This is a genomic window from Hydrogenophaga sp. (assembly GCF_019635465.1).
Lineage (GTDB): Bacteria > Pseudomonadota > Gammaproteobacteria > Burkholderiales > Burkholderiaceae_C > Hydrogenophaga.
Genome location: NZ_JAHBZK010000011.1, coordinates 56,523 through 149,102, shown reverse-complemented (window position 1 = coordinate 149,102; position 92,580 = coordinate 56,523). Strand labels below are relative to the sequence as shown.

Below are 92,580 nucleotides of genomic sequence, written 5' to 3'. Positions count from 1 at the left end.
CACCTCGCGGGCACCGAGATTAAGCAATTTTTCTTCTATGCGCTCGATGGCCGCGTCCACCTGCTCGGTGCTCACCGGGCGCTTGCGCAGGGCCAGGGTGAACGAGTCGCGCAGTTTGTCGGGCAGGTAGTCGACGCGGCGCCCGTCCTTCTTCACCACCGCCGGGAAGCTCACTTCCGGGCGTTCGTAGGTGGTGAAGCGTTTGTCACAGTGCCCGCAACGGCGGCGACGGCGGATGAAATCCGCCTCTTCGGAGACGCGGGTCTCGACGACCTGCGTCTCCAGGTGGCCGCAGAAGGGGCACTTCATGAGGGACCTTGCTCAGAGAGAAACACGATCCGCCGCCGGGCCGCCCCAAGGCGGATCAGCCCCCTCGGGGGGCAGTGACCCGCGTAGCGGCGGAGCGTGGGGGCTATCACTTGTAGACGGGGAATCGCGCGGTCAGCGCATTCACCTTGGCGCGCACCGCCGAGATGTTGGCCTCATCGCGCGGGTTGTCCAGCACGTCGGCGATCAGGTTGGCGGTGAGGCGGGCCTCGTCGTCCTTGAAGCCGCGGGTGGTCATGGCGGGGGTGCCGATGCGCACACCACTGGTGACCATCGGCTTTTCGGGGTCGTTGGGAATGGCGTTCTTGTTGATGGTCATGTGGGCCTGGCCCAGCACGGCCTCGGCCTCTTTGCCGGTGATGCCCTTGGCGCGCAGGTCGACCAGCATCACATGGCTTTCGGTGCGCCCGCTCACGATGCGCAGGCCACGCTGGGTGAGCGTCTCGGCCACGACCTGCGCGTTCTTCACCACCTGTTGCTGGTAGGCCTTGAACTCGGGCTGCAGCGCTTCCTTGAAGGCCACGGCCTTGGCCGCGATCACGTGCATCAGCGGGCCGCCCTGCAGGCCGGGGAAGATGGCGCTGTTGATGGCTTTCTCGTGCTCGGCCTTCATCAGGATGAAGCCACCGCGCGGGCCGCGCAGGCTTTTGTGGGTGGTCGAGGTCACCACGTCGGCGTGTGGCACGGGGTTGGGGTAGACGCCAGCGGCGATGAGGCCCGCGTAGTGGGCCATGTCGACCATGAAGATGGCACCGACGTCCTTGGCTACTTTGGCAAAACGCGCAAAGTCGATGCGCAGACTGTAGGCCGACGCACCGGCCACGATCAGCTTGGGCTTGGATTCGTGCGCCTTGCGCTCCATGGCGTCGTAGTCGATCTCTTCCTGTGCGTTCAGGCCGTAGGACACGACGTTGAACCACTTGCCGCTCATGTTCAGCGGCATGCCATGGGTGAGGTGGCCGCCTTCGGCCAGGCTCATGCCCATGATGGTGTCGCCCGGTTTCAGGAAAGCCAGAAAGACGCCTTCGTTGGCCGACGCACCGCAGTGCGGCTGCACGTTCGCGGCGTCTGCGCCAAAGAGCTGCTTGATGCGGTCAATGGCCAGTTGCTCGGCCACGTCTACGTTCTCGCAGCCACCGTAGTAGCGCTTGCCAGGGTAGCCCTCGGCGTACTTGTTGGTGAGTTGGGTGCCTTGCGCGGCCATCACGGCCGGGCTGGCGTAGTTCTCGCTCGCGATGAGTTCGATGTGGTGTTCCTGGCGGGCGTTCTCGGCCTGGATGGCGGCAAACAGCTCGGGGTCGGTCTGTTCGATGAGGATGCGGCGGTCGTACATGGCAGTCCTGATGGCGGTGGAACCTTGCGGAAACAAGGGCTGCCCAGGCGAACGGCTGAACGCCCGACCAGATGGTGCAGGCGGCACGCTTCCCAGTGGTTGTCCCGGAGGGGGCGGCCGGTGGCCGGTCCGGGGGTCCACGTCAGCGATCGACCTCGGTTGGGTGATCGCCTATCGCCAGTCGCGTAGCGCCCGGTAGTTTATCCGAGCACCACGCGATTGGGGGTCAGGAGGGCATCGCGGTGGTGGTGTGCCCGGGGCGCACTTCGGCTTCGACGTCACCCTGCACCGGCGGTGCGGTGACGGGGATGGCCTGCGCCGGCGGTACATAGCGCTGCATGGGTTTGCCTTGCGCCACGCTCTGGATGCGCAGGCGCTCGGCCAGCACGCGGTTGATGTACCAGCTGCCGTCCGTGGACACGGCGCCCACATACAGCCGCAGTCCACCTTCGACCGAGCCGGAGCGGCGGATCGCGTCCTGCAGCACCTTCGCACCCACGCGCAGGTTGGACAGCGGATCCAGTGCAGCGAGCTCGCCACCGAAGTCTTCGTATTTTTCGGTGTGCACGCGGGTCAGCACCTGCATCAGGCCCTGGGCGCCGACCGGGCTCTGCGCGTACGGGTTGAAGCGCGACTCGATGGCCATGACGGCCAGCAGCAGGGTCGGGTCGATGCGCACGCGCTCACCGATGTTGTAGGCCTCGCTGACCAGCGCGGCCAGCGGCTCGGGCGCCACGCGGTAGCGCTTGCTCAGCCACTGGGTCACCTTGGCCTGCTGCTCGGTGAGGTCGCGCAGGCTGCCAGCGGTCACGCGCTCGATGGCGCTGGGCTCGACTTCGACATCGCGCTCGACGAGTTGCTGCGCTTCCTGGCGCTCAAGCAGCCAGGACAGCAGTCGCTCCTCGGCGGTGGTGCGCAGATCGGCTCGCATACCGAACACCAACAGGGTGAGGGCTGCCACGGTGCCCAACAGGGCCAGACCGTTCTGCGTGGTGTGAATGAAACCCTGGTACATGTCGCGGCCGACATGGTTCAGGGACGAGGCCAGGGCACTGAACGTGCTCTTCTGCGGCTTCGGCGAGTTGGTCCTCATGGATCGCTCCTTGCTGGTCGGCCGGGCGCACCGTTTGGGTGGGGCTCCTGGCCGGTCGTTGGGGTCGCCATCGACCGCTTCATGGGGAAAAGGGTCGAGTTAGCCCGGGTGGGCAGCGTTGGGGGTTTACCCTCGCTTGGGCAAAAGTCGGCGGATGGTAGGGGGCGTCAAATAACAAGTCAATGTTTTAGACGGTGTTCAACAGAACAAATTGAAATTAAGAAACAGGCGATGGCGTGACGCTTGTCATCTTTCCGTCGCCAAGTCCAAGCCTGGCGCGGACTTGCGATCTGTGACCGCTCGATGACCGCTGGTCGGCTGGGCGCGGCCTTTCATGCCGCGAAATGCGGTTCCAGGGTTCCGAAATGGCAGTGCCCGCTCTCATTGAAAAGTTCCATCACAAGCCGACGACCGTCGCTTGCCGAGCCGAAGGGGTGGGCGTAGTCTTCGTTTCGCCAGTCTGAAAGACCGGCATTTGCCAACAGCGCGGTACTGCCGCAAGTTGGCACCCCATCGGGAGCAATCTCTTGCTTCCAGGTTGGCGGGACCAGACCCTCCTGCCTCCAAAACCGACGGCAAGTGCCTTGTTGCCCGCCGTCCACCCCGGCCAGGTTCGCCCTGCCGGGGTTTCTGCTTTTAGGGGCTGTTCATCCACCGGTCGCAACCTTGAGAGACACTGCGCACCATGGCCGAGCGCGCAGTCCATCCCCGTTCGATCGCCTTTGATGCCCGGCACTGGCTGCGCCGTCTGGGCTATGGGGTAGCCGCTCTGCTGGTGCTGTGGGGCCTCATGTGGCTGGGACTGCCGCCATTGCTCAAGTGGCAGTTGCAGAAGCAGGGCAGCGCAGCGCTGGGGCGCCAGGTGAGCATTGAGCGCATTGACGTGCGCCCGTGGTCGCTGGTGTTCGACCTCCAGGGCCTGCAGGTGGCGAACGCGGCGGGCACCTCGACTCAGTTCAGCGTGCGGCGCGTCTATATAGATATGGAACTGCAGTCGCTGTTGCGCTGGGCGCCTGTGGTGGATGCCCTGCGCATCGAAGCGCCCGAACTCCACGTTCAGCACACCGATGACGGTCGGCTCGATCTGGACGATGTGATCCAGCGCCTGCAAGCACCCGCTGACGAACCGGGCGAGCCAGGTGGGCCCGTTCGTTTCGCCATCTTCAACATTGACGTCACCGATGGCGCGCTCACCCTGGAGGACCGGTCGGTCGGCGTGACCCACCGTCTGCATCAGCTCAACCTGTCGGTGCCCTTCCTCAGCAACCTGGGCTCGCGCCGGGAAGTGGTTACCGAGCCGCGTCTGGCGTTCGAGCTCAATGGCAGTCGGTTCGACACGCGTGCCGCCACGACGCCCTTCGCGCAAGACCGCGAAACGCGCGTGCGGTTGCAGATTCCGGATCTCGATGTTCAGCCCTACCTGGCCTATTGGCCGGCTTCCCTGCCTGCGCGTTTGCGCTCGGCGCACCTGCACCTGGACTTGTCGCTGGCGTTCGAGCAGCACGATCAACCCACCTTGGTCCTCTCCGGTCAGGCGGCCGTGTCCGATGTGGCTTTCTCCGAGGGAGACGAGGTCTGGCTGCGGTGGCAGCGCCTGGCTGTGGATCTGGACCGGGTGGAGGTGCTGCGTCAGCGTGCGAGCGTCGCCCGCGTGCGTTTGACCGGACCCGCGCTGACCGTGACGCGGGACGCTCGCGGCGGCATCAACCTGCAGCGGATGCTGGCCAGCTTGCCTGTGTCGCAGCCTGTATCGCAGCCCGCGTCGCAACCCGCATCGGGTTCCTCCTCCTCGACCGCCGGCTGGCAACTGGCCGTCAATGAAGTGACGCTGGAAGAGGGCGCCGTCCATTGGCGCGATGCTGCTGTCCGGCCGCAGGCGGACGTGTCCCTGTCTGCGATGCAGTTCAAGGCCACCGGCTTGACCTGGCCTGTCCAGCAGGCCGTACCGCTGTCGCTTGACGCCCGCCTGGGCGACACGCCGCTGCAACTGAGTGGCCGGGCCACCGATCAAGAGGCCTCGGCACAGTTGACGCTGGGTGAGTTGCCGCTGAGCGTGGCGGCACCCTATGTGGCGCAGTACCTCACCCTGCCGCTGGCGGGGCGTGCACAGGCGGCGCTGGAATTTCACTGGCGCGCTGCGGCCGAACCGGCGCCACCCGGGTTACGCATCGACATCAAGAACCTGTCGCTGGACGATGTGCTGCTGGGCTCTGCACGACAACCCCAGGTGGCTTGGTCATCGTTGACGGTGGCCGACGGCGCGCTGGACCTGATGGCGCGCCGCATCGAGGTCGGCCGCATGGCGTTGCGCGGGCCCCGCGTGGCGCTTGAGCGACGCGCCGACGGGCGATGGCAGGCGCAGGACTGGTTGCGTTCGACCTCGCCCGCTTCGGCGGCCGACGAGCCAGCAGCGCCGTCACCCGCGCCTGCGTGGGATGTGAGGTTGAACGAGGTGGCCCTGGACGGTGGTCGGGTCGCTTTCGTGGACGAGCAACCGGGGCAGCGGGTGGCCTTGAACATCGATGGCCTCTCGCTGCGGGCGGCCAATGTGCAGCCGCTGGCCGCCAAGCCGCCGCCCACCACCTTGAAGCTGCAAGCGCGACTGACGCAAGCGCCCGCCGGAGACGGTCCGCGCGAAGTCGGTACGCCGGCGCAACTGCGCTTTGATGGTCGGGTACAGTTGCCCGGGGCCACCACCGGCGCGGGTGCCCGTGGCCAGCTGGTGCTCGAGCGAGTGCCCTTGCATGCGTTTGTGCCTTACGTGGCCGATCAGCTCAACAACCTGGAGGTCCTGCGCGCCGAAGCGGGGTTGCAGGGTGAGCTTGACCTGAGCCTGAGCGACGCCGGCCCGCGGGTCGACTTGCGCGCCAACGCGTCCATCGACGACCTGCGCGCCAACTCCATCGCCCCTGCGGAGGAGTTGCTGACCTGGGCCAGCCTGCAGCTGCGGGGGCTGGCGGTGCGGGTGGTGCCGGGCGAGGCCACGGTGATTGGTGTGGACGAGACCGCGCTCAGCGACTACTTTGCGCGGGTGCTGATCGACGAGCAGGGTCGCATCAACCTGCAAGGACTGCTCAAATCGTCTGCGCCGCAGCAGCCACAGGCGCCGACCCCGCAGGCGCAGGCGCCGGAACAGTCCGCAGCGCCAGCGCAGATCCGCATCGGCCCCATCAGCCTCGTCAATGGTCGGGTGCGTTTCTCGGACCGCTTCATCAAACCCAACTACACCGCCAACCTCAGCGAGGTGACGGGCCGCCTGAGTGCATTCAGCAGCGAGCCGCCTGCGCCCGGGCAGCCGCTTGCGCTGGCCGATCTCTCGCTCAAGGGCCGCGCCGAGGGGACGGCGCTGCTCGACGTGGCGGGGCAGATCAACCCTTTGGCCACGCCGCTGGCCATGGACATCAAGGGCCAGGTGCGCGACCTCGAGTTGCCGCCGCTGTCGCCCTACAGCGCCAAGTACGCGGGCTACGGCATCGAACGCGGCAAGCTCAGCGTGGACGTGCGCTACCGCATCGAGCCCAGTGGCCAGCTCGAGGCCAGCAACCAGATCGTGCTCAACCAGCTCAGCTTCGGCGAGCGTGACCCGGCCAGCAGCGCCAACCTGCCCGTCAAGCTGGCGGTTGCCTTGCTGGCCGATCGCGACGGTGTGATCGACATCAACCTGCCCATCAGCGGCTCGCTCAACGACCCGCAATTCCGCCTGGGGCCCATCATCGTGCGGCTCATCGTCAACCTGATCGGCAAGGCCATCACCGCGCCGTTCTCGCTCATCGCCAATGCCTTGTCGGCGGGCGGTGCCGACGCCAGCCGCATCGCGTTCGAGCCCGGGCGTGCCACCCTGGACGACGCCGATCGCCGCCAGCTCGACGCCGTGGCCAAGGCCTTGCTCAATCGCCCGGCCTTGCGCCTGACCATCGTGGGCGAAGCCAACGCCGAGGCCGAACGCGCCGGCTGGCAGGCGGCCCGGCTCGACGAACTGCTGCGCACCGAGAAACGGCGGCAGCTGGCGCGTGCAGGTGGCGAGGTGCCCGCGCGCCCGGTCATCGAGGCCGCCGAACGCGAGGCCTTGCTGCGCGAGGCCTACCGCCGCGCCGACATCCCCAAGCCGCGCAACTTCATCGGCATCGCCAAGGACATTCCGGTGCCCGAGATGGAGGCGCTGCTGCTGGCGGCACAGGTGCCCGACGAGCAGGCCATGCGCGAACTGGCGGTGGCGCGCGCGGTGGCCGTCAAGGAGCACCTCCTGCGCCAGCAGCTCGCCGAAGACCGGGTGTTTCTGGGGGCCCCCAGGTTGGGCAGCGCCGGGCAAGGCGAGGCGACCAAGGCTCAGGTCGAGCTGCAACTCGCGGCGCGCTGAGCCCCGTCCCGGGTGGCGTGGCCACCCGCCGCAGGGCGCTCCCCAAGCGCTCTCCGTGCGGCGACAATACGCGTTTTTCGCGCGCCAGCGCCCCCGGTCCCCAAGACCCATCTACCCACCACATGTCGCTGTTTTCCCTGCGTCAGAAGCCTGTCACCGAGCCCGCTGTGAACACCCCCATTCCGCCGAAGTCTGCCCCTGCCCATCCCCTGGACGCCCTCACTGGTGGCGTCTTCTCGGCCGCCACCTCTGGCGAACGCACCGAGCGTTTGCGCGCCTGGCTGGACACCGAGCCCACGGTCGAGCAGATGAACGAAGTGTTCAAGGACCTGAGCCACCGCGACCGCGGCGCGGCCAAGCCACTGAAGGAAAAGCTCGACGAGCTCAAGCGCCAGAAGGCGCAGGCCAATGCCGCTGAAGAATGGAGCGCCAAGGCGCAGGCCCTGCTGGATGCCGCGCGCCTGAACCTGGGCGACGCACTGGCCTGGCAGCGCGACGCTGCCCGCGCGGGCGCGCCGCTCTCGCGTGAGCCGCTGGCCACGCTGCGTCAGCAACTGGCCGATCGCATCAAGTCGATCGAGGACCTGCAGCACGCGGTGCAGGTCGAGCGCGAAGCCGCGGTGCTGATTGCGCAGCGCATCGAGGTGCTGTCCACCAAACCCTGGCGCGATGCCCAACACACCGCCGATGCGCTCAAGGCGGATGTGGCGCAGTGGCAGCAGCAGGTCGATGGCCTGACGCAGGACACCCAATGGGGCAGCGTGGACGCCAAGTTCCCGCCCATGGTCGATGCATCGCGTCAGCAACTGCAACTGGTGTGGGACGCCTTTGCCGCCGCGTTGGCCCAGGCCGTGGCGGCCGACGCCGACCCGGCCGCTCCCCTGCCTGCCGTGCCGGTGTGGGCTGACGAGTTGCGGGTGGCCCGTGGCGAGCCGTCCGCGGCCGACGCCGCGGCGGACGCACCAGCCCAGGCCGAGCGGCGCGAACGTGCGCATACCGAAGTGGAAGCCGCGGTGGCGGCCCTTGAAGCCGAAGTGGCGCAAGGCCACGGCAAAGTCACGCCCAAAGTGGCCAACGAATTGCGGCAACTGCTCAAGAAGCACGGCCGCCTGGTTGCGGGCGCGCTGGAGTCGCGCGCGCAGGCCGCGCTGGCCCAGGCGGGTGAGCTGGAAGGCTGGCAACGCTGGCGCGCCGATCAGTTGCGCGAAGAGCTGGTGGCCAAGGCCGAGGCCCTCAACACCGCGCCCGAAGGTCAGCGGCCGTCGGGGCGCAAGCTGCAAGAGGCCATCCGCCAGCTGCGTGAGCAGTGGAAGACCACCGATCAGGGTGGCGCGCCCAACCACGCCCTGTGGAAGCGCTTTGACGAGGCCTGTACCGAAGCGCACAAGCAGGTCGAGGCCTGGCTGACGCAGGTGCGGCAGCAGTCCGAAGCGACGCGCGCGCAGCGCACCGCCTTGATCGACGAACTCAAGGCCTGGATCACAGCCAACGCCGAGCGCGACGACTGGAAGCAGCAGTTGCGCGAACTGCACGGGTTCTCCGAGCGGTGGCGCCAGGCGGGCCATCTGAGTGAAAAAGCCTTCGCCGATATCCAGCCACAGTGGAAAGAGGCCATGCACCTGGCCCACGCCCGCCTGGAAGCCGCACAGGCCGAAAGCACCGCGCGCCGCAAGGCGCTGATCGACGAGGCGGTGGCGCTGTCGCAGGCGGAGCCTTTGCGCCTGGACGCAGTGAAAGCCCTGCAGCAGCGCTGGCAGGCCGAGGCGCACGCTGTGCCGCTGGACCGCAAGCACGAGCAGAAGCTCTGGGAGGCCTTCCGTGCGCCGATCGACGCCGCGTTTGCGCGCAAGACGCAGGTTCGCCAACAGCAGGCCAGTGCGCTGAGCGCGCACGATCAACGCGTGCTGGAGGCCGCTCGCGAGCTGGAGGCCGCAAGCCAGTCGGGCGACGCATCGCGCATCCAGGCAGCGATGAAGGCGCTGGACGAAGCAAGCCGCGCAGCACCGGCGGCCCCGGCGCCAGGCGCACCCGCAGCACCGGTGTCGGCTGACGCCGAGGCTCCAGCCGAAGGCGAAGCCAAGCCGGCAGCGCCCGCTGCGCCGCGCAAGCTGGTGGCCATGCGTGGCGACGACCGCCCCGGCCAGAAGCGCGCCGAGGTGGCACCTGCCGGGCGCGATGGTCGCCGCGATGGCAGGGACGGCAGAGATGGTCGCGGTGGGCGTGGCGACGCACGCGATGGTGGCCGCTTTGGCCGCGGTGCGCGCGACGACCGCGCCCCTCGTGGCCCGCGCCTGGGCGATGCGGCCTTTCGCGCGCAGCGCCAGGCCATGGACGCTGCCCAGAGCAGCCTCAAGCGTCTGGCCGAGCAGGCCCACGGCGAGGTGCTGTCACAGATCGTGGACGCCTGGCAGTCGCGCGACGCCGAGAAGCTGCCCGCCTCACAGGCGTTGGGCGCGCGGGTGAACGCATCGCAACGCGGCGCCTGGGCGGCGGCACTGGGTCAATCCACACCCGCATCGGGCGACGCCCTGTTGCGCCTGGAGATCGCAGCCGATGTGCCCACGCCGGCCGAGCAACTGAGCGAGCGCCGCATGCTGCAGTTGCAGCTGTTGACCCGACGTCACGATGCTGCGCCGGCAGAAACCTGGCCGCAGGACGTGGCGCGCGTGCTGGCCTCGTCGCACGACGAGCGCAGTGCGCGCCGCCTGCAGAACGTGCTCAAGGCGCTATTGAAGCGCTGAAGCAGACGCGTTGAAGAAGCCGCCGTAGAGCGCGAGCAGCGTCGGGAACTCCAGCCCGAAGCGCTCGCGGTTGACGAAGTAGGCCTCGCAGGTCACTGCAAAAAACTCGGCCGGATCGGTGGCGGCATAGTCGTCGAGCCAGGGCGCTTCGGCACCGAAGCGCTCGCTCATCGAGACCGCCTCACGAAACGCGGCGTAGGCCTCGCCCATGGTCCGGTGCCAGTGCTCGGCGGCCTGTCGGCGATCGGCCATGCCCAGAAAGTTGTCGGGCAGCACCGGCGCGCCCATGGGCCGCTCACCCGGGCTGAGTTCGCGCATGTCCATCTTGTGCGCGAACTCATGGATGACCACGTTGTGGCCGATGGTGGCGCGCTCGCCCGCCTGCGCCACATCGGCCCAGCTCAGCATCAGCGGGCCACCGTCCATGGATTCGCCCGCCAGCGCCTCGGTGTAGTGGTGCACCACACCGGCCGCGTCGCGCACCTCGCGCCGGGCCAGCACCGCCCCAGGCTGCATCACGATGCCGACGAAGTCGTCGTACCAGTCGAGCAGATCGGCGCTGCGACGCACCGGATGGCCGTCCGGACCGTGCATGTGCAGCAGTGGGCGACAGGCTTGCGCCGCGATGGACACGGCCATCGCGTCGGTGACCGTGAGCCCGTTGGCGCCGGTGAATTCCTTCTCGAGGAGAAAGTGCTCGCACAGGTGTCGCAGCCGCACCGATTCGGCGTTCGAGAGGGTCGCCAGAAAAGGCAGTGTGGCCAGTGTCGAGCGCCAGAGGGCGTCGGGTACCGGGGCAGGGCGGCGCCATTGCCGCCGCAGCGACGACCACCAGCTCATGCGAGCGGTACGCGCTGCACGCCGCTGGCCGTCAGGCGCAGCACCTCGGCCCGCACCGGCCGGGCGTTGGCGTCCCAGTCGCTCAGGACAAGGCGGCGCAGGCCATCGCCCAGGTCGTGATCGCCCGGGCGGTGGGTGTGCCCGTGTATCAGCGTGGTCGCCGAGGCCGCGCGCAAGTCCGTGCGTGCGGCGTTGTCGTCGACATCCGCCCACAGGCTGGGGTCGTGGCCGATCTCGCGCTTGCGCGCCTCGCTGCGCGCACGCAGCGCCGCGGCGATGGCCTCGCGTTCGCTCAACGGGCGGGCCAGAAAGTCGGCCTGCCATTCGGGGCCACGCACCTGGGCTCGAAAGGCCTGGTAGTCGGTGTCGTCCAGGCACAGCGCATCGCCATGGCTGAGCAGCCAGCGCGACGCGCCCAGGCTGAGCAGCAAGGGATCGCCCAGGCCTTGCATGCCGCTCTCGGCCAGCGCGCGCTTGCCCAACAGGAAGTCGCGGTTGCCGGCCAGAAAGTACACCGGTGAATGGCTTGCGCGCTGGCGCAGCGTATCGATGCAATCGCGAACGAACGCCCGCTCGGGTGTGTCGGCGCAGTCGAGCACGTCATCGCCCACCCAGACCTCGAACAGGTCGCCGAGGATGAACAGCGCATCGGCCAATGGCGGGGTGGTGAGATAGCGCCGCCACAGGGCGTGGGTGGCGGCGTCGCTGGCGTGCAGGTGCAGGTCGGAGATCAGATCGACCGAACGCCAGTGGGGCGGCGCAACCAGTTCCGCGATGGGGGCATTCATGGGTGGCGCATCGATCGAGGTGTCCCCGCCGGGCGGCGCCGCGCAGCGCGGCGGGGTGTTTCCTTATTTCGCGACGGCCTTTTCAATGACCACGTCGGTCTTGGGTACGTCGTCGTGGAAGCCCTTGCGGCCGGTGGGCACGCCTTCGATCTGCTTGACGATCTCGCTGCCCGAGACCACCTTGCCGAACACCGCATAGCCCCAGCCCTGTGCGCTGGGCGCGGTGTGATTGAGGAAGCCGTTGTTGGTGACGTTGATGAAGAACTGCGCGGTGGCCGAGTGCGGGTCGCTCGTGCGGGCCATGGCAATGGTGTAGACGTCGTTCTTCAGGCCGTTGTTGGCCTCGTTGTCGATCGGGGCGTCGGTGGGCTTTTGGTTCATGCCGGGCTCGAAACCGCCGCCCTGGATCATGAAGCCCGGGATCACGCGGTGGAACACGGTGTTGTCGTAATGCCCCTTGGCGACGTACGCCAGGAAGTTGGCGGTGGACTTGGGTGCCTTGTCGGCGTCGAGTTCGAGCGTGATGACGCCCAGACCGGCGATGTGCAGTTCGACTTGGGGATTGGCCATGTTCATTTCTCCAGGCTGGCTTTGAGGATGGTGACGGGCGTGGTGGGCACGTTCTGGAACATGCCGCGGTTGCCGGTGGGGACGTCGCGGATCTTGTCGACCACGTCCATGCCAGCGACAACCTTGCCAAAGACGGTGTAGCCGTAGCCATCGGGCGAGGGCGCGTTGAGCCCCGCGTTGTCGACCACGTTGATGAAGAACTGCGACGTGGCCGAGTTCGGGTTGGACGTGCGGGCCATCGCGATCGTGCCGCGGTTGTTGAGCAGGCCGTTGCGCGATTCGATCGGGATGGGTGCGCGCGTGGGCTTTTGCTGCATGTCGGCGGTGAAGCCGCCGCCCTGGATCATGAAGGTGCCGATCACGCGGTGAAAGACGGTGCCGTCGTAGTGGTGCTCGGCAACGTACTGCAGAAAATTCTCGACCGTCTTGGGTGCCTTGGCGGGGTCGAGCTCGACCACGATGTCGCCCTGCGAGGTGCTGAGCTTCACGCGTGGGTTGGGTGCCTGGGCATGGGCGCTGATGGCCACGGTGGTGATCAGCGCCAGCAGCGCGCGACGGGGCAGTGTCATGGTGTCTGTCTCAGTTGGGGGTGGCGGGCGCAACCAGCAGGCCTTGCACTGCCTTGAGTTTGGGGGCGAGCCTGGGGTTCCCGTTGTCGATTTGCTGCGCGCGAAGCCAGCTGCGCTGCGCCAGCCGGGCGTAGACGTCGCCCAGGTTCTCCAGCGCCACGGCGTAGCTCGGGTTGGCGCGGATGGCGGCTTCGAGCGCCACGCGGGCTTCGTCGTAGCGACCGGCCGCGGCGTGAAGCACGGCCAGGTTGTTGTGCGGCTCGGGGAGCTCGGGGAATTCCTGCGTCAGGCGGGTGAAGGTGTCGCGCGCAGCGGCCACGTCGCCTTTTTCGTTCTGCGCCACGCCGAGCAGGAAGCGCATCTGCGGATCGCGTGGGTGCTGGTCGACGTACTGCTGCGCCTGGCGGATGGCGTCGTCGAACTGGCCGGCGCGGGTGAGTCGGCCCACGGCATCGTAGGGCGCAGGCGTGGTTTGTGCATTGGCCGACGCACAAACGACCACCAGTGCGATGGCCATGAGGCGGGCAAACAGCAGGGGCAGGGCGGTGGCGCCGCGCAGCGGCGATGACGCTCGTAGGGACATGAAACCTCGTCGGCAGCGATGGAGGGCTCGGGGCCCGACCAATGGCCCCGGCGCACGCGCCGGCGCGCGTTGGGCGTCGATATACTGGCGCGCATTGTATCTGAGGGGTACCGGCCAGCCGGTCGCACCAGACCGTGCCTGCGGGGCGCCGGACCCGTCGGGAGCCGCGCTGGCTGGCGTGGTCGGAGGCGATCGGCACCGGCATCGCCCTGCGCCTTCGATGACCCTGCATATCCACAACACCCTGACGCGTCGGCTCGAGCCTTTTGCGCCCATCGAGCCCGGACACGTGCGCATGTACGTTTGCGGCATCACGGTCTATGACCTGTGCCACGTGGGCCATGCCCGCTCGAACATCGCCTTCGACTTGGCGCGGCGCTGGCTTGAAGCCAGCGGCTACCGCGTGACCTTCGTTCGCAACATCACCGACATCGACGACAAGATCATCCGCCGCGCGCTGGAGAACGGTGAACCTGTGCGCACGCTCACCAACCGCATGATCGATGCGATGTACGCCGACTTCGACGCGCTCGGCATCGCGCGGCCCACGCACGACCCGCGTGCCACTGACTACGTGCCGCAGATGCTCGACATCGTGCGCAAGCTCGAAGGCAAGGGCCTGGCCTATCGCAGTGGCGATGGCGATGTGAACTTTGCGGTGCGGCGCTTTCCCGGCTACGGCAAGCTGTCGGGCAAGACCCTCGACGAACTGCAGGCCGGCGAGCGCGTGGCCGTGGCGCAGGGCAAGGAAGACCCGCTGGACTTCGTGCTCTGGAAAGCCGCCAAGCCGCAAGAGCCGGCGGATGCGCAATGGGACTCGGCCTATGGCCGCGGACGCCCGGGCTGGCATATCGAGTGCTCGGCCATGGCCTGCTCACTGCTGGGCGAAACCTTCGACATCCACGGCGGCGGCGCCGACCTGCAGTTCCCGCACCACGAAAACGAAATCGCGCAGAGCGAAGGCGCCAATGGCGTGCCGCTGGCCAATGTGTGGATGCACAACGGCTTCGTCAACGTCGACAACGAGAAGATGTCCAAGAGCCTGGGCAACTTCTTCACCATCCGCGAGGTGCTGCAGAAGTTCGACGCCGAGACGGTGCGCTTCTTCATGCTGCGCGCCCACTACCGCAGCCCGCTCAACCACAGCGACGCCCATCTCGACGACGCGCGGGCGGCGCTCAAGCGGCTGTACACCGCTTTGTCGCAGGTGCCGGGCGAAGCCGTCGCCATCGATTGGGCAGACCCCTTCGCTGCGCGCTTCAAGGCGGCCATGGACGATGACTTCAACACGCCGGTGGCGCTGGCCGTGCTGTTCGATCTGGCCAGCGAGCTCAATCGCAGCAAGGATGCGCGCCTGGCGGGCATGATGCGCGCCCTCGGTGGTGTGCTGGGCTTGCTGCAGGCCGATGCACTGGCTTACCTGCAGGGCGGCGGTGCGGCCGACGCGCTCGATGAATCGGCCATCGCTGCGCAGATCGCTGCGCGGGTGGCCGCCAAGCAGGCCAAAGACTTCGCCGAAGCCGACCGCATCCGCAAGGCCTTGCTCGATCAGGGCATCGTGCTCAAGGACAGCCCCACCGGCACCACCTGGGAGCGTGCCTGATGGCCACCGCTGCCCCCTTGCCGGCCTTTGGCCCGGAAGCGCCCGAGTACTGGGCCGACGCCTGTCGCCACCTCATGAAGCGCGACCGCGTGCTCAAGAAGATCATTCCGCAGCACCCCGGTGCCTGCCTGCAGTCGCGTGGCGATGCCTTCATCACCCTGGCGCGCAGCATCGTGGGCCAGCAGATTTCGGTGAAGGCCGCGCAATCGGTGTGGGACCGCTTTGCCGCGTTGTCGCGCCGTCTGACGCCGGCCCAGGTGCTCAAGCTCAAGGTGGACGACATGCGCGCCGCCGGGCTGTCGGCGCGCAAGGTCGAGTACCTGGTGGACCTGGCGCTGCACTTCGCCGACAAGCGCGTGCAGGTCGAGGCCTGGCGCGCAATGGACGACGAGGCCATCATTGCGCAGCTGGTGGCCATTCGCGGCATTGGTCGCTGGACGGCCGAGATGTTCCTCATCTTTCACCTGATGCGTCCCAACGTGCTGCCGCTCGATGACATCGGCCTTCAGAACGGCATCAGCCAGGCCTACTTTTCGGGCGAGCCGGTCAGCCGCAGCGAGATCCGCGAAGTTGCGGCGTCGTGGGCACCGTACTGCAGCGTGGCCACTTGGTATATTTGGCGATCGCTTGATCCGCTCCCCGTGAGCTATTGAGCCGCCTGGAAAGGAGCCTGAATTGGCCAAGAAGAATTTTCTCGACTTCGAGCAGCCCATCGCCGAGCTCGAATCCAAGATCGAGGAACTGCGTTACGTGCAGACCGAGTCCGCGGTCGATATCTCTGAAGAGATCGACAAGCTGGCCACCAAGAGTCTGCAGCTCACCAAAGACATCTACAGCAACCTGTCGCCGTGGCAGATCACCAAGATCGCGCGCCACGCCGACCGGCCGTACACGCTCGACTACGTGCGCGAGATCTTCACGCACTTCGTTGAACTGCACGGCGATCGCCATTTTTCCGACGACCTGTCCATCGTTGCCGGCCTGGCGCGTTTTAATGGTCAGCCCTGCATGGTCATTGGCCACCAGAAAGGGCGCGACACCAAGGAGCGCGGCCTGCGCAACTTCGGCATGACCAAGCCCGAGGGCTACCGCAAGGCCTTGCGTCTGATGAAGCTGGCCGAGAAGTTCAAGCTGCCGGTGTTCACCTTTGTCGACACGCCCGGCGCTTACCCGGGCATCGACGCCGAAGAGCGCGGCCAGTCCGAAGCCATCGGCCGCAACATCTTCGAGATGGCGCAGCTGGAAGTGCCCATCATCTCCACCATCATTGGTGAAGGGGGCTCGGGCGGCGCGCTGGCCATTGCGGTGGCCGATCAGGTGCTGATGCTGCAGTACTCGGTGTATTCGGTGATCAGCCCCGAAGGTTGCGCGTCGATTCTGTGGAAGACCAGCGAGCGCGCCAGCGATGCGGCGGAAGCTCTGGGCATCACCGCTCACCGCCTCAAGGCCCTGGGCCTGGTGGACAAGATTGTCAACGAGCCGGTAGGTGGCGCGCACCGCGACCACAAGCAGATGGCGGCCTTTCTCAAGCGCGCGCTGGCCGATGCCTACCGCCAGGTCGCCGACCTCAAGGTGAAGGAGCTCATCGAGCGCCGCCACGGTCGCCTCGATGGCTATGGCCGCTTCACCGACACCAAAGCCGAGCCGCGCGAAAAGCGCTGAGCCAGGGGCCCATCCCGGCGCCGTTGCGCTGTCGGCCTGGGCCGCACGGCACTGGGGCCAGGACCTTCCCACACGCATCGGCGTGGCCTTCAGCGCCGGCGCCGATTCCACCGCCTTGTTGCTGGCCGCGCACGCGCAATGGGGCGAGCGCGTGCTGGCCTTGCACGTACATCACGGGCTGCAAGCAGCGGCGGATGCCTTCGAAGCCACTGCCCGTGCGACGTGCGCCCGCCATGGCATAGCGCTGGTCTCGCAACGCGTGAACGCGCATGGCGCGGCTGGGCAGAGCCCGGAGGACGCCGCGCGCCAGGCGCGCTACCGGGCGCTGGCCGCTTTGGCGCAGGCATCAGGCGCAAGTTGGGTGCTGCTGGGGCAGCACTTGGACGACCAGGCGGAGACGGTGCTGCTGGCGCTGTCTCGTGGCGCGGGGCTGCCGGGTCTGGCTGCCATGCCCGATGCCTTTTCCCGTGAGGGCGTGCACTTTGGTCGACCCTGGCTGGGCATTGCGTCGGCAGACCTTCGCGCCTGGTTGCAGCGCCAGGGAGAGCACTACGTTGACGACCCGAGCAATCAGGACACGCGCTTCACGCGCAGCCGGATTCGCCACCAGTTGGCACCGGCCTGGGCCGGCGCGTTCGAGGGTTATCGGGAGGCTTTGAGCCGAACCGCCGGCCATGCCGCGCAGGCGCAGCGTTTGCTGGACGAGTTGGCGACGGCCGATCTGGCGTCGATCGGGCATCCGCCCACGCTGGCTGCATTGCAGGGTCTGTCGCGCGATCGCCAGGCCAACGCACTGCGGCATTGGCTGCGCAGCGACGAGGGTGTGGCCGCCAGCGCGGCGCAGCTCGACGAGTTGCTCGACCAGATCGATGCCTGTCGCACACGCGGTCACCGCATTCACATCAAGGTGGCCAATGGCTTCGTGGTGAGGGCGCAAGACCGGCTGGCCTATACCCCGTCGGTATAATCCCGCGGTTTTGCCCGGCCCGAGAGCGTCTTCGACGGCCCGTTGGCGCGCCCCGCAGCGGCGAGCGCTGCGACATCCCTCCAAACCAATGGCCTTGATCGTTCACAAGTACGGCGGCACCTCCATGGGGTCGACCGAACGCATCCGCAACGTTGCCCGTCGCGTCGCCAAATGGCACAAGGCCGGCCACCAGATGGTGGTGGTGCCCAGTGCCATGAGCGGTGAAACCAACCGCCTGCTGGGCCTGGCCAAGGAAGTGGCCCCTGCGAAGCCGGGCGACCCCTACTACCGCGAACTCGACATGCTGGCCGCTACCGGCGAGCAGGCCTCATCGGCCCTGCTGGCCATTGCGCTGCAGGCCGAGGGCATGCAGGCCGTCAGCTACGCAGGCTGGCAGGTGCCGATCAAAACCAATGACGCCTATACCAAGGCACGCATCGAATCGATCGACGATGCGCGCATCCGCGCCGATCTGGCGGCGGGCAAGGTGGTCATCGTCACCGGCTTCCAGGGTATCGAGCCGGGCGGCAACATCACCACGCTTGGCCGTGGCGGCAGCGACACCTCGGCCGTGGCCGTGGCGGCGGCACTCAAGGCCGACGAGTGCCTCATTTATACCGACGTCGATGGTGTCTACACCACCGACCCGCGCGTCGTGCCCGAGGCGCGCCGCTTGCTGCGCGTGAGCTTCGAAGAGATGCTGGAGATGGCCAGCATGGGTTCCAAGGTGCTGCAGATCCGCTCGGTCGAGTTCGCGGGCAAATACCGCGTGCCGCTGCGCGTGCTCTCAAGCTTCACGCCCTGGGACATCGACCTGGCCGAAGAAGCGGCGTCGGGCACCCTGATCACTTTTGAGGAAGACGAAGACATGGAACAAGCCGTCGTTTCCGGCATTGCGTTCAACCGCGACGAGGCCAAGGTCTCGGTGCTCGGCGTGCCCGACAAGCCCGGCATCGCAGCCGGCATTCTGGGTGCTGTTGCCGATGCGAACATCGAGGTCGACGTGATCATTCAGAACTTGAGCAAGGACGGCAAGACCGACTTCAGCTTCACGGTGCACCGCAACGACTACCAGAAGACCCTCGATCTGCTCAAGGCGCAGGTGGTGCCCACGCTGGGCGCGGCCGATGTGGTCGGCGACAACCGCATCTGCAAGGTCAGCATCGTGGGCATCGGCATGCGCAGCCACGTGGGCGTGGCCAGTCGCATGTTCCGCTGCCTGAGCACCGAGGCCATCAACATCCAGATGATCTCGACCTCCGAAATCAAGACCTCGGTCGTGATCGACGAGAAGTACATGGAGCTCGCCGTGCGCGCGCTGCACCGCGAATTCGACCTCGACAAGAGCGCTGACGAACTCAGCAGTTGAACGGGCGCGAAGCCCGTGCCCTTTAGGGCATAATGCGGGCCTTCGCGGAGTGATGACCGAGTGGCCGAAGGTGCTCCCCTGCTAAGGGAGTATGGGGTGTAGAGCCTCATCGAGGGTTCGAATCCCTCTCACTCCGCCAGTGATGATTGGCAGACCAGTACCGCACTGGTTTGATTTTCTGAAAGCCCCGCTCCACGGGGCTTTTTGTTTGGCTCGTCGACCGAGCTATTGGCGCGCACGGCCACCGCGCGCATGTGATCCCCTCAGCCGAACCTCAGGCTACCAGGACGCGACGCCTGTCGTTCCGGGCAAGGCGCCCGTGGGCGTCCCACGCCATTGCACTGCTGCACTGAGCATTTACGGCCGCTGAACCGCAGTGCAGCACACCGTGGTGCTTTGCCATTTTGCAATCGCTCTGGCAACGTGCTTTGGTTCTATCGGCCTCTCGAGATTTTCACTATGAAAAGTGAGCTCCTGGTGGTCAAAGGTTCAGGGTTTCCCCGTTGATTGCAGTTCCACTGTGCAGGATATAGTGCCAAAACCGATTCGATTGTGACGACGAATCGAGCGGCATCAACCACACCTGAGAGTTCATTCAACGTGGAAATCTTCTTTCAGCAGGTGCTCAACGGGCTGACGCTCGGGGGCATCTACAGCCTTGTGGCGCTGGGGCTGACCCTGGTCTACGGCATCCTGCATGTGCCCAACTTCGCGCACGGCGCCTTCTACATGGTGGGGGCGTTCATCGCCTACACGCTGATGACCAAACTGGGGCTGGGCTACTGGTTGGCCATGCTCGGTGCGGCCGTGGTGGTGGCTGTCCTTGCGGCCGTGGCTGAGCGGTTGGTGTTTCATCCGCTGCGCAATGAGACCGGTCTGCATCCGATGATTGCCGCCATCGGCCTGCTGCTCTTTCTCGAGGCGGGCGCGCAGGTGGTGTGGGGTCCCGACTTTCTGCGCATGCCCACGCCGTACACCGGGATCCTTGATCTGGGCGGTGTGACCGCTCCGGTACAGCGTCTGCTGATCATCGGTGCGGCGTTTTCGCTGATGCTGGCTTTGCACCTGTTCCTCACACGCACCGTGATGGGCTCGACCATCATTGCCATGGCACAGAACCGCGAAGGCGCTTCGTTGGTGGGTATCGACGCCAACCGTGTTGCGATGCTGACCTTTGCGGTCTCGGGCGTGCTGGCCGCCTTCGCGGCCACGCTGTACGCGCCGATCAACCTCGTCTATCCGGCCATGGGCAATCTGGTGATCACCAAGGCCTTCGTGATCATCATCCTGGGTGGCATGGGCAGCGTGCCTGGCGCCATCGTTGGTGGCGTGATCATCGGCTTTGCCGAGTCGTTCGGCGCCTTCTATGTCTCCGATCACTACAAAGACATCATTGCCTTCGTGGCGCTGGTGGTGATCCTGTCGTTCCGTCCGCAAGGCATCTTCAAGGGAGCGCACTGAGATGCTGGAACGACTTCACGGCCCCATGGGCTGGGCCCTGCTGCTGCTGGCCGGACTGGTGTTTCCCTTCGTCGCTGGCAATGACTACCACCTCACGGTGATGTCGACGGCCTACCTGTTCGCGATTGCCACACTCGGCCTCAACCTGATCGTGGGGTACACAGGCCAGTTCAACCTTGCTCACGCCGGATTCATGGCGATCGGGGCTTACACCGTGGGCATCCTGACGGTGGACCATGGCTATTCCTACTGGCTGTCCTTTGTCATCGCCGGCGTGGTCACCGTGGCCATCGGCTTGCCGTTGGGCTGGGTGTCCTTGCGGCTGAAGGGCCACTACTTTTCGATCTTCACGCTGTGTGTGGGCTACATCATCTTTTTGGTGATCGAGAAGTGGGACGACCTCACCCACGGCCCGGTGGGCATCATTGGCATCCCGGCGCCCGAGCCCATCGGCGACTTCGCCTTCGAGTCGCCGCGGGCGCAGTACTACCTGATGTTCTTCTTCCTCGTGCTGGGCATCTGGGTCATGCGGCGGATCGTCAATTCGCTGCTCGGGCGCACCTTCATGGCGATCCGAAATGGCGATGACCTCGCCGAGGCGCTGGGCATCAACCTCATGCGCAACAAGCTGCAGGCCTTTCTCATCTCGGTGCTGTACGCGGGTTGGGCCGGTGCGCTGTATGCCGGCTTCGTGCGCTTTCTCGGGCCCGATCTGGCCGGCGTGCACCACACCTTCGACATGACGATGTACATGCTCGTCGGCGGCCTGGGCACCTTGATCGGTCCCTTGCTCGGCTCACTCTCGGTGCCCTGGATGACGCAGTACCTGCAGTTCCTGCAAGAGTACCGCTTCGTCATCTTCGGTCCCATCCTGATCCTGCTGGTGATCTACCTGCCGCATGGCGTGGTGGGCTCCTGGCTGGGCTGGCGCGCCCGCAAGGCCGCTGCGCGCGCCAGTTCAAAGCAGGAGTGACCCCATGCTCAAGATAGAGAACCTGACCAAGAAGTTCGGCGGCAACGCGGCCGTCAACAACGTGTCGACGACGGTCGACGAGGGCAAGATCAACGCCATCATCGGTCCCAACGGCGCGGGCAAGACGACCTTCTTCAACCTCATCAGCGGTGTGCACCGACCCACCTCGGGCACGATCACTTACGACGGTCGCGACATCACCGCCTTGCGCACCGATTCGGTCGCCCGTCTGGGCGTGGCGCGCACCTTCCAGTCCACCACGTTGTTCGACAACGCCAGCGTGCTCGACAACCTCATCGTTGGTCACCGCCTGCGTACGCGCTCGGGTCTGCTCGACGTGTTGTTCGGCTCGTCGCGCCTGCGCGAGGAAGAGCGTATTTGCCGCGAGAAGGCCCGCAGCGCGCTGGACTTTGTGGGCTTGTCCCGTCTGGAGCACAGGCTGGCTGGCGACATCTCGCAGGAGGAGCGCAAGCGCGTGGCCTTTGCGTTGGCGCTGGCGACCGAGCCGCGCCTGGTGCTGCTCGACGAGCCTGCGGGCGGCGTCAACCCGGAGGAGACGGTGGGCCTGGCGGAGCTGATCCGCAAGATGGTCAAGAGTGGGCTGACGGTCTGCCTGATCGAACACAAGATGGACATGATCATGAGCCTGGCCGACAAGATCCTCGTGCTCAGCTACGGCGAGAAGATCGCCGAGGGCACGCCCGCCGAGGTCAAGGCCAACCCGGCCGTGATCGACGCCTACCTGGGGAGCGACCATGCTGACATTTAAGGATGTCTCGCTCCACTATGGCGCGTTTCGTGCGCTCGAGAACGTCAACCTGCACGTCGAGGCCGGTGAACTGGTGGTGCTGCTGGGTGCCAATGGTGCAGGCAAGAGCTCGATCTTTCGTGCGCTCTCCGGCCTGACGCCGATCTCGGGCGGCGACATCGCCCTGAGTGGCACCGCGCTCAAAGGCATGAAGCCCTCGCAGGTGGTGCGCCAGGGCGTGGTGCAGTGCCCTGAAGGGCGCAAGCTGTTCCTGCAGATGTCGGTGCTCAAGAACCTGATGCTTGGCGCCTATGTGCATCACCGCGACAAGGCGGAGAACCAGCGCCGTCTTGAGGAAGTGTTCTCGCTGTTTCCGATCCTGGCCGAGAAGCGCCATGACGCGGCGGGTTCGCTCAGCGGCGGTCAGCAACAGATGGTGGCCATCGGCCGAGCCCTCATGGGGCGACCGCGACTGCTGTTGCTCGACGAGCCCTCGCTGGGCCTTGCCCCCCTGGTTGTCAAACAGGTGTTCGAGGTGGTGCGGGGCATCAACAAGGCCGGCACCACGGTATTGCTGGCCGAGCAGAACGCCTATGCGGCGCTCAAGATTGCCAGTCGCGCCTACGTCATCGAGCGCGGTCGCATCGTGCTCGAGGGCGATCGCGACAGCCTCATGAACAACGAAGCGGTGCGCAAGGCCTACATCGGCGCCTGAGTCACCTCCATCGCTTTTCCCCACGAGCCCCGCTCGATTTCTTTTCACCCACCCCCAGGAGACACTCATGATCAGAAGGCAGTTCACCCAGATCGCCGGCGCTGTAGCCGTGGCAGGCCTCTTTGCCTGGTCGCCTGCGCAGGCACAGGAAGTTGTGAAGATCGGCTACTCCGGCCCGCTGAGCGGCGGCGCCGCGCAGTACGGCAAGAACACGCTCGACGGCCTGTCGTTTGCCGTTGACGAACTCAATGCCTCGGGCTTCGAGGTAGCGGGCAAGAAAGTTCGCTTTGAAGTGGTGGCGCTCGACGACAAGTACAACCCGGCCGAGACCGGCATCAACTTCCAGCGCCTGGTGCAGGAGCACAAGACCCCGGTCGTGATGTGCCCACATTCGGGTGGCGGCTTCGCCATCCAGACCAAAAACGTTGCGACCAAGACCTTGCTGCTGTCGTACACCAGCGTGCCGCAGATCACCGAGCGCGGCAACCCGCTGACGCTGCGCATTCCGCCCGAGTTCACCTCGTACATTCCGGCCTTCGTCAAGCACGCCATGTCCGCGTTCGGCAAGAAGGTTGCGATCGCCAACGCCGACCACGACTACGCCAAGGCCTGGACCAAGGCGTTCGTGCCGGCTTGGACGGCCGCCGGTGGCGAAGTCGTGGCCGAAAACCCCATGAGCTACAACCGCGCCACCGACTTTTACAGTGGCGTGAGCAAGGTACTCGCGGCCAAGCCTGATGTGCTGTTCATCGGCGGCGCGTCCGAGCCCACGGCGCTGGTGGTCAAGCAGGCCCGTGAACTGGGCTTCAAAGGCGGCTTCATCATCATCGACCAGGCCAAGATGGACCAGATGAAACCCATCCTGGGTGGCAACTACGCCATGCTCGAAGGTGCCATCGGCGTGCTTCCGCTGATCGACGACGGCACTGCCGGCGCCAAGGCCTTTGTAGGCACCTGGCTCAAGGCCTATCCGGGCCGCGATCCGGCCTCGGAAATGTCACTGAACTACACCGCGATGCTCGCCACCGCCGAAGCCATGAAGCTCGCTGGCACGACGACCGATGCAATGGCCATTCGCGCCAATCTCGACAAGGCCTTCAAGAACCTCAAGGGCAGCCAGAATCCGCACAACCTGGACGGGGTGGATGCGCGTGGCGGCTCGACGGCCAAGACCCGCGTGGCCGTGGTCGAGAACGGCAAGATCAAGGAAGTCACGCTGGCCAGCTTCAACTGACGGGCCAGCCACTCCTCGATTGGGCGACCTGATCGCTGCATTCGGCGATGAGCAAAGCACCTGCTTCGGCGCTCACACCCCTGATCGACGGGTTGTGCTTCGCCGAAGCGCCGCGCTGGCGCGACGGTCGCTTGTGGTTCTCCGACTTCTTCCATGCCAAGGTCTTCTCTGCCAGTGAGCAGGGAGACCTGCGCGCGGAATGTGAAGTGCCAGCCCATCCCAGTGGACTGGGGTGGCGCCCCGATGGCCACTTGTTGGTGGTCTCGATGCAGGACCGGCGCCTGCTCATTCAGCGCGACGGCCAACTGCAGACCCTGGTCGACCTGACACCGCTGACTGGCGGCCATTGCAACGACATGGTGGTCGACGCGCAAGGGCGGGCCTATGTGGGCAATTTCGGGTTCGATCTCTATGCGGGCGAACCGCTGCGGCCAACCCGCCTGCTGCGCGTGGACCCCGATGCCAGTGTGCACGTGGTGGCCGATGACATGGTGTTTCCCAACGGCATGGCCATCACACCCGATGGCGGCACGCTCATTGTGGCCGAGACCCACGTGCACCGGCTCAGCGCCTTTGACATTGCACCCTCCGGAGCCTTGTTGCGGCGGCGCATCTGGGCGGATCTGCCCGGTGTGTTCGTCGACGGCCTGTGTCTTGATGCCGAGGGGGCCATCTGGGTGGCGGACGCGCGCGGGCAGCAGGTGCTCAGGGTCGCGCCGGGCGGCGAAATTGTGCGCAGGGTGTCCAGCGGCGCGCACAACAGCTATGCCTGCATGCTCGGTGGGCACGATGGCCGCACCTTGTTTGTCTGCACCGCGCCAGGCATCGGGCCGGTGCAAGGTGCACGCCGGGAAGGGCGTATCCAGACCTTGCGGGTCGACGTGCCCCACGCTGGCCTGCCCTGAAGGTCGCCTGCGCAGACGACGCGAGCCGCTGTTTTCACCCCGTTCGCACTTGGAAAAACAGTGTGAACAGGCCCTAGTCAAAGACGATCATGCCGCGCGCATTGCGCCCGGCGGACAGATCGGCAAAGGCCTGGGGTGCCTCGTCGATGCGGTAGCGGTGTGTGATGAGTTCGTCGAGCTTGAGGCGGCCCGCCCGGTAGAGGGCGATCAGGCGCGGAAAGTCTTCACGCGGGCGACCCGAACCGTAGTAGCAGCCCGTCAGTGTTTTCTCTTCGAGAGAGAGTGTGAGTGTCTTGAGGGTGGTGGTGTCCTTGACGCTGGCCACACCCACCGCCACGGCGGTGCCGCCTTTGCGCAGGCAGCCGTAGGCCTGTGCCACGACCTCGCCAAGCCCGACGCATTCGAACGCATAGTCGGCGCCGCCCCCGGTGAGCTTGCGCAGCGTCTTGACGAGGTTGTCGTCGTGGCTGGCGTTGACGGTGTGCGTGGCACCGAACAGGCGCGCCAGCTCGAGCTTGCTGTCAGCGCGATCGACTGCCACGATCATGGCCGCACCCGCGATGTGACAGCCCTGGATGGCGTTGAGGCCGACACCGCCGGCGCCGAATACCACGGCGGTCGACCCGGGTTGCACACGCGCTGCGTTGACCACCGCGCCAACGCCGGTCATGACACCGCAACTGACCAGGGCGCAGCATTCCATGGAAACCGCCTGTTCGATTTTCACCACGTTGTCCTGGTGCAGCGTGGCCATGTCGGCCATGACGCCGCAGCCCGAGAAAATGTTGAGCGGATTGCCCGCCATGTCGTGCAGACGTGTCGTGCCGTCGGGCAAGGTGTACGTGGCCTTGACCGCCTGATCGCACAACTGGGGCCGACCGGTGCTGCAGTAGCGGCAATGGCCGCACATGCTGACGAAGGAGGTCACCACGCGGTCGCCCACGGCCAGTTGATGCACGCCGTCGCCCACGGCGATCACCGTGCCTGCACCCTCGTGACCAAGCACCACCGGTGGCGGCAGCGGAATGATCCCTTGCGCGGCCGACAGGTCGCTGTGGCACACGCCGCACGCCGACATCTGCAGCATGACCTCGCCTGTACGCGGTGGGTCGACCCACACGTCCTCGACGGTGACCGGCGCACCGTGCGCACGCGCCAGGACGGCCCGCGCCTTGCGCTTCTCGCTCATGCACGCACCCCTTCGCTGTCGATCCGGCTCTGCTGCTCCTGCAGGTGGCGCCACATGATCTTGCCGGTGCCGGATTTGGGCAGTGCGTTGGTGAACTCGACGATGCGTGGGCTTTTGTAAGCGGCCATGTGCTGGTGCGACCATTCGATGATGTCGCCCTCGCTGACTTGTCCCTTTTGCTCGGGCTTGAGCACCACCACCGCTTTGACGGTTTCACCTCGCTTGGCATCGAGCGCGCCGATCACGCAGACTTCCAGAATGGCCGGGTGCTGGTACATGAGCGTCTCGACCTCGGCCGGCCAGACCTTGTAGCCGCTGGCGTTGATCATGCGCTTGAGCCGATCCATCATGAAGAAATAGCCGTCTTCGTCGATGCGCGCCAGATCGCCGGTGCGCAAGAACCGCCGGCCCGCCAGGTCGATGAAGGCCTCGGCCGTGGCCGCGTCGTTGCGCCAGTAGCCCTGCATCACCTGCGGCGCGTGCACCACGATCTCGCCGGTCTCGCCCGCTGGCAATTCCTGCAGGGTCTGCGGATCGATGACGCGGGCATCAACGTCGAACACTGGAATCCCCAGGCATTGCGGCTTGGGGCGCTGCGGCGGGTTGATGTGGGTGGCGGCCATGGTCTCTGACATGCCATAACCTTCGACATAGTCCAGGCCCAGCAACTGCTTGAGCTTGTGCGCCACGGCGGCCGGCATGGCAGCGCCTCCGCCACGGATGCCCACCAGCCGGGACAGGTCGTACTCGCCAATTCGCGGATTGGCCAGAAAGTCCACCACCATGGTGCTGATCGCTTGCCAACTGGTCACGCCGTGGCGTTGCATCAGCTCGGCGGCGGTCTCACGGTCCCAGCGCGACATGACCACGATGGTGGCGCCCAGATACAGCGGTCCGTTCATGCCGCCAGCCATGCCGGTGACGTGAAAGAAGGGCAGTACAGACAGCATCACCGCGTCCTGGCTGCGCGCAAACCACTGCATGCCACCAATGGCGGTGCATTGCACGCTGCGGTGTGTGTGCATGCAGCCCTTGGGGTGGCCGGTGGTGCCCGAGGTGTAGGGCATCACGCACAGGTCGTCTGGGCCGACGGTGTGGTGCTCGGGCACCGGGCGCGCGGCCAGCACGTCGCTCCAGGCGTGCAGGCCGTCGCCCTCGACAGGCTGACGGGGCGCCGTCACAAACGGGGGCAGGCGCAGCGTCGACTCGCCCTGCAGGTAGTCGCTGTAGGTGGCCACCACCACGTGGACCAGCGTTCGGTCGCTGCTGCCGCCATGGCCGCGGTGCAGCGGCAGCAACTGGGGCAGCAGGTCTTGCGCGGTGATGGCGACGCTGGCGCCGCTGTCGGCCACGTAGTGCGCCAGTTCCTCGGTCATGTTCATCGGGTTGACCGGCACCACCACCGCGTTGGCACGCAGGATGGCGTAGTAGCCGATCACCCATTGCGGGCTGTTCTGCAGGTACAGCAGTACGCGGTCGCCGGCCTTCACGCCGCACACTTGCTGCAAGTGGCCAGCCAGGCACTCGGCCTGATCGCGAAACTGCCCGAAGCTCAGCGGTGTGTCGTAGTAGACGATGTAGGGCTTGTCGGGGTAGCGCCGTGCCGAGACCTCGGCGTTGAACCACAGGCTGGTCTCGGGAAGCGTCAGGTGGTGGGGCAGCCCGGCGGGCCAGTGACTGTGATGAGGAGCGGTGTTCATGACGATGGCGCCAGCACGCGGGCGATTTCTTCCTTGGCGATGGCGTTGCGGTGCACTTCGTCGGGGCCGTCGGCAAAGCGCAGCGTGCGGGTGGACGCGTAGGCGCGCGCCAGTCCGAAGTCGTCGCTGACGCCGGCGCCACCATGCACCTGCATGGCCCAGTCGATGACCAGCAGCGCCATTGAGGGCGCCGCCACCTTGATCATGGCGATCTCCTGCCTGGCAGCCTTGTTGCCGACCTTGTCCATCTTCCAGGCCGCGTGCAACACCAGAAAGCGCGCCTGATCGATCAGGATGCGCGACTGCGCGATGCGCTCGCGGGTCACGCCCTGGTCGGCAAGTTTGCGGCCAAACGCGGTGCGCTGGTTGGCGCGTTGGCACATGGCCTCCAGTGCACGCTCGGCGCGGCCAATCACGCGCATGCAGTGGTGGATGCGTCCCGGGCCCAGGCGGCCCTGGGCGATCTCGAAGCCACGGCCTTCGCCCAGCAGGATGTTTTCGAGCGGTACGCGCACGTCGGTGAACTGCACTTCGGCGTGACCGTGTGGCGCGTCGTCGTAACCAAACACCGGCAGCGAGCGCAGCACCTCGACGCCCGGGGTGTCCATCGGCACCAGGATCATGGACTGCTGCGAATGCCTGGGCGCCTCGGGGTCGGTCTTGCCCATGAAGATGAGCAGCTTGCAGCGCGGGTCGTTGGCGCCACTGGTCCACCACTTGCGGCCATTGATTCGGTAGTGGTCGCCGTCGCGCTGGATGCGCGCCTCGATGTTGGTCGCGTCGCTGGAGGCCACCGCGGGTTCGGTCATGGCAAAGGCCGAGCGAATGCTGCCGTCGAGCAAGGGCGGCAACCAGCGCGCCTGCTGCTCGGGCGTGCCGTAGCGCACGATGGTTTCCATGTTGCCGGTGTCGGGGGCCGAGCAATTGAAGGGCTCCGAGCCGATCGGCGAACGACCCATGATTTCCGCCAGTGGGGCGTACTCCAGATTGCTCAGGCCCGCGCCCAGCGGCGAGTCCGGCAGGAACAGGTTCCACAACCCGGCCGCCTTGGCCTTGTGCTTGAGCGCTTCCATCACCGGTGGCTCCTGCCAGGGATTGCCGGCCGCACGAAACGCTTTCATCTGCGCTTCAAACACGGGCTCGGCCGGCACGATGTGTTCGTTCATGAAGGCGCGCACGCGCGCTTGCAGGTCCTTGACCTTGGGGGAATGGTCGAAATCCATGGGGTCTCCGTGTGGGATCGAGAGGGAACGTCAGTGATTGATCGACTGCGCCAGCGCCCAGGCCTGCTCGGCCAGTGGGCGCGCGCGACGACCGGTCTGCACGGCCGTGGCATTGGACGCATTGCCCAGCTGTGCGCGGTGGGCAATGCCTTGCAGGATGCCGACCAGTCGAAACATGTTGAACACCAGGTAGTAGGCCCAGTCGCGACCGGGCACGGGCTGCTTGCGCTCGGTGCGCATCAGGTAGCTCGCCAGGTAGCGCGCCTCACCCGGGATGCCCAGTGCGGCGGTGTTCACGCCCGCCAGGCCGCGAGAGCCCTGCGGCATGCGCCAGGTCAGGGCGTGGTACGCGAAGTCGACGAGGGGATCACCCAGCGTGGCCAGCTCCCAGTCGAGGACCGCGAGGATGCGCGGCTCGCTGGGGTGGAAGATCACGTTGTCGATGCGGTAGTCGCCATGCACGATGCGGGTCTCACCCTCGGGCGGCATGTGCTGTGGCAGCCAGTCGATCAAGCGCTCGACGGCATCGATGGTCTCGGTCTGCGCGGCCTTGTACTGGCGCGTCCAGCGCGCCACCTGGCGCTGCAGGTAGGCGCCGGGGCGCCCGAAGTCGGCCAGTCCAACCGCGGCCGGGTTCACCCGGTGCAGGGCGGCCAGCACGCGGTTGAGTTCGTCGTAGATGGCGGCGCGCGCGTCCGGCGTTTCGCCGGGCAGGGTGGGGTCCCAGAAGATGCGGCCGCTGACGTGGTCCATCACGTAGAAGGCCGAACCGATGACCCTTGGGTCCTCGCACAGCGCGTGCGCGGTGGCCACCGGCACCTCGGTGTTCGCCAGGGCGCGGATCACGCGGAATTCGCGGTCAACCGCATGCGCCGACGGCAGCAACTCGCCCATGGGTTTGCGCCGCAGCACGTAGCGCCGCTCCCCGGCCTGCAGCAGAAAGGTCGGGTTGGATTGCCCCCCCTTGAATTGCGCCACCGACAGCGGACCGTCGAAGGCGGCGACATGCTGTTGCAGCCAGACCGCCAGGCGGTCTTCGTCGAACTGGTGCGCCGGTGCCACCGGCTGAGTGCCGGTGAAAAGGGCCTGCGGGTCGCTCATGCGATCGGGTCTGCGGCAAGCATTCGCGTCAGATGGCGGACGAGCCCCCATCGACCGCGATGTATTGCCCGGTGATGTGACGCGAGGCCTCGCTGGCCAGGAACACCACCGTGCCCATCAGGTCCTCGTCGCCGCCGAGACGCTTGAGCGGCGTGCGCGCCGTCACCGCGTCGCCGATTTTCTCGAGCAGGCCTTCGGACATCTTCGAGGGGAAGAAGCCCGGGCATATGGCGTTGACGTTGATGTTGTAGCGCCCCCATTCGCTGGCCAGCGCACGCGTGAAATTGATGGCCGCCGCCTTGGAGGTGTTGTAGGCCACGGTGTGCACGCCCGGCCCCATGCCCTTGAGGCCGGCCACCGAGGCGATGGTGATGATCTTGCCGTGCTGGCGCGGGATCATGCAGCGCCGACCCACCTCGCGCGAGAGGAAGAAGGGCGCATTGATGTTGAGGTTCATCACCTTGTGCCAGGCCTCGTCGGGGTAGTCCTCGGCGGGTGCGCCCCAGGTCGCGCCAGCGTTGTTGACCAGGATGTCGATGGGCCCGAGCCCGCTGACGACTTCGTCGACCAGGGCCGGTACGCGGTCGGTCTTTTGCAGGTCGCTCACCACGGTCTGCACCGTGATGCCGAGCGCCTGCAGGTGCTGCCTGGCCTCGGCCAGCTCGTCGGCCTTGCGCGCGCTGATGGCGACCTTGCAGCCCATCTCGCCCAGGGCCTGGGCCATCTGCAGGCCCAGCCCCCGCGAGCCTCCGGTGACCAGGGCCACCTGGCCGTCCAGTTGAAACAGTTGCTTCACGCTCATGGGCGTCTCCTTCAGCAGACTTCGAACAGCCCGGCGGCACCCTGGCCGCCACCGATGCACATGGTCACCACGACGTACTTCGCGCCGCGCCGCTTGCCTTCGATCAGCGCGTGGCCGGTCAGGCGCGCACCGCTGACGCCATAGGGGTGACCCACCGCGATGGCGCCGCCGTTGACGTTGAGCAGTTCATCGGGAATGCCCAGCCTGTCGCGGCTGTAGATCACCTGGCAGGCAAAGGCCTCGTTGAGTTCCCACAAGCCGATGTCGTCGACCTTGAGGCCGGCGCGCTGCAGCAGGCGCGGCACCGCGAACACCGGCCCGATGCCCATCTCGTCGGGCTCACAACCGGCGACGGCGAAGCCGCGAAAGATGCCCAGCGGCTGCAGGCCCAGTTGCTCGGCGCGCTTGCCGTTCATGACGACACAGGCCGATGCCCCGTCAGAGAACTGGCTGGCGTTGCCCGCGGTGACCACGCCACCGGGCAGGGCAGCGCGAATCTTCTGTACCCCCGCCAGCGTGGTGTCGGGTCGGATGCCTTCGTCGCTGTCGATGGTCACCGCTTGGGTGGTGACCCGTCCGCTGGCCTTGTCCACCACGCCCATGGTGGTGGTCATGGGCACGATCTCGTCCTTGAAGCGACCGGCTGCCTGCGCCGCGGCGGCGCGCTGCTGACTGCGCACGCCGTACTCGTCCTGCGCGAGCTTGCTGATGCCGTAGCGCTGGGCCACGGTCTCGGCCGTCTGCAGCATGCTCCAGTACAGCTCGGGTTTGTGCTCCACCAACCAGGGGTCACGACGCATGTGGGTGTTGGCCTCGTTTTGCACGCAGCTGATGCTCTCGACCCCCCCGGCCACGATGGCGGGCGCACCTTCGAGCATCACGCGCTGGGCGGCCATGGCGATGGTCTGCAGGCCCGACGAGCAAAAGCGGTTGACCGTCATGCCTGCCACCGTGACAGGAAGGCCCGCGCGCAGGGCGATCGCGCGCGCGATGTTGCCGCCGGTGGTGCCTTCGCCGAAAGTGCCGCCCATGATGCAGTCCTCGATCTCGCCCGGGTCCACGCCGGCGCGCTGCACCGCGTGTTGCACCGCGTGGCCACCCAACGTGGCGCCATAGGTCATGTTGAAGGCACCCTTCCAGCTCTTGGCCAGCCCGGTGCGCGCGGTGGAGACGATGACGGCGTCGATCATGAAATGGCTCCTCGGTGTTCTTGTGTTCAGGCGAAGCGCTGACCCTCTTCGGCCAGCTTGCGCAGCAGGGGAGCGGGTTGCCACCAATCGAACGCGCCCGGTTCGCTGGCGAAACCACGCAGGGCACGCACCACGTTGAACAGGCCGACCTCGTTCGCATAGCACATGGGCCCACCGCGATGGGCAGGGAAGCCGTAGCCATTGAGGTAGACCAGATCGACGTCGGAGGCGCGCACCGCGATGCCTTCTTCCAGAATGCGCGCCGCTTCGTTGACCAGCGCGAACACGCATCGTTGCACCACCTCTTCATCGCTCACTTTGCGCGGGGTCACGCCCTTGGCCGCGCGGTACTCGTTGACCAGTTGTTCCACAACGGGGTCGGGCAGGGCGTCGCGCGCGCTGGGCTCGTAGCGGTACCAGCCGGCGCCGGTCTTCTGGCCAAAGCGGCCCAGCTCGCACAATTTGTCGGCAACGGTCGGCTCGTGCGGCACGCCCGCTTCGGCAGCGCGGCGCTTGCGCGTGGCCCAGCCGATGTCCAGCCCCGCCAGGTCGCCCATGCGAAACGGACCCATGGCAAAGCCGAAGCGCTCCAGCGCCTTGTCGATTTGCTGCGGTGAGGCGCCCGCCACGATCAGCGCGTTCGCGGCGGCGCCGTAGCGTGCCACCATGCGGTTACCGATGAAGCCGTCGCACACACCCGAGACCACCGAGACCTTGCGAATCTTTTTGCCCAAGGCCAGCGCGGTGGCCATCACATCTTTGGCGGTCTGCTCACCGCGCACGATCTCGAGCAGTCGCATGACGTTGGCCGGGCTGAAGAAGTGCAGGCCGAGCACATCCTGCGGCCGCGAGGTGAAGCCGGCAATGCGGTTGATGTCCAGGTACGAGGTGTTCGAGGCCAGGATGGCTCCGGGCTTGCACACCGCATCGAGTTGGCGGAACACCGATTCCTTCACGTCCATCTGTTCGAACACGGCCTCGATCACAAGGTCGACATCCTTGAACGCGTCGTAGCTCAGCGTGGGCGAAATCAAGGCCAGGCGCTGCGCGACCTGGTCGGCGGTGAGCTTGCCGCGGCGCGCGCTGTTATCGTAGTTGCGCCGGATGGTCGCCAGCCCGCGCTCGAGGGCTTCCTGGCTGGATTCGAGCAGCACCACCGGGATGCCGACGTTCAGGAAGTTCATGGTGATGCCGCCGCCCATGGTGCCGGCGCCGATCACCCCGACCCGCTGGATCGGTCGCAACGGCGTGTCGCTCGGCACATCGGGCAGTTTGCCCGCGGCGCGCTCGGCCGCGAACACATGGCGTGCTGCGCGCGATTCGGGTGTGTTCATAAGCGCAAAGAAGGCCGCGCGTTCGCGGCGCAGGCCTTCGTCGAAGGGTTGGGTCACGCTGTCGGCCACGGCTTCCACGCAGGCCAGTGGCGCCGGCAAGCCCTTGGCGGCCGCCTTGACGCTGGTGCGTGCGAACTGCAGAAAGGCGTCGGTGCCGGCGCTGGGCAGTTTGATGTCGCGCAGGCGGCGCAGGGGCATTCGCTCGGTGGCGGCCCGGGCGGCAAAGGCGATTGCAGCGGCCACCACATCTGCTTCCACCACCTCGTCGACCAGGGTGGTGCCGGCAAAGGCAGCGGCCTTTTGCGGTGCGCCCGAGACGATCATGTTCAGTGCGGCCTCCACACCGATCGCTCGCGGCAGGCGTTGAGTGCCCCCGGCACCCGGCAGCAGGCCGAGCTTGACCTCGGGCAGGCCGAGCGTGGCGTCCTTTCGCGCCACCCGGTAGTGGCAGCCGAGCGCGAGCTCCAGACCGCCGCCCAGGGCGTGCCCTGCGATGGCTGCAATAACGGGCTTATGGGCGTCGTCCAGGGCGCGGATCACGTCCGGCAGGTTGGGCGACATCGACGACTTCGGTGTGCCGAACTCGCGCACATCAGCTCCTCCGGAGAAGAGCGACTCGCCGCCGGTCAAAACGATGGCGGCTATGGCCGGATCGGCCAGTGCGCGATCCAGGGCCGACAGGATGCCCGCGCGAAGCGCATGGCCCAAGCCGTTGACCGGCGGGTTCTGAAAGGTGAGCACGGCCACTTGGCCTTGCGTGGTGAGGGCCACCGGATGCATGGGGAGTCTCCACTTGTGGGGTCGCTGGCGAGGCCGCGCCCCAGGCTGGTCCTAGGGATAACCATAGTCTGCAGTGCAGAACATGATTTCAAAACGAAGCGGATAATAGCCAGAAGCCTTGGCCACCACAATCCCATGCAAACCCCGCTGATTGCCCGACGCGACATCCAATTCCAGTTGTTCGAGGTGCTGCAGGCGCAGGCTTTGCTGCAACGGGAGCGCTACCGCGAGCACAGCCGGGAGACCTTCGAGGCGGCGCTGGATACGGCCGTGCGCATCGCCGAGGACCTGTTCGCACCACACCAGCGGCTGGGCGACGAGCAGGAGCCACGCATAGAGGATGGCAAGGTGGTGTTGCCCGATGGGGTGAAGGCGGCGGTGCGCGCCTACGCCGATGCCGGCTTTCTGGCCGCCAGCGTCGACGAAGCGGCCGGCGGCATGCAACTGCCGGTGCTGGTGACGCAGGCCTGCCTGTCGGTGTTTCGCAGCGCCAATGTCGCCACCACATCGTATGTGGGGCTGACGGCCTCCAACGCCAACGTGATCGAGAAGTTCGGCACCGACCTGCAGCGTAAGCGCTACCTGCCGGCGCTGCGCAGCGGGCGCTTCTTCGGCACCATGGCACTGACCGAGCCGCAAGCGGGCTCCAGCCTGGCCGATCTGCACACCCAGGCCACGCCGATGGGCGATGGGCGCTACCGCATCAAAGGCCAGAAGGTGTTCATCTCGGGCGGCGATCACGAGCTGGGCGAGAACATCGTGCACCTGGTGCTGGCGCGGCTGGCGGACGCGCCGGCTGGCGTGCGCGGCATCTCACTGTTTACCGTGCCCAAATTCCACACCGACGCACAGGGGCAGGTGGGCGAGCGCAACGACGTGGCCCTGGCGGGCCTGATTCACAAGTGCGGCTGGCGCGGCACCACGTCAACGATGTTGTCGTTTGGCGAGAACGACGCCTGCGTGGGCGAGATGGTCGGGCAGCCCAACGATGGCCTGTCGTGCATGTTCCACATGATGAACGAGGCCCGCATCGGCGTCGGCATGGGCGCCATCATGCTGGGCTACCGCGGCTACCTAGCCTCGTTGCAATACGCGCGCGAGCGCACCCAGGGTCGCTCACCGGCCAACCGCGATCCGGCTTCGCCGCCGCTGCCCCTGGTCGCGCACGCCGACGTGCGCCGCATGCTGCTGGCGCAGAAGTGCTATGTGGAGGGGGCCTACGGCCTGGCGCTGTATGCAGCCTGGCTGGTCGACGAGCAGCGCACGCACACCGACGCGGCGCAACGCCAGGCGGCCGGCCTGCTGCTGGAGCTGCTGACCCCGGTGGTGAAGTCCTGGCCGTCGCAATGGTGCCTGGAGGCCAATTCCCTGGCGATCCAGGTTCTGGGCGGCTATGGCTACACGCGCGAATACCCGGTCGAGCAGTTCTGGCGCGACAACCGGCTCAACATGATTCACGAAGGCACCCACGGCATTCAGGCGCTGGACCTGCTGGGGCGCAAGGTGGCGATGCAGGACGGCGCCGCCCTGGCGGTGATGCAACCCTTGGTGGAGGGCGTGGTGGACAACGCCATGCAGCAGCCGCTGCTGAAGACGCATGCGCAGGCGTTGCGCGCCGCCTGGCAGGACGTGTTGGGCACGGTGCAGGCGCTGAGCGCACCCCTGCGGACCGATCGCGAGGCGGTGCTGGCCAACGCAAATCTGTTTCTCGAAGCCTTTGGCCACACCGTGCTGGCCTGGGTCTGGTTGCGCCAGGCCACCGTGGCGCAGCAAATGCTCGCCTTCCCGGTCACCGACGCAGACGAGGCGTTCTACCGCGGCAAAGTGCAGGCCGCGCAGTGGTTTTTCCGCTGGGAACTGCCCAAGGTGGCGCCTCAGCTGGCCTTGCTGCGCAGCGTGGACGACAGCCACCACGCGATGCGCGACGCCTGGTTCTGAGCCAGGTGGGCCGCGTCAGCGCGGCAGCGCGTCCTCGATGGCACGCACCACGTCGAGCAGGCGTGGTCGCACTTCTTTCAGCAGGAATTCGGGTGAGAGGTTGTACGAGGCGCCGCCGACGTTGACCGCCATCATGGGCAGACCGTTGCCGGGGTCAAAGGCCCGCGCGATGCCGTTGACCTCCTTGTTCCAGTCGCCGAACGAGCAGGTCACACCCAGGGTGCGGTAGTCCTCGATGGCTTTCTCGACCCCGGCCTGCACGCCTGGCCAGGCCAGGTGGTCGAGTTCGCGGATCTGGTCGAGCGCCGCTTCTCTCTCGGCGTCCGGCACCGCCGCCAGCCAGGCCCGGCCGATGGCCGATGCCGCCAGAGGCATGCGCGAGCCCACGTCCAGTGTCAGCGTCAGCGCGGCCTTGCTGCGGCAATTCTCGACATAGATCATCGAGAGCTTGTCGCGCACGCCCAGCGACACCGACGCCCCAGAGAAGTTGGCCAGCTCCTGCATCATCGGGCGCGCCACCTTGCGCACATCCAGTCGCGTGAGCAGGGCACTGCCCAGGGCCAGGCACGCGGTGCCCAGGCGGTAGCGGCCGCTCTCGGCCACATGGATCAGGTATCCCAGCTTGGTCAACGTCATGGTCAGGCGCGAGACGGTCGACTTGGGCAGCTTGCAGCGCTGCGCGAGCTCCTGGTTGCTCAGCGTGGCTTCACCGGTGCGAAAGCAGGCCAGCACCTCCAACCCGCGCGCCAGAGCGGTGACAAAGTGGCGGTCTTCCTTGGGTTTGCGCGCGGGCGCAGGGCGCCTGGCGCGGGCAGCGCGGTCGCTGACTGTACCGGCCGGCGTGCCTGGCGCAGTGGGGACTGGGGTTGCGCTCAAAATGGAATTCCGTTCTGCACTTCGAGCTTGGGAATGTACCCCGATTGCAGCGATTCCATGGTGGCTGCGGCCTGAGGGTAAACCTGTCCCCCGCTGCCAGCTCAATGAGCCATCGCGCCGGCCATCAGTGCACGGCCAGCGCCATGTAGCGCGCCAGGTGATGGTCTTCGTCGCCCAGCTGGTGGTCGATCATCACCAAGCGCTTGGCGTAGTGTGCCAGCGGCAGCTCCCAGGTCATGCCGATGCCGCCATGCAGCTGGATGCACTCTTCGGCCACGCGGGTGCCGATGCGCCCGATGCTGTACTTGGCCGCCGACAAGGCGCGCTCTCGCGTGCCGCGCTCGGCGCCCATGGCCGCAGCGGCGTTGATGACGGCCGAGCGCGCCTGCTCAATCTCCAGCAGCACGTCGGCCATGCGGTGCTGCAGTGCCTGAAAGCTGCCGATGGGCACGCCGAACTGCTGCCGGGTGCGCAGGTAGTCCAGCGTCATTTGTTTGACCACGTCCATGGCGCCCACGGCCTCGGCGCACAGCGCCAGCACGCCCCAGCCGACGGCTCGCTCCAGCACCGCCAGACCCTGGCCTTGTGCACCCAGCAAAGCGGAGACCGGCACGCTCACCTGGTTGAAGTGCAGCTCGGCCGCGCGCCCGCCGTCCACGCGCCCATAGCCCTGGCGCGTGAGGCCAGGTGCGTTGGCCGGCACCAGGAACAAGGACAGACCATTCTCGTCGTCCACCGCGCCCGCGGTACGCGCGCTCACCAGCAGCAGGCCGGCCTGTTCCCCATGCACCACCACGCCCTTGTGGCCATCGAGCATGTAGCCCGCCGGGGTGCGCTCGGCCCGTAGGGCCACGTGCGCCAGTTCGTAGTGGCCGCCGGCTTCGTCGTGGGCGAGGGCGGCAACGGTGCTGCCGTCGAGCAATGGGCTCAGCCAGGCTTTTTGTTCGTCGGTGCCGACCGCCGCAATGGCCTGACCCACCACCAGCGCGCCCAGGAAGGGTTCGATCGCCAGGCCTTTGCCCAGGCTGTCGAACACCACGGTGACGTCAAAGGCGTCGCCGCCAAAGCCCCCCACGGCCTCCGGGAACAGGGCACCGATGGCGCCGATGTCGGCCAGGCCGCGCCAGACAGTCTCGCTGAAGCCCAGTTCCGAGGCGGCGGCCGCATGGCGGGCCTCGATGGGGTACTGATCGGCGAGAAAGCGATCCAGGGTGTCGGCGAGCATGCGCCGGTCTTCGGTGTGTTCAAAGTGCATGGTGGTCGCTCACAGGCCGAGGATCATCTTGGAGATGATGTTTTTCTGGATCTCGTTGGAGCCGCCGAAGATCGACAGCTTGCGGTAGTTGAAGTACTGCGCCGCAGCGGCCCGCGCTTCGGGCGGACCGATCGGGGGCGCCTCGTGGCCGGCGTGCAGTGCGGCTTCGACAAAGGGCAAGGCGTAGGGCCCCATGGCGCGGCGCATGAGCGAGAGCAGCTCCTGGCGGATCTCGGTGCCGCGGATCTTGAGCATCGAGCTCTCGGCGCCTGGCACGCCACCGCCGGCCACGGCGGCGAGCACCCGCAGGTTGGTCGTCTTCATGTTCTCCAGGTCAATCTCGACCCGGGCCAGGCGGGCCGCGAACAGCGGGTCCTGCGACAGGGGCCGGCCTTTGTGCATCACGCGGGCCGCGGCGATCTTGAGCTTCTCGAGCCCGGCCACCGAGAAGCCCACGCCAGCGATGTTGGTGCGTTCGTAGGTCAGCAGGTACTTGGCGCAGGTCCAGCCTTTGTCTTCCTCGCCAACCAGGTTCTCCAGTGGCACCTTCACGTCGGTGAAGAACACCTCGTTGACTTCGTGCTCGCCATCGAGCGTGATGATGGGACGCACCTCGACGCCGGGTGTGTTCATGTCCACCAGCAAGAAGCTGATCCCCTCCTGCTTCTTGGCATCGCGGTTGGTGCGCACCAGGCAGAAGATCATGTTGGCGTGCTGCCCCAGCGTGGTCCAGGTCTTCTGGCCGTTGACGAGATAGTGGTCCCCCTGGCGTACCGCGGTGGTCTTCACGCCCGCCAAGTCCGAGCCCGCGCCCGGCTCGGAATAGCCCTGGCACCACCAGTCCTCGCCGCTCAGGATGCGCGGCAGCCAGTAGCGCTTCTGCGCCTCGTTGCCGTACTTGATGAGCACCGGCCCCAGCATGCCCACCCCGAACGGCACCGTGCGCGGCGAATGCGCAAGCGCGCACTCGAGCTCGAAGATGAACTTCTGCACCGCGCTCCAGCCCGGCCCGCCGTATTGCTCGGGCCAGTGGTTGGCCAGCCAGCCGCGCTGGTTCAGGATCTGGTGCCATTGCGCCATGTCGTCCCTGGTCAGCCGCAGGCCCTCGCGCACCTTGGCCGACAGGTCTTGCGGCAACTGCGCTTTCAAGAAGCCGCGCACTTCGCTGCGAAAGGCCTCTTCGTCGGGCGTGAAGTTCAGATCCATGCCATGTCCTTGTTCAATTCGGGATCAAATTCTGCAATGCAGATTGTGTGACCCGTCTTTGTCCAGGACAATCCGGTTCTCGGTTGACACACTGTCAAACAGGATTTGCCAATCATGGATCCCAACGACCTGTCCCTGCTGGTGGACATCCACGACGCCGGCAACCTCAGCCAGGCCGCACGGCGCCTGAAAACCAGCCGCGCCAACGTGAGCTACCGGCTGGCGCAACTGGAGCGCGCGGTGGGCGCGCAGCTGTTTCGGCGCACCACGCGGCGGGTCGAGGCGACCGAGCTTGGCCTGCGCCTGTACCAGCACGGCCTGGCCATGCGCAACGAGTTGCAGGCGGCGCATGAGACCTTGCGCTCGCTTGGCGAGGGGCTACAGGGCCGTGTGCGCCTGAGCGTGCCCAGCGGCTACGGGCAGATGGTGATGGCGCCCTGGTTGATCGCATTCAAGCGCGCGCACCCTGGTGTGGTGCTCGACGTGCTGTTCGAGAACCGGGTCGACGACCTGATGCGCGACGAGGTGGATATTGCGGTGCGCATCCTGGCCGCACCGCCGCCGACCCTGGTGGCCCGCGACCTGGGGCGGGTGCGCTACCTGTGCTGTGCCTCGGCCGCCTACGCGAGCATGAACGGGTTGCCCACCTCGCTGGCCCAGTTGCGCCACACCCCGCTGATTACCTCTGGCGTCGTGGGGCGCGAGCTGCGTCTGGCTGCCTATCGCGACGATCAGCGCGACGAGGTGACGCTGGAGCCCACGCTGATCTCGGAGCATTTCCCGTTCTTGCGAGAGGCCATCCTGGCCGGGCTGGGCGTGGGACTGGTGCCCGACTACGTCGTTCAGGACGCAGTGGAGAGCGGTGCCATCGTCACCGCGCTCGATGGGCTGCGCCTGAGCATCTTCGGCAACCAGCTGTTCATGCTGTACATGCCCAACCGCCACCAGACGCGTTCGGCACGTGCCCTGATCGATCACCTGCTGGCCCACGTCGCGTGAGTCGCCAGCGCGTCGTGCAACGCTCCGTTAGACTGCGCAACCCGCCTGACAACCCACGGCCAAGGCGCCCCCTGGGCGCCTTTGTTTTGCCCGCTGCACCACCGTTGCCCGCCATGTCCCCCAGCCTGTCGCGTACCGCCTTCGCCACCCTGCTGCTCATCGCGTTGATGATGGGCGCCAACCACGTGGCGGCGCGCCTGGCGTTCGACAACGGGGTGAGCGTGGCCACGGCCGTCACCTTTCGCAGCGGCGTGACGGCGCTGGTGGTGGCCGCCATCCTGCTGGTCTATCGCGTGCCGCTGGCGCTGACGGCGCGCCACCGTAAGGCCTTGCCGGCCATTGGTGTGTTGGTGGGGGTGCAGAGCCTGTGCCTGTACGCCTCGGTGGCGCGGCTGCCGGTGGCGCTGGCGCTGCTGGCCTTCAACACCTACCCCTTGTGGACCGCGCTGTGGGCGCGGGTGGTCTACGGCCACAAGCCGGCGCCGCACGTGCTGCGCGCCATGCCGGTGATGCTCATTGGCCTGGCCTTGGCGCTGGATGTGTCGGGCGCGGCCTCGGGCCTGGGTGCCAGTGGGCACTGGGCGCACATTGGTGCGGGCGTGGCCTTCGCGCTGACCGCTGCCGCCACCTTTGGGTTGGCGCTGGTCTTCACCCAGCACGAGGCCGGCGACCTGGACGGCCGTTTGCGCACCGCCACCACCATGACCATCGTGGCGGTGATGGCCCTGGTGGCCAGCGCCACGCAGGGCGGGCTGCATTTTCCGAACGCCGCCCCGGGCTGGTGGGGGCTGTTCGGCCTGACCTTTCTCTACGGCACGGCCTTCACCATCATGTTCACCGTGCTGCCGCGCCTGGGCGTGGTGGGCAACTCGGCCATCATGAACATCGAGCCCATCTTTGCGCTGGTGCTGGCCTGGGTGTTCCTGGGTCAGTCGATCGCGGCCATCCAGGTGGCGGGCGGTCTGATCGTGGTGGCCACGGTGATGTGGCTGGGCCTGCGCAAGCGCTGAGCCAGCGCACCGCGGCCTTTACTCCTCGTCGAGCGAGGCGCTCCAGCGATCGCCCCAGGCCTTGAGGTCGCGCCGGTCGCGCTTGGTGGGGCGGCCCATGGTCTGCGTCAGGGCGGGCTCCGGCGCCAGGCGGCGCTGTTCGGCGGCGGCCAGGCGTTGGGCGATGGATTCGGCGGTTTCTTCGTAGAGCAGGGCAGCGGCACTGGCCGGACCGCGCACCGCGCTGAGCGCGCGCACCACGATGGTCCGGCGCTCCTGCTCGCGGCTGAGCTCCATGACATCACCCACCCGCGGTTCGCGCGAGGCCTTGGCGGGCTGGCCGTTGATGCTCACGCGGCCCTTGTCGATGGCCTCGGCGCTGAGGGCCCTTGTCTTGAAGAAGCGCGCGGCCCACAGCCACTTGTCCAGACGGATGCGTTCGCTCGCAGGCTTGGTGTTCATTCGTTGCGTTGCATGGGCAGGTGCACCCGGGCGTCCAGGCCCCGGACCTCACCGGCCAGGATGCGATTGTGCAGCGTGATGTGACCGCCCAGCGACTGCACGATGCCCTGGCAGATGGCCAGACCGAGGCCTGAGCCGGACTGGCTGGGGCCCGCACGGTGGTCGGTGGCAAAGGGCTGGAACAGCCGCTCGCGCAAACCGTCTGAAATGCCCGGGCCGCTGTCGCTGATCTGCAGCACGGCCTCGTGGCCCATGTGGCCCAGTTGCACCTGCAGCGCGCCGCCCGCCGGGGTGTGTTTGATGGCGTTGTGCAGCAGGTTGCGCGCCACCTCGCGCAAGGCCCATTCGTGGGCACGCACGGGTGTGCTCTCGGGCAGGGCAAGGCTGAAGTCCAGGTTGCGTTCGGCCACCAACGGGGCCAGGTCGAGCGCCACCGTGCGCACCGCGTCCGACCAGTTGCTCAGCGGCGCGTCGCGCTCCTGTCGCATCTGCTCGACCTTGGCCAGCGCCAGCATCTGGTTGGCCAGCTCGGTGGCGCGGTCCACCGTGTGCGCGATTTCATCCAGCGCTTGCCGTGGTTCGACGTCGCCACGGCGTGCCGACTGCAGCTGCGTCTTGAGCACCGCCAATGGCGTCCGCAGCTGGTGCGAGGTGTCGCGCACGAAGCGCTTCTGGTGATCGAGCAGCTGCGACAGGCGCTGCATGTGCTGGTTGGTGGCGTCCAGCAGGGGCAACAGCTCGCGCGGCGCATCGCTGGTGGGCAGGGGCGAGAGGTCGTCTTCGCGCCGCGCGGTGATGTCGCGGCTGATCTGGCGCACCGGGCGCGTGGCCCATTGCACGACCACGATGACCACGAATGCAATCACGCTGAGCATGGCGGCCTGCCGCCACAGCGTGTCGGTGAGGATCTGGCGCGCCAGCGTCTGGCGCAGCTCAAGTGTCTCGGCCACCTGGATGGTGGCCATGCCCTGGCCGCGCACGCCGGCCACCGGCTGCAGCAGCACGGCCATGCGCACCGGCTGGTTGCGGTACTGGTCGTCGTAGAAGTTCACCAGCGCGGCGTAGATGCCTTTCACCGGCACATCGCGCCGCGGCGATGGCAGGTCCGGAAAGCCCGAGACCATCTCGCCGTCGAAACCGAGCACCCGATAGAACAACCGGCTGCGGTTGTCGGCCTCGAAGGCCTCGAGTGCGGAGTAGATGAGCGTGGACTGCAGTTGCGGCCCGCCGGGCCCATCGCTGACCTGCAACTGTTCGCCGAGCGACTTGGCGGTGGCCAGCAGGGTGCGGTCGTAGGCTGTGTCCGCAGCCACCAGGGCTTGTCGGTAGAGGATGGTGGTGTTGAAGACGACGTAGGCAAACACCGGCACCAGGATGCCCAGCAGCAAGGTGCGCCGCAGCGAGAGGGTTCGCGTGGTCACGGTGTGCCCGCCTTGAGCAGGTAGCCCAGGCCGCGCAGCGTCACCAGCTGCGCGCCGGTGTGGCCGATCTTCTTGCGCAAGCGGTAGGCCACGACCTCGATCGCCTCTGGCTGCACGTCGGTTTCACCGGGGAACACCAGCTCGAACAAGCGCTCCTTCGCCATGGCCTGCCCGGGGCGCGCGAGCAGTGCGCGCAGCAGGGCCAGCTCGCGCGGCGGCAGCTCCAGAGCCTGGCCATCGTGGTACACAGCGCCGCTGTCGCGGTCGACGGTGAGGCCGCACCAGCTGGCCGCTGCGGGCGTGGCGTCCACGCCGCTGGCGCGGCGCACCAGCGCGCGCACGCGGGCTTCGAGTTCGTCGAGGTCGAAGGGTTTGGGCAGGTAATCGTCGGCGCCGGTGTTCAGGCCCAGGATGCGGTCGCCCACCGTGCCGCGCGCGGTGAGGATGATCACCGGCGTGCGCAGGCCGTCATTGCGCGCCGCCGACAGCACGTCCAGGCCGTCGCGCCCGGGCAGCGACAGATCGAGCAGCACCGCGTCGGGGCGCGTCTCGCGCCACACCGTCAGGGCGCGTGCACCGTCGTCGCAGCACACCACCTCGATGCCGCGCCGGGCGAGCGAGCGCGCCAGCGTCTCGCGCATGGTGGCGTTGTCTTCAACCAGCATCAGCTTCATGGCGGAGCGCGATTATGGGCGGCGCGGGATGTGAAGCGCAGGTCGGAACTCAGGGTTTGCCCCAGGGTGGTGGACAGCCAACTGACAGCGCCGCTGTCGAAGATCGCGGCCGTTGACACCACCCACTCCAAGGAGACAAGCATGCGTCGCGACACCTTCCTCAAGTCCATGGCCGCACTGGCGGCCGCCGGCGCGCTGCCGCGCATGGCCTGGGCATCGGCCAACGTGAAGATGATGATTCCGGCCAACCCCGGCGGCGGCTGGGACACCACCGGCCGTGCCCTGGGCGAAGCGCTGCGCGAGTCGGGCGTGGCCTCCTCGGTGACCTTCGAGAACAAAGGTGGCGCGGCCGGCGCCATCGGCCTGGCCCAGTTCTACAACGCCAGCAAGGGCGACCCGAACGCGCTGATGGTGATGGGCGCCGTGATGCTGGGCGGCATCATCACCGGCAAGCCGCCGGTCTCGGTCACGCAGGTCACGCCGATCGCGCGCCTGACCTCCGAATACAACGTCTTCGTGCTGCCGGCCGAGTCGCCGATGAAGACCATGGCCGATGTGATTGCCCAGCTCAAGAAGGACCCCGGCAGCGTCAAGTGGGGGGGCGGCTCGCGTGGCTCCACCGAGCACATCGCCGCGGCGCAGATCGCGCAGGCCGTGGGCGCGGACGCCGCGCGCATCAACTACGTGCCCTTCCGTGGGGGCGGTGAAGCGGTGGCGGCCATCCTGGGCGGCAACGTCACCGTGGGCGGCAGCGGCTACAGCGAGTTCCAGCCCTATATCGAGAGCGGCAAGATGCGCGCGATTGCGGTCACCTCGGGCAAGCGCCTCGACGGCATCGACGTGCCCACGCTCAAGGAGCAGGGCATCGACGTGGAAATCGGCAACTGGCGCGGCGTGTACGGCGCAGCGGGCATCAGCGCAGCCGAGCGCGCGGCGCTGGTGGACATGGTGACCAAGGCCACCAAGACCGCCTCGTGGGCTGCGGCACTCAAGAAGAACAACTGGACTTCGGCCTTCCTGTCGGGCAAGGCGTTCGAGGAATTCGTTGATCGCGACTTCTCGTCCCTGCGCGCCACCATGGTCCGCGCGGGTATGGTCTGAGCACGGCCCGGGCATGAGCGATCGAGCACCCACCAAGCCTGGCGAAGTCCTCATCGGGCTTGGCGCACTCGCCCTGGCGGGTGTGCTGGCCTGGGGGGCCCGCGATATTCCGCACGAGGCCGGCTATGCGGGCGTCGGCCCCGACTTCCTGCCCTGGCTGCTGAGCGCCGCCATGGGTGTGTGCGGCCTGCTGCTGTTGTGGCAGGCCTTCAACGGCGGCTGGCGCCATGTGGAGACGCCTTCGGGCGCGGCCACCGGGGATTGGCACGGCATGGCCTGGGTGGGCGCGGGCGTACTGGCCAACGCCGCACTCATCACCACCATCGGCTTCGTGCTCAGCTGCGCCCTGTGCTTTGTGCTGGCCGTGCGCGGCCTGCGTATGAGCGAAGGCCGGGCCGGCGGCGGCGTGGCCACCACCGTGCGTGACGCCGTCACTGGCATGCTGATTGCCGCGCCGGTCTACTGGCTGTTCACCAAGCTGCTGGCCGTGAACCTGCCCGGGCTCACCGGGACCGGCTGGATATAGCGGCGTTGTGCGTTGAGGGTTGAGCGTTGAGCGGCCACGCTCGCCCTGCCCAACGCCCAACGCCCAACGCCCAACGCCCAACGCCCAACGCCCAACGCCCAACGCCCAACGCCCAACGCCCAACGCCCAACGCCCAACGCCCAACGCCCAACGCCCATGTCCGACATCCTCACCCAGTTGCTGGGCGGCTTTGCCACCGCTGCCTCGCCGATCAACCTGTTGTGGGCCCTGGCCGGCTGCGCGCTGGGTACGGCCATCGGTGTGTTGCCGGGGCTGGGGCCGGCGGTCACCGTGGCCATGCTGCTGCCCATCACCGGCCAGGTGGAGCCCACCGCGTCGATGATCTTTTTCGCCGGCATCTACTACGGCGCCATGTACGGTGGCTCCACAACCTCAATCCTGCTCAACACCCCGGGTGAGACCGGGACCATGGTCACCGCGCTTGAAGGTTTTCGCATGGCCAAGAACGGCCGCGCGGGGGCGGCGCTGGCCACCTCGGCCATCGGCTCGTTCGTGGCGGGCACGGTGGCCACGGTGCTGGTCACCTTCTTTGCGCCGGTGCTGGCGGAGTACGCGGTCAAGCTCGGGCCGCCCGAGTATTTCTGCCTGATGCTGGTGGCCTTCACCACGGTCAGCGCGGTGCTGGGGCAGAGCACGCTGCGCGGCATGACGGCGCTGATCCTTGGACTGTCGATGGGCCTGGTAGGCATTGACCAGATCACCGCCCAGGTGCGCTACACCGCCGGCATTCTGGAGTTCATGGACGGCATCGAGGTGGTGCTGGTCGCGGTCGGTCTGTTCGCCGTGACCGAGGCTTTCTACAACACGCTCTACGAAGGTCGGGTCAAGCTCGAGGTGAACCACCTGTCCAAGGTGCACATGACGCGTGACGAGTGGAAGCGCTCCTGGCCGGCCTGGCTGCGCGGCACGGCGCTGGGCTTTCCGTTCGGCACCATTCCCGCGGGTGGCTCCGAGATCCCGACCTTCCTTAGCTACGCCACCGAGCGCAAGCTGGCCAAGGGCGAGGACCGCGACAGCTTCGGCAGTACCGGCGCCATCGAAGGCGTGGCCGGACCCGAGGCCGCCAACAACGCGGCGGTGACGGCCACGCTGGTGCCGCTGCTCACGCTGGGCATTCCCACCTCGGTGACGGCGGCCATCCTGCTGTCTGCCTTGCAGAACTACGGCATCAACGCCGGCCCGCAGCTGTTTCAGACCTCGTCCTCGCTGGTGTGGGCGTTGATTGCGTCGCTCTACATCGGCAACGTCATGCTGCTGGTGCTCAACCTGCCGCTGGTGGGCTTGTGGGTGAAGCTGCTGCGCGTGCCGCGTCCGCAGCTCTACGCCGGCATCCTGATTTTTGCCACGGTGGGCGTGTACGGCATGCGCCAGAGCGCATTCGATCTGTTCCTCATGGCCGGCCTGGGCCTGCTGGGTGTGGTCATGCGCCGCTTCGACTTCCCGATCGCGCCGGTGATCGTGGGCCTGATCCTCGGCCCGCTGGCCGAGGCGCAGATGCGCAACGCCATGGCAATCGGCGAGGGCAGCTGGCGCGTCTTCATCGACCGGCCGATGTCGCTGACACTGCTGATCGTGGTGGCGCTGATCCTGATCGTGCCCCGGTTGCTGGCGCGCCGGCGCGCGGCGACCGAAGCCACGGCCTGAGGGCCGGCCGGCGGGATGGCGCCGGTACCCCTCGGGGGTACCATCCGGCGCATGAGCCACACCGATCCGCTGCCACGCGACGCGCAGAGCATCCTCGAGCTCGCGGCGCGTTCGATGTTCGACCTGTTCGCCAACGCGAGCGAGGGCATGATGCTGGTCGACCGCGATGCGCGCGTGGTGTGGATCAACGACCAGTACCGCCGCTTTCTGCCGGCGCTGGGTTTCGAGCGCGAAGAAGACTTCGTGGGTCAGTCGGTGAGCAGCGTGGTGCAGAACACCCAGATGCACCGGGTGCTGGCCACGGGCAAACCCATCCTGATCGACCTGCTGGACAACCGCGCCGGCACCTTCGTGGTCAGCCGCATTCCGCTGCGCGATGCCCAGGGCGAGGTGATCGGTGTGCTCGGCATCGTGCTGTTCGATCACCCCGAGACGACGCTGCAGCCGCTGATCGCCAAGTTCGCGCGACTGGAGCAGGACTTGAAGGAAGCCCAGCGCCAGCTCGCCAGCCAGCGCCGCACCAAGTACACCTTCGCCAGCTTCGTCGGCAGCAGCCCGGCGGCGGTCGAGGTCAAGCGCCAGGCGCGGCGTGCCGCGCAGTCCACCAGCCCGGTGCTGCTGCTGGGTGAGACCGGCACCGGCAAGGAGTTGCTGGCGCACGCCATTCACGCGGCATCGCCGCGCGCGGGCAAGGCCTTTGTGGGCGTGAACATGGCCGCGGTGCCCGAGTCGCTGCTGGAGTCGGAGTTCTTCGGCGTGGCACCTGGCGCCTACACCGGCGCCGACAAGAAGGGCCGCGACGGCAAGTTCAAGCTGGCCGACGGCGGCACCCTGTTCCTCGACGAACTGGGTGACATGCCGATGGCCATGCAGGTCAAGCTGCTGCGCGCGCTGCAGGACGGCGAAATCGAACCGCTGGGCTCCAACCAGGTAGTGCGATGCGATGTGCGCGTGGTGGCCGCCACCTCGCGCGACCTGCCGCAGATGGTGCGCGACGGCCTGTTCCGCGAAGACCTGTTCTACCGCCTCAACGTGTTGCCGATCCGCGTGCCGCCGCTGCGCGAACGCCAGAGCGACCTGCCGGCGCTCATCGAAACCCTGTGTGAGGACATCGCCGCGCGCGGGGGCGGCAGCCCATTGGAAATCGGCGCCGAGGCGCAGGCGCTGCTGGCCGCGCAGGCCTGGCGCGGCAACATCCGCGAGCTGCGCAACGTGCTGGAGCAACTGGCGCTGCGCACCGATGCGGCGCTGATCACCGCGGCCGACGTGGCGGCGGTGTTGCGCGAAGCCGGTTTGCCCGAGCTGGCGCCGATCCGCGCCATGCCGGCTGCGACGGACGCGCCTGCCGACCTGCGCCCGCTGCCCGAGCAGATTGCGGAACTGGAGCAACGAGCGATTGCCGCCGCGCTGGCCCACACCGGGGGCAACCGCGCCGCCGCTGCCCGCCTGCTGGGCATTTCACGCGCCAGCCTCTACGACCGCCTGGGCAGCCCCGACGGGGTGTCTGAAACGCAGACAACTGTCTGAATTTCAGACATAGATAGCTGCCTGAAATTCAGACAGGTAGTCAGTGACTGCTGAAAAAGTCACGATAAATCAAGCACTTGTAGTCTGGCACGTTGTCTGCGATGGACAGCGACGGCGCACCGCGCCGCGACCCACCCATCGAGGAGACACGACATGTTCAATGCCACCCGCCGCCTGGCGGTGATTGCCCTGGCCTGCACGGCCAGCCTGGGCTTTGCCCAAGCCAACAAAGGCGAAATCCGCATCGCCCACATCCACAGCATGACCGGCCCGCTCGAGGCCTATGCCAAGCAGACCCAGGTGGGTTTGATGATGGGCCTGAAGTACGCCACCGGCGGCACCATGATGGTCGGCGGCAAGAAGATCGTGGTGATCGAGAAGGACGACCAGGGCAAGCCCGACATCGGCAAGAGCCTGCTGGCCGCGGCCTATGCCGACGACAAGGTCGACCTCGCCATCGGCCCCACCGCTTCGCCCGTGGCGCTGGCCATGCTGCCGGTGGCCGAGGAGTACCGCAAGATCCTGCTGGTCGAGCCCGCCGTGGCCGATTCGATCACTGGCGACAAGTGGAACAAGTACATCTTCCGCACCGGCCGCAACAGCAGCCAGGACGCCGCCGCCAACGCCGTGGCCATGGACCAGCCGGGCAACGTGATCGGCGTGCTGGCCAACGACAACGCCTTCGGCCGCGACGCCGTCAAGGCCGCCAAGGACTTCACCAAGAAGGCCAAGGTGGTGCACGAGGAATACCTGCCCGTGGGCACCACCGACTTCACCGCTGGCCTGCTGCGCCTGGTGGACAAGCTCAAGGACCAGCCGGGCAACAAGTTCATCTCGGTGGTGTGGTCGGGCGCGCCGACGCCGTTTGCCAAGATCGCCGAGATGGAGCTGGACAAGCGCTATGGCATCAAGCTCGCCACCGGCGGCAACATCCTGCCGGCCATGGTGGCCTACAAGCAGTTCCCGGGCATGGAAGGTGCGCTGTACTACTACTTCGGCATCCCCAAGAACCCGATCAACGAGCACATGGTCTCGGAGCACTACCGCGAGTACAAGGCACCGCCTGACTTCTTCACCGCGGGTGGTTTCGCATCGGCCATGGCCGTGGTGACTGCGCTCAAGAAGACCAACGGCGACACCAACACCAACAAGCTCATCCAGACCATGGAAGGCATGAGCTTCGACACGCCCAAGGGCACCATGACCTTCCGCAAGGAAGACCACCAGGCCATGCAGAGCATGTACCACTTCCGGATCAAGGCCGACCCGGCGTTCGCCTGGGGCGTGCCGGAGCTGGTGCGTGAGATCAAGCCGGAAGACATGGCCATTCCGATTCGGAATAAACGGTAAACCTCCTGCGCCGCTGATGCGGCTTCCCCCTTGAGAAGGGGGACGACACCTGCGGCCTGGCGAAGCCAGTTCCGCGGTGTCCCTCGAAGGCCGCCGCACCGGCGGCGGCCGACTCCCCCTCGCTCGTTGCGGAGTCTCCATGCTTGAAACCTCAGAACTCACGGTCCGCTTCGGTGGGCACGTGGCGGTCAACGCTGTCTCCTGCGCGTTTGCGCCGGGCACGCTGACGGCCATCGTCGGCCCCAATGGCGCGGGCAAGACGACCTACTTCAACCTGATCTCGGGGCAGATCAAGGCCACGGCGGGCAGCGTGTCGCTCGACGGTCAGGACATCAGCCGCCTGAGCGCGCCGCTGCGCACGCGCGCTGGCCTGGGGCGGGCCTTCCAGCTCACCAACCTGTTCCCGCAGCTGAGCGTGGTCGAGAACGTGCGGCTGGCGGTGCAGGCGAGGGCGGGGGCCGGGCTGGACTTCTTCCGGATCTGGAGTGATCGGCGCGACCTGCTCGATCGCGCGCTGCACATCCTGGAGACGGTGTCGCTGCTGGACAAGCGCGAGGCGCGCGCGGCCAGTCTGCCGCACGGCGACCAGCGCAAGCTGGAGGTGGCCATCCTCATGGCGCTCGACCCCAAGGTCTACATGTTTGACGAACCCACGGCGGGCATGAGCGTGGACGAGGTGCCGGTGATCCTGAACCTCATCCGCCGCCTCAAGGAAGACCGCTCCAAGATCATCCTGCTGGTCGAGCACAAGATGGACGTGGTGCGCGAGCTCTCGGACCGCATCATCGTGCTGCACAACGGACACCTGGTGGCCGATGGCGAGCCAGAGACGGTGATCGCATCGCCGGTGGTGCAACAGGCTTACCTGGGCGTGAACCCCGAGGAAGAAGAGGCCGTGGCATGAGCACCACCGCCTTGCTCACGCTCGAGGGCGTGCACACCCACATCGGCGCGTACCACATCCTGCACGGCGTGGACCTGGTGGTGCCCGAGAACGGGCTCACCATGCTGCTGGGCCGCAACGGCGCCGGCAAGACCACCACGCTGCGCACCATCATGGGCTTGTGGAAGCCCAGCCAGGGGCGGATCACGCTGGCGGGGCAGGACATCGGCGGGCGCGCCACGCCCGACATCGCGCAAAGCGGTGTGGCCTACGTGCCCGAGAACATGGGCATCTTCTCGGACCTGAGCGTCAAGGAGAACATGCTGCTGGCCGCGCGTGGCGCGCGCACGCTCGACGACGTGGACACGAAGCGCCTGGAGTGGATCTTCGACATGTTCCCGGCCATGAAGAAGTTCTGGTTGCACCCGGCGGGCAAGCTCTCGGGCGGACAGAAGCAGATGCTCGCGGTCTCACGCGCCATCGTCGAGCCGCGCCGCCTGCTGCTGATCGACGAGCCCAGCAAGGGCCTGGCGCCGGCCATCATCCAGAACATGATCGCGGCATTCAAGGAGCTCAAGGCCGCGCAGACCACGATCCTGCTGGTCGAGCAGAACTTCAACTTCGCACGCCAGCTGGGCGATCAGGTGGCCGTGATGGACGACGGCCGCGTGGTGCACAGCGGCGCCATGGCCGAACTGGCCGAGGACACGGCGCTGCAAGCGCGTTTGCTGGGGCTCTCGCTGGGAGCGCATCAATGAATTTCTTGAAAGACTTCGACTGGCGCCCCGTCGCGCTGGTGCCGCTGCTGGCCGCGCTGGCCTTGCCTGCGGTGGGCAGCCCGTCCACCTGGCTCACGCTCACCGTGGCGGGCCTGGCCATGGGGTTGATCGTGTTCGTCATCGCTTCGGGCCTCACGCTGGTGTTCGGGCTGATGGACGTGCTCAACTTCGGCCACGGCGTGTTCATCGCCCTCGGTGCCTTCGTGGCGGTCAGTGTGTTCGGCGGGCTCAACGCCTACGCCATCGCCGACAGCTTCTGGCTCAACCTGGCCGCGCTGGTGCCGGCCATGCTGGCGGCGATGGTGGTGGCGGGCGCGCTGGGCTGGGTGTTTGAACGCATGATCGTGCGGCCGGTCTATGGCCAGCACCTCAAGCAGATCCTCATCACCATGGGCGGGATGATCATCGGCGAAGAGCTGATCAAGGTGGTGTGGGGCCCGGGTCAGCTGGCGCTGCCACTGCCCGAGACGCTGCGTGGCAGCTTCATCATCGGCGACGCCTCCATCGAGAAGTACCGCCTGCTGGCGGTGGTGGTCGGCCTGGTGGTGTTCGCCATCATGGTCTGGACGCTCAACCGCACCAAGGTCGGCCTGCTGATCCGCGCCGGTGTGCAGGACCGCGAAATGGTCGAGTCGCTGGGCTACCGCATCCACCGGCTGTTCGTGGGCGTGTTCGTGGCCGGCAGTGCGCTGGCCGGCCTCGGCGGTGTGATGTGGGGCCTTTACCAGCAGACCGTGCTGCCGCAGATGGGCGCGCAGGTCAACGTGCTGATCTTCATCGTCATCATCATCGGCGGCCTGGGCTCCACGCTGGGTGCCCTGGTGGGCGCCTTGCTGGTGGGGCTGATGGCCAACTACACCGGCTTTCTGGCGCCCAAGGTGGCGCTGTTCTCGAACATCGCGCTCATGGTCGCCATCCTTTTGTGGCGTCCGCAGGGGGTCTACCCCGTGACGAACCGCTGAAGGAGTGGCAACCGTGTCCTCTCGCTTGCTCTCCAACGACCTGCCGCGCAGCCGTGTGCTGTCGGTGCTGCTGGTGCTGGTCGTGCTCGGCCTGGCGTTCGCGCCGTTCCTGTTTCCCAGCGTCAAGGCCATCAATGTGGCGGCCAAGGTGCTGATCTTCATCGCGCTGGTGGTCAGCTTCGATCTGCTGCTGGGCTACACCGGCATCGTGAGCTTTGCGCACACCATGTTCTTCGGCATTGGTGCGTACGGCATTGCCATCTCGGTCACGGCGCTGGGCTCGACCTGGTGGGCGCTGGCGGTGGGGGCGGTCGGTGCCGTGCTGCTCTCACTGCTGCTGGCGCTGCTGATCGGTCTGTTCTCACTGCGGGTCAAGGCGATCTTCTTCGCGATGATCACGCTGGCGGTGGCCTCGGCCTTTCTCACGCTGGCGTCGCAGCTGTCGGACATCACCGGTGGCGAAGACGGTCTCACCTTCCGCCTGCCCGAGCTGCTGACGCCCGGCTTCGCGTTGATGGAGGACGACTTCGAAGGCCCCTTCGGCGCGGTGGCGCTCAACGGGCGCTTCATCACCTACTACCTGCTGTTCGTGACCGTGGTGGCCATGTTCCTGGTGATGCTGCGCATCGTGAACTCACCGTTCGGGCGGGTGCTGCAGGCCATTCGCGAAAACGACTTCCGCGCCGAGGCGCTGGGTTACCGCACCGTGGTGTACCGCACGCTGTCCAACGTGATCTCGGCTTCGTTCGCCACGCTGGCGGGCTGCCTGCTCGCGCTCTGGCTGCGCTACAACGGGCCGGACACCTCGCTGTCGTTCGAGATCATGCTCGACGTGCTGCTGATCGTGGTCATCGGCGGCATGGGCACGCTCTATGGCGCGGTCATCGGCAGTGTGCTGTTCCTGGTGGCGCAGAGCTACCTGCAGGACCTGCTGCGAGCGCTCGGTGGCCTGGTCGACGGCGTTCCGCTGCTGCCTGCCATCCTCACGCCCGATCGCTGGCTGCTGTGGCTGGGCCTGCTGTTCGTGCTCTCGGTCTATTACTTCCCCACCGGCATCGTCGGGCGGCTGCGCGAGCGCGCGGCGGTGGCGCGCCTCGCACACAAGGAGCCGTCATGACCACCGCTTCGTTCAGCGTGCAATCGCGCTACCTGGCCTGCGAAGGCCGCGAGATTCATTTCATGGATTGGGTGCCCGCGCAGCCCAGCGGCGACGTGGTGGTGGCCTGGCACGGCCTGGCGCGCACAGGGCGCGACATGGACCCGCTGGCCGCGCACCTGTGCGCACAGGGCTGGCGCGTGATCTGCCCCGACACCATCGGCCGGGGCCTGTCGCAATGGAGCCCACAGCCCGAGGCCGAGTACTGCCTCGACTTCTACGCCCGGTTGGCGACTTCGCTCGTGGACCAGCTGGGGTTGACCCAATTCCACTGGGTGGGCACGTCGATGGGGGGTGCCATCGGCATGGTGTGCGCGGCCGGGCCGCTCAAGGGCCGCATCCAGCGCCTGGTGCTCAACGACATCGGCCCGCAGCTGGCCGAGCCCGCGGTGCAGCGCATTCGCAGCTACGCGGGCAACCCGGCGGCCTTTGACACCGTGGGCGAGCTGGAGCGGTACTTTCGCACCGTGTACCAGCCCTATGGCTACCTGCCCGATGCGCAATGGTGCCAGCTCACCGAGAGCTCGCTGCGCCGCTTGCCCGACGGCCGCGTCACGCCGCACTACGACCCGGCGATGGTGATGCAGTTCACCCACCACCCGCACGACTACGACTTGTGGCCAGTCTTCGACGCCATCGACATGCCGGTGCTGTGCCTGCGCGGCGCCGACTCGGACCTGCTGCTGGCCGACACCGCCGAGGCCATGCGCGACCGTGGCCCGCGCGCGCTGGTGGTGACCATCGCCGGCTGTGGCCACGCGCCGGCGCTCAACGTGCCCGATCAGCTGGAGCTGGTGCAGCGCTTCCTGAGCTGATCAGGTGCGCGCGCCCATGGCCAGGGCGCGCTCGCGACGCTGTCTGAGCGCGTCTTCGTCGCGCGGCTCACGTGTGGGCCAGCCCTGCAAATGGCGCTCGGCGACGTCGGCCAGGGCGCGAATCCATTCGGGCCGGTCGTTGAGGCAGCCGATGTAGTTGAACGTGCGGCCGCCCGCGCCCAGGAAGGCCGCGCGGGCCTCCATATCGATCTCTTCGAGCGTTTCGATGCAGTCGCTGGTGAAGCCCGGGCACATCACGTCCACGCGCTGCTTGCCGCCTTTGGCCAGCGCCACCAGGGAGGGCTCGGTGTAGGGCTCCAGCCACTTGGCCTTGCCGAAGCGGCTCTGGAAGGTGACCACGTAGTCGTCAGCACCAATGCCCAGGGCCTGGGCCAGCAGGCGCCCGGTCTTGTGGCATTCGCAGTGGTAGGGGTCGCCCAGGTGCAGGGTGCGCTCGGGCACGCCATGAAAACTCATCACCAGCTTGTCGGGCTTGCCATTGACCAGCCAGTGCGCGCGCACCGATTGCGCCAGCGCCGCGATGTAGCCGGGGTCGTCGTGGTAGCGGTTGACGAAGCGCAGCTCGGGCAGGTGCCGCTGGCGCGCCGACCAGGCCGACACGGCGTCGACCACGCTGGCGGTGGTGGTGCCGCTGTACTGCGGGTAGGCCGGCAACAGCAGCACACGGGTGGCGCCGGCGGCCTTGACCTCGTCGAGCACGCTGGCCACCGACGGGTTGCCGTAGCGCATGGCGTAGCGCACCAGCACGTCGTGCCCGCGCTCGCCCAGGTGCCCTTGCAGCAGCTTGGCCTGCTTCTCGGTCCAGACCTTCAGTGGTGAGCCCTCGGGCGTCCAGATGCTGGCGTACTTGGCGGCCGATTTGGCCGGGCGCACGCGCAGGATGATGCCGTGCAGGATGGGCAGCCACACCAGCCGTGGAATCTCCACCACCCGCTGATCGCTCAGGAATTCGCCCAGGTAGCGCCGCAGCGCGGGGGCGGTGGGCTCGTCCGGCGTACCCAGGTTGCACAGGATGACGGCCGTGCGGGCCGCATGGCCATGGTCGAAGGGCGGTTCGGCGGCAAAAGGCATGCGCTATTCTCCCGCAAGCATGAATACCCCTCAGAGCCCGGTTCACGAGCCCGCCATCCCCACCCTAGAGGCCCGCCGCGTCAAGGCCGTCAGCATCGACCTGGACGACACCTTGTGGCCCATCTGGCCCACCATCGAGCGCGCCGAGGCGGCGCTGTCGACCTGGCTGCGCGAGCACGCACCGGCCACCGCGGCGCTGGCCGGCAACCCCCAGGCCTTGCGCGAGGCGCGCCACTACCTGCAGATCAAGCGCCCCGATCTGTCGCACGACCTGAGCGCCTTGCGACGCGAGTCCATTCGCTACGTGCTGCTCAAGGCGGGCGACGACCCCGCGTTGGCTGAACCCGCCTTCGAGGTCTTCTTTGCCGAACGCCAGCGGGTGCAGTTGTTCGACGACGCTTTGCCCGCATTGGAGTGGTTGGCCAGTCGCTACCCGGTCATTGCGCTGTCGAACGGCAACGCCGATGTGCACCGCGTCGGGCTGGGACAGCATTTCAAGGGCGCGCTGAGCGCGCGCGAGTTCGGTGTCGGCAAGCCCGACGCGCGCATCTTCCATGCCGCGGCCGACCTGGCCGGCGTGCGGCCGGCCGAGGTGCTGCACATCGGTGACGATGCCCAGCTCGACGTGTTGGGCGCCCTGGTGGCGGGTCTGCAGGTGGCCTGGGTCAACCGCGCCGGCCACGCCTGGGAGCACGCACCGCTGCAGCCGCACGCCACCGTGGCCGATCTCATGAGCCTGTGCAACGCGCTGGCCTGAGCGTCGTCGATGTCGTTGACCATTCACGGCATTCCCGCCTCGCGCGCCCTGCGTCCGCTGTGGGCCGCCGCTGAGCTGGGGCTGGCTTTCGAGCACGTGCCGACGCCGTTTGCGGGTGGTGCCACCCGCACGCCCGAGCACCTGGCGCTCAATCCCAACGGCCACATCCCGGTGCTGATCGATCGGCGCCCCGAGGGCGACGTCACCGTGTGGGAAAGCATGGCCTGTGCGCTGTACCTGGCGCGGGTGCATGGCGAGGTCGACGGCGTCTCGATCAGCCCGTGCACCGCGCGCGAGGAGGCCGAGGCGCTGCGCTGGTCCTTCTGGACAGTGACCGAGTGCGAGGTCGATGCCCTCACGGTGCTGATGCACCGCGTGGCAATGCCCGAAGAGCGGCGCAAACCCGCGCTGGCGGATGCCGCCGAGCGGCGTCTGGCGGTGCCATTGCGTGTCTTGGAAGCGCACCTGCAGACGCAGCAGTCACAAGGGCAGGCGTGGTTGGCGGCTGAGCGCTTTACCGTGGCCGACCTGTGCGTGGCCAGCGTGTTGATGTGGGCGCGGGCCTCGCGCCCTTTGATGGCGGCACACCCGCTGGTTCATGCCTGGGTGCAGCGCTGCCTGGCGCGCCCGGCCTACCGCGCGGTGCGCGCCGACGGCTGAAACGCGCGGTGGGCCGTGTTGGCGGCTTACCAGCCCCAGACCAGCTTGCGCGACACCCAGCCGGTCTCGCCGGTGTAGCGCTCCACCTGCACCCAGTCGCGGCGCTTGTCGAGTGTCTTGAGCAGTTCGCCGTACTGCATCTGGGCCACCACGTCGCTGCCCGTGCTGGGCTTGCTGCGCAGGTTGAGCACCTTGCTCTTGACGATGTGGTGCGGCGACTTCGAGGTGAGCGAGCTGGCCACCCAGCCGGTATCGTTCTCGAAGTCCTTCACCGCCAGCCAGTTGCCTTTGCGCTCGGTGACCTGCAGCGGGTAGCCGCGTTGCAGCTCCCACAGCACGGTGCTGTCCAGGCTGGGCTCTTCGCGCATGTTCACCGTGCTGCCGCTGATGCTGACCATGCTCTGCGCGCTGGCGGCCAGTGCGAGGGTTGAAAGACCAATGGCCAGCAGGCCGCGACGGAGGTGACGTGCAACGGTGAGAACCGGCATGGGGTGGGGCTCCTTTCCTCGGTACGGATCGACCCGGGAACGATCGCGCGGCGCGCGGGAGGTTCCCGGCAGAAAACAGGCCCAAGGGTAACAGCCCGATGCGCTGTCGGGCCGAAACCGGCACTGCAACTTATCGACTTTCAGTGGGAGGTGTCACGCCAGCGCCGCGCGGACCGCTGCCTGGCCGCTGCGCACAGCGCCTTCCAGCGTGGCTGGGTAGGGGCCGTCCACATAGTCGCCGGCGGCCCAGAGCCCCGAGGCGACCTCGGCACCCGGGCGACGCACCGCGGGGGTGCAGGCGAAGGTGGCCCGCCGCTCGGAGACCGTCTGCAACGGCAGCAAACGAATGCCCAGCTGGGTCTGCGCCTGGGCAATGGCGGCTGTTTGCAGCCACTGGCGCTCGCCCTGGCTGGCGCTCACCACCAGCGCCATGATGCCCTGCACACCAGGCTCGTTCGGGCTGATCTGGCCGCGGTCAAAGGCGAACTGCGCCGGGCCGCCCCTCAGGGCCAGCATGGGTGAAGGCAGGCGTGCCGCCGGGGCCCAGGCGTAGACCGTGGTGATGGCGGTGTGCTCCAGCGCGTCGGCACCACGTGCCCAGTTGGGCGCCACCGTCATCAGGCCCTTGGCCGCCGCCGCAGCGCCAGTGGCCCAGATAACGCGGTCAAAGGGCGCCCGCGCCGGGTCGTCGCCCAAGTGCCAGCCGCCGTTGTGCCGGACGGGTGCGTCCACGCGCCTGCCCAGGTGCACCGTGTGCCCGCGCTCGAGCAGCCAGCGCTCGGCCGCGTCGGGCAGCAGGGAGGACAGGTCCTGGCGCGGCAGCAGCAGGGTGGACGAGCGCACCGGCGCGGCCATGGCCAGCGAAACGCCGAACGGCGCCGGGCCGAACAGCGCGTCCTTGAGCACGCGCAGGAAGACCGCACCGCTGGCCTGCGCACCCGGCAGGTTGAGCGCCGATATGCACAAGGGCTCGATCAGTTCGTCGATCACGCGCGCGGTCAGCCCGTGGCAGATGTCGGCCACCGTGGCACCGGCGTCGGCGCTGAAGCCATCGCGGCGCCAGCGCAGCGAGGTGGCCAGCAGGGCGCGGCGGTCGGTCCAGGTCCAGCCGCGGGCACCGACGATGCCGGCCAGCAGGTCCAGCGGCGCGGGCCACGTGGCCGCCCAGTCGGGTGTGCGCAGGCCATGGCCGTCAGGGTAGGCCATGGTCAGGGGCAAGGGAGTCAGCGCCTGGTCGAGCGGCACACCCACGTGCTGCATCAGGGCCAGCGTCTCGCGGTAGGCGCCAATGAGGATGTGCTGGCCGTTGTCCAGCGTGCACGACAGGCCGTCGGGGCGGTGCAGCACCAGGCGCCGCGCGCGCCCGCCGCTGGCGTGCGCCGCCTCGAAGACGGCCACCTGCGCGCCGGCCTCTGCCGCCGCGACAGCCGCCGCCATGCCGGCCCAGCCGGCGCCCACCACCGCCAGCCGCATGCTCACCACCTCCCCAGGGCCTGCACCTTCCAGGCGAGCCAGAACTTGCGCAGCGGCGTCAGACTCACGCGCTGCGTCAGCACCGCCATGGGATCGGCGGCAATCTCCTGCAGCAGGGTGCGGTAGATGCTGGCCATCATCAGGCCGGGTTTCTGTGTGCGGCGATCGACCGCGGGCAGCAAGGCGATGGCCTCGTCGTAGGTGCGCAGGGCGCGCTCGCACTGGAACGCCATGAGCGCGCGAAAGCGCCGCTCGAAGTCGGCGGCGTCGGCACCGGGCGCTGCGCCGCGTTTGATCAGTTCGTGTGCCTTGACGTCGAAGCGCTGCAACTCGTCGATCGGCAGGTAGATGCGTCCGCGCGTGGCATCTTCGCCCACGTCGCGCACGATGTTGGTCAGCTGCAGCGCCAGGCCCAGGCGGTGCGCGTAGTCGGTGGTCTGCGCCTGGCTCTGGCCGAAGATGCGCGCCGCCACCTCACCCACGATGCCGGCCACCAGGTGGCAGTAGCGCTGCAGGTTCGCGTAGTCGAGGTAGCGGCTCTGGTCCAGATCCATCTGGCAGCCGTCGATCACGGCCAGCAGGTGGCGCGCCTCAATGCCAAAGTTGCCGGCCAGCGGCATCAGCGCCTGTGTCACCGGGTGCGCCGGCTGGCCCCCGAAGGCCTGTGCCACCTCGGTGCGCCACCAGGCCAGCTTGGTCTGCGCTACCCCGGGGTCGCTCACCTCGTCCACCACGTCGTCCACCTCGCGGCAAAACGCGTAGAAAGCCGTGATGGCGGCGCGCCGCTCGGCCGGCAGGAACAGGAACGCGTAATAGAAGCTACTGCCGGACGCGGCGGCCTTTTGCTGGACGTAGTCTTGCGGGGTCATGGGGTGGGGGGAGTGTACGTACCGGCGGTACTCCCCGATCAGGTTGTCGCGATGGGTTGGCGCCAGCCAGCGCGTCTTCGAGCGGCTGCACGTCCGCCCGCTGACGCAGCCAGGCGCTGGAGCGCATGCGCCGTCAGTCCCATCTCTGATGTCTGGCGGTGCGGACCTGTTCGATGGCGGCGCGGGCAACGACCGCCTGTTTGCACAGGCCGTGCACAGCAACGCGCAGGTGCTCGCTGAGCACACCGAAGGCAGCGAGGATGGCAACAGCGCGGAGGGGCATGACTGGCCATGGTCCGCCCACAGTTCCCCCATCGAAGGGATGACGCTATGCCCGAGGAGGGTATGGCGAACCCCAACCAGCCACTATCGTCGCCGCGTTCAGCTTTGATCGCGGTGGGGCCGGACGCACGCGCGCACGCTGATCGGATTTGTAAGGGCGATGAGATGCTGGAACTGGGCGTCGGCGCAGCTTCGTTGCGTGGGATCGGCTGGATTGCATTCAATAATCAAGAAGGATGTGTATGAAGCAAATTCAGTGGTTGATGCGAATCAATAAACCATTGCTGTTCTTGATTTCGGTTGGTATTGGGGTTTTTTCCTGGTTGGGATGGTCTTATTACGATCGACGCTATCCAAGCTGGTACGAGGAGGTGCAGCTTTCTGATGGGCGGGTAATCACTGTTCATCAAAAACGCGAGTACTTTGACAACTACGGGACCAACCAAAGCTGGGTCACCATTGACTTGCCCGAGTTGGGTGGGAGGCAGATTTGGCATTCTTATTTGATGCCGATGCGGGTCGATGTGATCGACGGAGTCGTGTTTGTAGTGGGCAGGCCGCGAGGGCCTAAGCAGATGGCTTTCTATGGATACCCGAAGATGCATCTGGTTGCGTTTCGATGGAGTGATGGAGTTCTTTCTCGGATTCCACTCTCATCGGTGCCGACTTCCATTTTGTCTGAGGAGAATATTTATTCTTGTTTGTTTCGAGCCAAGTCTGATCTTCTTTCTCATGAGGCTAAATTGAAAAATTGGTGCCCTCCCTCGGGAGAGCGTGGTCAATTTGCCAAAAAAATTGACATGGGCGAGTACAAGAGACACGCGGATGCAATGGCGGCGCTGGCAAACTGGAAAAATAGATCTGAATAAGTGTAAAGGGAGTAAAAAATGAATATAGCTGAACGCGCTGCATTGGCGGCATATGTTTACAATGATCAACGTGGCGGTGGAGGTGATTCAAGTATCAATATTCTTCAGTTGCCAACTGGATGGCGCGATATTTCTGACCTTGGTTTCCCTGCCGGCGACAACCTCAATGCCATTAACCCCTTCAGCTTTACCGGCGGGGCGTATTTGAACGAAGCCACCGGCGAGATAGTGGTGGCCTACAAGGGCACCGATTTCCTGGCTGAGTTCAGTGACCGGGCGTGGAATACGGTGGCCGATTTGGCAGCAGACGTCGGTTTGGCATTTGCTGGCAGGCTGGCGCTGGGCATCGGGCAGCAACTCAATGCGTCGGCGTATTACCTTGCCGTGAAGGACTGGGCGGTGGACAACGGATACGACCCGGACAAGATCAGCTTCACCGGTCACAGCCTGGGCGGAGGGCTCGCCGCCAACATGGCCGTCTGGTACGACAAACCCGCTACCACCTTTGCGGCGGCGCCCTTCGAGGTCAACGCGACCAATCCCTTGTCCATTGCCGCGGCCATCGCAGCCGCCACCACGCAGTCGGCGGGCAGTGCCAGCCTGGCGGTGCTCGAAGAAGTCAACCGTCTGCGCGAGCTGGTGGATGGCGAGCTCTTTTTGCAGGGCGAATTCGAACGCCGTGAGGCGGGCGTCACCAACATCTACAACGAGGGCGAGTTCTTGCAGTACGGGCGGGTGTTCCTGCCCACTGTCGTGGGGCAGGACGTCGGCATTGACCTCAGTGATGAAGCCATGCCGGTCGAACTGGCACTGGGTCTGCACAGCATGAACCTGCACCTTGCGTTCCTGCTGAATGATCAGTTGCGTCAACTGGTCAAATCCATGCCAGAGCTGCTGCCGGCACTGCTGGATACCGACTTGTACGCCGCTGACCCCAACAGCTCCACGCGCGACCTGATTACCTCGCTGGTCAATGACCAGATCCAACAGGGCTTCGGCAACGCCAGTGCATTGAGCCGGTTCACCGAAGACCTGTCATTGCTACAAGAAGGCGAAGGTGCCAGCGCCGAGCCCGAGGTCCGCAAGGCGCTTGTCGCGCTGGCCATGGACTTTCACTACCACGCGCCCATCGACAACGAGGTTGGTTTGTTCGGTATGCAAGCCGGCGCACTTCATTTCGATCTGGCAGACATTGCCAGCGATTCGCTCAAAGGTTTGAGCCCCCTGCGAGACGCCGTATCGAGCACTGCCGTGGGAGGTGATCCATTCCAAACCGCAGTCCTCAATCAGGGCGGCGCATGGCACATTCAGCGCGGGGCGGGTTCGATGAACTGGGCGGAATCCCAGTTGGCCAACGACGTGGCGCTGGGCGGTTCGGGCAGTGATTTCCTGCGTGGCGGTGGCGGCTGGGATCACTTGATCGGAGGCGGTGGCAACGACTGGCTCGACGGGGGCGCTTTGGGAGATGTTTTGCTGGGCGGAGACGGCGCCGACACCCTCATCGGCGGCGCGGGCGACGACACCTTGCTCGGCGGCGAGGGCACAGACGAATACCGCTTCGACCTGGCCTCGGGCATGGACACGGTGCTTGATGCCGACGGGCTGGGGCGGCTGGTGTTCGATGGGCAGGTTCTGGATGCACAGACGGTGATCGTGAGGGTTGGTGATGGCGGCGAGGGTGGCGATGGTGTGTGGGCCAGCGCCGATGGCCGACTGGTGTTCTCGCTTGTGGACGAAGGCCTGCGCATCGTGCAGCGCGGCAGTGACTCGGGAGCGCAGGCCCCAGGCGCGCCCGCGGCTGCCGTCGTGATCCAGGGCTGGGTTGACGGCGCGCTGGGCATTCGCTTGCCCACTGCACCCCTCACGCCGCCCCAGACGCTGCCCGACGACGTGTTTCGCCTTCACGGCGACCAGGTGCTGGACAGCGGCGCGCCCTTGTACGCCGAAGGCATGGTTGCCTCCGACGGGAGCTGGATCCATGGCTCACCAGTGCCCGATCGGGACGACGTCTACCGCGCCGGCAGCCTGCAAAGCGCCGCGGGCGTCTACGCCGATCGCCAGCGCATCGACTACGACGGGCGCGGCGGTAACGACGTGGTGGTGGGCTACGCGCTGGACGACACCCTGGCGGGCGGCAGCGGCGACGACGTGATTCTGGGCGGCGCGGGCAGCGACCGCATCGACGGCGGCAGCGGCAACGACTTCATCATGTCGGCGCTGTCCGCGCGGCTGACGGGCGACTACGGCACGCTGGCGCAGAACGGCATCGTGGCCACCCCCTGGATCGGCAGCGAAGTCAATGGCGTGCCAGCCTGGGCCATCGCCCGAGATGCCCAGGGCCACTGGGTGTCGAGCAACCTGCTGGTGGACGACCTGCGCCTCAGTGGGGGCGCGTACCAGGCGTGGACGGATGACGCAACGGCGGCCGACACCGTTTCGGGCGGGGCGGGCGATGACACCATCTGGGGCGGCATCGGCAACGACGTGCTGGACGGCGGGGCCGACAGCGACCAGGTCTGCGGCTTGGGCGGCAACGACCTGTTGTTTGGCGGCAGCGGAAACGACGAGTTGTACGGCGACGCCAACCCCCATGCGGCCTACCTGCTGCGGCCGGTGGACTTCTCCCTGTCGGCGACGCTGCAGGTGCACACGAGCCAAATGGTCGATGCAGCACAGGAGGGCAACGACTTCATTGATGGCGGCGCTGGCCATGACCGCATTCACGGCGACGGTGGCAACGACACCTTGCTGGGTGGCTCGGGCAATGACACGGTGCTGGGCGGGGAGGGCAACGATACGGTGCTCGGCGGCGACGATGCCGACCAGCTCTGGGGCGAAGCGGGCAACGATTGGCTGGATGGGCAAGCGGGTGCCGACTTCTTGTTCGGCGAGGATGGGGCCGACACACTGGTGTCCGCCGACGGTGCCGACTACCTTGACGGCGGCTCGGGCGACGACACCTACATCGTGGATTGGCGCCCCGCGGTGGGTGGCCAGGCGGTCACCATCGACGACGCCAGCGGATTCGACACGCTGCAGATCAATGGGCTGCAGCCGGGCACATTCCAGGTGACGCACGATTCAATCAACCTGCGCATCTCCAACGCGCAAGGCGATCTGGTCATCAAGAACGCCTTTGCGGGCAGCATCAACCGCATCGTCATCGGCGGGCAGTCGCAAGACATGGGCGAATTTCTGCAGCAATACGTCACGGGTGGCTACTCGCAATGGTTCAGCGAAGGCGAATATGCCTTTGGCGGGTCGGGCAACGACTGGATCACCGTGGACACGCCGATGGAGATCTACCCTGGCAAGGGCAACGACAGCATCACGCTCAACGTGGAAGGCAATGTCATTCACTATGCGCGTGGCGATGGCACCTATGACCGCATCTACGCTGGCGGAGCTGCCAAGCCCGGGGCGTTTTTGAACAACGCCATCGCGTTTGCGGCGGGCATTGAGGCCGACGATGTCGGCTACGGCCTGACCTACACCGGCAAGATCTGGTTGTCGATACGGACGCCGCAGGTGCATCAATTCACCGATGTGACGACCGGGGAGCAGGTCTCCTACGTCACCTACGCGTACGACAACATTGACATCTTTCACAACGACCAATCGCTGGCGGGTGTGTCCTATCTGCGCTTTGCGTCGGGTGAAGAAATCTACCTTCCGCAGGTATTGGGCATGCTGAACCATGCACCCACGGTGGCCGAGCCCGTGGCCGAGCAATGGGCCATGCAGGGTGAGGCGTTCCAGTTCACCGTGCCGACGGGCACCTTTGCGGACACCGACGGCGACGCCTTGACGCTCTCGGCCGAGGTCATCGATGGCGATGGCTGGCCCGATTGGCTGACGTTCGACGCGCAGAACCGCACCTTTTCCGGCACACCCGGGGCGACGCACCGGGAGAGCTACCTGGTCCGGCTGCGCGCGGCAGATGCCTTCGGGGTTGAGGTGGACACCACGTTCGTGATCCGTGTGGGCGATGTGAACGACGCACCGCAAGTGGCCAACCCCATCGTGGATCAGTCCGTTCGCGCCGGGGACGCCATAGCGTTCTCTCTGGCACCGGATGCCTTCATGGATCCGGACATCGGCGACACGCTGAGCATGGGTGCCACGCTGGCCGACGGATCGCCATTGCCGGCGTGGCTGACGTTCAGCGAAGAAGGCATGCGATTTAGCGGGATGGCGCCGATCGATGCAAGCGACCTGACGATCCGCGTGCAGGCCACCGACAGTGATGGCGAGCAAGCGACGGACGAATTCGTGCTGTCGATCGTTGCCGATCTCCAGCTCCAGGGCACCGCCGCTGCGGATTGGTTGCAAGGCAGCGCTGGCAATGACCGACTGTATGGCTTGGCTGGACGCGACACCCTGATCGGCGGCGCGGGCGACGACAGCCTCTACGGGGCAGGTGGCCGCGATCTGCTGGAAGGTGGCGATGGGGCGGACTGGCTCAATGGTGGGGCGGGTGACGACACCATGTACGGCGGGTTGGGCGATGACACCTATGTGGTTGCGCAAGCATTCGACGAGGTGATCGAGTGGTTCGATGAGGGCGTGGACACCGTGCGCTCTTCCATTGACTGGACACTCGGCGAGTCGGTCGAGGTGTTGCGGCTCACGGGCTCGGCGGACCTGCAGGGGTTCGGCAACGACGAGGACAACACCCTGGTGGGCAACTCGGGTGCGAATGTGTTGCAGGGCTACGCAGGTAACGACACGCTGCACGGGAAGGGTGGCCAAGACACCTTGGTCGGCGGACAGGGCGATGACACCTATCTGCTGGGTCGAGGCGACGGGTCCGATGCCATCGTGGAAGACGACGAGCTGGCCGGCAATATCGATGTGTTGCGCTTGCTGCAGGGTGTCGCGATGGACCAGGTCTGGTTCCGCCGCGAATCAAACAACCTCGAGGTGAGCGTCATCGGAACGGGCGACAAGGCCACCATTGGCAACTGGTATGGCGGCAGCCGTTACCAAGTGGAGCAGTTCCAGACGGACGACGGGCATTTGATGCTGGCCAGTCAGGTCGATGCCCTGGTCCAGGCCATGGCATCGTTTGCGCCACCGCCCATGGGGCAGACCACCCTCACGCTGGATCAGCAATCGGCGCTCGCACCGGTGATTGCGGCGGCCTGGCAATAGGCCACCCGGGTGCCGCGTGCGCGTTCTGTTCGTTCACCAGAACTTCCCCGCTCAGTTTCAGCACCTGGCCCCTGCGCTGGTGGCCCGTGGCCATGAGGTGCGGGCACTGAAGATTGGCGCCGAGGTGTCGCAGCCGTTGCGGTGGCGTGGCGTGTCGGTGGTGACCTATAGGCCGCAGGCACGCAGCAGCGCGGGCATCCACCCGTGGGTGGCGGATTTGGAAACGAAGACGATTCGCGGTGAGGCCTGCTGGCGCGCAGCCATAGCGCTGGATGCACAGGGATTCGTGCCCGATGTGATCTACGCCCACCCGGGATGGGGTGAGTCTCTCTTTCTCAAACAGGTCTGGGCTGACGCCAAGCTGGTGCTGTTTGGCGAGTTCTTCTATGGAGGACCTGGCAGCGACGCCGGGTTTGATCCAGAGTTCGACACACCGGACGCAGCCGCGCTGCAGTGCCGATTGCAGATGAAGAACCTCAACCACCTGGCCCAGTTGCCGCAGGCCGATCGGGTGATCAGCCCCACGCATTGGCAGGCAAGCCGGTTTCCGCCGCCATGGCGCGAGCGCATCGATGTGGTTCACGACGGCATTGATACAGACGTTCTGAAACCAGATCCGTCGGTGCGCGTCACCCTGGCCGACGGTACGCGACTGCAGCGAGGCGACGAGGTGATCACGTTCGTGGCGAGGCATCTGGAGCCCTACCGTGGCTTTCACACCTTCATGCGGGCTTTGCCTGTGCTGCTGAAGGCACGACCCAACGCACATTTCATCGTCGTGGGGGAGGACGGCGTCAGCTACGGGGCTGCATGTGCCACGCACGGCAGTTGGCGCGAGCGGATGCTGGCCGAAGTGGGCTCAGCCTTGGCGCCCTTGGCCATGCAACGCGTGCACTTCGTGGGGCGCTTGTCGCGCGACGACCTGACCCGCGTGCTGCAAATGTCGGCCGTGCACGTGTACCTGACGTATCCCTTTGTATTGAGCTGGAGCTTGCTCGAAGCCATGAGCATGGGTTGCGCCATCGTGGCCAGCGACACTGCACCGGTCAGGGAAGCCATACAGGATGGCGTGCACGGCGTGCTGGTTGACTTCTTCCGGCCGTCCGATCTGGCCGCCGCGGTGAGCGCCTTGCTGGATGCGCCTCAGCGTCGGCAAGCGCTTGGCCGGCGAGCCAGGGAACGGGTCGCGGAGCGCTATGACCTGCGACGTGTGTGTCTGCCACGGCAGCTTGCGCTGATCGAGTCCATGGCGGACCAGCTCGCGCAGCCTCCGGACCGCAATTGAAGTGTGTAAGTGACGGTTGGTTACATCGTTGCCGGGTTGCGCGGGGTTTTCAGGCTTGCTTAAGTTGCGCCGGCCTAGCATCGTGTGCGGGTCGGCTTCATCGGCCCGATCGGCTTTCCCGGATCGACGCTTCCCATCACCACCCCACGAGGTTTTTCCATGTCATCAAACAATCGCCGTGTGTTTTTCATGCAAGCCGCCGCCGCTTCGGCGGTGTTGGTCGCCGGGCGCCAGGCCATGGCGCAGGGTGCGCCCATGGTGAGCGAGCAGGATCCGCAGGCCCAGGCGCTGGGTTATTCGGCCGACAGTGCCAAGGTCGACGCCAAGAAGTTTCCCAAGCATGCGGCGTCGCAAACTTGCGCCACCTGCCAGCTGTTCACCGGCAAGGCGGGTGACGCCAGCGGGCCGTGCGGCATCTTCCCGGGCAAGGCGGTGTCGGCCAAGGGCTGGTGCAGTGCCTGGGTGAAGAAGGCGGGCTGAGGCCGGCAGCCACCTCCCGCCACCTCCCGCCGCGGCCTGCCGCCGACGGGTGGCTCTGCTGCCTTGTGCCTCAGCTGCCCTGCGTGAGCGCACGCGTGCGTTCGGCAAATTCCTGGCGCAGCTGCTTGCGCATCAGCGCAGCGCCGTGGCGGCGGTGTTCGTCTGGGGTGTTGGGCTGCAGCGGCGGCACGGCCACCGGTTTGCCGTCGTCGTCGACCGCCACCATGGTGAAGAAGCAGCTGTTGGCGTGGCGAACCACCTGGGTGCGGATGTTCTCGGCCACCACCTTGACTCCGATCTCCATCGAGCTGCGCCCGGTGTGGTTGACCGAGGCCAGGAAGGTCACCAGCTCGCCCACGTGGATGGGTTGCAGAAACATCACCTGATCGACCGAGAGCGTGACCACGTAGCGTCCGGCGTAGCGGCTGGCGCAGGCGTAGGCCACCTGATCGAGCAGCTTGAGCACGGTGCCGCCGTGCACATTGCCCGAGAAGTTGGCCATGTCGGGCGTCATGAGCACGGTCATGCTCAGCTGGTGGGAGGGGAGATCCATGGGGGGCTACGAGGCGGTGCGGGGTGGGCAGGGTGGCGCAGGGGCGCCAATGTACACGCCCCTGCGACGGCCCGCCGCGCCGCGGTCGCAAGCCCTCAGGCGGTGGCCAGACCGCTGTGTTGGCCGGTGTTTGCCGTCGTGCGCGGGGTTGCGCCGCGCAGTTGGGCCAGCAACACCTGCACGTCGCCAGGCAGCTTCTCGCCGCGCCACACCACGTGCTGGTCCGGGCGCACCAGCAGCAAGGCGTGGCGGTACTCGGGTGGGCGCGCGGCTTCGTCAGCGATGTCCAGGCCCTGCATGGGTATGCCGGCGGCGTCGGCCGCGGCCAGCAGGGCGCGCGCGTCCACACCGGGACGGGTGCACAGCAGTGTGTAGCCCGGGCCCAGGGCGTCGTAGAGCGAGCGGCCGTCGGCCAGCCAGAAGTGCGGGGCGCGGCAGCCCGGCGCGGTGGACGGCGTGAAGTCGCCCATGGCATACGGCGGCGGCGCGTCGTCGGGATCGGCGGCGATGATGGGCGAGCCCTGGTAGTAGTAACCGAAGTTCAGCCCAGCGCAGCAGAACTGCTGCACGTTGAGCCGGTAGGCCTCTTCGCCGATGCGCGCGCGTTCGGCGCGGCCGGCGTCGTCATCGGCCTCGATGTTGGGCGGCACGGCGCTGCGGGCGCGGATCATCTTCTGCGCGTGGTCCATGGCGAAGCGCGACACCTGCTCGGTGATGGGCTGGCGTTCGGCCTCGTAGGCGTCGAGCATGGCCGGATCGGCCCAGCCCTGCACCTGCGCGGCCAGCAGCCACGACAGGTTGAGCGCATCGGCGATGCCGGCGTTCATGCCGTAGCCGGCGTAGGGCACCCACAGGTGTGCGGCGTCGCCGGCAATGAACACGCGCCGGTCGCGGAAGCGGTTGGCCACCAGCCGGCGGCCGACCCAGTCCTCCTTGGAGATGACCTCGTATTCGAAGTCCGCACCCACGCCCAGGATGTGGCGAATGCTCTGGTCGCGGTCGACCGCGTCGAAGTCGGTCTCGTGCGGGTGCAGGTGGTTGTGCACCAGCCAGGTCTCGTGGCCGTCGATGGCGAAGACGGTGCCGCAGCGGCGCGGGTTGACCGCGTAGTAGCACCAGGCCGGCTTGCCCGGCAGGCGCGACAGCAGGTCGCGCGCCCGGATGAAGGTGGACTGCACCTGCTGGATCACCGCCGTGCCTTCGAACTGCGCGCCGATGGCCTTGCGCACGCTGGATGAGCCACCGTCGCAACCCACCAGGTAGCGCGCACGCACCGTGCGTTCGCTGCCGTCGTCGAGCGACTGCAGCGTGGCGCGCACGCCCTCGGCGTCCTGCTCGAAGGCGGTGACGCGGGTGCGGTTGTGCAGCGTCACATTGGGCAGGGCGGCCGCGTGTTCGAGCAGGATGGGCTCGAGGTAGATCTGGTTGATGCGGTGTGGCGGCTCGGGTGTGGGCCACCAGGTGTCGGGGCCGCCGTTGTCGACGAAGCGCTCAAGCCGGTTGGGGATGGGGATGCGCGTGAGTTCGTGCCCCGTCATCGCGGTGCGAAACACCACGTCGTTGGGGTGTGTGTCGGGCAGGCCGCCGCGGCGCAGCTTGTCGGCCACGCCGAGCTGGCGAAAGCGCTCCATGGTGCGCGCCGAGACGTGGTTGCACTTCACGCTCGGCGGCTCCAGCCAGGCGCGCAGCTCGGCCACGGTAACGCGCACGCCGCGGCCGGCCAGGTCCATGGCCAGCGTCAGGCCCACCGGGCCGGCGCCGACGATGAGCACGTCGGTGTCGAAGGGCGGAGAGTCGGCGGAGGATTCGGGCATGGGCACAGCGGTCATTGCAACTTGATGCCGGCGGTGCGGATCACCTTGCCCCACTTCACCGTCTCGGACTGGATGTAGTCGGCAAAGGCCTTGGGCGTGGAGGGCGCGGGCTCGACACCCAGGTTGCGGATGGTGGTCTGGATGGCCGGGTCGTTGAGGGCCTCGACGATGGCCGCGTTGAGTTTGGCCACGATGGCGTCGGGCGTGCCCGCTGGCGCCACCATGCCGAACCAGCCCACCGACTCGTAGCCCGGCAGGCCGGCTTCGGCCACGGTGGGCACGTCAGGCAGGGCCGGCACGCGCTGCGCGCTGGTCACGGAGAAGGCCTGCAGCTTGCCGGCGCGGATGTGCTGCAACGCGGCCGGCAGGTCGGTCACGGCCAGCGGAATCTGGCCCGCCAGCGCGTCGGTGGCGGCCGGGCCGGAGCCGCGGTAGGCCACCTGCACGATCTTCACGCCCGCCATCTGGTCGAACAGCGAGGCGGTGAGGTGCATGGCGGTGCCATTGCCGCCGTGGCCGATGGTCAGCTTCGACGGGTCGCGCTTGGCCAGCGCGATCAATTCGGCCTGGGTGTGCACGCCCACCGAGGGGTGGCCCACGATCACGAACGGAATGGTCGCCACCATGGAGATCGGCTTGAGGTCCTTCACCGGATCGAACGGCATCTGCGGGTACAGGCTGACGTTGGCCGACAGGGCACCCGCAGCGCCCAGGCCAATGGTGTGGCCATCGGGTTCGGCCTTGGCCACGGCGGTCAGGCCGATGTTGCCGCCGGCGCCGGGCCGGTTCTCGATCACCAGCGGCTGGCCCAGCCGCTCGCTCACCTTGGGCGCGATGGTGCGCACGATGGCGTCCGAGCTGCCCCCGGGCGGGAAGGTCACGATCACGCGGATGGGCTGGGTGGGCCAGGCGGCGTCGGCCGCCTGTGCCGGGGCGGTGATCGCGGCGGCGCTCAATGCCATGGCGAATGGCAGGGCACGCCAGAGGGTGCGCAACTTCATGAATGTGTCTCCGTTGTGTTGTCTTGACTCGGCAGCGCGCATTCAACCCGCAGGCCATTCATGCGTAAAGCGAAACTTATCGAACGATTTATCATTTCAACTCATGAATGTGGAGAACCGCTTCCTGCCGTCCATGCGCCAGTTGCGCGCCTTTGCCGCCGTGTACCACCTGCGCAAGGTCAGCGCGGCGGCGGAGCAGCTGTCGGTCACGCAGTCGGCGGTGAGCCTGTCGCTGCGCCAGCTCGAAGACGGCCTGGGCGCTCGGCTGTTCGACCGCACCACGCGCACCCTCAAGCCCACGCAGGCCGCGCACGAGGCCATCGTGCTGGCCGAGCGCATCCTGCGCGACGCCGAATCGCTGGGGGCCGGCACGCTGGAACTCACCCAGCTGCGCCGCGGTCGCGTGAGCCTGGCCATCACCCCCACCCTGGGCGAGCTGCTGCTGCCGGGCGCGGTGGTGCGCTTTCGCGAGCGCTACCCGGGCATCCACATCGACGTGCACGACTGTGCGCCCGACCAGTTCGTGGCCTTGGTGGTGGGCGAGCAGGTGGATTTCGGCATTGGTGTGCCCGAGCAGGCCGGTGCCGACGTGGACACCGTCACCCTGGTGCGCGACCACCTGGCGGTGGTCTGCCCCGTGGCCCACCCGCTGGCGGCGCGCGCGCGCCTGAGCTGGGCCGACCTGGCCGAACAACCGGTGATCACCGTGCGTCCGGGCTATGGCGTGCGCCCGCTCATCGACGCCAACGCCGCACGCGCCGGCGTGCGCCTGCGCGTGGTGCACGAGGTGACGTTTCTGTCGACGGCGCTGTGGATGGTGCGTGCCGGCATGGCCGTGGCCATCATGCCGGCGGCCTACGCCCGCGCTGCGCCGCCCGACGCGCTGGTGGTGCGGCCCCTGACCGCGCCGCGCGTCTCGCGCGACATCTGCGTGGTCACCAAGCGCGGCCGCACGCTGCCGCCGTCGGCCCAGGCGCTGGTGGCGGACATCCGCGCCACGCAGCGCGGCGTGGCCTGACTCAGCGCTCCACCACGCGCTGGCCCGCGCGCACGCCGTTGCCGGGGTAGAGCACCACGCGTGCGCCGGCCTGCAGGCCTTGTTCGATCACGGTGAACTCGTCGCCCCGCGACCCGGGCGTGACCGCCTGCACCTGCACGCGCTCGTCGGCGTTGACCAGATACACCTGCCACTGCTCGCCAGCCCGCACCAGCGCAGCCGTGGGCACGCGCAGCACGTCGGGCAGGGCCAGGGTGACGATGCGCGCGTCCACGCGGTAGCCGTCGCCGGGCGCGCGCCGCTGGGGCCAGGGCTCGTCGAGCGCGATGCGCAGGTTCACGCGCTGCTCTTCGATGCCCAGGGCTGAGACCTTGGTGAAGGCCACCGGCTCCACCCGCGCCACGTGGGCGCGCAGGCTGGGCAGGCCGGTGCCGATCTGCAGCGTCACCGCTGCGCCTTCGGGCACGCGCGCAGCGTCGCCCGAGAGCAGGTCCACCACCGCCTCCATGCGTTCGGTGTCGCCAATGTCCAGCAACGGCTGGCCCGCCGCCACCGTGCCTTCACTCTCCTTGTGCAGGGCGATTACGCGCCCGGCCACCGGGCTGCGCAGTGTCCACAGGCTGTTGTCACTGCGGTTGCCATCGGCCAGCGACAGGGCGGCCTGCGCCTCGTGCAGCGCAAAGTCGGCCACGCGGCGTTCGGCCTGCGCGGCGGCCACGGCCTGCTGGGCCTGACGGCGGTTGAGCTCGGCCTGCTCGCGCGCCGCGGCCGAGACGAACTGGGCACGCGCCAGCTCTTCCTGTCGTTTCACGTCGAGTTGCGCTTGCGCCAGCGCGGCCTGTTGGCGCGCCACCTGTGCGTCGGCCGCGGCCAGCGCGGCCTGCGCGCTGCCCAGGCGTTGCTGCAGCACGGCGCGGGTGCGCGCATCGATGAGGCCGGGTGCGGCGGGGCGCAGCACCACCACCGCCTCACCGGCGGAAACCGTGTCGCCCACGCGCAGGCCGGGGCGTTGCAGCTCACCAGCCGTGGGCGAGGCCACTGTGTAGCGCTGCACCAGCCGCAGCACGCCGTCTTCTTCGATGGCCTGCTCGAAAGGCCCGCGGGTGGCCAGCGCCGTCTGCACCGGCAGGGGCGCCGGGCGCAGGGCCCAGGCGAGGGCGGCGACCACCGCCAGCGCGGCGATGCCGCCATAGATCCAGCGACGTTGAAGTTTCATTCGCGCACCTTGAGAACGGCCACCAGGTCGAAGCGGTCGACACGGCGGCGCACCAGCAGGGCACTGGCCGCACCGGCGGCCAGCACGATGATCGCCGCCCACGCATAGGTGGCGGGCGCGATCACGACCGGGAAATCGATGTTGTCCGATGACATCAACGCCATCAGCAGCTCGGCCAGCCCGCGGCCGGCCAGCATGCCCAGCGGCAACGCCAGCAGCAGCTCGACCGCGAGCTGCCCGAGCAGCAGCACCGAGACTTCGCCGCGCGTCATGCCCAGCACGCGCAGGCTGGCCAGGTCCCACGCGCGCTCGGACAGGGCGATGCGCGCGGCGTTGTAGGTGATGCCCACCGCCATGGCGATGGCAAAGACGGTGAGGATGGCGCTGAACGCGCCCATGTTGTACGAAGTTCTCTCGTCAAAGGCGCGCTGCACCGAGGTCTTGTCGAACACCGCGGCCACGCGCGGCGTGGCCTTGATGGCGGCCCAGAAGGCGGGCATGGCCGCGTCGTCGACCAGCAGCGCCGCGTCCGACAGGCCGGCGCCGTCGCGGGTGGCGCGGTGCAGGGCCGGCAGGGCCATCCAGGCCTGTTGGCCCATGAGGGTGTGCACCACGGCGGCCACCGGCAACTGCACCCGCTCGCGGTGGCCAAGCCGGAATTCCACCGTGACGGTGTCGCCCACCTGTGCGCCCACCGAGCGCGCCAGCAGCGACGACAACACGATGCCGTCGTCGGGCAGGGCCACTTCACCGCTGTGCGCATCGACCACCCGCAGCAACCGGCTCTGGGGCATCAGCCCGGTGACCGACGCGTCCTGCACGCGCGTGCCCAGGCGCACCCGGACCGCTTCACTGCGGTAACCCTCGGCCTGCAGCACGCCGGGCAGTCGGCGCAGATCCACAGTGACGTTGTCGGCGGCCTGGGGCTGAAAGCTCAGCAGCACGTTGCCGGGCTGTACCTGGCGAAACTGCATGTCCACGATGTAGGCGATGGCGTCGAGCCAGAACGCACCCGCGATCTGCAGCGCCATGGCCATGGCCACGCCACCGACGGTGAAGGCGCTGCGCCACGGCCGGTTCTCCACGTCGCGCAGGATCATCAACAGCCGCGCGCTGACGCGACCCCCGGGTGCCAGGCGCTCGGCCAGCGTGCGCCGGTAGCGTGGTGGCGCGGGTGGCTGCATGGCCTGCGCCGGGCGCAGCCGCACCACCGCGCGAATGGCCGACCAGGTGCCCAGCGCCGCGGCCAGCACCGACACCGCCATGGCCACCGCCACCAGCGGCAAGGTGGTTTCGTAGGCGAGGGCGTCGAAGCGGAACACCGGCTCGTACAGGCCGAGCATCAAGCGGCCGATCACGCCGCTGAGCGCCAGCCCCGCCACCACGCCCAGGCCCGAGACGATCATGGCCAGCTCGATGTAGTGCCAGCCGATGGCCGCGTCGCCATAGCCCAGCGCCTTGAGCGAGGCGATCTGCGCGCGCTGCGTGGCCACCTGCCGCGCCAGCACGCCGTTGAGGATGAACATGGCGACTGCCAGAAAGATCGACGGCAGCACGGTGCCCATGACCTGCAGCTGATCGAGCTCGTCGTCCACCACACGCGCCGAGAGCTGGTCGCGCCGCGCCACCGCACCCAGCGAGCCATAGGGCTCGAGCAAGCGGTCCAGTGCGGCCAGCACCGCGGGCTCGCTGGCGCCGTCGTGCAGGCGCAGTGCGGCCTGGTTGAAGGCGCCCTGCAGGTCCAGCAGCTCGCTCAGGCGCTGCGCTTGCACCCACCAGATGCCGAAGCTGTGCTCGTCCGGCGCGCCGCCGCTGCCGGCAAAGACGTACTCGGGCGAAATTGCCAGACCCACGATGCGCACCGGCTGCAGGCGGCCATTGAGCACGGCGCGCGCGCTGTCGCCAGGGTGCAGGCCGCGTGCGCGCGCAAAGCTCTCGCTGACCACCGCCTCCAGCGTGCTGCCAACCTCGGGCCAGCGGCCCTCGCGCAGCTGCACCGCGTTCAGGCCCTGCGTGCCCTGGTACACGCGGCGCAGGTCCAGCGCCACAAAGCGCCCGGTCACCGGCGCGCCCGGGTCGCCCAGGTCGATCTGCGCGTCGAACACCAGGCCGGTCTTGACTTCGGCCACACCGTCGACGGCCGCCAGCCGATCGCGCAAGGCCAGCGGCGCGCGCTTGAGGCTGACGAACACATCGGCCAGGTGGTGGCTGCGGTAGAAGTCGTCGCGCGCCTGCAGCAGCGAGGCGTGCACCGAGAACAGGCCCACGAAACCGCCCACGCCAATGGCCACCACCAGCGCAATCGTCACCACCTGCGAGCGCAGGTTCCACAGGTCGCGCCAGAGCTTGATGTTGAGCGCCCGCATGCCTGACCCCTACCAGCTCAATGCCGACGCGGGCAGGCGCTCGGTGTTGGGCTGGTCGTCCACGATGCGCCCGTCGGCCAGGCGCAGCACGCGGTGCGCCATCTGCGCAATGGGTGCGTTGTGGGTGATGACGACGGTGGTGGTGCCCAGCTCGCGGTTGACGCGCTCGATGGCCTCGAGCACGCGCACGCCGGTGGCGCAGTCGAGCGCGCCGGTGGGCTCGTCGCACAGCAGCACCGCCGGGCGCTTGGCAATGGCGCGCGCGATGGCCACGCGTTGCTGCTCGCCACCCGAGAGCTGCGAGGCGAAGTGGTTCATGCGCTCACCCAGGCCCACCATGTCCAGCGCGGCTTCGGGTGTCATGGGTTGGGGCGACAGCTCGGTCACCAGCGCCACGTTCTCGCGCGCGGTGAGGCTGGGGATGAGGTTGTAGAACTGGAACACGAAGCCCACGTGCTCGCGCCGGTAGGCGGTGAGCTCGGCGTCGCTGGCGCCGGTGAGCTCGTGGGTGCTGCCTTCGTGCGTCCACTGCGCCGAGCCGCTGCTGGCCGAGTCCAGCCCACCCAGGATGTTGAGCAGCGTGCTCTTGCCGCTGCCCGAGGCGCCGAGCAGCACCACGAACTCGCCGCGGCGGATGTCCAGGTTGACGCCGCGCAGCGCGTGCACGGCCGTGGCGCCCTCACCGTAGGTCTTGGTGAGGTCGCGGGCGAGGAAAACGGGGGCGGGCGCCGAGGTGGCCGCCGCTGCAGGGGCGTCCGTCATGCGGCCATTGCAGCATGAGGGTGGGGCGCCGGGCTTGATGCGCGTCAAACCGCTCCGGCGTAACCTGCCCGTTCGGGTCAGGTTGCCCGTGGGAGCCCGCTATGAACAACGCAGCAGACACCGGTGTACGCACCGAGCACGACGCCTGGGGCGCCATCGAGGTCCCGGCTCAGGCCCTGTGGGGCGCGCAGACGCAGCGCGCCCTGCGGCACTTCGCCATATCGAGCGAGCGCATGCCGGGTGAGCTGATCGCGGCCATGACGCTGATCAAGGCCTGCGCGGCGCGGGTCAACGCCGATCTGGGCCTGCTGGACGCCGCCCGGGCGCAGGCCATCGTGGCCGCAGCCGAGGCGGTGCAGGCCGGGCGGCATGCGGACGCGTTTCCGCTCAGCGTCTGGCAAAGCGGCTCGGGCACACAAAGCCACATGAACATGAACGAGGTGCTGGCGCACCTGGCCAGCACCGAGGCCTTGCCGGTTCACCCCAACGACCACGTCAACCTGGGCCAGTCGTCCAACGACGTGGTGCCCACGGCCATCCATGTGGCGGCGCTGCTGGCCTGCACGCAGGGATTGCTGCCGGCCTTGCAGGGCCTGCGCGACGCACTGGCCGACAAGCTGCCGGCGCTGCGCGAGCTGACCAAGATCGGCCGCACCCACCTGCAGCTGGCGCTGCCCCTGAGCGTGGGTGATGAGGTGGGCGCCTGGGTGGCCCAGCTCGACCGGGCCCGCCGCGCGCTGGACGCCCCGATGCGCGAGGTGCAAGGCCTCGCCATTGGCGGCACGGCGGTGGGCGGCGGCGACAACACCGACCCGGCGTTCGGCGAGCGCGTGGCGCAGGCGCTGGCGGCGGCCACCGGCATCGGCTTTCGGCGCGCGGACAACCCCTTTGCGGCCCAGGCGGCGCACGACGCATTGCTGCAACTGCACGCGGCGCTGCGCACCCTGGCGCTGGCCTTGCGCAAGATCGCCGACGACCTGCGCTGGCTGGCCAGCCCCGCCCTGGGCGAATGGCGCCTGCCGTCCAACGAGCCGGGCAGTTCCATCATGCCGGGCAAGGTCAACCCCACGCAGTGCGAAGCGCTGCTGATGGTCTGCGCGCAGGTGGTGGGCAACGACGTGGCGATCGGCTTCGGCAGCACGCTGGCGCAGTTCCAGATGCACGCTGCCAAGCCCTTGCTGGCGCTCAACCTGCTGCAAAGCATCCGGCTGCTGGGCGACGGCATGCGCAGCTTCAACACACACTGCGTGCAGGGCATGACGGCCGATCCGGACCGGATGGCGCAATCGCTGTCGCCGGCCATGTTGCAGGCGACGCGGCTGCAGCGGCACGTGGGCTACGAGGTGGCGGCCAGGCTGTACCGCGAGGCGCAGGCCGGCGGCCGTCCACTGCGCGATCTGGCGATCGAGCAGGGCATCGCCACTGCCGTGCAGTTCGATGAATGGACCGGGTAGTTCAGTAGCGCCCGCCGCGCACGAAGCGCGCAATGCCGTCGGCCACCGCCTGTTCCTGCTGCGCATAGCCGTGGGGCGACTGGCCTTCGCAAGCCTGCAGGCGATCGCTGGTGCGCGGCCCGGGGCCGCCGGTGACGGTGACCGCTTGCGAGCGGCTGCTGCGCGTGGCGGCGATGAGCCGCTTCGATTCGGTGGGTGGCGAGCGCAGGCAGGTGTCCTGCCCATGCACCACCACCAGCAGGGGCTGGGCGATGTCGCGCAAAGGCAGATCGAACACCGAATGCGCCACCCAGGGCTTGCGCGCGCGCGGGTCGCCCAGGACGACGGCGGATGTCAGCACCACACCGTCCGGTGCCGCGTCGCCCTTGAGTCGCGCCGCCGCGTTGACGGCCGAGATCGCACCGCGGCTGGTGCCCACCAGCCACACCGCGCCACCGCTGCGTTGGCGCACCGTGGCGATCAGGCGACCCAGGTCGTCGGCGTGTTCGGGCGCAATGCGGTAGCCGCCCAGGCCGTCGCCACCTTGGTGGGCCGAGGGCGCGTCCACGAACACGGTGCCCAGCCCCATGCCATTGAACAGGGGGCGCATGCGGTTGAGCGAATTGCCGGTGAGCTTTTGCGCGCAACCCTGCGCGTCCAGATCGGCGTGGCCTCCGCCGCCGGGCAGCAGCACCAGGGTGATGGCTGGCTGCGCGGTCGGTGCCACGAACGCCGCGCGCAACTCACCCGCGCTGGCGGTGCTGATGCTCAGCACCTCACCGCAGCCTTGCGCCTGCGCGGCGCCTGCCGCAACCAACAGGGTGAACAGCAGGGCAAGGCGGCGCATGGCGTCGGGCGATCAGACTTTTTCCACGATGAGCGCGATGCCTTGGCCCACGCCGATGCACATGGTGCACAGCGCGTAGCGCCCACCGGTGGTGTGCAGGCGGTTGATGGCGGTGGTGACCAGGCGCGCGCCACTGGCGCCCAGCGGGTGGCCCAGGGCAATGGCGCCGCCCCAGGCGTTGACGCGCTGATCGTCGTCTTTGAGGCCCAGCATGCGCAGCACGGCCAGGCCCTGCGCGGCAAAGGCCTCGTTGAGTTCGATCACGTCCATCTGGTCGAGCGTGAGGCCGGTGAGGGCGAGCACCTTCTCGCTGGCCGGTGCCGGGCCAATGCCCATCACACGCGGTGCCACACCCGCAGTGGCCATGCCCACCACGCGGGCCTTGGGTGTGAGGCCGTATTTGGCGGCGCTGGCTTCGTCGGCCAGGAGCAGGGCGCAGGCGCCGTCGTTCACGCCACTGGCGTTGCCCGCGGTCACGCTGCCGTCGGGGCGGACCACGCCCTTGAGCTTGGCCAGCGATTCCAGGCTGGTCTCGCGCGGGTGCTCGTCCTGGCTGACGATGACCGGGTCGCCCTTCTTCTGCGGAATGGTCACGGGCACGATCTCGCGCGCCAGGTGGCCGGCCTTCTGCGCCGCCACCGCCTTGAGCTGGCTGGCCAGGGCCATGCGGTCCTGCGCCTCGCGCTCGATCTTGTAATCCACCGCCACGTTCTCGGCCGTCTCGGGCATGGAGTCGACGCCGTACTGCGCCTTCATCAGCTTGTTGACGAAGCGCCAGCCGATGGTGGTGTCGTACACCGCATTGGCGCGGCTGAAGGCGCTCTCGGCCTTGGGCATCACGAAGGGCGCGCGGCTCATGCTTTCCACGCCGCCGGCAATCATCAGGCCCGCTTCACCGGCCTTGATGGCGCGCGCCGCGCTGCCCACAGCGTCCATGCCGGAGCCGCACAGGCGGTTGATGGTGGCGCCGGGCACGTCGATCGGCAGGCCGGCCAGCAGCGCGCCCATGCGGGCCACGTTGCGGTTGTCCTCGCCGGCCTGGTTGGCGCAGCCGTACAGCACGTCGGCCACGGCGGCCCAGTCCACCTGGGCGTTGCGCTCCATCAGCGCCTTGATCGGCAGGGCGGCCAGGTCGTCGGTGCGCACGCTGGAGAGGGCGCCACCGTAGCGGCCGAAGGGGGTGCGGATGGCGTCGCAGATGAAGGCTTGTTTCGTCATGGGTCGTTCTACGTTGAGCGTTGAGGGTTGGGCGTTCGGCGTTGGGCGTCAGGCTGGGGGCAGGATCGGCAGGCCGATCAGGGACTGCAGTTCGTCGAGGCTCAGGCCGTCGACGGCGTCGATCAGCCTCAGGCCCTGTGGTGTGCATTCGAGAGTGGCCAGGTCGCTGTAGATGCGCTTGACGCAGCCGATGCCGGTGAGCGGGTAGCTGCACTGGGCCACCACCTTGCTCTCGCCCTTCTTGGTCAGCAGGTCCATCATCACCCAGGTCTGTTTGGCGCCGATGGCGAGGTCCATCGCACCGCCCACGGCCGGAATGCTGCCGGGCTCGCCGGTGCTCCAGTTGGCCAGATCGCCGGTGGCCGAGACCTGAAAGGCCCCGAGCACGCAGATGTCGAGGTGGCCGCCGCGCATCATGCCGAAGCTGTCGGCGTGGTGGAAGTAGGCACCACCGGCCAGCAACGTCACCGGCTGCTTGCCGGCGTTGATCAGGTCGTAGTCCTCCAGCCCTGCGGCGGGCGCCGGGCCCATGCCGAGGATGCCGTTCTCGCTGTGCAGGATTACCTCGCGCCCGGCCGGGATGTGGTTGGCCACCAGCGTGGGCTGGCCGATGCCGAGGTTCACGTAGGCGCCATCGTGAATGTCCAGCGCCACGCGCTTCGCGAGTTCGTCCTTGGTTCTGCGGGTGTGGCTCATGCGGCCTCCTTGAAGCCACCGGCCTGCGTGACGGTGCGCGGCACTTGCACGACGGCACTCACGTGAATGCCGGGGGTGACGATGGTCTCTGGGTCCAGCGTGCCCAGTTCGGCGATCTGAAACACGCTGGCGATGGTGCGTTTGGCCGCCGTGGCCATTACCGGCCCGAAGTTGCGCGCGGCCTTGCGGTAGACCAGGTTGCCCCAGCGGTCGCCGCGCTCGGCCTTGATCAGCGCCACGTCGCCGTGGATCGGGTACTCCAGCACATAGGGTCGGCCGTTGATGACCCGCGTTTCCTTGGGCGAGCCGTCGGCGTTCTTCGCCAGGTCAGTGCCGTAGCCGGTGGGCGTGAAGAAGGCGCCGATGCCCGCGCCCGCGGCGCGCAGCCGCTCGGCCAGGTTGCCCTGCGGCACCAGTTCGAGTTCGAGCTGGCCGCTGCGGTACAGGCCGTCGAACACATGGCTGTCGGCCTGGCGCGGAAAGCTGCAGACGATCTTGCGCACGCGACCGGCCTTGAGCAGGGCGGCCAGGCCGTGGTCGCCGTTACCGGCGTTGTTGTTCACCACGGTGAGTTCGCGCGCGCCACAGTCGATCAGGCCGTCGATGAGCTCGTTGGGAATGCCGGCGGTGCCGAAGCCGCCAATGAGCACGGTGGCGCCGTCGGGCACACCGCGCAGCGCCTCGGCGACCGAGGCAGCGAACTTGTTGATCACGGGCTTGTCTCCATCGGAAGTGAATGTTCTAATGTCGAACAGTTGTTCGATTGACGAATCATTCTAGGCGCTCGCCCCCAACCATGGCAACCCGTGCCCGTCGCGCACCCGACGCCCCTACCCCTGGCGATGGCTACGTGCAGTCCTTCGCCCGCGGGCTGGGCGTCATCCGCTCGTTCAACGCGCAGGCCAGCCAGCAGACGCTGTCGGAAGTGGCCGAGCGCAGCGGCCTGACCCGCGCCGGCGCACGCCGCATCCTGCTCACGCTGCAGGCGCTGGGCTATGTGAGCACCGATGGCAAGCACTACGCGCTCACCCCGCGCATCCTGGAGCTGGGTTTTGCCTACCTCACGTCCATGCCGATCTGGAACCTGGCCGAGCCGGTGATGGAGCGCCTGGCCGACGCGGTGGGCGAGAGCTGCTCGGCCGCCGTGCTCGACGGCAGCGACATCATCTACGTGCTTCGCGTGCACACCCACAAGATCATGGCCATCAACCTCAACGTCGGCACACGCTTGCCGGCGTACTGCACCTCGCTGGGCCGGGTGCTGCTGGCCGGGCTGGACGACACCGAGGTCAAGGCGCGGTTGAAGGCCAGCGACATCCGCGCCAACACGCGTCACACCGAAACCGATGTGGACGAGATCCTGGCCCGTGTGCAGCAGGTGCGCCGTCAGGGCTGGTCATTGGTCAATCAGGAACTGGAAGAGGGCCTGATCTCCATCGCCGCACCGGTAAAGAATCGCGCCGGGCAGGTCATCGCTGCGCTCAATGTGTCAGGGCAGGCCAACCGCACCTCGGCCACGGTGATGAAGGAGCAGTTGCTGCCGAAGCTGCGGGCGGCGGCGGACGAGGTGTCGGGGTTGCTGGGGCGAGGGTGAGGTGTGGCAGCGCGGGGCGGACGTGTTTGCTGCTGGTCACTTTGCGTTCCACTCATGGACGGAGACCGTCGATGATCCTGTGGTGTGGACGGGGTCGGAGAACGCGATCGCGCTGGCTTCGTCCAGGTTGGCCGCCTTGATCACGTAGGCGCCGCCGGACTTGTCGGTGAACGGGCCTGCCAGAACTAACACCGCTTGCGCCCGCAGTTGATCGAGAAAGGCCCCATGGGCCTCGATGACCGAGGGTTGAAACTGCGGCGTGCGAATGGTCATGACGAGATAGAGACTGGGCATGCGGGTCGCCTGGGTCGTGGGGTGGATGAAGGTGGCGTCGGGGCGCTTGTCCGGGCGTCAGGGTAGCTGGGAGCAGGGGCAACGTCCATCGCGATGGCGAGTCGGTTGTTCGCACCGACTTGCTGGGGTGGCCCAGATTGTTCCTTGCAGGAGACGATGTCTGAAAAACTGATTTCCGCCCGTCGGGTTGCGGGCCGGGGGTGGCCTTGCACACACTCGGCCGCCTCGACAAACACAACAGGAGACAAGCACGTGAGCCAATCACTGGGATGGATCGGCCTGGGCCGCATGGGCGAAGCCATGGTCAAGAAGCTGCTGGCCGCCGGGCACGGGGTGCAGGTGTGGAACCGCACGCGCAGCAAGGCCGACCCGCTGGCCGAGTACGGTGCCAAGGTGGTCGACAACAAGCTCGACCTGGCCGGCTGCGACACCATCTTCACCATGGTCTCGACCACCGACGACCTGAAAGAGGTGCTGTTCGGTGCGGGTGGCGTGATGACGGGCACCAAGAAGCCCAGGACCGTCATCGACAGCTCGTCCATCTCGCAGGAAGGCTCCGCCGAGATCCGCGCTCAGCTGGAGGCCATGGGCGTGGCCTACCTGTGCGCGCCGGTGTCGGGCAACGCCAAGGTGGCCAAGGCCGGCAAGCTGCTGCTGGTGGCCTCGGGCCCCAAGGCGCTGTACGACGCCAACGAAAAGTACCTGGCCGCCATGTCGCGCAAGGCCATGTGGGTGGGCGAGGGCGAGCTGGCGCGCGTCTGGAAGATCGCGCACAACACCATGTTCGGCGTGATCATCCAGAGCCTGTGCGAGATCACCGTGCTGGCCGAGAAGGCGGGCATTCCGCGCCACGTCTTCCTCGAGAGCATCAACGACTCGGTGCTGGGCAGCATGTACACGCGCTACAAGACGCCGGTGCTGACCAAGCTCACCTTCGAGCAGGTGACCTTCACGCCCAAGCTGCTGCTCAAAGACATGGACCTGGGCCTGGGCGCCGGCAAGGCGCACGGCGTGCCCATGCCGTCGGCCGCGGCCACGCGCGAGAGCATTGCGCGGCTGGTGGGCCGTGGCCACGATGACGTGGACTTCGCCATCCTGCTCAAGGAAACCGCCAACGACGCGGGCCTGCAGATTGCGCCGCTGAACGTCGACGTCAGCGACGGCCTGAGCAGCTGAACGCCATGACCCAGCGCACGCTCATCCGCGGCGCCAGCATCGTCACCATGGACGCGCAGGGCGACCTGCCCGTGGGTGATCTGCTGGTGGCCGGCGACACCATCGAAGCCATTGCACCGCGGCTGCTGGTCGACGACGCCCAGGTGGTCGACGCCACCGGCTGCATCCTGGTGCCGGGCTTCATCAACGCCCACATGCACACCTGGCAGACGGCGCTGCGCGGCGTGGCCGCCAACTGGACGCTGCTGCAGTACTTCAAGAACATGCATGCCGGCCTGGCCACCGTGTTCGCGCCCGAAGACCTGCACATCGCCACGCTGGTGGGTGCGCTCAACCAGCTCAACTGCGGCACCACCACGCTGGTGGACTGGTGCCACAACAACCCCACACCGGCGCACAACGACGCGGCGGTGGACGGGCTGCTCAAGTCCGGCATTCGCGCGGCGTTCTTTCACGGCACACCCAAGCCCGACCCCAAGCCGGGCCAGACGCCGTTCTGGGAAGTACCGCACCCGCGCGCCGAGGTGGAGCGCCTGCTGAAGGCGCACACCGGCCAGCCGCTGCTGAGCGTGCACGCCGCGGTGCTGGGCCCGCACTACAGCACGCTGGACGTGGCGGTGCACGACTTCCGCATGGCCAAGGAGCTGGGGCTGATCGCCTCGCTGCACCAGGGTGGCGGGCCGGCCCGCACGCCCGACGGCTGGGAGAAGCTCGAAGCCCTGGGGCTGCTCGGCGAGCAGATCAACATCGTGCATGGGCACGCGCTCACCGACGAACAACTCAAGCGCTTCTGCGACCTGGGCATGAGCTTCTCGGCCGCGGCCGAGAGCGAGATGTCGCAAGGCCACGGCCACCCGCTCACCGGGCGCTTGCGTGCGCTGGGCCGCGCGCCCTCGCTGGGCGTGGACCTGGAGAGCGTGATGAGCGGCGACATGATCAGCCAGGCGCGCATTGCGCTGGGCATTCAGCGCAGCCTGGACAACGTGGCTTATCGCGCGGCGCACGGCACCATCCCCGACACCTCGACCATCACCACACGCGAGGCGCTGGCCTGGATCACGGTGGAAGGTGCGCGCATGCTGCAACAGCTTCATCGCATCGGCACGCTGGCGCCGGGCAAGCAGGCCGATCTGGTGCTCATCCGCGCCGATGACTTGAACATGCAGCCGGTGCACGACCCTGTGAGCGCGGTGGTGTTCCAGGCCTCGCTGGCCAACATCGACAGCGTGATGGTGGCCGGCCAGTGGCGCAAGCGCGGCGGCCAGCTGCTGGGCGTGGACCTGCCGCCGCAGATGCAGGCCCTGCGTGCCTCGGGCGAGAAGATCACGCGTGCCATGGGCATTGGCGCGCCGCAGGGGGTGCCAGCATGAAGGTGCATGTGATCGGTGTCGGCAAGATGGGCCTGCCCATGGCCCGCCACCTGCTGGCCGCGGGCCATGCGGTGAGCGTGGAAGACCCATCGGCCGAGCGACTGGCGCTGGCGCGCGAGGCGGGTCTGACGGTGAGCGATGGCTTGCAAACGGCGGAGGTGATCGTCTCGTCGCTGCCGCACGATGGTGCGCTGCTTACCGTGGGCGAGCGCGTGGCGGGCGGCGCGTCAAAGGGTGCGGCCTGGATCGACACCAGCACGGTCTCGCCCGCGGCCTCGGCGCGCGTGGCCGAGGCGTGCGCCAAGGCGGGTGTGCAACACCTGCGTTGCACCGTCTCGGGCAACAACCACATGGCTGAGGCAGTGCAACTCACGGTGATGGCCTCGGGCCCCAAGGCGCTGCATGAGCAACTGCTGCCACTGCTGCGCTGCTGGGGCCCCAACCACTTCTGGCTGGGCGAGGCCGAGCAGGCGCGGCTGATGAAGCTGGTGGTCAACCTCATGATTGCGCAGACCAGCGCCATGCTGGCCGAGGCCCTGAGCCTGGGGCAGAAGGGCGGCCTGGCCTGGGACGACCTGTGGACCGTGATCGGCGCGAGCGCCGTGGCCTCGCCCATCGTCAAGGCCAAGAGCGTGCAGCTGTCCAGGAACGACTACACGCCCACCTTCACCGTCGGCCAGATGAACAAGGACATCGACCTGATCCTCGGCGAGGGCGCGCGCCTGCAGGTGCCACTGACCCAGACCGCAGCCACGCGGCAACTGATGGCGGCGGCGCAGGCGCAAGGCGATGGCGAACTGGACTACGCGGCCATCATCCGCGTGATGCAACGCGCATCAGGACTGCCCACCGATTGAAAGAAGGAAGCGCATGCGATCGTTCGTCTACCAGGGTCTGCCCAGCCGCGTGGTGTTTGGTGCCGGCGCACTGGCGCAATTGCCTGAGGCCATCGCCGCCATGGGCGCGCAGCGCGCGCTGGTGCTGTGCACGCCCGAGCAGCGCGCCAGCGCCGAGCGCGTGGCGCAGTTGCTGGGGGATCGCGCCGCGGGCATCTTCGACGGTGCGGTGATGCACGTGCCGATCGAGACCGCCCGCGAGGCACGCGAGGTTGCCAATGCGCTGGGCGCCGATTGCGCCGTGGCCATTGGCGGTGGCTCCACCACCGGGCTGGGCAAGGCCATTGCGCTCGACTCGGGCCTGCCCATTCTGGCCATCCCCACCACCTACGCGGGTTCGGAGATGACGCCGATCTACGGCATCACCGAGGCCGGGCTGAAGAAGACCGGCAAGGACATGAAGGTGCTGCCGCGCAGCGTGCTCTACGACCCCGAGCTCACCCTGAGCCTGCCGGTGGGTTTGAGCGTGACCAGCGGCATCAACGCCATTGCCCACGCGGCCGAAGGCCTGTATTCGGCCGAGGGCAACCCGGTGATCGACCTGATGGCCGAAGAAGGCATTGCCGCCATCGGGCGCGCGCTGCCACGCATCGTGGCCGACCCCAAAGACGTTGAGGCGCGCGGCGATGCGCTCTACGGCGCCTGGCTGTGCGGCATCGTGCTGGGCTCGGTGGGCATGGCGCTGCACCACAAGCTGTGCCACACGCTGGGCGGCAGTTTCAACCTGCCGCACGCCGAGACACACACCGTGGTGCTGCCGCACGCGCTGGCCTACAACGCGGCCGCCGCGCCGCAGGCCATGCAGCGCATTGCGCGCGCCCTGGGCCGCAGCGATGGCAACGCCGCGCAGGCGGTGTACGACCTGGCCAAGGCCAGCGGCGCACCGGTGGCGCTGCGCGACATCGGCATGCCGGGTGATGGCCTGGACCGTGCCTGCGACATCGCCCTGCAGAACCAGTACCCCAACCCCCGCCCGCTGGAGGCCGCGGGCATCCGGCGCCTGCTGGGCAACGCCTACGAGGGTGCGCGACCGAACTGATCGGGCACGGGCAGCGCCTGGAGCTGCTCGACGATGGCCTGTCGGGCCGCGTCGTCCAGGGTGAGCCCGATGTGCCCGCTGCCGGGCACCACCCGCACCGGCCAGGTCTGTGCGGCCGCTTGCACCACCGCGGCAAAGCGATCGGCGTGGAAGGCTTCGTCGGCGGCGCCGACCACGATTGCGGTCGGGCGGCGCACGCTGCGCAGCTCGGCCATGAAGTCGGGGCGCGGCCGGAAATTGGTGGCGAGGTTGTAGTCGTAGGCCTCGGTCAGGCGGGTGCGCGAGTCGTCGTCGAGTGCAAAGCGCGTGACCGTGAGGTGGTTGAAGCGGTGAACGCCCAACGCGTTGAGCACCGTCAACGCCACGATGCGCGGCACCCCGACCGACACCCAGCCGCCGCTGGCCGGGCGCTGCGTGGGCGAATCCTGGCTGAGGAAGGGCGCCAGCAGCAGGTAGCGCTGAAAGCGTTCGCCGCTGGGCCCACTCGCGTAGCGCAGGGCGAACCCACCACCCGATGAGAAGCCCATCAGGCTGGCGGGCAGGGCCGGCCGCACGGCGTCCAGAAAATCGTCGATGTCGTGGTCCAGCTGCCCGACGTAGGCGATGCGGCCCTTGGGGCCCGATGCGCCGTGCCCCCGCATGTCCAGTGCGAACACCTCCTGCCCGGCGGCGGCCAGGGTCATTGCCAGCGGGTGCAGGCTCTGGCTGCTGGCCGATGAACCGTGCACCAGCACCACGCTGCCCTGTTGTGCACCGCGCGCGGCGTAGCGCCGGTAGGCGAGCTGGGTGCCGTCGCGGGCGCGGAATTCCGCCAGCGCCGGCAGCGCCGAGAGGTCCATGCCCTTGAACGGCGTGTGAATGCTGGCCATGGGGGCCGGCACCTTGGGGCCACCGAAGGCAATGGCCGCGCTCAGCAAGGTGGCCACGATCAGCGCGGCAACCAGCGTGGTCAGGACGAGTCGAAGCAGGAGTGGCATGGCCGGACCCTACACCACGCGCCGCGCAAGTTCACATCGGGTGCGCCTGGCCATAGGCCTTCACCGCCTCGACAAAGCGGCGCAGGCGCGCCGGCTGGAAACGCGCGTACGGATAGACCAGCTGCACCGGCAAGGGCGCGGCGGCCCACTCGGGCGCCAGGTGCAGCAACTGCCCGCTGGCCAGCTCGTCGGCCACCAGCCAGGCCGACACCAGCGCGGCGCCCAGCCCGGCCAGCGCGGCGCTGCGCAGGGCATACAGGCTGTCGGTGCTCAGACGCGGCTCGATCGGCAAGGTGTGTGCCTGCCCCGACGCCACATGGTGCAGGGCCACGCGGTCAAGGTAGAAGGTGCGCAGCGCCAGCCAGGGCAGGGCCTGCAGTTCGTCGGGCGTGCTTGGCGGGCGCTTGCGCCCCAGCAGCGATGGCGCACCCACCACGATGCGGGGCAGTTGGTACAGCGGCAGCGCCACCAGCCGTGGGTCGTCGATGTCGCCCACCTGCACCGCGCAGTCGAAGCCCTCGGCCTCGTAGTCGGGGCGGCGGTCGCTCAGCAGCCACTCCACCCGCACCTCGGGGAAGGCGCGCATGTAGCTCGCCAGCGGCTCGATCAGCTGACCCTGGCCGAGCGCATGGGGCACCAGCACCTTGAGCGAGCCGCTGGGCGCCAGGCGCGCACCCCCCAGCGTTTCCTCCATGGCCTGCCATTCCTCGATGAGGGCGCGCGCCATGCTCAGGCAGCGTTCGCCGTCTGGCGTGAGCGAGGCGGCGTGGGTGGAGCGGTGCAGCAGCCGCACACCGAACAGGCGCTCCAGCGCCTGCAGGCGCCGGCTCACCGTTGGTTGCGTGGTGTTGAGCCGCTCGGCCGCGGCCGACAGGCTGCCGCCTTCAGCAATGCGCACAAAGGTCTGCAGCAGTTCGATGCGATCGGTGGACGGTGCGGCGGTTTTCATGCAGATGGCGTATGGAGCTTGTGCGCGCCGCAGTCTATCCCTGCGTCTTTGCCAAGAGAACAATCGGGTCATTCCCAACGTTCAGCCGAGATTCTTCATGTCCGCCATTCATACGACGCATGCCACCGCCCCGGTGGCGCCCACGTCCACCGCACTCACCGTGCTGCTGGCCACGGGCGCCGGCCTGAGCGTGGCGTCGATCTACTACAGCCAGCCCATGCTGCCCGCCATCGCGCGCAGCCTGGGCGTGGCCGACAACGCCGTGGGCACCATCCCCATGCTCACCCAGCTCGGCTACGCGGCCGGCATCCTGTTCCTGATTCCGCTGGGCGACCGCTTCGATCGCCGCAAGGTCATCCTGGCCAAGGCGGTGTTGCTGGCGTTGAGCCTGCTTGCCAGCGCGCTGGCGCCGGGCCTGCCCACCCTGCTGGCGGCCAGCCTCGCGGTGGGCCTGATGGCCACGCTGGCGCAGGACTTCGTGCCGGCGGCGGTCACCCTGGCGCCGCCCGAGGCGCGCGGCAAGGCGGTGGGCGCGGTGATGACCGGGCTGCTGCTGGGCATTCTGTTGTCGCGCGTGGTGGCGGGCGGGGTGGGGCAGGTGGCGGGCTGGCGCACCATGTTTGTGGCCGCCGCCGTGGGCGCCTTGCTGCTGGCCCTGGCGGTGCGCGCCTGGGTGCCGTCGTTTGCACCCACCACGCAGCTGGGCTACCGCGCGCTGCTGGGCTCCATGCTGGCCTTGTGGCGCCAGTACCCCTTGCTGCGCCGCGCGGCGGTGGCGCAGGGCATCATTTCGCTCGGCTTCAGCGCCTTTTGGTCAACGCTGGCGGTGATGCTGCATGTGCGCTTCGGCCTGGGCAGTGCGGTGGCCGGTGCGTTTGGCCTGGCCGGTGCGGCCGGTGCGCTCGCTGCGCCCATCGCTGGGCGCTGGTCCGACCGCTACGGCCCGCGGCGCGTGGCCATCGTGGGGGCGGCCGTGGCCGCCGTGTCCTTCGCGGCCATGGCCGGCATGGCCTGGCTGCCTGCGGGCGCGCAGATGGCCTTGCTGGTGTTGTGCGCCATCGGCTTCGACTTCGGCGTGCAGGCCACGCTCATCGCGCACCAGAGCACCATCTACAGCCTCGACGCCGAAGCGCGCAGCCGCTTGAACGCCTTGCTGTTCACTGTGATGTTCGTGGGCATGTCCAGCGGGGCACTGCTGGGTTCGCTGGCCTTGGCGCACGGCGGCTGGGCGGCCATTACCGCGCTGGGCGTGCTCAGTGCGGCGGGTGCGGCGTGGTGGCGCTGGCGGGGTTGACCCGGCGGGTCAACCTCAATCGGTGGGCGGCAGCCGCGGCACCGACAGCACGCGGTCGAGTTTGTCCTCGATCTCGCCCAGGTTGGCAGACAGCGACTGCACCGTCTCGTCGAAGCGCTCGGTGAGCGCCTGCTGATTGCTGGCGGCTTGCGCATCGATGGCCTCGCGCGCCGAGGCCTGCGCAATCGCCATGCGGTCGCTCAGTGCGTCGATGGCCTGGCGCAGTTCCACGAAGCGTGAAGCTTCGGCCTTGTCAGCCAGCTCGCGCTGCGCGGCCAGTTCCTTGGCGGTGCGGCGCGTGTCCATCAGGGTGCTGGCCTGCTGCATCACGATCACCACCATGAACAGCGCACTGACCAGCGCCACCGTGCCCAGCAGGATCAGCCCCAGCGGCGCCTGGATCTCCGTCACACCCAGCGACAGGGTGGTGGGCTCCAGGAAGGCGGACAGGTTGAGCAGGGTGAACAGCGCCAGCAGCACCCAGACCACCACGATGGACATCGATCTCAATTGCATGGGGTTCTCCTGAGGTGATTGGGTGATTGGGTGATGGGGGTTCCAGCAAGGCTCAGTACACGGCAAACCGCCCGGTCCACTTGCGCTCGTAGTCCATCTTGGCGAAGTGGCCCGCCATGAAGTCGATGAAGGCGCGGACCTTGGCGCTGAGGTGTTTGCGGCTGGGGTAGGCGAGGTTGATGGTGAGGTGGGGCAGGTCCCAGTCCTCGAGCACGGGCACCAGGCGCCCGGCCACGATGTCGTCGTAGACGATGTAGCTGGGCTGGATGAGGATGCCCATGCCGTCGAGCGCGGCGGCGCGCACGATCTGGCCGTCGTTGGTTTCGAGCAGGCCGCGGATCTGCACCGTGCGCTGCTCGTTGCTGACCATGTGCGTGAAGCGCAGCTCGTTGGGTGTGTTGGCGTGCAGGTAGACCAGCAGCTTGTGGCGCTGCAGGTCGTCGAGCACCTTGGGGAAGCCGTGCTTGGCGAGATAGCCCGGTGAGGCCGCCAGCACGCGGCGCGTTTCGCCCAGGCGGCGGATGGTGATGTTGCTGTCGGGCTCGACCTCGCGGGTGCGGATGGCGACGTCGATGTTGTTGTCGATGATGTCGAGGTAGCGGTTGGCGGCCTCGACGTGCACCGTGACGTTGGGGTAACGCTCGGTGAACTCGCGCAGCAGCGGCGCGATGTGGTGCATCGAAAAACTCAGCGATGCCGTCACACGCAGCGCGCCGGTGGGGTTGAGTGCGGCGGCGTTGACGTCCGACTCGGCGTCGCGCAGGTCACTGAGGATGTTGCGCGCGCGCTGGAAGAACTCCTGGCCCGTGTCGGTGAGGTAGAGCCGGCGCGTGTTGCGCTCCACCAGCCGCACACCCAGGCGTTCTTCCAGGGCCGCCAGGTGCCGGCTCGCACTGGCGTTGGAAAGGTTGAGCGCCTCGGCGGCGCGCGAGAGGCTGCCGGTTTCGGCCACCTGCACGAAGAGTTCGATCTCGGTCCAGCGATCCATGGGCGATGCGGTGGTTGTCTCCGGGTTGTCCCTGATGTTGTTGCACCGACCGGAAAAGTCTTTTCGGTTGCGGGCATTTGTTTTCCATTTCGAGCCGCCTACATTCTGCCGCCATGGTGGCACCCCGGTGCACCGAATGGAGACAAGACCGTGCGCAACCTCAATCAGGACAACATCACGCAGGCGGTGATCGCCCGCCTGGCCGGCACGCCCGATCCGCGGCTCAAGCAGGTGCTGACCAGCCTGGTGCAACACCTGCATGCCTTCGCCCGCGAGGTCAAGCTCACCGAAGCCGAGTGGGCCTACGGCATCGACTTCCTCACCCGCGTGGGTCACACCTGCACCGACCAGCGCCAGGAGTTCATCCTGCTGTCCGATACGCTGGGTCTGTCGATGCTGACCGTGGCGTTCAACAACCAGAAGCCCGCCGGCTG

81 protein-coding genes, 1 tRNA gene and 1 riboswitch (1 of these 83 cut by a window edge) are annotated in these 92,580 nt (G+C 67.5%); of the genes, 42 read left to right on the top strand and 40 right to left on the bottom strand.

Annotated elements, in window-relative coordinates; all coding sequences use genetic code 11:
* The 3 genes from KF871_RS12000 to KF871_RS11990 form a co-directional block, all read right to left on the bottom strand.
* Nucleotides 1-309: ATP cone domain-containing protein (locus KF871_RS12000; RefSeq protein ID WP_291142528.1), on the bottom strand; the 309-nt coding region annotated here is incomplete at its 3' end.
* A gap of 106 nt (nucleotides 310-415) precedes the next feature.
* Complete coding sequence (gene glyA / locus KF871_RS11995; RefSeq protein WP_291142526.1) at nucleotides 416-1,660, bottom strand: serine hydroxymethyltransferase; 1,245 nt, start codon at nucleotides 1,658-1,660, stop codon at nucleotides 416-418.
* A 34-nt stretch (nucleotides 1,661-1,694) separates the two neighbouring features.
* Nucleotides 1,695-1,855, bottom strand: a riboswitch (ZMP/ZTP riboswitch).
* 31 nt (nucleotides 1,856-1,886) lie between these two features.
* Nucleotides 1,887-2,753, bottom strand: a complete 867-nt coding sequence (locus KF871_RS11990) for a transglycosylase SLT domain-containing protein (protein WP_291142523.1) — start codon at nucleotides 2,751-2,753, stop codon at nucleotides 1,887-1,889.
* Between the two features lie 685 nt (nucleotides 2,754-3,438).
* Here KF871_RS11990 and KF871_RS11985 point away from each other — a divergent pair.
* Both KF871_RS11985 and KF871_RS11980 read left to right on the top strand, forming a co-directional pair.
* A complete protein-coding gene (locus KF871_RS11985; protein ID WP_291142521.1) occupies nucleotides 3,439-7,110 on the top strand; it encodes a DUF748 domain-containing protein in 3,672 nt (1,223 codons plus the stop codon).
* A gap of 122 nt (nucleotides 7,111-7,232) precedes the next feature.
* Nucleotides 7,233-9,851, top strand: a complete 2,619-nt coding sequence (locus tag KF871_RS11980; protein ID WP_291142519.1) for a DUF349 domain-containing protein — start codon at nucleotides 7,233-7,235, stop codon at nucleotides 9,849-9,851.
* Here the strand turns inward: KF871_RS11980 and KF871_RS11975 are convergent.
* The 5 genes from KF871_RS11975 to KF871_RS11955 all read right to left on the bottom strand — a co-directional run bounded on the left by KF871_RS11975 (nucleotide 9,837) and on the right by KF871_RS11955 (nucleotide 13,201).
* Nucleotides 9,837-10,691 carry a zinc-dependent peptidase gene (locus KF871_RS11975; protein ID WP_291142517.1) on the bottom strand — a complete coding sequence of 285 codons (855 nt, stop codon included), beginning with the start codon at nucleotides 10,689-10,691 and terminating at the stop codon, nucleotides 9,837-9,839. The two genes, KF871_RS11980 and KF871_RS11975, sit on opposite strands and share 15 nt — an antisense overlap.
* Nucleotides 10,688-11,479, bottom strand: a complete 792-nt coding sequence (locus KF871_RS11970; RefSeq protein WP_291142514.1) for a UDP-2,3-diacylglucosamine diphosphatase — start codon at nucleotides 11,477-11,479, stop codon at nucleotides 10,688-10,690. The genes KF871_RS11975 and KF871_RS11970 overlap by 4 nt, the downstream gene beginning before the upstream one ends.
* Before the next feature lie 63 nt (nucleotides 11,480-11,542).
* The gene (locus KF871_RS11965) at nucleotides 11,543-12,049 is read right to left on the bottom strand and encodes a peptidylprolyl isomerase (protein WP_291142511.1); all 507 of its coding nucleotides are present in this window, start codon (nucleotides 12,047-12,049) and stop codon (nucleotides 11,543-11,545) included.
* 2 nt (nucleotides 12,050-12,051) lie between these two features.
* A complete protein-coding gene (locus KF871_RS11960; protein ID WP_291142508.1) occupies nucleotides 12,052-12,618 on the bottom strand; it encodes a peptidylprolyl isomerase in 567 nt (188 codons plus the stop codon).
* 10 nt (nucleotides 12,619-12,628) lie between these two features.
* Complete coding sequence (locus KF871_RS11955) at nucleotides 12,629-13,201, bottom strand: tetratricopeptide repeat protein (protein WP_291142506.1); 573 nt, start codon at nucleotides 13,199-13,201, stop codon at nucleotides 12,629-12,631.
* 220 nt (nucleotides 13,202-13,421) lie between these two features.
* Between KF871_RS11955 and cysS the strand changes: the two genes are divergently transcribed.
* The 12 genes from cysS (at nucleotide 13,422) to KF871_RS11895 (ending at nucleotide 24,838) form a co-directional block, all read left to right on the top strand.
* Entirely contained in the window at nucleotides 13,422-14,804 is a 1,383-nt protein-coding gene (cysS, locus tag KF871_RS11950) for a cysteine--tRNA ligase (protein ID WP_291142503.1), read from the top strand.
* The gene (locus KF871_RS11945; RefSeq protein WP_291142501.1) at nucleotides 14,804-15,457 is read left to right on the top strand and encodes a DNA-3-methyladenine glycosylase 2 family protein; all 654 of its coding nucleotides are present in this window, start codon (nucleotides 14,804-14,806) and stop codon (nucleotides 15,455-15,457) included. Before cysS ends, KF871_RS11945 begins: the two co-directional genes overlap by 1 nt.
* 22 nt (nucleotides 15,458-15,479) lie before the next feature.
* Nucleotides 15,480-16,466, top strand: a complete 987-nt coding sequence (locus KF871_RS11940; protein ID WP_291142498.1) for an acetyl-CoA carboxylase carboxyltransferase subunit alpha — start codon at nucleotides 15,480-15,482, stop codon at nucleotides 16,464-16,466.
* Between the two features lie 82 nt (nucleotides 16,467-16,548).
* Nucleotides 16,549-17,433 carry a tRNA lysidine(34) synthetase TilS gene (gene tilS / locus KF871_RS11935; RefSeq protein ID WP_291142496.1) on the top strand — a complete coding sequence of 295 codons (885 nt, stop codon included), beginning with the start codon at nucleotides 16,549-16,551 and terminating at the stop codon, nucleotides 17,431-17,433.
* Between the two features lie 88 nt (nucleotides 17,434-17,521).
* Entirely contained in the window at nucleotides 17,522-18,802 is a 1,281-nt protein-coding gene (locus KF871_RS11930) for an aspartate kinase (protein ID WP_291142493.1), read from the top strand.
* 46 nt (nucleotides 18,803-18,848) lie between these two features.
* Nucleotides 18,849-18,941, top strand: a tRNA-Ser gene (locus KF871_RS11925).
* 461 nt (nucleotides 18,942-19,402) lie between these two features.
* Nucleotides 19,403-20,263: a branched-chain amino acid ABC transporter permease gene (locus KF871_RS11920; protein WP_291142490.1), complete on the top strand. Its 861-nt coding sequence runs from the start codon at nucleotides 19,403-19,405 to the stop codon at nucleotides 20,261-20,263.
* 1 nt (nucleotide 20,264) lies between these two features.
* Nucleotides 20,265-21,236 (top strand): branched-chain amino acid ABC transporter permease, encoded by a 972-nt coding sequence (locus tag KF871_RS11915; protein WP_291142485.1) that lies wholly within the window; start codon nucleotides 20,265-20,267, stop codon nucleotides 21,234-21,236.
* Between the two features lie 4 nt (nucleotides 21,237-21,240).
* Entirely contained in the window at nucleotides 21,241-22,005 is a 765-nt protein-coding gene (locus tag KF871_RS11910) for an ABC transporter ATP-binding protein (protein WP_291142483.1), read from the top strand.
* Nucleotides 21,992-22,699 (top strand): ABC transporter ATP-binding protein, encoded by a 708-nt coding sequence (locus KF871_RS11905; RefSeq protein ID WP_291142481.1) that lies wholly within the window; start codon nucleotides 21,992-21,994, stop codon nucleotides 22,697-22,699. Before KF871_RS11910 ends, KF871_RS11905 begins: the two co-directional genes overlap by 14 nt.
* A gap of 67 nt (nucleotides 22,700-22,766) precedes the next feature.
* Nucleotides 22,767-23,933, top strand: a complete 1,167-nt coding sequence (locus KF871_RS11900) for an ABC transporter substrate-binding protein (RefSeq protein WP_291142478.1) — start codon at nucleotides 22,767-22,769, stop codon at nucleotides 23,931-23,933.
* A 47-nt stretch (nucleotides 23,934-23,980) separates the two neighbouring features.
* The gene (locus tag KF871_RS11895; RefSeq protein ID WP_291142475.1) at nucleotides 23,981-24,838 is read left to right on the top strand and encodes an SMP-30/gluconolactonase/LRE family protein; all 858 of its coding nucleotides are present in this window, start codon (nucleotides 23,981-23,983) and stop codon (nucleotides 24,836-24,838) included.
* A gap of 73 nt (nucleotides 24,839-24,911) precedes the next feature.
* Here KF871_RS11895 and KF871_RS11890 read toward each other — a convergent pair whose 3' ends face one another.
* The 7 genes from KF871_RS11890 to KF871_RS11860 are packed head-to-tail and all read right to left on the bottom strand — an operon-like array spanning nucleotide 24,912 to nucleotide 34,157.
* Nucleotides 24,912-26,027: a Zn-dependent alcohol dehydrogenase gene (locus KF871_RS11890; protein WP_291142473.1), complete on the bottom strand. Its 1,116-nt coding sequence runs from the start codon at nucleotides 26,025-26,027 to the stop codon at nucleotides 24,912-24,914.
* Entirely contained in the window at nucleotides 26,024-27,727 is a 1,704-nt protein-coding gene (locus KF871_RS11885; RefSeq protein WP_291142471.1) for a long-chain fatty acid--CoA ligase, read from the bottom strand. The genes KF871_RS11890 and KF871_RS11885 overlap by 4 nt, the downstream gene beginning before the upstream one ends.
* Nucleotides 27,724-28,950 (bottom strand): acyl-CoA dehydrogenase family protein, encoded by a 1,227-nt coding sequence (locus KF871_RS11880; protein WP_291142469.1) that lies wholly within the window; start codon nucleotides 28,948-28,950, stop codon nucleotides 27,724-27,726. The genes KF871_RS11885 and KF871_RS11880 overlap by 4 nt, the downstream gene beginning before the upstream one ends.
* 30 nt (nucleotides 28,951-28,980) lie before the next feature.
* Entirely contained in the window at nucleotides 28,981-30,051 is a 1,071-nt protein-coding gene (locus KF871_RS11875; RefSeq protein ID WP_291142466.1) for a phosphotransferase, read from the bottom strand.
* Between the two features lie 28 nt (nucleotides 30,052-30,079).
* Complete coding sequence (locus KF871_RS11870) at nucleotides 30,080-30,853, bottom strand: SDR family oxidoreductase (protein ID WP_291142464.1); 774 nt, start codon at nucleotides 30,851-30,853, stop codon at nucleotides 30,080-30,082.
* Between the two features lie 11 nt (nucleotides 30,854-30,864).
* A complete protein-coding gene (locus KF871_RS11865) occupies nucleotides 30,865-32,043 on the bottom strand; it encodes an acetyl-CoA C-acyltransferase (protein WP_291142462.1) in 1,179 nt (392 codons plus the stop codon).
* 26 nt (nucleotides 32,044-32,069) lie between these two features.
* Nucleotides 32,070-34,157, bottom strand: a complete 2,088-nt coding sequence (locus KF871_RS11860; RefSeq protein ID WP_291142460.1) for a 3-hydroxyacyl-CoA dehydrogenase NAD-binding domain-containing protein — start codon at nucleotides 34,155-34,157, stop codon at nucleotides 32,070-32,072.
* A gap of 135 nt (nucleotides 34,158-34,292) precedes the next feature.
* Between KF871_RS11860 and KF871_RS11855 the strand changes: the two genes are divergently transcribed.
* Nucleotides 34,293-36,095 (top strand): acyl-CoA dehydrogenase, encoded by a 1,803-nt coding sequence (locus tag KF871_RS11855; RefSeq protein WP_291142457.1) that lies wholly within the window; start codon nucleotides 34,293-34,295, stop codon nucleotides 36,093-36,095.
* A 15-nt stretch (nucleotides 36,096-36,110) separates the two neighbouring features.
* On the opposite strand, the gene KF871_RS11850 is transcribed toward KF871_RS11855, so the two are convergent.
* From KF871_RS11850 to KF871_RS11840, 3 genes are all read right to left on the bottom strand, one after another.
* On the bottom strand, nucleotides 36,111-36,845 hold the full coding sequence (locus KF871_RS11850; RefSeq protein ID WP_291142543.1) for an IclR family transcriptional regulator: 735 nt from the start codon (nucleotides 36,843-36,845) through the stop codon (nucleotides 36,111-36,113).
* Between the two features lie 250 nt (nucleotides 36,846-37,095).
* A complete protein-coding gene (locus tag KF871_RS11845) occupies nucleotides 37,096-38,226 on the bottom strand; it encodes an acyl-CoA dehydrogenase family protein (RefSeq protein WP_291142455.1) in 1,131 nt (376 codons plus the stop codon).
* 9 nt (nucleotides 38,227-38,235) lie between these two features.
* Entirely contained in the window at nucleotides 38,236-39,432 is a 1,197-nt protein-coding gene (locus KF871_RS11840; protein ID WP_291142452.1) for an acyl-CoA dehydrogenase family protein, read from the bottom strand.
* A 114-nt stretch (nucleotides 39,433-39,546) separates the two neighbouring features.
* Between KF871_RS11840 and KF871_RS11835 the strand changes: the two genes are divergently transcribed.
* Both KF871_RS11835 and KF871_RS11830 read left to right on the top strand, forming a co-directional pair.
* A complete protein-coding gene (locus KF871_RS11835; protein ID WP_291142449.1) occupies nucleotides 39,547-40,431 on the top strand; it encodes a LysR family transcriptional regulator in 885 nt (294 codons plus the stop codon).
* Nucleotides 40,432-40,544: 113 nt separating this feature from the next.
* Nucleotides 40,545-41,441 (top strand): DMT family transporter, encoded by an 897-nt coding sequence (locus KF871_RS11830; protein ID WP_291142446.1) that lies wholly within the window; start codon nucleotides 40,545-40,547, stop codon nucleotides 41,439-41,441.
* A gap of 18 nt (nucleotides 41,442-41,459) precedes the next feature.
* On the opposite strand, the gene KF871_RS11825 is transcribed toward KF871_RS11830, so the two are convergent.
* The 3 genes from KF871_RS11825 to KF871_RS11815 are packed head-to-tail and all read right to left on the bottom strand — an operon-like array spanning nucleotide 41,460 to nucleotide 43,977.
* Nucleotides 41,460-41,882 carry an RNA-binding S4 domain-containing protein gene (locus KF871_RS11825; RefSeq protein WP_291142443.1) on the bottom strand — a complete coding sequence of 141 codons (423 nt, stop codon included), beginning with the start codon at nucleotides 41,880-41,882 and terminating at the stop codon, nucleotides 41,460-41,462.
* Complete coding sequence (locus KF871_RS11820) at nucleotides 41,879-43,303, bottom strand: sensor histidine kinase (protein ID WP_291142440.1); 1,425 nt, start codon at nucleotides 43,301-43,303, stop codon at nucleotides 41,879-41,881. Before KF871_RS11820 ends, KF871_RS11825 begins: the two co-directional genes overlap by 4 nt.
* Nucleotides 43,300-43,977 (bottom strand): response regulator transcription factor, encoded by a 678-nt coding sequence (locus tag KF871_RS11815; protein WP_291142437.1) that lies wholly within the window; start codon nucleotides 43,975-43,977, stop codon nucleotides 43,300-43,302. The genes KF871_RS11820 and KF871_RS11815 overlap by 4 nt, the downstream gene beginning before the upstream one ends.
* A gap of 141 nt (nucleotides 43,978-44,118) precedes the next feature.
* Here KF871_RS11815 and KF871_RS11810 point away from each other — a divergent pair, with 141 nt between their 5' ends.
* The 10 genes from KF871_RS11810 (at nucleotide 44,119) to KF871_RS11765 (ending at nucleotide 54,741) form a co-directional block, all read left to right on the top strand.
* Nucleotides 44,119-45,078: a tripartite tricarboxylate transporter substrate binding protein gene (locus KF871_RS11810; RefSeq protein WP_291142434.1), complete on the top strand. Its 960-nt coding sequence runs from the start codon at nucleotides 44,119-44,121 to the stop codon at nucleotides 45,076-45,078.
* 13 nt (nucleotides 45,079-45,091) lie between these two features.
* Entirely contained in the window at nucleotides 45,092-45,604 is a 513-nt protein-coding gene (locus KF871_RS11805) for a tripartite tricarboxylate transporter TctB family protein (RefSeq protein WP_291142431.1), read from the top strand.
* Nucleotides 45,605-45,760: 156 nt separating this feature from the next.
* The gene (locus KF871_RS11800; RefSeq protein ID WP_291142429.1) at nucleotides 45,761-47,269 is read left to right on the top strand and encodes a tripartite tricarboxylate transporter permease; all 1,509 of its coding nucleotides are present in this window, start codon (nucleotides 45,761-45,763) and stop codon (nucleotides 47,267-47,269) included.
* Between the two features lie 51 nt (nucleotides 47,270-47,320).
* The gene (locus tag KF871_RS11795; RefSeq protein ID WP_291142426.1) at nucleotides 47,321-48,796 is read left to right on the top strand and encodes a sigma 54-interacting transcriptional regulator; all 1,476 of its coding nucleotides are present in this window, start codon (nucleotides 47,321-47,323) and stop codon (nucleotides 48,794-48,796) included.
* A 153-nt stretch (nucleotides 48,797-48,949) separates the two neighbouring features.
* A complete protein-coding gene (locus KF871_RS11790) occupies nucleotides 48,950-50,146 on the top strand; it encodes a substrate-binding domain-containing protein (protein WP_291142423.1) in 1,197 nt (398 codons plus the stop codon).
* Nucleotides 50,147-50,285: 139 nt separating this feature from the next.
* Nucleotides 50,286-51,050 carry an ABC transporter ATP-binding protein gene (locus tag KF871_RS11785; RefSeq protein ID WP_291142421.1) on the top strand — a complete coding sequence of 255 codons (765 nt, stop codon included), beginning with the start codon at nucleotides 50,286-50,288 and terminating at the stop codon, nucleotides 51,048-51,050.
* On the top strand, nucleotides 51,047-51,787 hold the full coding sequence (locus tag KF871_RS11780; RefSeq protein ID WP_291142418.1) for an ABC transporter ATP-binding protein: 741 nt from the start codon (nucleotides 51,047-51,049) through the stop codon (nucleotides 51,785-51,787). Before KF871_RS11785 ends, KF871_RS11780 begins: the two co-directional genes overlap by 4 nt.
* On the top strand, nucleotides 51,784-52,770 hold the full coding sequence (locus KF871_RS11775) for a branched-chain amino acid ABC transporter permease (protein ID WP_291142415.1): 987 nt from the start codon (nucleotides 51,784-51,786) through the stop codon (nucleotides 52,768-52,770). The genes KF871_RS11780 and KF871_RS11775 overlap by 4 nt, the downstream gene beginning before the upstream one ends.
* 13 nt (nucleotides 52,771-52,783) lie before the next feature.
* Complete coding sequence (locus KF871_RS11770) at nucleotides 52,784-53,887, top strand: branched-chain amino acid ABC transporter permease (RefSeq protein WP_291142412.1); 1,104 nt, start codon at nucleotides 52,784-52,786, stop codon at nucleotides 53,885-53,887.
* Nucleotides 53,884-54,741: an alpha/beta hydrolase gene (locus KF871_RS11765; protein ID WP_291142410.1), complete on the top strand. Its 858-nt coding sequence runs from the start codon at nucleotides 53,884-53,886 to the stop codon at nucleotides 54,739-54,741. Before KF871_RS11770 ends, KF871_RS11765 begins: the two co-directional genes overlap by 4 nt.
* On the opposite strand, the gene hemH is transcribed toward KF871_RS11765, so the two are convergent.
* Nucleotides 54,742-55,833 (bottom strand): ferrochelatase, encoded by a 1,092-nt coding sequence (hemH, locus tag KF871_RS11760; RefSeq protein ID WP_291142407.1) that lies wholly within the window; start codon nucleotides 55,831-55,833, stop codon nucleotides 54,742-54,744.
* 19 nt (nucleotides 55,834-55,852) lie between these two features.
* On the opposite strand from hemH, the gene KF871_RS11755 reads away from it, so the two are divergent.
* Together KF871_RS11755 and KF871_RS11750 are read left to right on the top strand one after the other, a co-directional pair.
* The gene (locus tag KF871_RS11755) at nucleotides 55,853-56,590 is read left to right on the top strand and encodes an HAD family hydrolase (RefSeq protein WP_291142405.1); all 738 of its coding nucleotides are present in this window, start codon (nucleotides 55,853-55,855) and stop codon (nucleotides 56,588-56,590) included.
* Nucleotides 56,591-56,599: 9 nt separating this feature from the next.
* Nucleotides 56,600-57,250 (top strand): glutathione S-transferase family protein, encoded by a 651-nt coding sequence (locus KF871_RS11750; RefSeq protein ID WP_291142402.1) that lies wholly within the window; start codon nucleotides 56,600-56,602, stop codon nucleotides 57,248-57,250.
* A 26-nt stretch (nucleotides 57,251-57,276) separates the two neighbouring features.
* On the opposite strand, the gene KF871_RS11745 is transcribed toward KF871_RS11750, so the two are convergent.
* The 3 genes from KF871_RS11745 to hpnD form a co-directional block, all read right to left on the bottom strand.
* Complete coding sequence (locus tag KF871_RS11745; RefSeq protein ID WP_291142400.1) at nucleotides 57,277-57,738, bottom strand: SH3 domain-containing protein; 462 nt, start codon at nucleotides 57,736-57,738, stop codon at nucleotides 57,277-57,279.
* A 153-nt stretch (nucleotides 57,739-57,891) separates the two neighbouring features.
* Complete coding sequence (hpnE, locus tag KF871_RS11740; RefSeq protein ID WP_291142540.1) at nucleotides 57,892-59,211, bottom strand: hydroxysqualene dehydroxylase HpnE; 1,320 nt, start codon at nucleotides 59,209-59,211, stop codon at nucleotides 57,892-57,894.
* A 2-nt stretch (nucleotides 59,212-59,213) separates the two neighbouring features.
* Nucleotides 59,214-60,080, bottom strand: coding sequence for a presqualene diphosphate synthase HpnD (gene hpnD, locus KF871_RS11735; protein ID WP_291142396.1), 867 nt, complete (start codon nucleotides 60,078-60,080; stop codon nucleotides 59,214-59,216).
* 524 nt (nucleotides 60,081-60,604) lie between these two features.
* On the opposite strand from hpnD, the gene KF871_RS11730 reads away from it, so the two are divergent.
* The 4 genes from KF871_RS11730 (at nucleotide 60,605) to KF871_RS11715 (ending at nucleotide 68,150) form a co-directional block, all read left to right on the top strand.
* Complete coding sequence (locus tag KF871_RS11730) at nucleotides 60,605-61,231, top strand: hypothetical protein (protein WP_291142393.1); 627 nt, start codon at nucleotides 60,605-60,607, stop codon at nucleotides 61,229-61,231.
* Nucleotides 61,232-61,435: 204 nt separating this feature from the next.
* A complete protein-coding gene (locus KF871_RS11725) occupies nucleotides 61,436-66,385 on the top strand; it encodes a putative Ig domain-containing protein (RefSeq protein ID WP_291142390.1) in 4,950 nt (1,649 codons plus the stop codon).
* A 16-nt stretch (nucleotides 66,386-66,401) separates the two neighbouring features.
* On the top strand, nucleotides 66,402-67,670 hold the full coding sequence (locus KF871_RS11720; RefSeq protein WP_291142389.1) for a glycosyltransferase: 1,269 nt from the start codon (nucleotides 66,402-66,404) through the stop codon (nucleotides 67,668-67,670).
* Between the two features lie 189 nt (nucleotides 67,671-67,859).
* Nucleotides 67,860-68,150, top strand: coding sequence for a high-potential iron-sulfur protein (locus tag KF871_RS11715; RefSeq protein ID WP_291142537.1), 291 nt, complete (start codon nucleotides 67,860-67,862; stop codon nucleotides 68,148-68,150).
* 70 nt (nucleotides 68,151-68,220) lie between these two features.
* Here KF871_RS11715 and KF871_RS11710 read toward each other — a convergent pair whose 3' ends face one another.
* From KF871_RS11710 to KF871_RS11700, 3 genes are all read right to left on the bottom strand, one after another.
* The gene (locus KF871_RS11710; RefSeq protein ID WP_291142386.1) at nucleotides 68,221-68,703 is read right to left on the bottom strand and encodes an acyl-CoA thioesterase; all 483 of its coding nucleotides are present in this window, start codon (nucleotides 68,701-68,703) and stop codon (nucleotides 68,221-68,223) included.
* 95 nt (nucleotides 68,704-68,798) lie between these two features.
* The gene (locus tag KF871_RS11705) at nucleotides 68,799-70,517 is read right to left on the bottom strand and encodes an FAD-dependent oxidoreductase (RefSeq protein ID WP_291142383.1); all 1,719 of its coding nucleotides are present in this window, start codon (nucleotides 70,515-70,517) and stop codon (nucleotides 68,799-68,801) included.
* Nucleotides 70,518-70,528: 11 nt separating this feature from the next.
* Nucleotides 70,529-71,518: a tripartite tricarboxylate transporter substrate binding protein gene (locus KF871_RS11700; protein ID WP_291142379.1), complete on the bottom strand. Its 990-nt coding sequence runs from the start codon at nucleotides 71,516-71,518 to the stop codon at nucleotides 70,529-70,531.
* 103 nt (nucleotides 71,519-71,621) lie between these two features.
* Between KF871_RS11700 and KF871_RS11695 the strand changes: the two genes are divergently transcribed.
* Nucleotides 71,622-72,536, top strand: coding sequence for a LysR family transcriptional regulator (locus KF871_RS11695; protein WP_291142377.1), 915 nt, complete (start codon nucleotides 71,622-71,624; stop codon nucleotides 72,534-72,536).
* 1 nt (nucleotide 72,537) lies between these two features.
* Here KF871_RS11695 and KF871_RS11690 read toward each other — a convergent pair whose 3' ends face one another.
* Genes KF871_RS11690 through KF871_RS11680 form a run of 3 tightly spaced genes read right to left on the bottom strand, consistent with a single transcriptional unit; the run spans nucleotide 72,538 to nucleotide 76,859 of the window.
* Nucleotides 72,538-73,731, bottom strand: coding sequence for an HlyD family efflux transporter periplasmic adaptor subunit (locus KF871_RS11690; protein ID WP_291142375.1), 1,194 nt, complete (start codon nucleotides 73,729-73,731; stop codon nucleotides 72,538-72,540).
* Nucleotides 73,728-76,097 (bottom strand): ABC transporter permease, encoded by a 2,370-nt coding sequence (locus KF871_RS11685; protein ID WP_291142373.1) that lies wholly within the window; start codon nucleotides 76,095-76,097, stop codon nucleotides 73,728-73,730. Before KF871_RS11685 ends, KF871_RS11690 begins: the two co-directional genes overlap by 4 nt.
* 9 nt (nucleotides 76,098-76,106) lie before the next feature.
* Complete coding sequence (locus KF871_RS11680) at nucleotides 76,107-76,859, bottom strand: ABC transporter ATP-binding protein (RefSeq protein ID WP_291142371.1); 753 nt, start codon at nucleotides 76,857-76,859, stop codon at nucleotides 76,107-76,109.
* Between the two features lie 101 nt (nucleotides 76,860-76,960).
* Between KF871_RS11680 and KF871_RS11675 the strand changes: the two genes are divergently transcribed.
* Nucleotides 76,961-78,313 carry a lyase family protein gene (locus tag KF871_RS11675; RefSeq protein WP_291142369.1) on the top strand — a complete coding sequence of 451 codons (1,353 nt, stop codon included), beginning with the start codon at nucleotides 76,961-76,963 and terminating at the stop codon, nucleotides 78,311-78,313.
* Between the two features lies 1 nt (nucleotide 78,314).
* On the opposite strand, the gene KF871_RS11670 is transcribed toward KF871_RS11675, so the two are convergent.
* The 4 genes from KF871_RS11670 to KF871_RS11655 are packed head-to-tail and all read right to left on the bottom strand — an operon-like array spanning nucleotide 78,315 to nucleotide 81,766.
* Entirely contained in the window at nucleotides 78,315-79,139 is an 825-nt protein-coding gene (locus KF871_RS11670) for a hypothetical protein (RefSeq protein WP_291142367.1), read from the bottom strand.
* Nucleotides 79,140-79,151: 12 nt separating this feature from the next.
* Entirely contained in the window at nucleotides 79,152-80,357 is a 1,206-nt protein-coding gene (pcaF, locus tag KF871_RS11665; protein ID WP_291142364.1) for a 3-oxoadipyl-CoA thiolase, read from the bottom strand.
* A 48-nt stretch (nucleotides 80,358-80,405) separates the two neighbouring features.
* Nucleotides 80,406-81,053 (bottom strand): 3-oxoacid CoA-transferase subunit B, encoded by a 648-nt coding sequence (locus KF871_RS11660; protein WP_291142361.1) that lies wholly within the window; start codon nucleotides 81,051-81,053, stop codon nucleotides 80,406-80,408.
* Nucleotides 81,050-81,766: a 3-oxoacid CoA-transferase subunit A gene (locus KF871_RS11655; protein WP_291142359.1), complete on the bottom strand. Its 717-nt coding sequence runs from the start codon at nucleotides 81,764-81,766 to the stop codon at nucleotides 81,050-81,052. Before KF871_RS11655 ends, KF871_RS11660 begins: the two co-directional genes overlap by 4 nt.
* Before the next feature lie 83 nt (nucleotides 81,767-81,849).
* On the opposite strand from KF871_RS11655, the gene KF871_RS11650 reads away from it, so the two are divergent.
* Entirely contained in the window at nucleotides 81,850-82,647 is a 798-nt protein-coding gene (locus KF871_RS11650; RefSeq protein WP_291142357.1) for an IclR family transcriptional regulator, read from the top strand.
* A gap of 36 nt (nucleotides 82,648-82,683) precedes the next feature.
* Here KF871_RS11650 and KF871_RS11645 read toward each other — a convergent pair whose 3' ends face one another.
* On the bottom strand, nucleotides 82,684-82,920 hold the full coding sequence (locus tag KF871_RS11645) for a YciI family protein (RefSeq protein ID WP_291142355.1): 237 nt from the start codon (nucleotides 82,918-82,920) through the stop codon (nucleotides 82,684-82,686).
* A 114-nt stretch (nucleotides 82,921-83,034) separates the two neighbouring features.
* On the opposite strand from KF871_RS11645, the gene KF871_RS11640 reads away from it, so the two are divergent.
* Genes KF871_RS11640 through KF871_RS11625 form a run of 4 tightly spaced genes read left to right on the top strand, consistent with a single transcriptional unit; the run spans nucleotide 83,035 to nucleotide 87,422 of the window.
* Complete coding sequence (locus KF871_RS11640) at nucleotides 83,035-84,117, top strand: NAD(P)-dependent oxidoreductase (RefSeq protein WP_367172052.1); 1,083 nt, start codon at nucleotides 83,035-83,037, stop codon at nucleotides 84,115-84,117.
* A gap of 5 nt (nucleotides 84,118-84,122) precedes the next feature.
* Nucleotides 84,123-85,487 carry an amidohydrolase family protein gene (locus KF871_RS11635; RefSeq protein ID WP_291142350.1) on the top strand — a complete coding sequence of 455 codons (1,365 nt, stop codon included), beginning with the start codon at nucleotides 84,123-84,125 and terminating at the stop codon, nucleotides 85,485-85,487.
* Nucleotides 85,484-86,344: an NAD(P)-dependent oxidoreductase gene (locus KF871_RS11630; RefSeq protein ID WP_291142347.1), complete on the top strand. Its 861-nt coding sequence runs from the start codon at nucleotides 85,484-85,486 to the stop codon at nucleotides 86,342-86,344. The genes KF871_RS11635 and KF871_RS11630 overlap by 4 nt, the downstream gene beginning before the upstream one ends.
* Nucleotides 86,345-86,357: 13 nt before the next feature.
* On the top strand, nucleotides 86,358-87,422 hold the full coding sequence (locus KF871_RS11625) for a maleylacetate reductase (protein WP_291142344.1): 1,065 nt from the start codon (nucleotides 86,358-86,360) through the stop codon (nucleotides 87,420-87,422).
* Here the strand turns inward: KF871_RS11625 and KF871_RS11620 are convergent.
* Both KF871_RS11620 and KF871_RS11615 read right to left on the bottom strand, forming a co-directional pair.
* Nucleotides 87,398-88,399 carry an alpha/beta fold hydrolase gene (locus tag KF871_RS11620; RefSeq protein WP_291142341.1) on the bottom strand — a complete coding sequence of 334 codons (1,002 nt, stop codon included), beginning with the start codon at nucleotides 88,397-88,399 and terminating at the stop codon, nucleotides 87,398-87,400. The two genes, KF871_RS11625 and KF871_RS11620, sit on opposite strands and share 25 nt — an antisense overlap.
* 31 nt (nucleotides 88,400-88,430) lie before the next feature.
* Complete coding sequence (locus KF871_RS11615; RefSeq protein WP_291142338.1) at nucleotides 88,431-89,348, bottom strand: LysR family transcriptional regulator; 918 nt, start codon at nucleotides 89,346-89,348, stop codon at nucleotides 88,431-88,433.
* A gap of 97 nt (nucleotides 89,349-89,445) precedes the next feature.
* Between KF871_RS11615 and KF871_RS11610 the strand changes: the two genes are divergently transcribed.
* Complete coding sequence (locus KF871_RS11610; protein WP_291142336.1) at nucleotides 89,446-90,642, top strand: MFS transporter; 1,197 nt, start codon at nucleotides 89,446-89,448, stop codon at nucleotides 90,640-90,642.
* Between the two features lie 15 nt (nucleotides 90,643-90,657).
* Here KF871_RS11610 and KF871_RS11605 read toward each other — a convergent pair whose 3' ends face one another.
* Both KF871_RS11605 and KF871_RS11600 read right to left on the bottom strand, forming a co-directional pair.
* Entirely contained in the window at nucleotides 90,658-91,158 is a 501-nt protein-coding gene (locus KF871_RS11605) for a LapA family protein (RefSeq protein ID WP_291142333.1), read from the bottom strand.
* Between the two features lie 52 nt (nucleotides 91,159-91,210).
* Complete coding sequence (locus KF871_RS11600; RefSeq protein WP_291142330.1) at nucleotides 91,211-92,146, bottom strand: LysR family transcriptional regulator; 936 nt, start codon at nucleotides 92,144-92,146, stop codon at nucleotides 91,211-91,213.
* 150 nt (nucleotides 92,147-92,296) lie between these two features.
* Between KF871_RS11600 and KF871_RS11595 the strand changes: the two genes are divergently transcribed.
* Nucleotides 92,297-92,580 carry the 5' portion of an intradiol ring-cleavage dioxygenase gene (locus KF871_RS11595; RefSeq protein WP_291142328.1) on the top strand. Its footprint extends 592 nt past the window's final position, so only the first 284 of its 876 coding nucleotides appear in the window; it begins with the start codon at nucleotides 92,297-92,299; the stop codon falls past the right edge of the window.

Coding starts and splice junctions, on each gene's coding strand:
- KF871_RS11730 (WP_291142393.1), top strand. CDS start 60,605: ATGAAGCAAATTCAGTGGTTGATGCGAATCAATAAACCATTGCTGTTC.
- KF871_RS11675 (WP_291142369.1), top strand. CDS start 76,961: ATGAACAACGCAGCAGACACCGGTGTACGCACCGAGCACGACGCCTGG.
- KF871_RS11765 (WP_291142410.1), top strand. CDS start 53,884: ATGACCACCGCTTCGTTCAGCGTGCAATCGCGCTACCTGGCCTGCGAA.
- KF871_RS11650 (WP_291142357.1), top strand. CDS start 81,850: ATGGCAACCCGTGCCCGTCGCGCACCCGACGCCCCTACCCCTGGCGAT.
- KF871_RS11890 (WP_291142473.1), bottom strand. CDS start 26,027: ATGAGCGAGAAGCGCAAGGCGCGGGCCGTCCTGGCGCGTGCGCACGGT.
- cysS (WP_291142503.1), top strand. CDS start 13,422: ATGACCCTGCATATCCACAACACCCTGACGCGTCGGCTCGAGCCTTTT.
- KF871_RS11785 (WP_291142421.1), top strand. CDS start 50,286: ATGCTTGAAACCTCAGAACTCACGGTCCGCTTCGGTGGGCACGTGGCG.
- KF871_RS11755 (WP_291142405.1), top strand. CDS start 55,853: ATGAATACCCCTCAGAGCCCGGTTCACGAGCCCGCCATCCCCACCCTA.
- hemH (WP_291142407.1), bottom strand. CDS start 55,833: ATGCCTTTTGCCGCCGAACCGCCCTTCGACCATGGCCATGCGGCCCGC.
- KF871_RS11780 (WP_291142418.1), top strand. CDS start 51,047: ATGAGCACCACCGCCTTGCTCACGCTCGAGGGCGTGCACACCCACATC.
- KF871_RS11605 (WP_291142333.1), bottom strand. CDS start 91,158: ATGCAATTGAGATCGATGTCCATCGTGGTGGTCTGGGTGCTGCTGGCG.
- KF871_RS11640 (WP_367172052.1), top strand. CDS start 83,035: ATGGCGAGTCGGTTGTTCGCACCGACTTGCTGGGGTGGCCCAGATTGT.
- KF871_RS11790 (WP_291142423.1), top strand. CDS start 48,950: ATGTTCAATGCCACCCGCCGCCTGGCGGTGATTGCCCTGGCCTGCACG.
- KF871_RS11960 (WP_291142508.1), bottom strand. CDS start 12,618: ATGACACTGCCCCGTCGCGCGCTGCTGGCGCTGATCACCACCGTGGCC.
- KF871_RS11840 (WP_291142452.1), bottom strand. CDS start 39,432: ATGGATCTGAACTTCACGCCCGACGAAGAGGCCTTTCGCAGCGAAGTG.
- KF871_RS11645 (WP_291142355.1), bottom strand. CDS start 82,920: ATGACCATTCGCACGCCGCAGTTTCAACCCTCGGTCATCGAGGCCCAT.
- KF871_RS11930 (WP_291142493.1), top strand. CDS start 17,522: ATGGCCTTGATCGTTCACAAGTACGGCGGCACCTCCATGGGGTCGACC.
- KF871_RS11815 (WP_291142437.1), bottom strand. CDS start 43,977: ATGAAGCTGATGCTGGTTGAAGACAACGCCACCATGCGCGAGACGCTG.
- KF871_RS11865 (WP_291142462.1), bottom strand. CDS start 32,043: ATGATCGACGCCGTCATCGTCTCCACCGCGCGCACCGGGCTGGCCAAG.
- KF871_RS11895 (WP_291142475.1), top strand. CDS start 23,981: ATGAGCAAAGCACCTGCTTCGGCGCTCACACCCCTGATCGACGGGTTG.
- KF871_RS11700 (WP_291142379.1), bottom strand. CDS start 71,518: ATGAAGTTGCGCACCCTCTGGCGTGCCCTGCCATTCGCCATGGCATTG.
- KF871_RS11685 (WP_291142373.1), bottom strand. CDS start 76,097: ATGCGGGCGCTCAACATCAAGCTCTGGCGCGACCTGTGGAACCTGCGC.
- KF871_RS11670 (WP_291142367.1), bottom strand. CDS start 79,139: ATGCGCCGCCTTGCCCTGCTGTTCACCCTGTTGGTTGCGGCAGGCGCC.
- KF871_RS11830 (WP_291142446.1), top strand. CDS start 40,545: ATGTCCCCCAGCCTGTCGCGTACCGCCTTCGCCACCCTGCTGCTCATC.
- KF871_RS11660 (WP_291142361.1), bottom strand. CDS start 81,053: ATGAGCCACACCCGCAGAACCAAGGACGAACTCGCGAAGCGCGTGGCG.
- KF871_RS11710 (WP_291142386.1), bottom strand. CDS start 68,703: ATGGATCTCCCCTCCCACCAGCTGAGCATGACCGTGCTCATGACGCCC.
- KF871_RS11745 (WP_291142400.1), bottom strand. CDS start 57,738: ATGCCGGTTCTCACCGTTGCACGTCACCTCCGTCGCGGCCTGCTGGCC.
- KF871_RS11955 (WP_291142506.1), bottom strand. CDS start 13,201: ATGTCCCTACGAGCGTCATCGCCGCTGCGCGGCGCCACCGCCCTGCCC.
- pcaF (WP_291142364.1), bottom strand. CDS start 80,357: ATGACGAAACAAGCCTTCATCTGCGACGCCATCCGCACCCCCTTCGGC.
- hpnE (WP_291142540.1), bottom strand. CDS start 59,211: ATGCGGCTGGCGGTGGTGGGCGCCGGCTGGGCCGGCATGGCGGCGGCT.
- KF871_RS11875 (WP_291142466.1), bottom strand. CDS start 30,051: ATGAGCGACCCGCAGGCCCTTTTCACCGGCACTCAGCCGGTGGCACCG.
- KF871_RS11800 (WP_291142429.1), top strand. CDS start 45,761: ATGTCCGACATCCTCACCCAGTTGCTGGGCGGCTTTGCCACCGCTGCC.
- KF871_RS11975 (WP_291142517.1), bottom strand. CDS start 10,691: ATGAGCTGGTGGTCGTCGCTGCGGCGGCAATGGCGCCGCCCTGCCCCG.
- KF871_RS11615 (WP_291142338.1), bottom strand. CDS start 89,348: ATGAAAACCGCCGCACCGTCCACCGATCGCATCGAACTGCTGCAGACC.
- KF871_RS11750 (WP_291142402.1), top strand. CDS start 56,600: ATGTCGTTGACCATTCACGGCATTCCCGCCTCGCGCGCCCTGCGTCCG.
- KF871_RS11810 (WP_291142434.1), top strand. CDS start 44,119: ATGCGTCGCGACACCTTCCTCAAGTCCATGGCCGCACTGGCGGCCGCC.
- KF871_RS11945 (WP_291142501.1), top strand. CDS start 14,804: ATGGCCACCGCTGCCCCCTTGCCGGCCTTTGGCCCGGAAGCGCCCGAG.
- KF871_RS11855 (WP_291142457.1), top strand. CDS start 34,293: ATGCAAACCCCGCTGATTGCCCGACGCGACATCCAATTCCAGTTGTTC.
- KF871_RS11775 (WP_291142415.1), top strand. CDS start 51,784: ATGAATTTCTTGAAAGACTTCGACTGGCGCCCCGTCGCGCTGGTGCCG.
- KF871_RS11715 (WP_291142537.1), top strand. CDS start 67,860: ATGCAAGCCGCCGCCGCTTCGGCGGTGTTGGTCGCCGGGCGCCAGGCC.
- KF871_RS11845 (WP_291142455.1), bottom strand. CDS start 38,226: ATGCACTTTGAACACACCGAAGACCGGCGCATGCTCGCCGACACCCTG.
- KF871_RS11910 (WP_291142483.1), top strand. CDS start 21,241: ATGCTCAAGATAGAGAACCTGACCAAGAAGTTCGGCGGCAACGCGGCC.
- KF871_RS11695 (WP_291142377.1), top strand. CDS start 71,622: ATGAATGTGGAGAACCGCTTCCTGCCGTCCATGCGCCAGTTGCGCGCC.
- glyA (WP_291142526.1), bottom strand. CDS start 1,660: ATGTACGACCGCCGCATCCTCATCGAACAGACCGACCCCGAGCTGTTT.
- KF871_RS11915 (WP_291142485.1), top strand. CDS start 20,265: ATGCTGGAACGACTTCACGGCCCCATGGGCTGGGCCCTGCTGCTGCTG.
- KF871_RS11630 (WP_291142347.1), top strand. CDS start 85,484: ATGAAGGTGCATGTGATCGGTGTCGGCAAGATGGGCCTGCCCATGGCC.
- KF871_RS11805 (WP_291142431.1), top strand. CDS start 45,092: ATGAGCGATCGAGCACCCACCAAGCCTGGCGAAGTCCTCATCGGGCTT.
- KF871_RS11985 (WP_291142521.1), top strand. CDS start 3,439: ATGGCCGAGCGCGCAGTCCATCCCCGTTCGATCGCCTTTGATGCCCGG.
- KF871_RS11635 (WP_291142350.1), top strand. CDS start 84,123: ATGACCCAGCGCACGCTCATCCGCGGCGCCAGCATCGTCACCATGGAC.
- KF871_RS11905 (WP_291142481.1), top strand. CDS start 21,992: ATGCTGACATTTAAGGATGTCTCGCTCCACTATGGCGCGTTTCGTGCG.
- KF871_RS11900 (WP_291142478.1), top strand. CDS start 22,767: ATGATCAGAAGGCAGTTCACCCAGATCGCCGGCGCTGTAGCCGTGGCA.
- KF871_RS11620 (WP_291142341.1), bottom strand. CDS start 88,399: ATGCCACTCCTGCTTCGACTCGTCCTGACCACGCTGGTTGCCGCGCTG.
- KF871_RS11880 (WP_291142469.1), bottom strand. CDS start 28,950: ATGGATTTCGACCATTCCCCCAAGGTCAAGGACCTGCAAGCGCGCGTG.
- KF871_RS11600 (WP_291142330.1), bottom strand. CDS start 92,146: ATGGATCGCTGGACCGAGATCGAACTCTTCGTGCAGGTGGCCGAAACC.
- KF871_RS11625 (WP_291142344.1), top strand. CDS start 86,358: ATGCGATCGTTCGTCTACCAGGGTCTGCCCAGCCGCGTGGTGTTTGGT.
- KF871_RS11970 (WP_291142514.1), bottom strand. CDS start 11,479: ATGAATGCCCCCATCGCGGAACTGGTTGCGCCGCCCCACTGGCGTTCG.
- KF871_RS11680 (WP_291142371.1), bottom strand. CDS start 76,859: ATGACGGACGCCCCTGCAGCGGCGGCCACCTCGGCGCCCGCCCCCGTT.
- KF871_RS11835 (WP_291142449.1), top strand. CDS start 39,547: ATGGATCCCAACGACCTGTCCCTGCTGGTGGACATCCACGACGCCGGC.
- KF871_RS11610 (WP_291142336.1), top strand. CDS start 89,446: ATGTCCGCCATTCATACGACGCATGCCACCGCCCCGGTGGCGCCCACG.
- KF871_RS11990 (WP_291142523.1), bottom strand. CDS start 2,753: ATGAGGACCAACTCGCCGAAGCCGCAGAAGAGCACGTTCAGTGCCCTG.
- KF871_RS11825 (WP_291142443.1), bottom strand. CDS start 41,882: ATGAACACCAAGCCTGCGAGCGAACGCATCCGTCTGGACAAGTGGCTG.
- KF871_RS11870 (WP_291142464.1), bottom strand. CDS start 30,853: ATGAGCGTGAAGCAACTGTTTCAACTGGACGGCCAGGTGGCCCTGGTC.
- hpnD (WP_291142396.1), bottom strand. CDS start 60,080: ATGACCCCGCAAGACTACGTCCAGCAAAAGGCCGCCGCGTCCGGCAGT.
- KF871_RS11690 (WP_291142375.1), bottom strand. CDS start 73,731: ATGAAACTTCAACGTCGCTGGATCTATGGCGGCATCGCCGCGCTGGCG.
- KF871_RS11705 (WP_291142383.1), bottom strand. CDS start 70,517: ATGCCCGAATCCTCCGCCGACTCTCCGCCCTTCGACACCGACGTGCTC.
- KF871_RS11980 (WP_291142519.1), top strand. CDS start 7,233: ATGTCGCTGTTTTCCCTGCGTCAGAAGCCTGTCACCGAGCCCGCTGTG.
- KF871_RS11795 (WP_291142426.1), top strand. CDS start 47,321: ATGAGCCACACCGATCCGCTGCCACGCGACGCGCAGAGCATCCTCGAG.
- KF871_RS11965 (WP_291142511.1), bottom strand. CDS start 12,049: ATGGCCAATCCCCAAGTCGAACTGCACATCGCCGGTCTGGGCGTCATC.
- KF871_RS11885 (WP_291142471.1), bottom strand. CDS start 27,727: ATGAACACCGCTCCTCATCACAGTCACTGGCCCGCCGGGCTGCCCCAC.
- KF871_RS11860 (WP_291142460.1), bottom strand. CDS start 34,157: ATGCATCCGGTGGCCCTCACCACGCAAGGCCAAGTGGCCGTGCTCACC.